Below are 115,343 nucleotides of genomic sequence, written 5' to 3'. Positions count from 1 at the left end.
CAGGACGCTTGGCTTTATGAAGGGACCATTAAAGAAAATCTGCGCTTTGGAAACTTGGATGCAACAGACGAAGAGATTGTCGCTGCTGCCAAAGCTGCCAATGTAGACCACTTTATCCGGACGCTTCCGGGGGGCTACAATATGGAGATGAACCAAGAGTCTAGTAATATCTCTTTGGGACAGAAGCAGTTGTTGACCATTGCGCGTGCCCTGCTAGCTGATCCTAAAATTTTGATTTTGGATGAAGCGACATCCTCAGTGGATACCCGTCTGGAACTCTTGATTCAAAAGGCTATGAAGAACTTGATGAAGGGACGGACTAGCTTTGTCATTGCTCACCGCTTGTCTACAATCCAAGAAGCGGATAAGATTTTAGTTCTTAAAGAGGGGCAAATCATCGAACAGGGGAACCATGAGTCTCTTTTGGAAGCAAAAGGATTCTATTACGACTTGTACATGAGCCAATTTTCCAAGAAAGTAGAAGCTCAATAAAAACGTCAAAAAAGAGCAGTCGCTCTTGTTTGTTAGGCAAAACACTTCATTTTGTTAGAAGTCGGATTTCTTGAAGGTGGTTGTTTTATTTGCTATAATCGTAGCAGAAATGGAGGCTTTATGCGCTTAACCAGCCAATTAATCACTGAAACGTTCCCAGATTTGGATAAGGTCGAAAGGCTAAACATTGAGGCTTTTCCAGAAGAGGAACGGATTCCTTTATCGGAGTTTTTACGCTATACGGATAATGATGACGCTCACTTTTTCGCTTTTTACAATGAGGAAGAATTTGTCGGATTTGCCTTTGCTATTTCAAATGCTAAGGCCTTTTACGTCAGTTTCTTTGCCATTATGCCTCACTTGCGGAGTCACGGCTATGGTCAAGAAATTATTGAAAAATTAGTGGAATTTTACCAACGGACCATGTTGTTAGAAGTTGAGCGATTGGATGAAGAATGTGATAATCTAGAGCAACGTCAAGCTCGGATGGATTTCTATATTCGAAATGGCTTTAAAACAGCCAATGCTTTTCTTGAATACGAAGAACTTAGTTTCGAGATTCTCTACCGAGGAGAGGGCTTCGATGAGGAGGCCTATCGTGATATCTTCCGTAAACTTCAGGAAGAGAATTATTTTGATTTCCGCATCCAATACCGACGCTTTAGTGAAGATTAAAAACAAAAAGTGCTCCTCTGTTAGATAGCAGAGAAGCACTTTTTTTATTAATGAATGAAGAAGTATATAAGAATCTACAGTAGAGTCTTCTTTGCCTTAAGTTATTTTTAAATGTAATTATTCCAGTAAAAAGAATTGCCGTGGTGGAAGAAAGCTGTTATACTAGATAAGATTGAAAAATGTAAAGGAGAACATATGTTACGAAAAGGTTCCTTAACAGGTTTGCTGTTATTTGGTATTTTCTTCGGTGCAGGGAATTTGATCTTTCCACCTGCGCTAGGTGCCCAATCGGGTAGCCATTTTTGGCCAGCTATTGCTGGATTTGTCTTATCAGGAGTAGGAATTGCGATTATTACCTTGATCATTGGGACGCTCAATCCTAAAGGCTATATTCATGAGATTTCACGTAAAATCGCCCCTTGGTTTGCTATCGTTTATCTAGTAGCCTTGTACCTCTCTATTGGCCCTTTCTTTGCCATTCCGAGAACGGCTACCGTTTCCTACGAAGTTGGGATTGCGCCCTTGTTAGGAAATTCAAGTGGAAAACTTAGTCTCTTCGTTTTCACCTTGGTTTATTTCTGTTTAGCCTATTTGATTGCCCTTCACCCTTCTAAAATCTTAGATAGTATTGGTCGGATTTTAACTCCTGTCTTTGCTATCTTGATTGTTGTATTGGTTGTCCTAGGTGCTCTCAAGTACAGCGGACACGCGCCACAAGTTGCAACAGAAGCCTACCAAGCCTCTGCCTTTGGTCAAGGTTTCCTTGAAGGGTATAACACCTTGGATGCCCTCGCTTCAGTGGCCTTTAGTGTGATTGCGGTAACTACCCTCAATCAACTTGGTTTCACCAGCAAGAAAGAATACATTAAAACCATCTGGATCGTTGGGATTGTTGTAGCCATTGGCTTTAGTATTTTATACATTGGCTTGGGTTACCTTGGAAATCATTTCCCAATTCCAGCAAAAGTAATGGCATCTGATGCCAATAAAGGGGTCTATGTCCTTTCAGAAGCAACCAAGGCTATCTTTGGACCAGCTGCTCAAATCTTCCTTGCGGGTATGGTGACGGTGACTTGCTTCACGACAACAGCCGGTTTGATCGTGTCAACCGGGGAATTCTTCCATAACACCTTCCCTAAAATCTCTTACAAGGTCTATGCGACAGTCTTCACTTTGATTGGTTTTGCGATTGCCAATCTTGGCTTGAGCGCCATTATTGCCTATTCATTGCCTGTCTTGATGATCCTCTATCCAATCACCATTACTATAGTGTTGATTGTGATTGTAAACAAATTTACTCAACTATCAAAACCAGGAATGCAACTGACTATTTTCTTAGTTAGCTTGGTGGCGATTGCAGATGTTCTTGCAAGCACCTTCAAACTTACAGGTCTGGCAAACGTCATTAAAACTTTACCATTTGCTGCCCAGTCCCTTCCATGGTTACTCCCAGCAGTAGTTGGTATTGTCCTCTCTCTTTTCTTGCCAAATAAACAAAGCGCAGAAGAATAATAAGTCGTCAATTGAACTCCAAAGTGATATGCTTTGGAGTTTTTGTTTGGCTATGAAACTAGTTTCTAAATGATCGATTAGAAATCAAAGCGTAGCAGAAATTTTTAATTTAGGAGCTGGAATGTTATACTAGTTGTAGCATATCAATATACGGAGTGTTTTATGAATCAAATCGTTTTCTCCTTCACTGTCTTTCTGGCAGGGATTCTCTCCTTTTTCTCTCCCTGTGTCTTTCCTTTGCTTCCGGTATACATCGGGGTTTTGCTAGGAAGTGATCAGGAAAAATCCATTCAGATTTTCGGGAAGAAGATTCGCTGGCATGGTCTTGTAAAGACCTTGTGTTTTATCGCAGGGATTTCTGTTATTTTCCTTATTATTGGTTTCGGGGCAGGTCTACTTGGGCAAATTATGTACACCAACTGGTTCCGATACTTGATGGGAGCGCTGATTATTATTCTTGGCCTTCATCAGATGGAAGTCTTTCACTTTAACTTCTTAGAAAAGCAAAAAACAATGGATTTCGGAGCCAACAAGCACAAGAATGAATTACTTTCAGCTTTTCTGCTTGGGCTTGGTTTTAGCTTTGGCTGGACGCCATGTATCGGTCCGGTTCTAGGCTCTGTACTTGCCTTAGCAGCATCCAATGGTCAAGATGCCCTCATGGGTGCTCTCTATCTTTTTATCTATACATTAGGGATGGCCATTCCGTTTTTACTTTTGGCTCTAGCATCTGGGATTGTTCTCCCATACTTTAATCGTTTAAAACCCCATCTCTTGTTACTGAAGAAGATTGGTGGCTTGATCATCATCATTATGGGGATTTTGTTACTCTTGGGACAATTGAATAGCTTGTCTGCTATCTTTTCATAAATTAAATGGAGGTTTACTCATTATGAAAGTTATTAAATACGCCTGTTTTTCGCTTCTTTCTCTATCCATTCTGACTGCTTGCTCTATGAATCAGTCCGAAAGCGGCATGAACAATCAATCCATGGATAATCAATCAATGACCAATACTAGCACAAGTAAACATCCTTTAGTAGGAAAAGAAGCTAGTGACTTCGAGCTAAAGGATATGAAGGGGAATACAGTCAAACTTTCAGACTATAGAGGCAAAAAGGTTTACTTGAAATTCTGGGCGACTTGGTGTGGTCCTTGCCGACAAAGTATGCCTGAACTGAATAAACTGGTCGAAGAAAAGGACCGGGACTTTGAGATTCTTACCGTTATGGCACCAGGGATGCAAGGGGAAAAAACAGAAGAAGAGTTTGTTGAATGGTTTGCCCAACAAGACTATCAATCAGTTCCTGTTTTGTACAATCCGGATGGATCTGCCTTTATAAATTACCAAGTCCGTTCAATCCCTACGGAAGTCTTTATTGATAGCCAAGGAAAGATTGGACATGTTCAATTAGGGGCAATTTCAAACGAAGATGCTAAGAAGATTATCAAAGAGTTGAAATAAAAGAGGCTGGGACAAAAGTCCTAGCCTCTCAATTATCTTTGGATTGTCGAGCAAGACGCAGTGGTTGTGTGGGCTCTACTACGCTGATTTCATCAGCTTTTACAGCCCTACTCAACTGTGCGGAGGTGGGACGACGAAATCGAATTCTAACGAATTACCGATTTCTGTCCCACTCTCTTTTTATTAGTTGCTTGCACCAGATGTAGCATCAGCAGCTGCGTCACCGTGTCCTCCAGCATCTGAAGCACCTGAAGTAGCGTCTGCATCCCCATGGCCGCCAGCAGGAGCAAATGGTCCGCTACCGCCTACAAGACGTTGACCAGTTGTTTGAAGGTACCAGTCCAACCATGGTTTGAAGTTGAAGACAATTTCGTTGATACCAGCGTATGAACCATCTGGATAGTACATAGCTTGATAGTTGTGAGTATTGATCACGCCTTCAGGAGAGCCTGGAACAATGGTACGAACATATTCTTGGTTTCCGTTGCGAAGAGTACCAATGACCCATTCAACGTTTTTCATACGTGCTGGTGGAAGAGAACCGTGAACGGTTGACATCCGGCTACCTGATTGAGGTGGCACGCGTTTCGCAAACATGGTATCTGGATCTTGGTGGGCATTGTTGTAGTAGAGGAACTGGTTGTTATCATCAGCGTATGTCAATTCGAAAGGCATAGCTTTCAAGAACATATCGATTTGATTAACAGTCAGGATACCGTGGTCCAATTTGACGTATGTATCACCAGATACAGCCCCTGTAATTTCTGCAACTTTTTCTACCCAATCTGGATCATCCGGATCAACCTCAGTAATAGTAGTAGCGATTGGTTTTCCGCAATCCAAATCTTCTGGTTCAATTGGTTTTGGTTTTTTCAATTTAGAAACGACTCCTACGTATTTCACAAAGTTATCTAAGCAAGTTTCAAGGAATTTTACAGTTCCTTCGTTGATGATGTTGCCATCTGCATCAAAAGCTTCTTTCGCTTTTCCTAGAAGGAATTCGTTCCCTGGAAGGGTATAGGCATTGACACCTGGAGCATCCAGAATCTTACGAAGGTGAACTTGGGCACGAGAAGTCCCTTGGTCATAGTAAGAAGCACCCACGATCATGACAGGCTTGTTTTCAAATGGATGCACTTCATAGGAAAGCCATTCTAAAACAGATTTTAATCCTGCTGAAATAGTGTGGTTGTGTTCAGGTGTTGCGATAATCACACCATCGGCACGGGTAATTTTATTGTTAAGGAGACGCAATTGGAAGCTTTCGTCCCATTTTTCATCTTGGTTGAACATTGGAACTTCATCGATTTCAAGAACTTCTAATTCAAATTTGATCTTAAAATGACGACGGATGAATTCCAAAAGTTTGCGGTTATATGATTGGTCGTAGTTTGATCCTACAAGTCCTACAAATTTCATGCTAGTATGTCTCCTATCTTACAAGTTTTCCCAGTCGAAGTCTTCGGCATCTTTGCGAAGCAATTCTTGAGCGTTGCGCAATTTTTCAGTAACTTTAACAAAGATACGGAAATCATCAAAGATGGCGTCGAGTTTCTTAATGACGTCAAGATCTACCAAGTCACCATTTTGATCAAATGCTTGAAGAGAGTGAGAAAGCAAGAATTCGTCTGGAAGGACAGTTGCCTTGATTTCTGGTGAGTTCAAGATTTGACGAAGCTGCAATTGAGCGCGAGATGAACCAAGCGTACCATAAGAAGCACCTGTAATCATCACTGGTTTGCTTAAGAGTGGGTAAATCCCATAAGATAGCCAAGCAAGGGCGCTCATCAAGACAGCTGGGATGGAATGATCGTATTCTGGTGTGCCAATGATGACACCATCAGCTTCCTCGATTTTTGCAGCAATCTCTAAGATAGCTTCAGGAACTTGTTTGTTGGCTGGCTTGTTGAAGACAGGGATATCTTTAATCTCAACCAATTCAATCTCTGCCTTATCAGCAAAATGCTTTTGCATGTATTGAAGTAGTTGGCGGTTTGTTGAACGTTTGGAGTTTGTTCCAACGATCGCAATAAGTTTTGTCATGGAAATTCCTTTCTGAAATAAAAATTACAAATAATCATGTAGCCCACTGGTATAGGCGAGGCGACCTGACTGATAGACTAGAATAGCATCCATGCCAGGTAAGGTTTCAACAATATTTAAAATGTTGGTCGGTTCTTCACCGAACAAGCGCGTTGTCCAAATCTCCCCATCGACTGATCGTTCAGAAATAATCGTGAGACTTGCCAGTTCTGTTTCGACAGGATAGCCAGTTTGAGGATCAAAAATATGATGGAAGGACCGGCCGTCAACCTCAAGGTGACGAACATAGGTACCTGATGTCACAACGGACTTATCTGTAACAGATAGAACTAGTAAATGTTCCCCTCTTGGAAGCTGCGGATCTTGGATCCCAATTCGCCAAGGGCGATGACTGACAGGGTTTTGACCAAGGGTAAGGATATTGCCCCCCAAATCAATTAAAGCTTGCTCGATCCCCTGACTCCTGAGATAACTAGCTAGTAAATCCGCACTAAATCCCTTAGCTAAAGCGCCTAGATCAATTTTCATCCCTTTTCTTTTGAGAAAAACAGTTTGTTGATTCGGATCTAAGCAAATCTGATGAGGGTCAATGACTGTTAGGGCTTGTTCAATTTCTAATTGATCAGGCTTCCTAGCATCTGAAAAACCAATTCTCCAGGTTTGGACAAGTGGACCAATCGCAATGTTTAAATGACTTCCTTGCGCCTGACTATGGCTGGTTCCTAGAGCAATCAGTGAAAAAAGATCTGGATGAACCTTTACGGGTTCAATGCCAGCCTTTTGATTGACCTCCATCAATTCAGAAGAAGGGTCATTGGCACTAAAGCGATGCTCATAGGATCGCAGGAGACTAAAGCAATCGGCCAGTATTTGGTCAGCTTGTTGATGAGAAATCGAAACGGTTATGGTGGAGCCCATTAGGCGTTCGGATCGACTAGTTAGTTCCACAAATAGTAAACCACCTTTCCAATATTCACCTACTTCAAGTTTATCAAAAAGAAAGCCATTTCACAATCCCCCCAAGCAAAATTATTGACATTTTTCAGGACTTATGCAAATGGATTTGAAAATAATATCACAAATTGTAAGCAAAAAATTTGGAAACGATATCATTTTTATGTTATAATTGTATGGTAAATAAAATTAAAGGTAGGATTTTTTCTATGAGTAAAATCGTAGTTGTGGGTGCTAACCACGCTGGAACTGCATGTATCAACACAATGTTGGATAATTTTGGAAACGAAAATGAAATCGTTGTTTTTGACCAAAACTCAAACATCTCATTCCTTGGATGCGGAATGGCTCTTTGGATTGGTGAACAAATTGACGGACCTGAAGGTTTGTTCTATTCTGATAAAGAAAAATTAGAAGCTAAAGGCGCTAAAGTTTACATGAACTCACCAGTTCTTTCGATCGACTACGACAACAAGGTTGTGACTGCAGAAGTTGACGGAAAAGAGCACAAAGAATCATACGAAAAATTGATCTTTGCAACTGGTTCAACTCCAATCTTGCCACCAATTGAAGGTGTTGAAATCGTTAAAGGGAACCGTGAATTCAAAGCGACTCTTGAAAACGTACAATTCGTTAAATTGTACCAAAATGCTGAAGAAGTGATCAACAAACTTGAAGACAAGAGCAAACACCTTGAGCGTATCGCTGTTGTTGGTGGTGGATACATCGGAGTTGAGCTCGCTGAAGCTTTCGAACGTCTTGGAAAAGAAGTCGTTCTTGTTGATATCGTAGACACTGTCTTGAACGGATACTATGATAAAGACTTCACACAAATGATGGCTAAAAACTTGGAAGACCACAACATCCGTTTGGCACTTGGTCAAACTGTTAAAGCAATCGAAGGTGACGGTAAAGTAGAACGCTTGGTAACTGACAAAGAAACATTCGATGTGGACATGGTTGTTCTTGCGGTTGGTTTCCGTCCTAACACAGCTCTTGCTGATGGTAAGATTGAACTCTTCCGCAACGGTGCCTTCCTTGTAGACAAGAAACAAGAAACTTCACTTCCAGGTGTATACGCTGTGGGTGACTGTGCGACTGTTTATGATAACGCTCGTAAAGATACTAGCTACATCGCACTTGCATCAAATGCGGTACGTACTGGTATTGTAGGTGCTTATAACGCTTGCGGACATGAGCTTGAAGGAATCGGTGTACAAGGATCTAACGGTATCTCTATCTATGGACTTCACATGGTTTCAACTGGTTTGACTCTTGAAAAAGCAAAAGCAGCAGGATATAACGCTGTTGAAACTGGCTTTAATGATCTTCAAAAACCAGAATTTATCAAACATGACAACCATGAAGTTGCCATCAAGATCGTTTACGATCAAGATAGCCGTGAAATCCTTGGTGCTCAAATGGTATCACGCGATGCTGCAATTTCAATGGGTATCCACATGTTCTCATTGGCAATCCAAGAGCATGTAACAATTGAAAAATTGGCTTTGACTGACTTGTTCTTCTTGCCACACTTCAACAAACCGTACAACTACATCACAATGGCAGCACTTACTGCTAAATAATGAAGTTCAAAAACGCTCATTAGGGCGTTTTTTTGGTTATCTCATACCCAAGAGCTGTGAAAAATAGTATAATAAAGGCAATTAATCTTGGAGTTTAAGTGAATTTATGAAACAAAGTCAGCAAATCCAAAAAGAATTTCAAGCGAGCTCAAGTTCTATTTTAACTCAGGTTAGCAGAGGTGTTTTAGTGGGGCTTGTAGTTGGCGCCATCGTCTCGAGTTTTCGCTTTTTTATTGAATATTTCTTTCATTATGTGCAGGGGCTGTATAAGGATCTAGGAAAAAGTCCGATCAATTGGGTCATCATTCTCTCTATGTATCTTTTTATTATTCTACTAGCAAGCCAACTGATCAAAAAGAACCAAAACGTAAAGGGTTCCGGTATTCCCCAAGTGGAAGCAGAATTAAAAGGATTGCTTCAAATTAATTGGTGGACTACACTTTGGCAAAAATACATTTTAGGGACACTTTCAATTGCAAGTGGCTTAATGTTAGGTCGTGAAGGACCAAGTATCCAGCTTGGCGCTATGGGAGGCAAGGGGTTGGCTAAGAGGCTTGCTCTCAGTCCAGTAGAAGAAAGGGCCTTGATTGCTAGCGGGGCCGCTGCGGGTTTGGCGGCAGCCTTTAATGCGCCAATTGCGGGTCTTCTCTTTGTAGTAGAAGAAGTCTACCATCACTTTTCTCGGGTCTTCTGGGTATCTACCTTGGCTGCTAGTTTGGTCGCAAACTTTGTCTCCCTTAACATTTTCGGTCAAACACCTGTTCTAAATATGCCAGATCACATTCCTCATATCGATTTATCCAGCTATTGGATTTTCCTAGTCATGGGTGTTTTTCTGGGCGGGACTGGTTATTTCTATGAAGTTGCTGTTTTAAATGTTGGTCGTGTTTATCAAAAGCTCGGTGCCTGTTTCAAGGTACCTGCACCCTATTATCCAATCTTTGCCTTTCTTTTGATCTTACCTATTGGTTATTATTTTCCTCACTTACTTGGTGGTGGCAATCAGCTGGTTTTGAATTTAGCCCGTGTCCCACTTAGTATCCAGACGCTCATCTTTTATTTTGGGGTGCGATTTATCTGGAGTATGATTAGTTACGGTAGTGGTCTTCCTGGTGGTATCTTCCTTCCTATCCTAGCTCTTGGATCAGTTTTAGGAGCCTTGGTTGCTGCGGTGTTATTGCCGTTCGGTCTCATTCAGTCCAATCAACTACCTTTGTTTGTCATTTTGGGGATGAGTGGTTATTTCAGTGCCATTTCAAAAGCACCCTTAACGGCTATGATTCTAGTGACCGAAATGGTAGGAGATATTCGAACCTTGATGCCGATAGGCTTGGTTACTTTGACAGCCTACATTACCATGGATCTACTAAAAGGAGCCCCTGTCTATGAGGCTATGCTGGAACAATTGATGCCCGAGGTGACCAGTGGTTCGGATATCTTAACCTTGATCGAAATTCCTGTATCAGAGAAAATAGCAGACCGTCAAGTACGCGACTTGGACCTGCCGAGAGACCTTCTAATCACTACTTACCAGCATAATGGTAAAAACAGTACAGTGCATGGCAGCACCCGTCTCTATCTTGGAGATAGTATCTACCTTGTAGTAAAAGAGACAGACATAGGTCGGGTGAAAGAATTACTCCTCTAATTCTTTTATTAAAGTTTTCTGACAATTGTTGAAAAATGAGAAAATCTCTGCTATAATAGACTACATAAAAAACGAATCCAGGAGAAAAGACTCATGAAAAAACTGGCAGTAGCACTCTTATCAGTTGCTTTATTAACAGGATGTGCCAATTCATCCTCAAAAAATACAACAACAAATAGTTCCTCTTCGTCAGTGACTTTGTCTAAAGAGGACCAAAAAGCCTTGGATCAGGCGACAAGCGAATACAAGGAGTTTGTGCAAGGCCAAATTGATCAATTGTTAAAAGATACAGAGGAATTTCAAAGAATCCTTAAAAGTGGTGATTTAGAAGAAGCAAAGAAGGTCTATCCTTTGATTCGGATGTCTTATGAACGTTCTGAACCAATCGCTGAAAGTTTCGGAGAGTCTGATGTTAAGATCGACTTCCGTCTGGTTGACTATGTTGACGAAAACAAATCAGAAGAAGGTTGGTCTGGCTTCCACCGTATTGAACGCATCTTGTGGGAAGAAAATACGACCAAGGGTACTGAAAAATATGCAGAGCAATTGGTCAATGATATCAAAGAACTGAAAGCTAAGATTGCTACTGTAGAAGTAACGCCAGATATGATGTTGACAGGGGCGGTTGACCTCTTGAATGAAGTGGCTACACAAAAGATCACTGGGGAAGAAGAAATCTTCTCTCATACAGATCTTTATGATTTCCGTGCCAATATCGAAGGAGCTGAGAAGATCTTTGCTCTCTTCAAACCTCTCATCGAGAAGAAGGATGCCAAGCTAGTGAAAACCCTTGAGACAGAATTCAAGGCTGTGAATGACTTGTTAGACAAACATATGACGGATGAATCCAACTATAAATCATATACAGATCTAACAGAAGAGGATACCAAAGAACTAGCAGAAGCAGTAACAAAATTGGGAGAACCTCTCTCTCAAATGGGAATCATTTTAAACGGTAAATAACGATGACAAAAGACGAAAAATTTTTTGAAAAGAAAATGGATCGTCGCGAATTTCTGAAAAAAGCAGGTATTGGGGGAGCAGGCTTAGCACTTGGTCTATCCGGTGCTTCTGCTTTTTTCGCTAATAAGGAGCAAGGTTCTAAGAATATCGCGGACGGTCAAGAAGAGATTAGTTTTTATGGCAAGCACCAGGCGGGGATTACAACCCCCATGCAGAAGAATATTTATTTTGTGGTGCTCGATCTCAGGACGACAGATAAAAACGAATTGATTCAGTTGTTTAAGGACTGGACGGACTATAGTGAGAAGTTGGTCAACGGAGACTTAGTCAAAAAGGATGGCTCTAATGCCCTCTTGCCACCAAGTGATACAGGTGAAACAGTTGGACTAAATCCTTATCGCCTCACCTTAACATTTGGTGTTTCGGCTAGTTTTTTGACAAAATTAGGACTTGAGAAGAAACGTCCTAAACTCTTCCGAGATTTGCCAGCTTTTCCTAAGGAACAGTTGAGAGAGCAGTATACAGGTGGTGATATCGTTATCCAAGCTTGTGCAGATGATGAGCAGGTGGCCTTTCATGCCGTCCGCAACCTAATCCGTAAAGGGCGCAATAAGGTGACCATGAAGTGGAGTCAATCAGGCTTTGCTGCTATTGGCGATCGTATGGAAACCCCAAGAAACCTCTTTGGATTTAAAGATGGGACTGCCAATGTCACGACAGAGAAAGATTTTGATAAGGTGGTCTGGGCTGATAGTCAAGACTGGATGAAAAATGGCTCTTATATGGCTGTCCGCCGGATCATCATGCACCTGGAAACCTGGGATCGTACCAACCTACAGGAGCAAGAAAACACTTTTGGGCGCTATAAGGAAAGTGGTGCACCGTTTGGGAAGCAAAACGAGTTTGACGAAGTAGATCTCTCCCTCTTACCTGTCGACTCACATGTCCGTTTGGCCAAAGAAGTGGATCTACCCATTTTGCGTCGCTCTTATTCCTACTCTGATGGGATTGATCCGAAAACAGGGCAGTTTGATGCTGGATTGCTTTTTATTGCCTTTCAAAAGGATCCAGACCGCTTTGTGAAAATCCAAACCAATCTTGGGGCAGACGATAAGATGAATGAATATGTGACCCACATTGGCACTGGCCTCTTTGCCTGCTTCGGAGGTGTGAAGGAAGGAGGATACATTGGTCAAGACTTATTTGAATAAATTGTTAGTCGTCCTAGTAGCCTGTCTCTTTTTCATCGTCACCCCTGTCCAAGCCGAGTCTTATAGTGATCTCTTTATCAAAATCACCGACGCCACGACCGCAGTTCGGGACAAGGACCAAGAAAAGGCCCACACGCTAGTATCTGAGATAAAAGAAGAGTTTCTGAAGAAAGCCAATCATGATTCCAAGGCAGGAAAAGAAGTCCAGAAAAGTCTGGACTTGGAAGGCGAGATCACAGAAAAGCAATTGGTGACTGTCTCCACTTCCTTGCTAGCCTTTGAAAAAGAGCAAAATCCAGTCGACCTGGATGCTGAAAAAGAGAAGCTAGAAACTCGCTTACGACCTTACTTTGAGAAGCTTCAAGAATCCATCACTGCAAAGGATCTCCAAGCAACACGTAAAGCCTACGCTGATTTAAACAACACCTGGACTCGGAATGAAGCGGTTGTCAGAGATTATAGTACCGCTTATTACGGAAAGGTAGAAACAGCTATCTCCTTCTTGAGAAGTGCGATCGAAACAGAGCCTACAAACTTTGACTCCATCCAATCTTCATACAATGACCTAAAGAATGTACTAGATCAATTTATCAGTGGGGAAAAGATCGAGGAAACCTCCACCAATCTGACCCTTTCAGACGGGATTAAGCTCCTCAAGAAAGCTCTGAGTCTCTTCCAAGCCAATGACACTAGCCAAGCTAGTCAAGTGATGAAAGAGTTCATTACCATTTGGCCAACGATCGAAGGGGACGTCAACACGACCAATCCAGCCCTCTATACCCGAGTGGAAAGCCAAAGTCCAGTCATTATGGTCAAGGGGAATGAAAGCAAGTATCAAAAGCAGTTGGAAGCCCTGATTAGTGATTTGTCTGCCATTGATACCACCGCCTCCTATTCGGCGGTTGACGCCATGTTGATCCTCTTGCGTGAAGGAGTCGAAGCACTATTGATTGTCATGGCTTTGGTGACAGTTCTCAAGTCAGCTAAATTGATCAAAGGCTTGAAATGGGTCTATGCAGGTGCCCTTCTGGGGATCCTGGCCAGTGCCGCCATTGCAGTTGCTCTTCAATTCTTATTCCCAGCTGTTACTTCAGCTTCCAACCGTGAAGTGATCGAAGGAGCAGTAGGGATCATCGCAGTAGGGATGATGATTGTCATTGGGATTTGGCTGCATCGCAAGTCCTCTGTTCAAAAATGGAACCAATTCATGGAGACGCAGATGAAGGCTGTGACTGCAACTGGAAGTTTCATTTCGATGTTTGCTCTCAGTTTCTTAGCTGTCTTCCGAGAGGGAGCTGAGACCATTCTTTTCTATGTAGGGATCCTCCCTCGTATTCGTTCCTTTGATTTCTTCCTAGGGATCGGCTTAGCTCTTGCAGTTTTAGCCATTCTTGCCATTCTCATGACCAAGGCAAGTCATCTGGTCAAGCCACATAAGATTTTCTTCCTCTTGACTTGGTTGATCTATGCCCTGGCCTTTAAGATGCTAGGGGTGAGCCTACACGCGCTCCAATTAACCAATATGCTTCCCAACCATATCTTGAGTAATTTCCCAACCATTGATTGGGCAGGGATTTACCCAAGCTGGGAAGTGGTAGCTTGTCAGATGCTGTTTATCTTTATAATTGTGATTGTGACGGTGAAGCAGCATGAAAAATGAAGATAGAAGGCTCACGATTGTAGAGCATTTAAGCGAGTTTAGACGACGCTTCATCGCTTGCATCCTTTGTTTTTTCCTTGTCTTTTGTGGAGCCCTCTTGTTTTCTGATCAGCTTTATGCCTACTTGACGGCTGGCTTTCGGGAAAAACTCTTGGTTCTCGGACCGAATGACATTTTAAGCATCTATCTGCAATTGGCAGGTTTAATGGCTTTTACCATCACCCTGCCCTTCACCCTCTTTCAAGTCTGGCAATTTGTAAAGCCAGCATTGAGAAAAGGAGAAGCAGGAGCTATTCTGCTCTATGTGCCAGCCAGTTTGATTTGTTTCTTACTAGGCTTATTCTTCGGCTATTATCTGGTTAGTCCAGCTATCTTAGAGGTACTCTTGAAGTTGGGACAAGGTCAGTTTACCATTCAGTTAACGGCACAGAACTACTTGACCTTCGTCTTTCATACGACCGTTCCTTTAGGGGTCTTGTTTGAATTACCAGTACTTGTAGCCTTTTTGACCTCGATTCATATCTTAACGCCAGATTGGTTAAGGCGCTATCGCCGAATAGCCTACTTTCTATTGCTGTTACTAGCCGTCATCCTGACCCCTGCTGATTTTATCAGTGATCTAGCAATGACTGTGCCTCTTATCTTGCTCTATGAAGTGAGCTTGGGCATCAGTCGCATCATCTATAACCGCATACAAAAAAGGAGATAAATATGGGAATTTTACGTGATATCGGTGCACCAGGCCTAATTATTATTATCCTGGGAGCCCTCTTAATCTTTGGACCAAAGCGTTTGCCAGAGTTAGGACACTCACTTGGAAAAATGTTCTCTGAATTCAAGTCGGCCGTCAACAATGGTGCCGCTGAAAAAGAAGAGGATAAAGACAGGAGCGATAAAAAAGAAGAAAAATAGCTTTCCTTTCATGATATTTTCTGACAGAACGATGATGTCTTCTTTCATTTTCCATAATAGCAAAAGCAGGAGGATAGACTTAAAACGATATCTGAGTAAGAATCCTGCTTTTTGTTATTTTTGAACAGTCTGAAAATTTTTGTAAATTACAAATTGAAAACAAATCAAATTTTGATAGCGTTTTCCTTGAATCTAAAATAGGCCAGGAGTATAATAGAGGGTGGAAAAAGTACATTAAAAAGGAGTGTGTCATGATGATCATTAGTGTGATTTTTGCTGTAGCTTACTTCTTGCTGGTTGCCCTTGTTGCGGCTCTTGTTTTCCGAGCGATAGGAAAAATATTTGAGCTCTTCGATGGTTTCCTGATGTACCATTAAGAGAGAAACAAGCCCACTCACTATGAGTGGTTTTTTACTATTAAATGGGAGATGATGATGAAAACTGAATATGAAAAGATGATTGCTGGTGAGTTCTACAGTCCCATGGATCCAGAACTGAGGAGGTTGGCGCAAGAAGCTCGGACCAAGCAATTTGCCTTTAACCAAGAAGCAGATGGCGAGAAGCGGAGCCAAATCATAAAAAGTTGGTTCGGATCCACTGGGGAAAATCTTTCCCTGCATCCTTTTTTGGCTTGTGATTATGGGGTAAATATCTACTTAGGAGAGAATTTTTATGCCAACTGGAACCTAACCATGCTGGATGTCTGTCCAATCAGGATTGGAAAGAACGCCTTGATTGGTCCCAATTGCCAATTTCTCACCCCTCTCCATCCCCTGGATCCACACGAGCGTAATGCAGGGAAAGAATATGGAGCTCCGATAACGATTGGAGATAACTTCTGGGCAGGTGGAGGAGCCATCATTCTTCCAGGCGTTATCCTAGGCGATAATGTCGTCGTTGGAGCAGGGGCAGTGGTGACCAAATCCTTCGGAGATAATGTGGTCCTAGCTGGTAACCCGGCCAGAATCATCAAGGAAATCGAGGTGAAAGAATGAGGTTTTACTTTATCGGAGGCCTCGGTAGTAACGAGAATCATATGACCGAATTTGCTCAATGCTTTCCATTTCCCATCTCGTATCTAGATCCCTATAAGGTTAAACTGGAATCTGCAAAAGATTTAGTAAATTGGTTTGAAGCCCATGCGGATACTAATGAAAATACTTGTATCATCGCCCATTCACTAGGTGGAGATTTGGCTCGCTACCTAGCATCGAAAATACCACAAATGACCCACCTGGTCCTCCTTGACGGTGGCTATCTTGACATGGACCAGATCCTACCACTAGAGCAGGAACTAGAAGAGACAGTCGCCTATCTGAAGCACCAGGTATTTTCATCTCTAGAGGAAGCAATTGCGAGTGAACTTGGAGATAGGGACAATCCTTCGCCAGCGACGATAAAGGCCATCCAATCCGGTTATCGCTGTAATTCTGATCTCCATCATTATGAACTGGATTTAGATCCACAAGCTGTTCTTCCCTTACTGAAACTCAGACGGGACCTTCGATCTATTCAAGCTCCACTCTCAGATACTGACGTTTTATTCATCGCTCCTAACTACGAAGAAGAACCCACTTGGAGAGCTCAAGCCCTTGAGACATTAGATCCCTCTATCAAGAAGGTACTCTTAAAGGATCTCGGTCACGATTTTTATACAGCAGTCCCTAATCTTGTCAGTAAAGAAATCATCAATTGGATTGGCGTTTGTTCATAAATAACTCATATATAGAAACTCCTCTAAACAATCGTCTAGTAATTTCCGAACATTATTTAGATAATCAGCATTCTAATTGAATCGACTCCGTATCTTTGTTATAATCTTGAATGGAAACGTCGGAAGGCGTAGTGATGAACCATCACGATTTAAAATTTAGAAACGAGATTTCAATCCGTATGTTAAACGAATTTCCAATCTTTGATTACGAAGATATTCAATTAATCCCTAACAAGTGCATTATCAAAAGTCGTGCAGAAGCTGACACGTCAGTTCAGTTTGGTAATCACACTTTCAAGTTGCCAGTCGTACCTGCCAACATGCAGACTATCCTCGATGAGGATGTGGCCGAGCAACTGGCTAAAGGGGGATATTTTTACATTATGCACCGCTTTGACGAAGCTGGTCGAATCCCTTTTATCAAACGCATGCACGATCAAGGTTTAATTGCTTCTATCTCAGTTGGAGTAAAAGACTATGAGTACGACTTTGTGACTCAACTCAAGGACGATGCGCCTGAATACATCACCATCGATATCGCTCACGGTCACTCAGATAGTGTGATCCAAATGATCCAGCATATCAAGAAGGAGTTGCCAGATACCTTTGTCATCGCAGGAAATGTCGGAACACCAGAGGCCGTTCGTGAGTTGGAAAATGCTGGAGCGGATGCTACCAAGGTCGGGATCGGTCCTGGTAAGGTCTGCATCACCAAAGTGAAGACTGGCTTTGGTACTGGCGGTTGGCAGTTAGCAGCCCTTCGTTGGTGTTCAAAAGCAGCTCGCAAGCCGATTATTGCGGACGGGGGGATTCGGACGCACGGAGATATTGCTAAATCCATTCGCTTTGGTGCTAGCATGGTCATGATTGGCTCGCTTTTTGCAGGACACATTGAAAGCCCAGGTAAAACCGTTGAAGTCGATGGGGAATCCTTCAAAGAGTATTATGGATCTGCTTCTGAGTACCAAAAAGGGGCCTATAAAAATGTTGAAGGTAAGAAAATCCTCCTACCAGCCAAAGGTCACCTGCAAGATACCTTGACGGAGATGGAGCAAGACTTGCAAAGTTCTATTTCCTATGCTGGAGGTCGCAAGGTTGCTGATCTCAAGCATGTCGATTATGTCATCGTAAAGAATTCTATCTGGAATGGTGACTCTCATTAAAACTACAATTACTTATTTATCTTGCGGATTGGCGCAAGGTCTCTACAAGGTGCCGGAACACCTAACAATAAGTAAGTCTTAGATTGATCCAGGAATACTTGGATTCTGTAGAGGCTTACTTGGTAAGTCTCTATTTTTTGTTCCAAACTGTTTAGGAGAAAACATGAAATTATTAGAAGAACGCATATTGAAAGACGGAAATGTCCTGGGAGAGAATATCCTCAAGGTCGATTCCTTCTTGACCCACCAAGTGGATTACCAGTTGATGAAAGAAGTTGGGAAGGCTTTTGCGAATCGATTTAAAGATGCTGGACTGACTAAAGTTGTCACCATCGAAGCTTCCGGAATCGCTCCTGCCCTCTATGTGGCAGAAGCTTTGGAACTTCCTATGATCTTCGCTAAAAAAGCCAAGAATATTACCATGAATGAAGGGATTTTGACAGCAGAAGTCTATTCCTTTACCAAGCAAGTGACCAGTACCGTTTCCATTGCTGGCAAGTTTTTATCACCAGATGATCGCATCTTGATCATTGATGACTTTCTAGCAAATGGCCAAGCTGCTAAAGGCTTGATCCAGATTATCGAACAAGCTGGGGCACGTGTAGAAGCAGTTGGAATCGTCATTGAAAAATCCTTCCAAGAAGGCCGTGGACTGTTAGAAGAACTCGGCTACCCTGTTGTATCCCTAGCTCGTTTGGACCGTTTTGAAAATGGTCAAGTTGTATTCAAGGAGGCAGACATCTAATGCAAAAGCAAGAAAATCATTCACAGGCAGCCATTCTAGGCTTGCAGCACCTATTGGCCATGTATTCGGGTTCTATTTTAGTACCGATTATGATTGCGGGCGCTTTGGGCTATAATGCCCACCAACTAACCTATCTGATCTCTACAGATATCTTTATGTGTGGGGTAGCCACCTTCCTGCAATTGCAGTTAAACAAATATTTTGGGATTGGTCTACCGGTCGTCCTCGGGGTGGCCTTCCAGTCCGTGGCACCTCTTAGCATGATTGGGGCTAGCCATGGTAGTGGGGCTATGTTTGGAGCCTTGATTGTTTCCGGGATTTACGTCGTTCTGGTCTCAGGTTTCTTCTCTAAAATTGCCAACCTCTTCCCATCTATTGTGACAGGATCTGTCATTACCACAATCGGTTTGACCTTGATTCCAGTTGCGATTGGGAACATGGGAAACAATGCAGCAGAACCAACGGTTCAAAGTTTGTTTTTGGCCGTGATTACCATTCTCATCATTCTCGTGGTTAATATCTATACGACAGGCTTTATCAAATCCATCTCTATTTTGATTGGGTTGATCGTTGGGACAGCTATTGCAGCTTCTATGGGCTTGGTGGACTTCACGCCCGTGGATCAGGCCCCTATTCTTCATGTTCCAACACCGTTCTTCTTTGGAGCTCCTAAGTTTGAAATCACCTCAATCGTTATGATGTGTATCATCGCAACTGTTTCAATGGTGGAATCGACTGGTGTTTATCTTGCACTTTCGGATATTACAAAAGATCCAATTGATAGCACGCGCCTCCGTAATGGCTACCGCGCTGAAGGGTTGGCCGTACTTCTCGGTGGTATCTTCAATACCTTCCCTTACACTGGATTCTCACAAAACGTAGGCTTGGTGAAATTGTCTGGTATCAAGACTCGTCTTCCAATCTACTATGCAGCTGGTTTCCTCGTTCTCCTTGGTCTCCTTCCTAAGTTTGGAGCTTTGGCACAAATCATTCCAAGTCCAGTACTTGGTGGAGCCATGCTGGTTATGTTTGGTTTTGTATCTATTCAGGGGATGCAGATTCTGGCTCGTGTCGATTTTGAACACAATGAGCACAATTTCCTCATCGCGGCTGTATCGATAGCAGCAGGAGTCGGTTTGAACAATAGTACTCTCTTTAACGGCCTTCCAAGTGCATTTAAAATGTTCTTTGCAAATGGAATTGTTGTTGCCAGCGTCTTGGCAATTATTCTCAACGCCATCTTGAACCGCAACAAAAAATAATCTAAATAGAGGCTGGGACAAAAGTCCTAGCCTCTCAATTGTCTTTGGATTGTCGAGCAAGACGCAGTGGTTGAGTGGGCTCTACTACGCTGATTTCATCAGCTTTTACAGCCCTACTCAACTGTGCGAAGGTGGGACGACGAAATCGAATTCTAACGAATTACCGATTTCTGTCCCACTCTCTTTTAATTATTTTGACATTTAAGGTGACATATAGTAGAGTGGTAAGAGAAAATTTCAAATTGACAAGAAGAGAGTATCATCCGTGTATCTAACCCATCATTTTAAAGAGCGCTTGCGTTTGTTTATCAGTCTATTTATCCCTCTCCTGGTCTATCAACTAGCCAACTATTCTGCTAGTTTTGTTGATACAGCCATGACAGGACAATACAATACCTTGGACTTAGCTGGCGTGTCAACCGCCACCAGTCTTTGGAATCCCTTCTTTACCTTTTTAACCGGGATTGTATCTGCTTTAACGCCCATTATTGGTCATCATTTAGGGCAGGGGAATAAAAAAAGAATCGCTTCTGATTTTTATCAATTCATTTATCTCTCTTTTATGATGGCTGTCCTCTTGATCGCTTTTGTCTTGCTGATTGCACCGATTGTCTTAAGTAAAATTGGTTTAGAAAGTGTCGTAGAGGGGATTGCAACCCATTACTTAGCCTTTCTCTCTCTAGGAATTTTGCCTCTCTTACTCTTTAGTGTGGTCCGTTCCTTGCTGGATACTTTGGGTCTCACTCGCTTGTCCATGTACCTCATGCTCCTCTTATTGCCTTTAAATGCTAGTTTTAATTATATGTTGATTTATGGAGCTTTTGGTCTACCTGAGCTAGGAGGAGCAGGAGCGGGACTAGGGACTTCCTTGGCTTACTGGGTCCTCCTCATCATTGCCTTTTTGATCCTTTTCAATCATCCGAAAGTAGCTATCTACCAACTTTGGAAGGTTCAACCTATCAATTTCAAAGAGATGAAAGAGACAATTCGCCTAGGTTTACCGATTGGGGGGATTGTGTTTGCAGAAGTCATCATCTTCTCAGTAGTGGGCTTGCTCATGGCTAAATTCCCATCACTCACCATTGCTAGTCACCAATCTGCTATGAACTTTTCAAACATGATGTATGCTTTTCCAGCTAGCATCTCCAATACCATGGCTATTATTGTGTCCTACGAGATTGGGGCTGGGCGTCCCGATGTGGTTCGTCAATATTGCAGGATTGGACGATGGACAGCCTTTGGGTTTGCCTTCTTTACCCTTAGCTTCCTCTATCTTTATCGCTATCAAGTAGCAGGGCTCTATGGCACTGATCCGGAATTTATCCACCAGACAGCTATTTTCATGACCTATAGCCTCCTTTTCCAAATAGCGGATACGGTCGCAGCACCGATTCAAGGGATTCTACGGGGTTACAAGGACACCACTGTTCCCTTCTTGCTCGGAGTTTTTAGCTACTGGTGTGTCTCTATTCCATTGGGGATCTTTTTAGACCATGTCACCAACCTAGGTCCGTATGCTTACTGGATTGGCTTAATTTCTAGCATTGTCGTTAGTGGAATCTGCTACCAACTTCGACTATGGCAGATACAAAAGAAATACCAAAATTCCTAAAAGAGGCTGGGACAAAAGTCCTAGCCTCTCAATTATCTTTGGATTATCGAGCAAAACGCAGTGGTTGAGTGGGCTCTCCTACGCTGATTTCATCAGCTTTTACAGCCCTACTCAACTGTGCGGAGGTGGGACAACGAAATCGAATTCTAACGAATTACCGATTTCTGTCCCACTCTCTTATTTAGTGCGCATTTCACCTTGAGGGAAGTAGGTTCCTTCAGGCATATCATTGATAATGACATGAACAGCAGATTGCGGAGCACCTGTATTCCGAACGACAGCCTCGGTTACTTCCTTGGCCAAAGCTTTCTTTTGCTCCAAGGTGCGCCCTTCGAATAAATCAATACGTACAAATGGCATTGCGCCACCTCCTTTATAAATCTTAACCTTATTTTATCACATTTTATATGAAAAGGAGGAGTCTATGTAGATGTTGCGAGTATAAGTTTAATAACCATATAAAAATTTTTTACCAATATTTAGTACTACCTACTTACATAACTTCACTTATTATGGTATAATTAATTTGTGAGAAGTGGTCTCTCACTATGCGTTTGTCATTTTGTCAGGGAAATGATAGACGCTTTTTTTATTCTCAAATAACAAAAATGAAGTGGCAACAGAGTGAAATTTTTGCTAGTGCAAACAGGAAAAACAAGGCTTCGTAGAACTCTACGTCCATAGTCCATCATCCAATGGTGAACCTCTCTATAAGTTGCCCTAATTTACTGCCCGTGTTATAATATAATGAAACACATTTTAGAGAGAACAGAAGGAAAATGGCACAATTATATTATAAATATGGGACGATGAATTCTGGTAAGACCATCGAAATTTTGAAGGTAGCCCATAATTATGAAGAGCAAGGAAAAAGCGTCGTTATCATGACCTCAGCAATCGATACGCGCGATGGATTTGGAGTTGTTTCTAGCCGGATTGGTATGAAACGGGAAGCCATTGCGATCGAAGACGATACAGACGTCTTCGGTTATATCCAAAGTCTGAAAGAGAAACCCTACTGTGTCTTGGTCGATGAAGCACAGTTTTTAAAACGACACCATGTCTATGATTTAGCTAGAGTTGTAGATGAACTAGATGTGCCGGTTATGGCTTTTGGCCTTAAAAATGATTTCCGAAATGAACTCTTTGAAGGTTCCAAACATTTGCTCTTGCTAGCAGACAAGATTGAGGAGATCAAGACCATCTGCCAATACTGTTCTCGCAAAGCGACCATGGTCTTGCGCACTCAAGCGGGTAAACCCGTCTACGATGGAGAGCAGATCCAAATCGGTGGACACGAGACCTATATCTCCGTTTGCCGCAAACATTATTTTAATCCAGAAATCAAGCCAGAACAGAAATCTTAAGGAGACAACATGAATATCTATGATCGACTACAAGCTGTAGAAGACCGATACGAAGAGTTAGGAGAGTTATTGAGTGACCCAGATGTGGTCTCTGATACCAAACGCTTTATGGAGCTTTCAAAAGAAGAGGCTTCCACTCGTGACACGGTAACAGCTTACCGAGAATACAAACAAGTACTCCAAAATATCGTCGATGCTGAAGAAATGATCAAGGAATCAGGCGGCGATGCAGATTTGGAAGAAATGGCCAAGCAAGAGCTCAAAGATGCTAAGGCTGAAAAGGAAGAGTATGAAGAAAAACTGAAGATTTTGCTTCTTCCAAAAGATCCAAACGATGACAAGAACATTATCTTGGAAATCCGTGGAGCAGCAGGAGGGGACGAAGCCCAGTTGTTTGCCGGTGACCTCTTGCAGATGTACCAAAAATATGCGGAAAGCCAAGGCTGGCGCTTTGAAGTCATGGAAGCATCCTACAATGGTGTTGGTGGGATCAAAGAAGTAGTGGCCATGGTCTCTGGTCAATCTGTCTACTCAAAACTCAAGTACGAATCGGGTGCCCACCGGGTGCAACGCGTTCCTGTGACGGAAAGCCAAGGTCGTGTCCATACATCGACAGCAACCGTTCTGGTCATGCCAGAAATCGAAGAAGTCGAGTACGACATCGATCCAAAAGACCTTCGGATCGATATCTACCACGCATCTGGTGCGGGTGGACAGAACGTCAATAAGGTTGCAACAGCCGTTCGAATCGTCCACTTGCCAACCAACATCAAGGTAGAAATGCAGGAAGAACGGACGCAACAGAAGAACCGTGAAAAAGCTATGAAGATCATCCGTGCGCGTGTGGCTGACCACTTTGCTCAGATCGCCCAAGACGAGCAGGATGCTGAACGGAAGTCAACCATCGGTACAGGTGACCGTTCAGAGCGGATCCGGACTTACAACTTCCCTCAAAACCGTGTGACGGATCACCGGATTGGCTTGACCCTTCAAAAACTTGATACCATCTTATCTGGTAAATTGGATGAAGTGGTCGATGCTTTGGTCTTGTATGATCAAACTCAAAAACTAGAAGAGTTGAACAAATAATGTTGTTGGGACAATTATTAGCCCAGTATGAAGAAGCATTAATAGCCGTTGGAGAGGAAGCAGAAAGCCTCTCCTTCGCATATCGTGCTTTAAAAAATTGGACCTTTACGGACTTTGTCCTTGCCTTGCAAAAAGAAGTGGAAGCAGAGGATCAGGCCTTGCTGGATTCTATCTTTGAGCAGCTGAAACATCACGTCCCTGCCCAGTATATTATTGGGAGCGCAGAATTCTGTGGCCATGTTTTTACAGTTGATGAGCGCGTGCTGATTCCTAGACCTGAAACAGAAGAACTCGTTACCCTCATTCTTGAGGAAAACGATAAGGAATCCTTACGAGTTCTGGATATCGGAACTGGAAGTGGTGCCATTGCCATTAGCTTAGCCCTTGCTAGACCTAATTGGCAGGTTCAAGCCAGTGATGTGTCAGAAGATGCCTTGGAGCTTGCTCAAGAAAATGCCCAGCAGTTAGCAGCAGTTCTTTCATTCAAGTCTTCAGATATACTGGATGATCTAGAAGGTCCTTACGACTTGATTGTTTCCAACCCTCCTTATATCTCGCGGGACGATGTAGAAGAAGTTGGAGCTAACGTTTTAGCCTCTGAACCCCACTTGGCTCTCTTTGCTGATCATGATGGATATGCCATCTACGAAAAGATTGCTCAACAAGCACCGAGTGTATTAAGACCAGAAGGAAAAATCTATCTAGAAATCGGCTATAAGCAAGGTAACAAGGTAAAAGAGCTCTTTCAAACGGCATTTCCTGACAAACAAGTTCGAGTGCTGAAAGACCAATTTGGACAAGATAGAATGGTAGTAGTAGACAATGGATCCATTTGAGAAAGAATTAGAAACCGGACATGCAGTTGTCTTACCGACTGAGACTGTCTATGGCCTCTTTGCAAAGGCACTGGATGAAGCAGCGGTTGATCAGGTATACGCTCTAAAGCAACGGCCTCGTGAAAAGGCTATGAACCTCAATGTTTCCAGTGAAGAAGACATTCGATTTTATTCGAAAAATCAACCACCTTATCTATCAAAACTAATTGCAACCTTTTTGCCAGGACCCTTAACCATCATTCTCGAAGCCAATGAAGAAGTACCAGCTTGGATTAATTCTGGGATGGCTACGGTTGGTTTTCGGATGCCAGCTCATCCAAAAACATTGGAATTAATTCGTAAAGCGGGTCCCTTGATTGGACCTTCTGCCAACCTCTCTGGGAAAGCTAGTGGGACCCAGTGCCAGCAAATTCTTAAAGAACTTGGTCATGGAGTGATAGGACTTGAAGACGATAGCTTTCTAACTGGACAAGATTCGACTATTTTAGACTTATCAGGCGACAAGGTGAAGATTCTACGTCAAGGAGCGATTACACGAGAAGATATCCTTACCAAGATACCTGCAATCCCTTTTGAGGAGGTCTGATATGCTACGTGCTTTGAAACCAACAGATACTGGATCTATTTATGAGATTAACAAAGAGGCTTTAGGTTATGATTTTAGTCCAGAGGAAACAGCTAGTCAACTGGCTAAGTTGTCTCAAGACCCCCATCACTTCCTACTAGGTTATGAGGATCCAGCAAGTCATGCCCTACTTGGTTATGTCCATGCAGAAGTCTACGAATCCCTCTATTCCAATGCAGGATTTAATATTTTGGCTTTAGCAGTCTTACGCCAAATGCAAGGTAAAGGAATCGGAAAAGCTTTGCTTGAAGGACTCGAACAGGAAACCGAAAAACGTGGCTACAAGTTTATACGTTTAAACTCTGCAGACCATCGTATTGGAGCTCATGCCTTCTACGAACAGGTCGGTTATACCTGTGACAAGCTACAAAAACGTTTTATAAAATTTATTTAAGGAGAAGACCTATGATTTTTGACAAAGAAGATTACAAAGCATATGATGCAGCTCTATGGGATGCCATTGCGAAAGAAGAGGAACGCCAGCAAAATAACATTGAGTTGATTGCTTCTGAAAACGTCGTCTCTAAGGCGGTTATGGCTGCCCAAGGGTCTATCCTGACCAATAAATACGCAGAAGGATATCCGGGACGTCGTTACTACGGTGGGACTGATGTCATAGACATCGTCGAAAGCCTCGCCATCGAACGCGCTAAGGAAATCTTTGGGGCTAAATTTGCCAATGTTCAACCTCACTCAGGTAGTCAGGCCAACTGTGCTGCCTATATGGCTCTGATTGAGCCAGGAGATACGGTTATGGGGATGGATCTAGCTGCCGGTGGACATTTGACTCACGGTGCTTCTGTGAGCTTCTCGGGTCAAACCTACAACTTTGTATCTTACAGTGTAGATCCGGGAACTGAACTCTTGGATTTTGATGCTATCTTGAAACAAGCTCAAGAAGTGAAGCCAAAGTTGATTGTAGCAGGTGCTTCAGCCTACTCTCACATCATTGATTTCTCAAAATTCCGTGAGATTGCGGATGCAGTAGGAGCTAAGCTCATGGTCGATATGGCCCATATTGCTGGTTTAGTAGCAGCAGGTCTTCACCCAAGTCCAGTTCCTTACGCACATATCACGACCACAACCACTCACAAGACCCTTCGTGGACCTCGTGGTGGCCTGATCTTGACCAATGACGAGGAATTGGCTAAAAAGATTAATTCTGCCATCTTCCCTGGTATCCAAGGAGGACCACTAGAGCATGTCGTTGCAGCCAAAGCTGTTGCTTTCAAAGAAGCCCTCGATCCTGCCTTTAAAGAGTATGCAGCTAACGTGATTAAAAACAGCCAGGCTATGGCTGATGTATTCTTGCAAGATCCAGATTTCCGTGTCATTTCAGGCGGAACAGAGAACCACCTTTTCCTTGTCGATGTGACGAAAGTCGTTGAAAATGGAAAAGTGGCTCAAAACTTACTAGATGAGGTCAACATTACACTCAACAAGAACTCCATCCCATATGAAACCCTGTCACCATTTAAGACCAGTGGGATTCGGATTGGGACAGCAGCTATCACAGCCCGTGGTTTGGGAGAAGAAGAAAGCCGTACGGTAGCTGAATTGATCATCAAAGCATTGAAAAATGCGGATAACCCAGCTGTATTAGAAGAAGTACGTGCTCAAGTCAAAGCCTTGACAGATGCCTTCCCACTCTATGAGGACTAAAGGAATTTATGGACATTTATGTAAAAAAAGCCATCATTCATCAATTTAGCCCAGATGATACCGATCTCTACCTGGCGGACAAATTCCTCAATATCACACCTAAAATTGAGGAATATTTGCGCAAAAAGATTGAACGGGTATACTCCGATGAGGCCAAGACCGGTATTTTTGAAGAGGATAATCCTTTTCTTGAGATGATTTCAGATGATTTACTAGAAACTTCAGTAGTAGTTGCGAACCGCTGGAAGGAAGAATTTCTCATCTCTGAGAATCAAAAAACCAATGATTTGGTGTTTATTCAATTCTCAAAAGAAGGGGTGGACCACTTTGCCTTCCTCCGGATCGCTTTACGGGAAACCTTGACCCATCTTGGAGGTGAAGTGGACAATCCGATCAAACTGACGCAAAACAATCTGCCTGGTTTTGGTACTGGTGCCGACGAAGCCTTGGTCATTAATCTTCAAAGCCGTAAGTACCACTTGATTGAAAAACGGATCAAGTACAACGGAACGTTCTTGAACTATTTCTCTGAGAATCTCCTCCAGGCCCAACCGAAGATTTCTCCTAAAAAGTCAATCAAAGAAATAGAGAAAACGGCCCAACGGATTGCTGAGAATTTCCAACAAGACGATTTTCAGTTCCAATCCAAGGTTAAATCAGCTATTTTCAACCAACTGGAAGAAGAGAATGAGCTATCTCCAGAGAAGTTAGCTAATGATTTATTTGATAACAATTTAACAGCTCGACTCAGTTTTGTCGATCAAGTAAAAGAGTCCATTCCTGATCCTGTTCGCTTTGATGAAATAGATGCCAGTCGCCAATTAAAAAAATTTGAGAACCAAAAACTCTCCCTTTCAAACGGGATTGAGCTTTTAGTTCCTAACCATGTTTACGAAGATGCTGAATCGGTAGAGTTTATCCAGAATGAGAATGGGACCTACTCGATCCTCATCAAGAATATAGAGGACATTCAGAATAAATAATGATGAAACGAATAATGAAAATTTTCTTTTGCCTCTTGCTCGTCTTTTTCATATACAAGGGCTATCAGATACACCGGGATGTCAAGCAGGTCATGACTTATCGCACCTTAGTGCGTGAAGTACTGGCTGAGGAAGACACTGGTACCAATGAAGATCTGATCCTTGCCATGATTTATACCGAGACCAAGGGGAAGGAAGATGATGTCATGCAGGCCAGCGAAAGTGCAACAGGCCAGACAAATTCTATCACCAATAACAAAGAAAGTATTCGCCAGGGGATTCAAACGCTCTCTGAGAATCTGAGAATAGCAAAAGAGAAGGGGGTTGATCCCTGGACCGCTGTTCAAGCTTATAATTTTGGACAAGATTACATTGAATATGTAGCAAAAAATGGCGGGAAAAATAGTCTTGAATTAGCCCGTAAATACTCAAAAGAAGTGGTTGCACCGAGTCTTGGAAATGTCACAGGGAAGACCTATCTTTATCTCCATCCTATTTCATTTTTACATGGCTCAGAGCTCTACGTTAATGGGGGAAATTATTATTATTCACGTCTCGTTGAAATGAATCAGTTCATCATGAAATTATTTTCTTGGTTTTAATATAAACAGCACTTTAAGAGGCTGGGACAAAAGTCCTAGCCTCTTAATTGTCTTTGGATTATCGAGCAAGATGCAGTGGTTGAGTGGGCTCTACTATGCTGATTTCATCATCTTTTAAAGCCCTACTCAACTGTGCGGAGCTGGGACGACGAAATCGAATTCTAACGAATGACCGATTTCTGTCCCACTCTCTTTTTATAGATCAAACTGTCATCTGTTTTTAAAGAAGCTGTAAGCCAGTCTTAAGATAAAAAGGGTAAACTAAAAAGGAGGCAAAGAGATAAAATCTGCTTCCTTTTTATTGTCCGATAGCGTATTAATATCCTAGAAGGAGTTAAGAAAAAGTATGAAACCAGTCAGGAAATTTATTGGAATCTTTATCGCTAGCTGGTTTGCACTTCTTGCAAGCTCTTCGACGGCATTTGCCAACTCAAGCATTCAGAAAGTTATTGATCAAAAATACAAGCAACCTGACTATGTCATCGGATCATCATTGAATGAATTCGAAGTCGGGCAAACCCTCAGTCTCTTGATGTATAACGAGGAACAAGAGAAGGAATGGAAAACCATGAACCCTTCTGCTTATACAAGTTTTAGGATCGATGAGAATGGAGATCATTATTCCTCCGTTAAACTACAGAAACAAGCCAAGAAAGCGCCTATTAGCGTGCACATTGTCACTCCTCAAAATATAACAGAAGTAACAGCGGATATGCATCGCAATGCACTGACCACTCTTGGGCTAGAGCATGCGGATATCACGATTGCGTCTCCAATAGAAGCATCAGGCCTGAGTGCCCTTGCAGCGGTAGCATACTCCCTTGAGCAAAATGGTAGCACCATATCTGATGAAAACAAAACATTTGCTCAGGAAGAATTATCCCTGCTTGCAACCATCTATAAAGACAGTGCCCGTAAAAAAGACTTTCATGAAGATAAACTCAATGTAGCTGTCATCGATCTTAAAATCGCAGCGCTAACAGGAAGCAATCAAGACAAAAAGCTCGAGAAGAAAGATTTCCAAAAACTGGTTTCAAAGATTCTAAAAAACTACCAACTAGAGGACGCTATAACGGATGAACAAACCAAACAATTAGTTGATTTTGCTAGTAAGCTTTCTAATAGTCAGCTAAGCTCTGATAAAAACCTTGTCAAGTCCCTCAAAGCTCTAAAACAGGATATCATTGAGAAAGCAGGAGATAGCTTTAATACGATTGATACCAAGCTCAATACAGAAACACTACTGAAAGAAACCAACAAGCTTCCTTTGTATCCTATGATTGGACTGGGAGTCCTGGTTCTCCTTGGAATCGGATTAATAGTTTATCGTTTTCATATTCGACAAAACAAGAGGAAATAAACTATATAAAAAAAACAATAAGGATGATTTGAGTTCAAATACAAAGTATTCTTAGAAACTTTCCTTAAGTTAGTGCGGAAATTTCAAAATTGCTCGTATAATTTTAACAACAAGTAATCATCATTATTGATTCAAAGAGATAATTTTATGTAAAATAAGATTAGTGTGCATACATTAAAAAGCCATCGAATGATGGCTTTTTAATCTGTTACTTCGATTGAGAGATAAGGCATACCTAAGATTTTTCCGAAAATACCTAGAAGTGTTTTCATAGCCGATCCTTTAATAATAGCTGTTTGACCAGCTTTTACGATCACTTCCTTAGAACGTGTGAAGGCTCCTCTTTGATCTACGTAGACCTTAACCATATCAAGTCCTTCAGGAAGCGGAAGTGTAACGGTTTCGTCTTTGCTTAAATTGGCAACACATTCTCCATTGATATAAACGTTTACCTTCATTAACATACCTACGAGGCCAGTTTGACGCGATACTGTAATTTCCGACATGTTGTTTCTCCTAACTTTATGAATTCCTTACTCAAAAGGAATAGTTTTAAACTATCATAACATAAGTAGTCGATTCATACAAGATATTGTTTCATTCTAGATTGTTTGATAATCATCTAACACCCAAATAGAGCTGTCAAGTCCTGTTTAGCTTTTCTCTGTTTTTGAATGGTGAAATCTTTCTCCTTGGATAAACTAACTGGAACTTCCCTAGAGGGTCATTTTGATAATAAATCCTGCCTTAACATATATAAAAATAACGCTGAAATTATTGATTTCAGCGTTATTTGAATAACTCATTTTATTCCCACTCTACAGTTGCAGGTGGTTTACTTGTGATATCGTAGACGATGCGGTTGACGTGGTCAACTTCGTTTACGATACGGACTGAGATTTTTTGGAGGACTTCCCAAGGAATCTTAGCGAAGTCAGCTGTCATTCCATCGATAGAAGTGATAGCACGGATGGCGATGGTATAGTCATAAGTACGACCGTCGCCCATCACACCTACGGAACGAACGCCAGTGTTAACAGTGAAGTATTGCCAGATATCGCGGTCAAGACCAGCCTTGGCGATTTCTTCACGAAGGATTGCGTCTGATTCGCGAACTGTTTCAAGTTTTTCTTCAGTGATTTCACCCATGACACGAATCGCAAGTCCTGGTCCTGGGAATGGTTGGCGCCACACGATGTGGTCTGGCATACCAAGCTCAGTACCGAGGGCACGGACTTCATCCTTGTAAAGAGTATTGAGTGGCTCAATAAGTTCAAACTGCATATCTTCTGGAAGTCCACCCACGTTGTGGTGAGACTTGATGGTTTGAGCAGTATCCGTACCTGACTCGATGACGTCTGTATAAAGTGTTCCTTGAGCCAAGAATTTCACATCTTTGAGCTTGCTTGCTTCGTCATCAAAGACATAAACAAATTCGTTACCGATGATCTTCCGTTTTTGCTCTGGATCAGACACACCAGCCAATTTATCAAGGAAACGTTTGGCAGCGTCTGCTTTAACGATATTAAGACCAAACTTACCACCAAGCATGTCCATAACTTGGTCAGCTTCCCCTTTACGAAGAAGACCGTGGTCTACAAAGATACAGATCAATTGATCACCGATAGCTTTTTGGAGAAGAACCCCTACAACTGAAGAGTCAACACCACCAGAAAGACCAAGGAGGACACGTTTGTCTCCAACTTTTTCGCGGATTTGTTTGATTTGCATCTCAATGAAGTTATCCATGGTCCAATCGCCCTTAGCACCACAGATGTTCAAGGCAAAGTTACGCAAGATATCATATCCATGAACAGAGTGACGAACCTCAGGGTGGAATTGGATACCGTAGATTTTCTTGTCTGGGTTTTCAATCGAAGCATACGGACAGTCAGCAGAAGTACCAGTACGGACAAAGTCAGCAGGAATTTCAGTAACAGCATCTCCATGACTCATCAAGACCAACTGTTTATCAGGTGTTCCCTCAAAGAGGGCAGAAGATTCAGCTAAGTTTAGCTCAGATTGGCCGTATTCACGGTTACCAGCATCACCTGCAGGTACAACCTTCCCACCAAGTTTGTGAGTCAAGAGCTGCATGCCATAGCAGATTCCTAAAATTGGAATTCCAAGTTCAAAAATTTCAGGATCAATGTCAAAAGATCCTTCTTCATACACTGAATTTGGTCCGCCTGAAAGAACGATCCCAACAGGATTGATTTCACGCACTTCAGCCGCTGTAATTTTGTGGCTCTTCAGTTCTGAAAAGACACCAATCTCACGAATACGACGAGAAATGAGCTGATTGTACTGGCTACCGTAATCAAGCACGATAATTTTTTCAACATCATGCAAATCAGTTGATAGGTTTGTCATCTTTTCCCCTTTTTCTAGAAAATTCTTTTCCTCTATTCTAACACAAAAGCCCCTTCATTACCAATCAATACTGACTACGATTGAAGATTTGACAAAATTGCGCTACAATAGTTTGTAACACACAGAAAGAGTAGCAAAATGATTCCAGCTTACATTCAAATTCACGATCAAATCAAGGCAGAGATTGACCAGAAAATCTGGAAAATCGGTCAACGCCTGCCAAGCGAACGGGACTTGGCAGAAAAGTTCCAGGTCAGCCGCATGACCCTCCGTCAAGCAATCACTCTCTTGGTAGAAGAAGGAGTGTTAGAACGTCGTGTAGGCAGTGGTACCTTTGTCGCTAGCACGCGCGTCCAGGAAAAGATGCGAGGAACGACTAGTTTTACTGAAATTATGAAAGCGCAAGGAAAGGTTCCTTCGACACAGGTTATTTCCTACAAACGGACCATTCCAAGTCTTCAAGAAGTGGATAAACTAGGGATTGACAAAACTGAAACGATTGTACGTATGGAACGGGTTCGTTACGCAGATGGAGTCCCTGTTGTCTATGAAGTTGCCTCAATTCCAGAAAAATTTATCAGAAACTTCAAAAAAGAAGAGGTGACCAGCCATTTCTTCCAAACCTTGGAAAAGCACGGCTACCGTATCGGTAAATCCCAACAAACCATCTATGCCCGATTGGCCAAAGAAAAGATTGCTCATTACTTAGAAATACCAAAAGGACATGCTATTCTTGGTTTGACCCAGATTTCATATTTCGACAATGGTGTCGCTTTTGAGTATGTAAAAAGTCAATACGTCGGAGAACGGTTTGAATTTTACCTAGAAAACAATTAGCTAACACAATCCCTATGGTGTCAATTCAACACAGGGAGGTTTTATGTCTCTGATAAAAATCGATGCTGTTGTGGTGCCTCTTAGTGGGCACCTTTATCCAGTTCTTTTGCTTTTAGCCCCATTGTTGAATGATTCCAACTATAAGATTCGAATTTTTACAGGACCACAAAAGCAAAAAATAGCCCTGGTCTATGATGCTAGCAGCATTTTAAAAAAAGAAATTCATCGCTTAGTTAAAAAGGAGGCGCCATGAAAGTACTCGTAACAGGAGCAACAGGTTTTCTTGGAAAATACGTGGTAAAAGAGTTAGTAGCAGAAGGCTACTTTGTCCGCGCTTTTGGTCGGAATGAAGCAGTAGGACAAAGCTTGGTTTCAGAACAAGTGGAATTCTTCAAAGGAGATCTGAGTTCCAAGCAAGCAGTAGAAGAGGCATGTAAGGGCGTTGAAATGGTCGTCCATGCTGGAGCTTTATCCACTGTTTGGGGGCCTTGGGAGAGTTTTTATCAAGCTAATGTCCTCGGTACTCAACATGTTTTAGAAGCTTGCCGTACTAATAAAATCAGTCGCTTGGTCTATGTTTCTTCACCAAGTATTTATGCTGCTCCGAAAGATCAAATCGGCATCAAAGAAGAAGATGCTCCAACTGAAAATCATTTAAACAACTACATCAAAAGCAAGTTACTATCAGAGAAGCTCTTTCCTGCATACCCGGATGTTCCCAGCATTATCCTTCGTCCTCGTGGGCTCTTTGGCATTGGGGATACAAGTATCCTTCCACGTGTTCTCAAGCTAAGCCAAAAAATTGGAATCCCCTTAATCAAGGAAGGCAAGCAATTGATGGACATGACCTGTGTTGAGAATGTTGCTTTGGCTATCGCTTTGGCTCTGAAAGCTGATCGGGCAGAAGGTCAAGTCTATAACATTACCAACGGCGAGCCGACTCCTTTTAAAGAACTCATCGAAGAAGCCTTGCAGGGCCTGGAACTTCCTATTCGTTATAAAAAATTACCTGCCTTTCTTCTAGGTGGCTTGGCTTCTAGCTTAGAGGTTCTTTATCGGTTCTTACCTCTAAAGGGTGAGCCACCATTAACTCGCTATACCTACTACCTATTGCGTTATAGCCAGACACTTGATATTTCAAAAGCAAGAGAAGAGTTGGGCTATAAGCCACGCATCAGTATCAAGGAGGGAATTGCCCAGTATGTCCAAGATTATCGAAAGCATTAAGTACTTCCCTGCTGGCTATTGTACCAGCAATCTTGCCTTGCTCTTTAAGGGGCAGAAAAGAAAGAAGATGGTTTTTCCAGCCGGCGTCTATCTCCTCAAACACCGAGAGCATGGTTATATTCTCTACGATACGGGCTATCATTATGAGATTAAAAGCAAATTCCGTTATCTTTATTACCGTCTTGGAACTCCTATGCAGATGAAAAAGGAGGACCAGATTGATTGCTTGCTTCAAGCGACTGGGATTTCACCAGATGACATATCTTATGTCATCCTCTCACATTTTCATCCAGACCATCTAGGAGGTGCGGGTTGCTTCAAACAGGCGCGCTTCTTGGTCACAGAGAGAGCCTATCACGTCTACCAGAAGCCCAGCTTCAAGGATTTAATTTTTAAAGAGTTTTTGCCGGATCATTTTGAAGAGGCTGTCCAAATTATCCAGCCTCAGGGAACCAACCCTCTTTTTCCTTATAAGGAAACAGTAGATATCTTTGGAGACGGCAGTATTCTCCTTAGTTCCCATGATGGGCACGCTAAGGGACAAGGCTGTCTTTTCCTTCCGGAATATCAATTGTTTATTGGTGCTGACCTCTGCTGGGGAATTGACCTTCTCACCTTGACAGAGCAGATGCGCTGGATTCCTAGTCAAGTTCAGGATAATGGGAAGGACTATTTAGAAAATGTCAATTTCCTCCGTACCTTGTTAAATCAAGGAATCGCTGTTCTCGTCAGCCATGATCCGATTGAACGGGTAGAAAGAATACTAAATGAAAAAATGGACCTTTCTTAAAACCTTTTACCAGACCCGCTGGGGGCATCGCTTCAAGAACCGTGAGGAACTGGAGCGCTACCAAGAAAAAGAACTACAAAATTACCACAGCTTCTTACTCCAGCATTCCCCCTATTTCTCTCAAGGTGTTCCAAAAGACTTCCGCTATATGGACAAGACCTTTATGATGGAGCATTTCAATGAGTTAAATACCCAAGGAATCGACCGGGATCAGGCTCTTGAAATGGCGATTCGCGGTGAGCAGTCTCGTGATTTTACAGAGATGCAAGGAGAAGTAGCAGTTGGTCTTTCCTCTGGTACCTCCGGACACCGGGGAATCTTTATCACGACAGAAACAGAACGTAGTATGTGGGCAGCCGCTATACTCGCTAAAATGCTCCCCAAAGGAAAGCTCCTTGGTCACCGCATTGCCTTTTTCCTCCGTGCTGATAACCAGCTCTATCAAACCATCAATTCTCCCTTGATTCGCCTAGAGTATTTTGATATTTTCAAAGATAGCCAAGAGCACATCGGGCGTTTAAATGACTACCAGCCGACCATCCTTGTGGCTCCAGCCTCTACCTTATTAGATTTAACCAAGTATCTGGAAAATCAGACCCTGGAGATACAACCTCAAAAGGTCGTTTCCGTCGCTGAAATCTTAGAGGATCGGGACCGGGACCTCATCCGTCAAGCATTTGATCTTTCTAAGGTCGATCAGGTCTACCAAGCAACAGAAGGTTTCTTAGCCTGTACCTGTTCTGAGGGGAACTTGCACCTCAACGAGGACATTTTATCAGTGGAAAAAGACTATTTGGATGACCACCGTTTTTATCCTATCATTACTGATTTTAAACGTAGGAGCCAACCTATTTACCGCTACCGGCTCAATGATATTCTGGTAGAGGATCCGGATGCCTGTAGCTGTGGTTCTGTCTTTACACGGATTGCTAAAATTGAGGGGCGATCAGACGATATCTTTTATTTCAAGAAAGCAGACGGCGAGCTACAGATGGTTTATCCAGACTTTATTCGACGTTGTATCCTCTTTGTCGAAGGAATTCAAGACTATCAAGTGACGCAAACCGAAGATGGACAAGTCCAGGTTGCTCTCAGCAAACGTTCATCTGAGATAGAAGAGGCTATCCTCAACCAATTTCAAGTCTTAGCAGATCAAAAGGGCTTTATCATGCCCACTCTAACCTTTATTGACTACCAATGGGACACAAGTCGCAAACTCAAGCGCGTACAACGTCTTCAAAAATAGGAGGAAGCATTATGACAAGTGTACAAAGACACGTTCGTATTAAAGGCTATGGAACAGCCTTACCCAAGCATCAAGTCACGTTTAAGGACCAGACACGTTACCGAGTAAAAGAAGACGAAGAATCTCAGATCGACTTAGCTGCTCGTGCTATCGAACAAGCACTAGAGCAAGCAGGATTAACCATGGCAGATATTGACTGCCTAGTTTCAGCGAGCGCCGTAGGCGTTCAGCCGATTCCTTGTACAGCTGCTTTGATCCATGAGCGCGTGGCCAAGGGACTTACGATTCCTGCCATGGATATCAATACCACCTGTACCAGCTTTATTTCAGCCCTTAGTACCATTTCTTATCTGATCGAAGGTGGCGAGTACAAGCGTGTCCTCATTGTTTCAAGTGAGGTAGGAAGCCTGGGCCTTAATCCAAAGCAGAAAGAAAGCTATGAACTTTTTAGCGATGGAGCAGCAGCCTTTATTTTTGAAGCAACAAGCCAAGACAAAGGAATCATTGCTAGCATGCAACGGACCTGGTCTAAGGGGGCCCATGATACCGAAATTCGTGGTGGTTTGACAGCTTATCATCCGAAATTGTACTCTGAATCAACCAAGACTGATTTCATGTTTGATATGAAGGGTAAGAAAATTTTACTTCTATCTGCGCGTGTTATTCCTGACATGTTCCAAGAATTTCAAGAAAAATCCGGCATTTCTAAAGATACAGTAGACTATATTATTCCCCACCAAGCTAGTCGAGCTCTTCCTTTAGTCATGGAAAAATTAGGAGTCCCAGACTATAAGTATCTTAACATCGTCAGCGATTACGGAAACATGGTTTCTGTAGCTGTGCCTTTTGGTTTAGCCTATGCGCTTGATCATGGCTATGTGAAGGAAGGCGATACCATCTTCTTGATTGGAACCGCGGCAGGGATGACGGTCAACATGTTAGCACTGAAACTCTGATGATGAATCCTCTCATTTCAACTCAAAAAGCATCAAGTCCCGCTAGTCTTTAGCGGGCTTTTTTGATATAATGAAAGGTATGGAAATTGAGAAAACCAACCGAATGAATGCTCTCTTTGAGTTTTACGCAGCACTTTTGACAGACAAGCAGATGAACTATATCGAGCTCTATTATGCAGATGACTACAGCTTGGCTGAGATTGCTGAAGAGTTCGGGGTGAGTCGTCAGGCTGTTTATGATAATATCAAGCGAACTGAAAAGATTCTGGAAGACTATGAGATGAAGCTTCATATGTACTCTGATTACATTGTCCGCAGTCAGATTTTTGATCAGATCTCTGACAAGTATCCTGATGACGCTTATCTACAAGAGCAAATCGCAGTCTTATCCAGCATTGATAACCGAGAATAAATAAGATTAAAATACCTGTAATAGGAGAAGTAGTATGGCATTTGAAAGTTTAACTGAACGTTTACAGAACGTCTTTAAAAATCTTCGTAAGAAAGGGAAAATCTCTGAAGCGGATGTCCAAGAGGCAACCAAAGAGATTCGTCTAGCCCTCTTAGAGGCCGACGTTGCCCTTCCTGTTGTAAAAGACTTTATCAAACGCGTCCGCGAGCGGGCCGTAGGCCATGAGGTCATTGAAACCCTGAACCCTGCCCAACAAATCGTTAAGATTGTCGATGAAGAATTGACAGCTATTTTGGGTTCTGAGACAGCAGACATTATCAAATCACCTAAGATTCCAACTATTATCATGATGGTCGGTCTTCAAGGGGCTGGTAAAACAACCTTTGCTGGGAAATTTGCTAACAAATTGGTCAAGGAAGAAAATGCACGTCCTTTGATGATTGCGGCCGATATCTATCGTCCAGCTGCCATTGACCAGTTGAAGACTCTTGGTCAACAGATCAATGTCCCTGTATTCTCATTGGGAACAGAAGTCCCTGCAGTAGAAATCGTACGTCAAGGTTTAGAGCAAGCAAGAGCTAACCACAATGACTATGTCTTGATCGATACGGCTGGTCGTCTGCAAATCGATGAGAAACTCATGGGCGAATTGCGCGATGTCAAAGCCCTTGCTGAGCCAAATGAAATCCTCTTGGTTGTAGATGCCATGATCGGTCAAGAAGCGGCCAATGTAGCGCGTGAGTTTAACGAACAACTCGAAGTGACCGGGGTGATTTTGACCAAGATTGATGGGGATACCCGTGGTGGTGCAGCCCTTTCTGTCCGTCAGATTACTGGTAAGCCAATCAAATTCACTGGTACTGGTGAAAAAATCACGGATATCGAAACCTTCCACCCAGACCGCATGTCCGGTCGGATCCTCGGTATGGGGGATATGCTGACGCTGATCGAGAAGGCTTCTCAAGAATACGATGAGAAACGCTCGCTTGAACTCGCTGAGAAGATGCGGGAAAATACCTTCGATTTCAACGATTTCATTGATCAATTAGACCAAGTACAAAATATGGGACCAATGGAAGACCTGCTTAAGATGCTTCCAGGTATGGCCAATAACCCTGCCATGAAGAACCTCAAGGTCGATGAACGAGAAATTGCTCGCAAACGTGCAATCGTATCATCCATGACCCCAGCTGAACGGGAAAATCCAGATTTGTTAAATCCAAGCCGTCGCCGTCGGATTGCTGCTGGATCAGGAAACACCTTTGTCGAAGTCAACAAATTCATCAAGGACTTTAACCAAGCCAAGCAGATGATGCAGGGTGTCCTCTCTGGCGATATGAACAAGATGATGAAACAAATGGGGCTCAATCCAAATAACATGCCGAAGAATATGCCTGGTGGAATGCCTGATATGTCTGCCCTCGAAGGCATGATGGGACAAGGTGGCATGCCTGACTTGTCAGCTCTTGGTGGAGGCGCTGGAATGCCTGATATGAGCCAAATGTTTGGCGGGGGTCTCAAAGGAAAAGCCGGTGAATTTATGATGAAACGGGCGATGAACAAGATGGCCAAACAAATGCGCAAAAATAAGAAAAAACGGAAATAATCGTTTCTAAGAGGGCCTGGAACACACTGTTCTGGGTTCTTTTAGAAACTACTACTAGAGGAAAGATGTTAAAAAAACTATTTCAACAAATCATTCGTTTCTTTGCAAGATTGTTTTCTTCGCGCAGAAAGCCCTTTGAATTTCCTAAAGGGTCAAAGAAACCACCGATCAGACCAATCATCTTTGTACCTGGGAGTTCAGCCAGTATCCAGCGATTCAACGGAACCATCCGCATGCTCCATCGCTTTTCTAGAAAAAAACAGAGTCTTTTAAAAATAAAAGTCAATAAAGATGATTCTATAGAAATGGAGGGAAGACTGAATACGAAAGAGCCGAATCCGATGATTGTAATTGGCTTCGAGAACAATCGAGATGGCTACAGCAATATCAAGCAGCAAATCGAATCCCTTAAGATTGCTTTAACCTATCTTCTTGATCACTATTATTTTACAGAGTTCAAGGCAGTTGGGCACTCCAATGGTGGACTAGTTTTGACTGGTTTATTGGAAAGTGGCTTTTTAGAAAAGAAAAAGCTGACCGTAAGCAAGCTCGCTATTATTGGTAGTCCTTACCAATTCAATCAAGAAATGTTTGACGATTTTCAAAAATGGAAGCATCGCTTAGAAAAAGAAGTAGAGGTCCTTAACTTTGTCGGTAGCTTTGCTGGGAAATCAGATGGGATCGTTCCCCTCTCTAGTGCCCAAGCAGCACAATCTATTTTTGAGAAACAAGCCTATACAGAAGTAAATTTAAAAGGACGCAAGGCTCATCATTCAGCTTTACCCACTAATCCAGATCTAGTGAAACAATTAAGTCTATTTTTGAATCTATAAGTAAATTACATAATTTCGGTTATGTAATTTTTATTTGTCTCTTGCAATCCTTAAGTAAATATGGTACATTTTTGGTAGCGATTACACATACTTAAGGAGGATTTTATGAAAGATCCCAAATTATTAGAAACAATGAAAGATTACATGGGACGGGATGAGCTTCCCGCAGATTTTGATGCCTTTTGGGATCAAGCCCTAGCAAAGATGACTGAACTGCCTGAATATAAGCTCGAAGAACGAGATTTCAGCATTCCAAATGTGATTTGTTATGAATTAACCTTTAAAGGAACACGAGATGGACTAGTTTATGCGCGGGTTGTTTTTCCAAAAACGGATAAAAAGGTTCCCGTCATTTTCCATTTTCATGGCTATATGGGTCGTTGTTGGGATTGGGCTGATATGCTGGCTTATACAGTAGCCGGCTATGGTGTTGTGTCTATGGATGTAAGAGGTCAGTCGGGCTTTTCAACCGACGGAGATCGTTCACCACTTGGAAATACGGTAAAAGGACAGATTATCCGTGGCGCCGTGGAAGGTCCAGATGAGCTCTTTTATAAGGATATCTACTTAGATCTTTACCAGTTAATTGAAATTGTAGCCAGCCTTCCTCAAGTTGACGACAGCAAACTTGCCAGCTATGGAGCCTCACAAGGTGGTGCCTTGGCCCTGGTTGCTGCTGGATTGAATCCTCGTATACAACGAACGGTAGCCATTTATCCATTCTTATCAGATTTCAGACGAGTATTGGAGATTGGGAACACCAGCGAGGCCTATGACGAGCTTTTCCGTTATTTCAAGTTCCATGATCCATTCCATGAAACAGAAGATCGTTTGATGCAGACTTTGGCCTATATTGATGTGAAAAACTTTGCCCATCGTATCAAAGGACAGGTTCACATGATTACCGGGCTAGATGATGATGTCTGTTATCCTGTGACACAGTTTGCCATTTATAATCGATTAGAATGTCCAAAAGAGCATTTAATCATGCCAGAATATGCCCACGAAGCCATGAACGTTCAAGTCAATGATCGAGTCTATAATTGGCTCTGTGGTAGCAAGATTTCATTTCAATATGTAGAAAAATAAGTTAGAAAAGAAAATAATCAGTAGATCCATGTGATTTGCTGATTGTTTTGTGTTTAAAAGGGATCTGTATAGATATAGAAACAAAACAGTCCTATATAAACCCTATAACATCTTTCCGAAAAACTATAATTTTCTTGAAAAATATATCTGGCTATGCTATACTACTAGTATAGAAAGATTTGGAGAAAAACATGAAACGCGAGATCTTATTAGAACGGATTGATAAACTCAAACAAGTCATGCCCTGGTATGTATTGGAATATTACCAATCGAAACTGGCTGTTCCATACAGTTTTACAACCTTGTACGAATACTTAAAGGAATACGATCGATTTTTCACCTGGGTCTTAGAATCTGGTATATCGGATGCTGATACCATGGCCGAGATCCCTTTAGACGTCCTGGAGCACATGACCAAGAAAGACATGGAATCCTTTATTCTTTACTTACGTGAACGTCCTCTGCTCAATGCCAATACGACAAAAAACGGGGTTTCCCAAACAACGATTAACCGTACCCTTTCTGCACTTTCCAGTCTCTATAAATACTTGACTGAGGAAGTTGAAAATGAGCAAGGAGAACCTTATTTCTACCGCAACGTCATGAAGAAGGTTGCTACCAAGAAAAAGAAAGAAACTTTGGCGGCACGGGCTGAAAATATCAAACAAAAGCTCTTTTTAGGCGATGAAACAGAAGGTTTTCTTAACTATATCGACCAGGAGTATCCTCAGACACTCTCAAATCGCGCCTTATCCTCCTTTAATAAGAATAAAGAGCGAGATTTAGCCATTATCGCACTCCTTCTTGCCTCTGGTGTCCGTTTATCTGAGGCAGTCAATTTGGACCTTCGTGACCTTAATCTTAAGATGATGGTCATTGACGTCACTCGAAAAGGTGGAAAACGAGACTCAGTCAATGTTGCTGCCTTTGCGAAGCCTTATCTGGAGCAATATCTCGCTATTCGAGACAAACGGTACAAGACAGAAAAGACCGATACAGCTCTCTTTCTGACCTTGTATCGAGGTGTTCCAAACCGTATTGATGCTTCTAGTGTTGAAAAGATGGTCGCCAAGTATTCTGAAGACTTCAAAGTCCGCGTGACACCCCATAAGCTTCGCCATACATTAGCAACACGTCTTTATGATGCAACCAAATCACAGGTTTTGGTCAGTCACCAGCTGGGACATGCTAGCACACAAGTTACTGACTTGTATACGCATATCGTTAATGATGAGCAGAAAAATGCCTTGGATAGTTTATAAAATTACATAACGTAAATTATGTAACAGCTATTCTATTAGAAAAAGAGCGTAAGATTTTTTTATGGAATCTTACGCTCTTTTATACTTTCTATAAAAATTCGATCCAATAATTACGGTGGGGCTCAATAATAACTGGCTTTCCCCAAAATGATTTTAGATAGGCCAGATTTGCTGGGGTGACGGGTCTTTTCTCACTATTGTACTTCTCTGCACTCCCTTCCGTTAAAAAGCATTTAACTGCTTCGTATGGTGTACCGTCACTCGCTATTCGATCAATTCCTAAATAAGCAATTTCATCACCGGCTTTTGGAAAATCTGTAAATAGTTGACCAATAAAATAAACCGTCTTATCTTTTATTAGTTCATAAGCCTTACTATTTTCTAGTCTGTTATTCGCTGCAGCGTACATAATACAAAAGCTATCCACGATATCTTTCAAAGGCATTAATTCTTCTTTACTGACTATAATTTCGTCGGGAGCAAGTCCGCCAAGGATTAAATTTTTATAATGAGGTTGCTGGATGATATTATCTAAAGCCATTCCTAATGGTAGTTGCACAGCTTGATAGCCTAATGGTTCGAGCTCTTGCTTTTTCTGGTCAAGGTGTCCTTGTGTAATACTGATTTTCAAATCATATGGACTTGAAGGTTGTTGCTTGCTAAAAAAAGCCACTACTATACGATCTAACTGTTCAAATAGACCAAGATTTTCAACTGGAATTTTCATCATTGAAAATGAGCCCCTTTTTTGTTCAGATTTCTTCTATATTGTACACTCATGGTATTTAAATATCAAGTTTAAGATAAAAGATATCCATGTTAAATGGATATCTTTTACTTTATTCCACCACTGCTTCAGCAATTTCCTCTGCAGTGATACCTGCAAAATAACGGCCAAGATTAATGGTTTGAAGGGCTTTGAGGACGTCTTCACGTTCGTATTTGACACCACGAAGAACATCTTCTACTGCTGCAACATCTTCGATACCAAAGAAGTCACCGTAAATCTTGATGTCTTGGATTTTGGATTCAATAACATTCGCGAAGATTTCCACCTTACCGCTTGGGAATTTTGTGCCACGACGGACATTGTATTCAGGAGACTTTCCATAGTTCCAATCCCAGGTACCGAACTTGGTTTCCTTGATCCGATTGATTTCAGCCAATTCTTCATCCGAGAAGACATATTCTGTCATCTCAGGGTATTCTTTCTTCATGTAGTCCAAAAGCAAGTCACGGAACTCTTCCACCGTGATTTTTTCTGGCAACTCATCGATGATATTGGTCACACGAGCACGGACTGATTTAACCCCTTTGGACTCAAACTTGTCTTTAGATACCTTGAGAGCATTGGCAAGGACAGACAAATCAACATCAAAAAGAAGGCAACCATGGTGCATGATGCGTCCGTTGATATAAGCTTGGGCATTTCCACAGAATTTCTTGCCATCAATCTCTAAGTCGTTACGACCCGTGAATTCAGCCTTAACCCCAAGTTGAGCTAAGGTGTTGATCACGGGAGTTGAAAAGCTCTTAAAGTCAAAGGCCTTGTTTTCATCTTCTTTTGAAATGATGGTGTAGTTGAGGTTGTTCAAATCGTGATAAACAGCCCCACCACCACTAATCCGACGAACCACTTCAATCCCATGCTCCCGAACGTAGTCGCGGTTGATTTCTTCGATAGTATTTTGGTGGCGACCGACGATAATGGATGGTTTGTTAATCCAGAGAAGGAAGATTTGATCCTCATCTAAAAGGTGTTTAAAGGCATATTCTTCCAAAGCAATATTAAAAGCAGTGTCATTTGAATAATTAATAATGTATTTCATAGTAATTCCAAAAATTCGTTTTATAAATCCTACTCATAGCAGGATGAGCATTAGACAGAAATAGTTGAATTTCACTTGAATTTTCTGAAGTAGTAAAAAGAAATGTAACGATAACTCGTTACATTTCTCGGAAAAATTGAGACAGGTAGCTCAATTTTTAGGCATGGAACTCTAAGAGAGGTCGCTGCCGTCCGTACTACTTTAAGAAAATTTAGTTGAAAGAATAGTATTATTTCTTCTTAGGTGAGTGAACAGCCAAGCCAAGTACATCTGCAAAAGCTTCGTACATTACTTCTGAGAAGGTTGGGTGACCATGGATAGTCTTAAGCATTTCTTCTACAGTGATTTCCATCTCAATGATGGTAGAAGCTTCGTTGATCAATTCGGCTGCTGCTGGACCAATGATGTGAACCCCAAGAACTTCACCGTATTTTTTGTCTGCAATGACTTTTACAAATCCTTGAGCCGCATCTGACGCAATAGCACGACCGTTAGCTGCAAAGTTGAATTTACCGATTTGGACATCATATTTCTCACGAGCTTGTTCTTCTGTCAAACCAACAGCCGCAACTTCTGGAAGTGTGTAGATGGCTGCAGGCGTCAAGTTCAATTTGGCAACAGCATGATTTCCTTTAAGAGCATTTTCGGCCGCTACTTCACCCATACGGAAGGCAGCGTGAGCCAACATCTTAGTACCGTTGATATCGCCTGGTGCATAGATACCTGGAATAGACGTTTCCATGTATTCATTGACCTTGATCCGTCCACGATCCAATTCAAACTCGACTTCACCGATACCTTCAAGGTCTGGAACACGGCCGATTGAAAGAAGGGCTTTGTTGGCGATGATATCATCTTTGCCTTCGACCTTGATACGGAGTTTACCATCTTCTTCAATGATTTCTTGCAATTTCGTATCTGTCAAGATGGTCATACCCTTGCGTTCAAGGATTAGACGAAGGTTCTTAGATACTTCCGCATCCATAGCTGGAACGATACGGTCCATCATTTCGATAACCGTAACTTTTGAACCAAAGGTCATGAAGGCTTGACCAAGTTCGATACCGACAACCCCGCCACCGATGATCACGAGGCTTTCTGGAACTTCGTTCATTTCAAGGATATCATCACTGGTCATGACAAGGGATGATTCCATACCAGGAACGTTAATCTTGCTGACTTTAGAACCACCAGCGAGAATAATTTTCTTCGTTTCAAGCAATTCAGAACCATTGACCAAGACATTCTTATCTTTCGTAATGGTACCGATACCCTTGTGAACATCCACTCCGTAGCTGCGAAGAAGCCCTGCAACACCACCAACAAGGGTATTAACAACTTTAGATTTAGTTTCTAAAAGTTTATCCATATCTACTGAGAAACTTGGATTTTCAATGATAATACCACGGTTTGCTGCATGACCAATATTTTCAATGATTTCAGCGTTGTGGAGGTAAGTTTTAGTTGGGATACATCCACGGTTTAAGCACGTTCCACCAAGTTCAGATTTCTCAACAAGAGCAACCTTACCACCCAATTGAGCTGCCTTAATAGCAGATACGTAACCAGCAGGGCCCCCACCGATTACTACGATATCATAAGCGTCATCGCTCTTATTGTCATCGTTTGAAGCACTTGCTGCAGCTGGTGCTGGACTTGCTTCTGGTGCAGCTGCTCCAGCGGTTGGGATGTTTTCCCCTTCTTCACCAAGATAACCGATTACTTCAGTAACAGGAACAGTTTCTCCATCCCCTTTTAGGATAGCAATTAAGTACCCATCTTCTTCTGCTTCCAATTCCATGCTGACTTTGTCTGTCATAATTTCAAGGAGAACTTCTCCTTCTTTTACAAATTCGCCGACTTTCTTATTCCACTGAACGATTTGTCCTTCGGTCATATCTACGCCGGCTTTTGGCATAATTACTTCTAAGGCCATTTTATTTCCCTCTTTTTCTTGTTTCTATTCTCTCGTTGATTAGACCAACATTGAAATCGGGTCTTCAATCAAGGCTTTCAAGTCTTTCATGAATTTGGCACCAGCCATTCCATCGACAACGCGGTGGTCAATGGTCAAGCCCAAGCTCATGATTGGACGAATGACAATTTCACCATTCACAACCACTGGTTTTTCAACCGTTGCACTAACTCCAAGGATGGCAGAGTTTGGTTGGTTGATAATCGGTCCAAATGATTGAACACCAAACATCCCCAAGTTACTGATAGTAAAGGTTGAGTTTTGCAATTCACTTGGAGCAAGCTTACCATCCAAGGTACGTCCGATAACATCCTTGAAGGCTACGACCAACTCTGACAAGGTCATCTTTTCAGCATTGTAGACAACTGGAGTCATCAATCCATTGTCCATTCCAACTGCCATCGCTAAGTTGACATAATTGTGAGTGATGATGGTTTTGCCATCTTCTGTTAATGACGCATTGATGTATGGATGTTTCATCAAGGTCTTAACCACTGCTAGAGAAAGCAAATCTGTTACAGTGACTTTCTTGCCAGTGGCCTCCATAATTGGATCCAATACCTTCTTACGAAGGGCCAACATTTGAGACATATCAACGTCATAGTTCAAAGTAAAGGTTGGTGCTGTCAAGTAAGATTCCACCATCCGTTGAGCAATCACCTTACGCATTGGTGTCATCGGAATCCGCTCGATCTCACCATAAGGTGTCACATTATCAGGAACTTCTTCGACTTTCTCAATTTGAGCAGGTGACTTAATGGTCTCATTCTCAATATTCTCAGGAAGGAAAGCAAGGACGTCCTTCTTCATAATCTTACCACGATGACCAGTTCCTTGGATTTCTTGCCAAGCAATATTGTGTTCTAAAGCAATTCGTTTTGCAAGTGGTGAAATGCGAACCACATTTGTGTCTTTATATGTTTCCACGTCTTCTTTGTGGACACGACCGTTTGCGCCTGAACCAGAAACATCATAGAGGTTGATCCCAAGATCATCCGCTAATCTTCTAGCCGCAGGAGTCGCTCTTAGCTTATCATCAGCCATGACCTCTCCTATTCTATACTAAGATATCAAGGACGAAGAGGACAAAGAAAAAATAGGAGATTGACGATGTGTTCGATGAACACAAGGAAATCTATCTTTTTTTCACAGGCCTCCGTCCGGATTCAATTATAAGATACTAAGGGCGTTAAAAGTCAAAGTGAAAATAGGAATCTTGATGAAGAAACTTTAGTTTCTAGGAAAGTTTATCTTTTTCACACAGACTTTAGCCCGAGTTCAATTTTATGATGCAAAGGGCGTTTAAAAGCGACCGAAAAATAGGAAATCAACACAGACTTCGATGAAGTCAAGGAGATTTATCTTTTTTCCGAGCTTTTAGCCCGTGCTCTAATCTAAGATACTAAGGACGTAGAGAACTTTGCATCATTAGATACAAAGCTTCTTCGTCTGAATTATTACTAGTTACATAATTTATGTTATGTATTATTCTTTGTTGTAGGTTTTTCGGATGGCATCTTTGATGCTTTCAACTGTTGGAATCATTGCATTTTCGAGGTTTTGTGCGTAAGGCATTGGCACATCTTCTCCCGCACAACGACGGATAGGTGCATCCAAGTAATCAAATGCTTCTGATTCAGAAATAATAGCTGAGATTTCACCGATATAACCACTTGTTTTGTGGGCGTCATTGACAAGGACTACTTTTCCTGTTTTCTTGACAGAGTTAATAATGATTTCTTTATCAAGTGGGACCAAAGTCCGTGGGTCTACTACTTCTACTGAGATGCCTTCTTCTGCCAATTCTTCAGCTGCTTGCATCACGCGACGAAGCATTTTCCCGTAGGTTACGACAGTGACGTCAGTTCCTTCGCGTTTGATTTCTCCGACACCAAGTGGAATCGTGTAGTCTGGATCAACTGGCACTTCCCCTTTTTGGTTGAATTCTGATTTGTATTCAAGAATGATAACGGGGTTGTTATCACGGATAGATGACTTGAGCAGTCCCTTCATATCCGCTGGCGTACCAGGAGCAACAACTTTCAAACCAGGAATATGAGTAAACCATGATTCCAAGGATTGGGAGTGTTGAGCTGCAGATCCAACTCCATTACCAGCAGCACAGCGAACGGTCATCGGCACTTGCCCTTTTCCACCAAACATGTAGCGAGTTTTAGCAGCTTGGTTGACAATAGCATCCATGGCAATTACTGAGAAATCCATGAAGGTCATATCAACGATTGGGCGAAGTCCGGTCATGGCTGCCCCTGCTGCCGCACCTGAAATCGCAGCCTCAGAAATTGGACAGTCACGAACACGTTCTGGACCGAATTCCTCAAGCATTCCTACTGAAGTTCCGAAGTCTCCACCGAAAACTCCGACATCTTCCCCCATCAACAATACATTTTCGTCGCGACGCATTTCCTCAGACATAGCAAGTATAATGGTATCGCGGAAAGACATTAATTTAGTTTCCATAATTCTATACTCCCCCTTAGTCTGCGTAAATATCTTCGAAAGCTGATTCGAGTGGAGGGAATGGGCTTTCTTCCGCAAATTTCACTGAAGCTTCCACTGCTTCTTTTACTTCTTCTTGGATCTGATCCAATTCTTCTGCGCTCGCAATCTCATTTTCAAGGAGATACTTGCGAAGGTTTTCGATTGGATCTTTCTTCTTCCACTCTTCGACTTCTTCACGGGTCCGGTATTTACCAGGGTCTGAAGATGAGTGACCAAGCCAACGATAAGTGACACTTTCAATCAAGACAGGACCTTTACCAGAGCGGACGTGTTCAACAGCTTTTTGGAATCCTTCATAGACATCGATAACATTGTTTCCATCAGGAATAAACATTCCAGGAATGCCGTAAGCAGCACTACGCTCGTGGATATGCTTGACATTGGTCATTTTCTTAATGTCAGCAGAGATTCCATAACCGTTATTGATACAGTAGAAAATTACCGGAAGATTCCAAATAGAAGCCATATTCACTGCTTCGTGGAAGACACCTTCGTTGGTTGCGCCGTCCCCAAAGAAGCAGACAACAATCTTGCCAGTCTTATGCATTTGTTGAGTAAGAGCAGCTCCTACTGCAATCCCCATACCACCACCAACAATACCGTTGGCACCAAGGTTACCTGCATCCAGGTCGGCGATGTGCATAGAGCCACCCTTCCCTTTACAAGTACCAGTATACTTGCCAAGGATTTCAGCCATCATTCCATTCAGGTCGATCCCTTTAGCGATCGCTTGTCCGTGACCACGGTGGTTTGAAGTGAGCAGGTCATCCTCGTTCAAAGCTAGCATTGCTCCAACGTTGGCTGCTTCTTCACCAACAGAAAAGTGCGTCATTCCTGGCACTTTCCCTTTTTTTACTAACTGTGCAATTTTTAAGTCCATGCGACGGATTTCTTCCATTTTACGGAACATTTCCAATAAGAGACTTTTATCTAATGTTGCCATTATTTCGCCTTTCTTAGCATTTATTCATTCTCTTTCATTTTATCCAAAATTGAAAGCACTGTCAAAAAAAATGCTCAATTATCTTCACAAATCAAACTCTATAGAACATTGGTGTAATAGAGTTTTTCAACTGTTATATAAAAGATTCACAAAGTCATATATTGAGAAAATATTGATACTTAGGAATAAAAAAACCGATAGGAAAAGACCTATCGGCTCGCTTTTATTCAGCTCGTTGACCAAAGTCACGAATCATTTGTTCCAATTCCTCACGACTTGGAGTTGTTAACATGTAGAGATAGTCCCCTTGAAGCTCCGCAAAAGCTGCAGGCATGATCTTCTTCACTCGGAATTGGTGCTGGTATTTAGCCAAGACTTCTTCCTCTGAAAGGACATAGGCTGCATTAGCACGGCGTGAAGTTGCCAAGCAATAAAGAGGTTCAAATTCAGAAGCTGGGAAAGGTTCTCCTGCTACAATAGCTGCATACCCACGGTACAAGTCGATGGAGTGAGCATAATTGTATACATCGATCGTAAATCCACCTGCAGGTCGGTTATTGTACTCAATCGCAATATAGTCATCCCCATCACGGAAAAACTCAATATGGAAGAACCGCTCCTTCATACCAAAAGCTTTGACAATAGCTTCACCGTACTGACGCAATTTTGGATCCATCTCTTTGAGGACATAATAAGAGTTGTCCATCTTGTAGAGCATCAAGTCAAGTGGTGTATAGGCATAGTCAAAAGTAGTTGAAAAGACAATGTTTCCATCTCGATCCACTAAACCATCAAAGGTACAGATTTCACTAGAAGTAACGAATTTTTCAAAGAAATACTCTGTATGTCCATCCCATTCAGCTTTGAAATGATTCACATCTTCTGGAGTTTCAATTTTAAAGGTCGCTGCCGCTCCTACTCCGTTATCAGGCTTGGCAATCAATGGCAAACCAATCTTCTTCACAGCCTTATCGATATCTTTTTCTGCTTTGATCACAGCACCAGGAACGACAGGAACTCCTGCTTTCTTAAAGAGTTTCTTCATTTCTGATTTAAACTTGGTTTTCTTTAAATCTTTTGGTTTGGCCCCAAAGACATTGAATTGCTCACGAAGTGCCGCATCCAATTCCAACCAGTATTCATTGTGAGATTCGATGCGATCGATTGGGCCATGTTTATAGAAGAGAAAGGCAGCTGCACGCTTCACTTCGTCCAAGTTTTCCATGTTATCAACTCGGAAATACTCTGTTAAACTATTGCGCAATGGCTCGTCTAACTGTTCATAAGGCTCCTGACCAATCCCTAAGACAGTAATGCCTTTGTTAGCCAGCTCGATGGTAAATTGTTGAAAGTTTTGCGGATAATAAGGTGAAATAACAAGATAATTCATAGAGGTCTCCTCCTTTTTAGCTTATAAATACATCTGACCTAAGAAATAAGGCATTTGCTTGCGCCACCAGTCCCAATCGTGAGCGACGTCATGGCCCCACTCAGCAAACCATGCAGGAATATTTTTGTGGTCAAAGGCTTCTTTTAGTTTGTAGAAAGATGGTAGGCCATCTTGTTCCCAAGCTCCAAGACCGGTACAAATGACAATTTCCGCCTGACGGTAACGGTCAATAAACCAGCCGTCATTTTGATGCCAAATATAATCAGATGGCGAGTTTTGATAAATCGCTTCGTCACCACCAAATTCACCAACAAAGAAACGAGCATCATAGACACCACTCAAGGCGATCACCTTGTTGAAGACATCTGGATGTTGCAAGAAGAAATTAAGGGCGTGGTAGGCTCCCATAGAGCAACCAGTTGTCATCATCGGATCAAACCAGCCTGTTTTGTGCTTGATGAAAGGAATGGCTTCTTCAATCACATAGCGCTCGTAAGCACGGTGCATCTCTGCTCGATCATGAGGGTTTTTCCAATCACATAGCCAGCTTTCACTATCGACACTCGAAAGGGTGAAGAATTGAACCCGACCTTCTTCGATAAACTGAGCACAAGCATCAATCATACCAAAGTCATAGTACTCGTTATGGCTCCCACCTGATGAAGCAAAGACTACAACAGGAATCCCTGCATGTCCATAGCGGTTTAGATACATTTCGCGGTTAAGTTGGCCACTCCAGTGGCTTAAATGTTCAATATTCATAAGTTCCCTCTTTCTCTTTATTTCTTTATTTACAGGCTATTAATCCCAATTTTCAGCTAAAAAGCGCAGACATTCTGGTAAATGCTCGGCCCAGGCTTCTTCGTGGTGAATAGCCCCAGATTGAATCCGAATGGCAATATTTTCCAAAGCCACCCCTTGTTGAATGACATCATGATAGTACCGAAGGGATGAGTCAATATAGGCTTGCTTGATATTTCCCGCCATCAGCGTTTTATCCGTATCATCAGCTTCTTCAGTCCCCACATAGATGTAGATCCGTTGATCTGCATAAAGCTTCTTCCGCTCGATATAGCGATCAAAGGCCTCTTGGTGCAACCAGTTAGCAGAGGAGAAGACACCCAGACAACCGATTTGGTCTTGGTACTCTAGGCCCAAGAATTGGGTGATATTCCCACCAAGCGAAGATCCAATCATGGCTGTATGTTCTCTATCAGCAAGGGTTCGATATTCTTGATCGATAAAGGGTTTGACGACATCCATGACAAACTCCCCATACTCGACACCCTTGCCACCAAATTGCATACCAGGGATATTGGACTCCTTGTACTTCCAGGCAGAGTATTCGTTCATCCGTTGCAAACCATCGTTATCAATGGCAACGACAATCATACGACTAATGTCAGGATTTCGCTTAATGGCTGGAATGACTTTCCAGGAATGACCCGCATAGGCTTCCTTGCTATACAAAACGTTTTGCCCATCGTGGAAATATACCACAGGGTAGCGACGATCTGTATCTGTTTCGTAATTCTTAGGTAATAAGACTCGCACACGACGGAGTTTTCCGGTATAAGGCACTTTCAACTCGTGTGTCTTCATCTCTAAATAAAAGTAGGATTTATTCATTGTCAGAAAACACTCTATATTCTAAATTTTTATTTATTATACCATTTTTATAAGAAAAAGTCTGGATTTCTCCAAACTTTTTCAGTGATTGACTTTATTTTCCAACAAAAGCAGCCAGATCTTGTAAAGAACGTTCGGCAATTTTCTCATACCGTTCCTTCTTATCCCGAATGCGTGGTCCTTCCAGCTCCTTGATGATCCCAAAGTTGACATTCATCGGTTGGAAATGCTTGCTGTCGGCATGGGTAATATAGTGAGCCAAACTTCCGATGGCTGTTGTTTCTGGGAAAATCGCTGCTTCTTCTCCTTTGAAAAGACGTGCCGCATTAATCCCAGCCACCAAACCTGAAGCCGCTGACTCGACATAGCCCTCTACTCCTGTCATTTGCCCCGCAAAGAAGAGGTTGGCTTGCTTCTTAGAACGGTAGGTTTGTTCAAGGAGATTTGGAGAGTCCATGTAAGAATTGCGGTGCATGACGCCATATCTCACAAACTCCGCATTTTCCAAACCAGGAATCATTTGAAAGACCCGCTTTTGCTCGCCCCATTTAAGGTGAGTTTGGAAGCCAACGATATTGTAGAGGCTAGCAGCTGCATTGTCTTGGCGCAATTGGACTACCGCATAAGGGGTCTTAAAATCCCCGTCACGAGGTCCTTTGTAGTCATCTGGATACTCGAGTCCAACTGGCTTCATAGGGCCATAGAGCATGGTTTTGATGCCTCGTTTGGCCATGACTTCAATTGGCATACAACCTTCGAAATACTTTTCTTTTTCAAAAGAGTTGAGCGGGGCTTCTTCCGCATTCACCAAAGCCTCATGGAAGTCCATAAACTCTTGTTTGGTCATGGGACAGTTGAGATAAGCCGCTTCTCCTTTGTCATAACGAGACTTGAGGTAAACCTTGTTCATATCGACGGTATTGACATCGATGATTGGAGCTGCTGCATCATAAAAATAGAAGCCATCGCCACCATTGAGCTCGTGGATCTTTTCCGCCAAGGCATCGCTGGTTAGAGGGCCCGTTGCGACGACTGTGATCGCATCTGTCGGCAATTCTGTAATTTCATCGCGAATCACTTCGATGAGCGGGTGTTGGGACACCTTTTCCGTCACTCGACTAGCAAAGCCTTCCCGGTCCACTGCCAGTGCTCCACCAGCTGGTACACGAGTCGCTTCAGCCGCTTCAAGGATGACAGACCCCAGACGACGCATTTCTTCTTTGAGGAGCCCGACAGCATTGGTTAGAGAATCCCCTCGGAGAGAGTTGGAACAGACTAACTCAGCAAAGTTGTCTGTTTTGTGTTGCGGAGTGGATTTGACCCCACGCATTTCGTAAAGCTTGACCGGAATTCCCTGTTGGGCAATCTGATAAGCTGCTTCGGAGCCAGCAAGGCCCGCACCGATGACATTGATATAAGATTGAGACATGACACTAATACCTCTTTGGGTATCCAAACACCCCACTGGACTGTTAGACACCCACAAATCTTTCTAATTTTCTACTTGGTCCATTATACCAGAAAGCCAAGTAAAAAGACAGGGAGGGTTTTCCTTCCTGTCTTAGACCTAAGTCTGTTATTTGTTTTCTTATAGACACAACCAAGCAGCAAAGAGGGCTGATAGGATACTGAATAAGGACCCGATTAAATAATACTCTGCGAAGGCTGGATTCTCCGAAATTTTATTGTAGCGGGCGATGGATTTGGCCGTAAAGACCAGACCGATAGAAGCAAATTGGCCGTAGACGAGACAGGCACCGATAATCAACCGCTCTAAGAAGCCAATCATGGAACCAGCCCCAGTGATGGTATCCATTTTCTCCTCCATCGTCGGCTGGTACTTAGCAAAAAGAATTTTAAAGACGATATTGGTCGGTTTTCCCACTAGGAGGACATAAAAGATTAGCTTTAAACTGTCAATAGGTAAATAAGTCGTGCCATTTTTAGCTCCCCAAAGGACTAGGAAACTAATGATACCGACATGCAAGACTTGATCCAATGCAAAAGTCCATGCGGCTGTTACATTCAATTGCTTCTGCACCCAAGGTTTTCCGTAATCAATCCCTGCATGAGTCAGCAAAATGATCAAGCAAATCCACCACAAATCCAGATGACAGAGGGAAACGACGAATAGAGGCAGAGCTACATACAGAATATGAAGCCCGAGCACCTTCTTATCCTGATCCTTGTGGTCCGCCATCTTTTGACTTTGAAAATAATAATCAGACAACAAATGACAACTCAACAAGAGAAGCAAGTATGGATTTGTTACGATACTAGATAATCCTGTCATAAGCCTCTCCTTTCGCTAAACTTTGAATACTAGCTAGTGATGCTGCTCGCCCCCGTAAGTAAACCCGGATACTGCTACTTTTCAGCCGTTTAGAGAGAGCACTTGGGTTTATCTCCAGCGATTGGGCCAAATCCTGCTGACTAAAATTCTCACTATATACACACCTCTTAAGAAGATCTAGCAGGATTTCTTCCTGACTTCCACGCCAACCCGAACGAATGGCTTCCCCGGAAGCGATGAGGGCATTCACAAAGAAGTCTTGCTTTTCCTTCCCGCATGAAAAATAAATCTGGGTATTGCCGTAGTCATTTTTCTGATGAACCAGATTGATGGCGGCGCGTGCATTCCAATAGGCTGGCCCATCCGCACCGATACTTTGTAAGGGATCAATATCTGTTACAATCTCACCGAGACCAATCCCGAAACGAAGTTGAGTCGGGGTTAGTTCAGAACGCAGGGTATCGATGATTTGAAAAACCGGAGCATCCACCTTTAAGAGCCCCTGAAACTCATCACCAAGGGTCAAGGTAAAATTGGATGCTATGAATTCTCCAAATAGTTCATTCATTGTTTGAAGCGTTTTTTCTAACTGTTTTTGCAGGTCAAAACGCTCTTGAACCATTTTGGAATCAATGACATCTGCAATCAAAGCAAGATACATAAGCCCACCTCCTTGTGTCTATTATAACGAAAAAAAACAAAAATGTCTATTATAACAGACATTTATTAAAATTGCCGTTATAATAGACATCGCATGATTCTAAAATCTTATTTTACTTTTTCTTCTTCGTAGTCGCCGTTGCTACATACGACTTGCTTACCGCCACCACGAACTTTTTTCTCAACTAGGTAGTGACCACATTTTGGACAATCACGGCCAATTGGCTTGTCCCAAGAGGTGAATTCGCAGTCTGGATAGCGATTGCAGCCATAGAAGAGACGGTTCCGTTTGGTTTTACGCTCGATGATTTGGCCTTGGTGACAATCTGGACATTCCACTCCAATTTCCTTAACGATAGCTTGCGTATGGCGACAATCAGGGAAATTGCTACAAGCGAAGAACTTACCAAATCGACCCAACTTGATGACCATCGGACTTCCACAAACCTCACAGTCAAATCCAGCAGCCTCATCCTTGATTTGGATTTTCTCCATCTCTTCTTCAGCCTTGGCTACTTCTTTTTTAAAGGGTTGGTAGAAGGAATCAATAACCTTTTGCCACTGTTCTTTCCCGAGTTCGACATCATCCAACTTTCCTTCCATCTCAGCGGTAAAGGTTACATTGACGATATCTGGGAAGAATTCAACGATCAGTTTATTGACGATTTCTCCTAATTCGGTTGGCTCGAAGCGTTTGGCTACAAGCTTCACGTAATAGCGTTTTTGAATGGTCTCAATGGTCGGTGCATAGGTTGAAGGACGACCAACTCCATTTTCTTCTAAAGTCTTAATCAAAGTCGCTTCAGAGTAACGAGCTGGTGGTTGGGTAAAGTGCTGTTCAGGTTTGCTGTTGACCTGAGTGACGGTGTCACCTTCTTCCATGTCCGGTAGCATCTTATTCTTGTCCGAATCATTGTAGATCGCCAAATAGCCGTCAAACTTCACCTGACTTCCATTTGCTGTATATTGAACTCCATTTTGCCCTAAACGGACATTCATGGTATCAAAAATAGCTGCTGTCATCTGACTAGCCACAAAACGATTCCAGATCAAGGTGTAGAGCTTGAGCTGGTCCTTGTCCAAATACTTGGCAATTTTCTCAGGCGTATTGTAGACGCTAGAAGGACGAATGGCTTCGTGGGCATCTTGAGCACCAGAAGCATTCTTAACCCGGCTACCATGCTTAGAATACTTATCTCCAAATCGATCAACGATAAAGCTAGCTGCTTCATTTTGAGCGACTGGACTAATCCGAGTCGAATCCGTACGCATGTAGGTAATCAAACCTTGAACACCTGATCCAATATTGATTCCTTCGTATAATTGCTGTGCTACCATCATGGTCTTACGAGTACGGAAATTGATCTTATTGGCAGCATCCATCTGCATGGAAGAAGTTGTGTAAGGAAGCGGCGCATTGCGTTTGCGCTCTTTCTTCTCAACCTTTTCAACGATATACTCTTTCCCATCTAGATGCGAAAGTACAGCTTTCACATCCTCCTGGTTTTGAAGTTTCATCTTCTTGCCATTCATTCCATAGAAATTGGCTTGGAATTGCTTGGTCCCCTTTTTAAAGGTTCCATCAATTGTCCAATATTCTTCTGGTTGGAAGGCATTGATTTCTTCTTCCCGGTCAATAATTAACTTAAGCGCAACGGATTGCACCCGACCAGCCGAAAGTCCCTTCTTCACCTTTTTCCATAGAATTGGTGAGATGGAGTACCCAACAATCCGGTCCAAGACACGGCGCGCTTGTTGAGCATCTACCAGATCCATATCAATCTTACGGGGTTCTTGAAAGGCATTTTTTACCGCATCCTTGGTAATTTCGTTGAAAACAACGCGGTTCTTATCTTCCTTATCCAACTGAAGAATATGCGCCAAATGCCAAGAAATAGCTTCTCCTTCACGGTCCGGGTCACTTGCGAGAAAGACTTGTTTGGCTTTTTTAGCCTCTTTTTTCAAATCATTAATCAAAGGACCTTTTCCGCGAATATTGATGTACTCTGGTTCGTAATTGTTCTCAAAATCAATAGACATGGTAGATTTTTTCAAGTCACGAATATGACCCACGCTGGCCATGACCTTATAATTTCTACCAAGATACTTTTCAATCGTCTTCGCTTTCGCAGGAGACTCCACGATGACTAAATTCTTTTTAGTTGTTGTGGTTTTCTTTTTTGTTTTAGTAGCCACTTTTTTACCTCTATTTTGTAATAAACCTCATAGAGTGTAAACTATTTTTTTCGGGATGTCAACCGTGAAGTTCTCCTATAGGAAAACTCATTTTAAAATTCAAACTCATCTAGGACATCTTTTCCACTGGTGACCAGCTTTGCACCTTCTTGAATGAGGTGGTGACAGCCATCTGAACGTCCATCCAAGATCGAACCAGGAATAGCAAAGACATCTCGCCCTTCTTCCATAGCACGCTCGCAGGTGATCAGACTTCCAGATCGCATCCGCGCTTCCGCCACAATCACTGCTCTAGAAAGCCCAGCAATAATCCGATTGCGTTCTGGAAAATGATGTTTTTGAGGGCCTTGTCCAGGACCGTATTCTGTTAACACTAAATGACTCCCACTCATGTACTTCTGCAATTGTTTATTGGATCTAGGATAGAAGACATCTAAGCCAGTACCAATCACTCCAATTGTCTTTCCTCCATTTCGAATAGCGGCATAATGGGCTGCAGCATCAATTCCCTTGGCTAATCCGCTCACCACAATCAATTCATTATTTAACTCGTTAATGATTTTCTCGACGGATTGAATCCCGTTACGACTACAGGATCGACTTCCTACGACCGCAATCTTTGGCTGTTTAAGAAGATCAATATTGCCTGAGTAAAACAACAAAACAGGTGGGTTATGCATCCAGAGAAGCTCTTCAGGATATTCCGGATCCATAATGGAAATCGAATCAAACTCCTTAAACTCTTCTCTCAAGACCTTGTCATCAATCCGGATATACCGTTCCATAAATAGTGTTTGATTACGACAACCTGCAATTTTTGCCATTAATTCTAAAGAGGGCCACTCCCCATTCATTTCCCAGTAATTGACAATGTTAAAAACCTGTAGATTTGACAGGCCAGCAACCTTTAATTTATAAAGTTCATATTTCTTCATTCGTAAACCTCTTTTTCTACTATCTATTTATAATATTCGTAAAAGAAAACAAAAAAAGCTCTAAAAATAGAACTTTTTAATGATTTTCTAAGATGTTAAAATGACAAACTGCCCCCAAAAGATTACTTGAGTTGTGGTAACGAGCTGCTTGAATCTCTACTAAAGAAAATCGTTGCTCCCCACTTTCCTCCATCAGGCTTTTATACTGATGGTTAATCTCTTCTAAAAGAAGGGGTTGACTACTAATTCCCCCACCAATCGTCACTTTTTCAAGCCGAACCAAAGACTGAAGGTTATAGATTAGGATCGCAATTTCTCGACAATAAGAAGCAAATAAGTCTTGCAATTCCTCATGATAACCAGCTTCAAGGACTTCAAAAACTTGAACTCCATCTTCTTCAGGCAATTCTAAGAGTCGACTAGCATTAGCCACAAAATTGACTGCAGAGCCTAAATTTTGAACCAAACTGGAAATCCCATGTCGCAAAATCTCGGTCTGATATTGCTTTTGTTCAGGAGTCACTTGCTTCTCCCCTAAGCTTGGCCAACGAAGATAATCCTTGAGATTCCAGGTGGAAATTAAGGAACCGTTGGAAGTCAAGGCTAAGCCTACCCCAGTTCCTAACACAAAGGTTGCGCCACAATCACAATCCTGGAGGTTTCCAATTCGTGCTTCTGCCAAGCCTGCAGCATCCCCATCGTTGAGGACGGTCACAGGGACTTGAAAAGTCTTATTTAAACGAGAAGCTAAAGGAATATTCCTTAAATAAGGAACGAGGCCACCTTTAAAGACAAATCCCAGTCGACTATTGATTTCACCCGGACAAGAGATGGCGATCCCAGTGATTCGATTCTGGAACAAGCAAATCACGCGCTCAAGAGCTTCCCAGAATTCCTCAATAGTAGCTGGTGTCGGAACTTTAGAGGAATCATTCACCTGATAGGCTTCATCCACTAAGGCATATTTAATAAAGGTTCCTCCAATATCAAAGGCTAATAGCATTTCCTTCCCTCCTAGTCAAGATCCGTCATGGACTTAATGGGTTCGAAGCTTCGACGATGGATAGGCGTGACCCCATGTCTTTCCAAGCCCTCAAGATGATTGCTTGTCCCATACCCCGCATTCTGAGCAAAATCATAACCTGGATACTTTTGGTCATAGGCTGCCATCATCTGATCTCGTGTCACCTTCGCCACAATAGAAGCAGCTGCGATAGACAGAGAATTAGCATCTCCTTTGATGATGGATGTCTGAGAAATAGGGAGGTCCAATTTCATAGCATCAATCAAGAGGTGTTGAGGTTGAGGGTCCAATTCTTGAATAGCCTCAAGCATGGCTAATTTGGTTGCTTCATAAATATTAACCTGATCAATGACCCGATTATCTTTTATCCCAATCCCGACAGAGAGAGCCTGATCTAAAACCGCTTGGTAAATAGCATGGTGCTTCGATTTTGGAATTCTCTTACTATCGTTTAAACCTGGAATCTTACAATTTTCAGGCAGAATGACGGCTGCTGCGACGACAGGGCCAGCCAAAGGGCCTCGCCCTACTTCATCAACACCTGCAATAAGATGAATCCCTTGAGCATAAAGTTCTTTCTCATAGGCTAGCATTTTTTCCAAACGCAAATCTTCGTCTACTTGTTTTTGGAGTTCGCGTTTTCGTTTGCTGATAGCCGCTTGAACGCCCGCTCGACCATCAAGGATCAACTCTTCAAATAAGGGATGATCTAGCCTATCAATCGTTGACAAACACTCTTTGATTTCTTTAATCGTTGGCATCTACTTCACCTACACGATCAAGGGTATAGCGACCCAAACGACCATCACGTACATCCTTGACAAACAAACTGTAGAAGCGATCATAATCATCTCGGAAACCTAAGCGTTGAGTCATCTCCATAATGATTTCAGGCGCTTCCTGATCTAATTTCATTTGCTTATAGCGTTCTTGTAACTCTTTAGGGTAGTGCTCTTTAAAATAGTTGAGGCCAAAAATGGTCACTTCATCCATTGGAAGCAACTGGTCCTTAATTGCTCCTGTTAAGGCGAGCTTCAAGGCCACTTCTTCATCTTCAAATTTTGGCCAAAGAATCCCTGGGGTATCCAAGATTTCGAGGTCCTTATTGGTTTTCAACCACTGTTGCCCCTTGGTCACCCCTGGTTTATTTCCAACAACAGCAATCTTTTTCCCTGCTAAGCGGTTCATCAGCGTTGATTTACCAGCATTGGGAATCCCGATAATCATGGTCCGAAGGGTTTCAATTTGAATCCCTCGTTCCTTCTGACGGGCAATTTTATCGGCCATCAAAGACTTAGCAGCATCTGTAACCTTTTTAACCGTAGATTGCTCTTTAGAGTTAATAGCCAAAGTTTTGATCCCTTGTGACTCAAAATACTCCTGCCATTCTTTTGTAGCGACAGGATCTGCCAAGTCTACCTTGTTCAGAATCATCAGCTTAGGCTTATCACCAACAATTTTTGTTAACATAGGATTTTGACTTGATAGAGGCAAACGAGCGTCCACCAAAATTGTCACGAAATCCACAAATTTAATATTTTCTTGTACTTGTCTTCTAGCTTTGGACATATGTCCAGGAAACCATTGAATAATCGCCATGAAATGAAATCCTTTCAACATTCAATCTTATCTATTATACCATGAAATACAGTATTTTCTTTTAAAACTGCTCCCCATTTTTTCTTAAAAAAACGAAGCTACACCCGTAACTTCGTTTCTTATTTTAGCGAATTTGCTCAAAGTGCAAGTGAACAGCGATGTGGTCTCCATAGCCACTTCGTTCCAAATCGCGTTGCAAACGATAAGAAATATAGTGTTCAGCAATGGTAATATAACCAGCACCAAGTAAACGGTGCTCAACCATTGATTGGATCATGCTGATTGTGGCACGTTCCACTTTCGCTTCTTCCAAATCCATCACAACTTTTTTAGTCACTTGCGCCAAGTTTTGGCGAAGATCATCGGTCAAGACATAGACTGTTTGTGCTGCCTTCAAAACAGCTTGATAGATTTTATCTGGATCAAATTCTACAACTTCACCACTACGTTTAATGACTTCCATCTTATTCTCCTTGATCATCAATATACTTCTATTATCTAAATAAATAGGGGATTTGTCAAGAATCTAAAACGTCAATAATCCGGACGAAGAACTCCCGTAATGATTTCTTTGGTCGCGTGGTAATCCCCATCCACTACAACCTTGATAATGCGCTTCGCTTCCTCAGCAGGAGCTGGCACTAATGGCAAACGAGTTGGCCCTGCTTCAAAGCCCATATAGTTCAAGACTGCTTTAACTGGAGCTGGACTTGGATAAGAGAAGAGAGCATTGACTTTCGGGATAAATTGGCGCTGAATGGCCGCCGCTTTTTTAATATCATTATTTTCAATGGCTAGGAACATTTCGTGCATTTCATCCCCATTGGTATGAGATGCTACTGAAATCACCCCATCTGCCCCAAGGTTCATGGCATGGAAAGCATCTCCATCCTCTCCCGTATAAATGAGGAACTCCTCTGGCTTGTGCTCAATTAAATAAGCCATATTGGCAAGGGTTGTACACTCTTTTACCCCGATGATATTTGGATGTTCTGCCAAACGAAGCATGGTTTCTGGTGTCATTTCGACAACCACGCGCCCAGGAATGTTATAGATTATGATTGGCAAGTTAGAAGCGTCTGCAATAGCCTTAAAATGCTGGTACATACCTTCTTGAGAAGGTTTGTTGTAATAAGGGACAATCGCTAATCCGGCAGCAAAACCACCAAATTGGTCGACTTCTTTTACAAACTCAATCGAGTCGCGAGTTTCATTGGTCCCGACACCAGCAATCAAAGGAACCCGTCCGTTGACTACCTTTTGCACCGCTGCAAAAAGTTCTAATTCTTCATCGTGTGTTAGAGTTGGACTTTCAGCTGTGGTACCAGCTAAAAGAATCCCATCTGTGTGATGAGCCAAAAGATGTTCAATAAGCGGAGGAATAGCCTCAAAATTAATCGAACCATCTTCATGGAAGGGAGTGATAAAGGCAGTGATCATTCTACAATTTTTTAAATCTTGATAAGACATACATACTCCTTCTTGAGACAACCATAGGGAAGAGGGACAGCACCAAAAGTTGATAGCTGTCCCCTATTACAATTTATTTAGTTAATGAATCATTTCAACTCAAACTTCAACTCAGCTGTTGGGCGCACGAGTCCACGTTCATGAAGGGTTTCTGCAATTTGAACTGAGTTCCAAGCAGCTCCTTTAAGAAGGTTATCAGAAACCACCCACATATGAATCCCTTTTTCAGCATCCAAGTCTTTACGGATACGACCAACAAAGGTATCGCGAGAACCAACCGCATTGATAGCTTGTGGGTATACTTGATGAGCCACATCATCTTCCAACACTGCTCCTGGGAAGGCAGCAATAGCAGCTTTTACTTCTTCGATTGGTGCTACTTCTTTGGTCTCAATGTAAACTGACTCTGAGTGAGCTGACAAGACTGGAATACGTACACATGTTGCTGATACGGCAATGCTATCGTCTTCCATGATTTTCTTAGTTTCGTTCGTCATCTTCATTTCTTCATATGTGTAGTCATTATCAGTGAAGACGTCAATTTGAGGAAGGGCGTTAAAGGCGATTGGATAATGTTTCTTATCGCCACCTGAAGGTAAGATTTCCGCGTGCAAATCACGTGGATCCACTCCATCATTCAATACTTCACGCAATTCACGTTGGGTTTCAAGAATGGCTCCCATACCAGCACCAGAGACAGCTTGGTAAGTAGACACGATGATACGGTCCAAGCCCCATTTCTGACGAACAGGCTCAAGAGCTACCATCATTTGAATGGTTGAACAGTTAGGACAGGCGATGATTCCGTTATGGGCATCAAGCGCATGTGCATTTACTTCAGGAACAACCAATGGTACATCTGGATTTTGACGGAAGTAAGAAGTGTTATCTACTACGACCGCACCAGCTTTAACAGCATATGGTGCATATTTAGCTGAAGTTGATCCTCCAGCTGAGAAGAGAGCGATATCTACTCCTGCAAAAGCCTCTTCAGTTGTTTCTTCAATGGTCACGTCTTGCCCTTTGAATTGCAAGACCTTCCCTGCTGAACGCGCAGATGCAAGGTAGCGAATCTTATCAATTGGAAGACTTGATTCTTCCAGCATTTTGATCATTTGTGCACCAACGGCACCTGTAGCACCGACAACAGCAACTGTATATCCCATAATAAAACCTCTTTCGGAATTTTCTAAAAATTTGTGAATTTTATCTATTATACTATTTTTCCCTACAAATGAAAAGTGTATTTTACACTTATAAAAACAAAATAATCCCGATCTAAGACCGGGATAGTTTCTAGATATCGAATAGCTTTTATTGAAAATTAATGGATTTCATAATCCAAATCATTCAAATTCTTCTTGCCTTGAGTATCTTCCAATAAAAATGGCACCTGTTGCATCCCTTTGATACCCGCCACTAGTGAAGTTGGGAAGGTTACTATTGCTTGGTTGATTTGGCTAATATTACTATTAACAATACGTTTAGAAGCTGCCAAATCTTCATTTTCGTCTGCAATTTCTTTTTGCAAGGCCAAGAATTGGTTAGAAGATAAGAGATCTGGATAATTCTCACCTACTGCTCGGATTTGTGCCAAGACATCATTTTGATTGGCAATAACTTGGTTGGATTCTTGGATAGAGGCACCTTGACGAAGGGCTACTAATTCGGTAAAGACTTTCTCTTCATGTTTGGCGTAGGCCTTAGCTGCCTTCAACATTTCAGAAATGGTATCGTAGCGTTTGACAAGAATTATATCAACCGTTCTCTTTGCTTCTTCAATCATGACCTGATAACGATTCAAGCGATTGCTTTCACCGATAAACCACATAACAATGACAAGAGCAAAAACGACGATGGCAATAAATAATCCTAACATAGTTATTCTCCTTTAAATATATTGGTTAATTCATCAATGAGATCAATCTCCCTACAGAGTTTTTGATACTCTGCAGCAATCGAAAGACTTTCGATTGCATCTTTTCTATTCGGTGTTGGGAAAAGGTAGCGGTTAGTATATAAGGAAATATAGAGTGTATCTTGTACTAAATACACACACATAGCATTTTGAGAAATTTGCTGATCAAACCATTCTAGGATCTTGGGTTTTAAGAATTTTCGAGCAGCCAGTTCATCTGTACAATAGATATTGTAATTTTCATTGTTTCGGATATCTTCTGTTTCAATTTGAACTTCATTAGGTCCAGCACCCGGATAGGCACCTTTTAGTTCTCTTTTTAAAAACAAAGATTTCTTGGTTGGAACAACTCTCAAGTGCCCTGGAAATGAGATAGGAGCTTTTAAAGAAAAAATCTGACCAGCAAAATCTTCAACTTCTTCTCTGACCGTATGAGTTTCCCCACTTGAGTCTCTCTTTGTTCGCGTCTCAATATGATAAGCATAGAGATTGGCTACTACGAGATTCTTTTCATCATGGAAAGACAATTGATGAAAGAGATCAAACTTAGTCGATCTCGGACTAATGACCTGCAGGACATTCATTGGGTAGTCAGCTGTCAGAGTTAGCTCCGCTTGAGGAAAAACTTCTTTCAGGATGGGACAAAGAAAATCTGTAATATAAATCTCTTCATTGGATCGAACCTGATCTCCGAATAAGGCTTTTCGTTTTTTGTATGCCGGTAAATAATAAAACACCACTACAAGAAGAATGATAACAATCGCTGCTCGCCATCTAACAAGTTGGAAGGAGAGAAAAGCTAGAATACCACCAAGAATAGTGGCGTTTCTCCAATGAAGATTATTCTTCATTTGTTACTTCATAATGAGCAACTTAGCCTGATATTGTTCTAATTTTTCCAGTTCACTGATACGTTGAAACGTTTCTTGTGACCACTTGTTGTTTGGACTGTTTTGATCATACACTATAACCATCTCCTTTCAAACACAAATGAATCCATTTATTTACATCATTATATCACCGGTAGTCATAAGAGGCAAACAAATTTATGTATTTGCTTACTATGAATTTTTACAAAAAAAATCCCTTACCACATGGTAAGGGATTCGAGGCATCTTTCGATGAGAACAGCAGGTTCACACAACTGTTCAAGGTCCGCTCCTGCGTTACAATTAAATGTAGACCTCCTCAGCGCAAAAGGCTCCTAAGAGCCAATCGACTCATCGCATAAACTTAGTGTACCATGAACGGCCCAAAAAAGTCAAGAGGCTCGTTCTAGACTTCCTTTTAAATAACTTAAAAGAAATTGAGCAAAGCTAAGCTCCTTCTAATTTTTACATTAGGGGCTTCACAGGCCCTTCGATCGTCTTTTGCATCCAGACAATATCATGCCATTGATCAAATTTATAGCCAATTTTAGGAAAATGAGCAACTTTCACATAGCCACGTTTCTCATGGAGGGCGATACTAGCTGGATTTGGCAGGGCAATGCAAGCTAAGAAACGTAAATAACCACGCGCCTCCAACTCCGACTCTAATGCCTCATACAATCGAGAACCCAGACCTTGCCCACGACGATCTTGATCCACATAGACGGATACTTCCACCGCCCAATCATATGCTGATCGATCATAATAGCTTGAGGCATAGGCATAAGCAAGGACTTGACCGTCTACTTCTGCTACTAAATAGGGAAAACGTTGAAGGATCTTTTCGATACGCCCTTCAAATTCCTCAATGGTCGGAACCTGGTATTCAAAAGTGATGGCTGTTTTCTCAACATAGGGAGCATAAATCCTGACAAGTTCAGGAGCATCTTCAAGGGTGACTGGTCGTATCTTCAGCATGGTCTTCTCGCTTTCTATTTCTCTATTATACCCCAAAAGCACAAAAATAGAGGTTGTCCGCCAACCTCTATATATTTTATTAGAACAATCCTAAAGCAGTCCCATCTTCTGCTACATCCATGTTCAAAGCAGCAGGACGTTTTGGTAATCCAGGCATAGTCATCACTTCACCTGTCAAAGCAACAATGAAGCCTGCACCAGTCTTAGGTACCAATTCGCGAATGGTAATGTCAAAACCAGACGGCGCCCCGAGGAGACTTGGATCATCTGAGAAACTATATTGGGTCTTAGCCATACAAACTGGCAACTTGTCCCAGCCATTTTTCACGATTTGAGCAATCTGAGTTTTGGCTTTCTTCTCAAAGACAACATTGTCGGCCCGGTAAATTTCTTGGGCAATCTTAGTGATCTTTTCTTCAACAGAAAGGTCATTATCATAAAGACGAGTGTAGTTGGCTGGACTTGTTTCAAGTGTCTCCACTACTGTTTCTGCTAGGGCCAATCCTCCATCAGCACCATCAGCCCAAACGCTCGCCAATTCAACAGGAACTTGAATAGAAGCACAGAGTTCTTTCAGAGCTGCAATTTCAGCTTCTGTATCTGTGACAAATTCATTAATAGCCACTACTACAGGAACTCCAAATTTACGCATATTTTCTACGTGGCGCTCCAAGTTCGCAAAACCTGAACGAACAGCTTCTACATTTTCTTCAGAAAGAGCATCTTTGGCAACTCCACCATTCATCTTCAAAGCACGAATCGTTGCGACAATCACCACTGCAGATGGGCTAACAGGAAGATTTGGTGTTTTGATATCCAAGAATTTTTCAGCTCCCAAATCCGCGCCAAAACCTGCTTCTGTCACTACGTAATCGGCTAAACGAAGAGCGGTTGAGGTAGCTAAAACAGAATTACATCCATGGGCAATATTAGCAAAAGGTCCACCATGAACAAAGGCTGGCGTTCCATAGATGGTTTGGACCAAGTTTGGCTTGATCGCATCTTTCAGAATCAAGGCAAGCGCCCCTTCTACTTCTAAATCGCGGACATAAACTGGACTACGATCATAACGGTAACCAATCACAATATTGGCCAAACGACGTTTCAAGTCTTCAATATCTGTCGCCAAGCAAAGGATGGCCATAATCTCAGAAGCAACGGTGATATCAAATCCGTCTTCACGAGGAATCCCATTGAGCGGTCCACCAAGACCGACCGATACGTGACGCAAAGCACGGTCATTCAAGTCCACTACCCGTTTCCAGATAATCCGACGTTGGTCAATGCCTAGCTCATTTCCTTGATGCAAATGATTGTCGATCAAAGCTGAAAGTGCATTATTTGCTGTTGTAATGGCATGCATGTCACCCGTGAAATGAAGGTTGATGTCTTCCATTGGTAGAACTTGTGCATAACCTCCACCTGCTGCTCCCCCTTTAATCCCCATAACAGGACCTAAAGAAGGTTCGCGAATGGCAATCATGGTTTGTTTGCCAATTTTATTTAAAGCATCTGCTAAACCAATGGTGATGGTAGACTTTCCTTCCCCTGCTGGAGTCGGGTTAATGGCGGTTACCAAGATGAGCTTTCCTGGTTCTTCCTTCTGAACGGCTTGGATCTTGTCAAAGGTTAATTTTGCCTTGTACTTTCCATAGAGTTCTAGGTCATCGAAGTGAATACCCAATTTCTCTACCACATCTGTGATTGGTTTCAATTCAATACTTTGTGCAATCTCGATATCTGTCTTCATCTGAATCTCCTCACTATTTAATAATCCTATTATACAGAAATTTCACAAGGATATATATTTTAAATCTCAAACTTTTCTCATTCGTTCGGTTTTTGCTTAGTAACTCTGCTTTTTCAGCCTTTATTCCAATTTCTTATACCCCTCTATATGAAATAACTATGAGTCCCTTCGTCGTCTACTCTACCGCCTTTGTATCCCCTTGACCAACAATCGCAAGAGCCGTGTTCTTGGCTTTACTAAAATATAAAATTCTTGTAAAATAAGCCTATGAATATTTTGATTACTTCCGGTGGGACGAGTGAAAAGATTGATCAGGTTCGTTCGATTACCAACCATTCCACTGGTCAACTTGGAAAAATCATTTCCAAACGTTTTTTAGAGGCAGGTTTTTCTGTGACTCTGGTGACAACTCCAACTGCGGTTCAGCCTAAAGAACATCCTCATTTAAGAAAGATATTTATCAAAGATGTCGCTGAACTTCAAACAGTCCTTGAAAAAGAAACTCCAACTCACCAGGTGCTCATCCATGCTATGGCTGTCTCTGACTACAGCCCTGTCTATATGTCAGGTTTCCAGGCTGTCAAAGAAGCTAGCAATTTAGAGCATTTTCTTCATCAAACCAACCAGGAATCGAAAATTTCTTCAGAGGAAGATTACCAAGTTCTCTTTTTAAAGAAAAATCCTAAGTTGATTTCCTTAGTAAAAACATGGAATCCAGACATTCGCTTGATCGGCTTTAAACTGCTGGTTGGTGTAGCACAGGATCAACTCCTAGCCGTTGCTCGTGCAAGTCTCGAAAAAAATCAGGCAGAAATGATTGTTGCCAATGACTTAAGCGAAATTCAAGACGGAAAACATCGAGCTTACTTAGTTACGAAAGATGCTACTCAAATAGCCGAAACGAAATTGGATATTGCTCAAAAAATTTATCATCACATTAGGAACAAAGGATAAAACCTATGGCGAATATACTACTGGCTGTAACTGGGAGCATTTCTGCCTACAAGGCAGCAGACCTCACCAGTCAACTGACCAAGCTCGGTCACCAGGTAAAGATTCTTATGACTCCTGCAGCTACAGCTTTTATTACCCCTCTAACACTTCAGGTCCTCTCCAAACAAGCTGTCCTGGTAGAGGTCATGACAGAAGACGATCCAAAACAAATCCAACATATTGACTTGGGGAAAGAGGCTGATCTTTTTCTAGTCGCTCCTGCAAGTGCCAATACCATTGCAAAACTTGCCATAGGGCTAGCGGATAATATGGTGACGAGCACAGCTCTAGCCTTGCCTCAAGGAACTAAAAAAATCCTAGCCCCCGCTATGAATACGAAAATGCTGGAACACCCAGCTACCCAACGAAATCTAAAACTTTTACAAGACTACGGCTATCAGATTATTCAACCTCGCCATGCTACTCTGGCTTGTGGCGATCAAGGGTCTGGAGCTTTAGCTTCTATCGAAACCATTCTAACTACTATACAGGAGTCACTTTCATGAAAAAATCTTCATCCATTTCACGCATTGCTATATTTTTCGCGGTAATGATTACCATCCATTTTACAACTTCCTTCATCTTACATTTTGTACCATCAGGTATTCAGCCAACCTTGGTTCATATTCCTGTTGTGATCGCGTCTATCATTTACGGGCCACGAATCGGAGCTACCTTAGGATTGCTTATGGGACTATTTAGTTTAACGATGAATACCCTTGTTTTAACACCTGCAAGCCACCTCTTTAGTCCCTTTGTACCAAACGGAAACTTCTATTCCCTCCTTATTGCAATAGTTCCACGTATCTTGATCGGAATAACACCTTACTATATCTATCAATTAATGCGCAATCGTACCGGGTTAATAACAGCCGGCATTGTCGGATCCATGACCAATACCGTTTTTGTTTTAAGTGGGATTTACTTCTTTTTTGGTAGTCAATTCAAAGGTGGAATCAACGATTTTCTAGCCTTGATTGTGTCTACAAACTCACTTATCGAAGTTATTGCAACGGTTCTGATCACTAGTGCCGTTGTCCCAGCCCTTGAAAAAATAAAATAAACAGTTGAGTAGGGCTATAAAAGCTGATGAAATCAGCGTAGTAGAGCCCACTCGAAAACTGCGTCTTGCTCGACAATCCAAAGACAATTGAGAGGCTAGGACTTTTGTCCCAGCCTCTTTTTTTCTATCCAAAATTCCCCCTTTATTTTTGAAAAGATTTACAATTATCGCTAGAATTTTCTGAAAAAATTTGCTATAATGTAAGCGATTAGTTTATAGAAATAAGGAGTTGCACTATGACTTACCAAGAAAACTACCAAAAATGGGTTGATTTCTCAGATCTTCCAGACTATCTTCGTCGTGATTTGGAAAGCATGGATGAAAAAACAAAGGAAGATGCCTTTTACACAAACCTTGAATTCGGTACTGCTGGTATGCGTGGTTTGATTGGTGCTGGTACAAACCGCATTAATATCTACGTTGTTCGCCAAGCAACTGAAGGTTTGGCTCGTTTGATCGAATCAAAAGGTGGAAACGAAAAAGAACGTGGTGTAGCCATCGCTTATGATAGCCGTCACTTCTCTCCAGAATTTGCCTTTGAATCAGCAGCCGTTCTTGCAAAACACGGTATTAAATCCTATGTCTTTGAAAGTCTCCGTCCAACTCCAGAACTTTCATTTGCTGTTCGTCACCTAAACTGTTTCGCAGGGATCATGATTACTGCTAGCCACAACCCTGCTCCGTTTAACGGATACAAGGTTTACGGTGAAGATGGTGGTCAAATGCCTCCACACGACGCGGACGCTTTGACAACCTACATCCGTGCCATCGACAATCCATTCGCTGTAGAAGTTGCGGATGTTGAAGCTGAAAAAGCATCTGGTTTGATTGAAGTCATCGGTGAAGCTGTCGATACTGAATACCTCAAAGAAGTAAAAGACGTTAACATCAACCCAGCCTTGATTGAAGAGTTTGGCAAAGACATGAAGATTGTCTACACTCCTCTTCACGGTACTGGTGAAATGTTGGCTCGTCGTGCTCTTGCTCAAGCAGGATTTGACTCTGTTCAAGTCGTTGAAGCTCAAGCAACTCCAGACCCTGACTTCTCAACTGTAAAATCACCAAACCCAGAAAGCCAAGCAGCCTTTGCTCTTGCAGAAGAACTTGGTCGCCAAGTAGGAGCTGATGTTCTTGTGGCAACTGACCCTGACGCTGACCGTGTCGGTGTTGAAGTCCTTCAAAAAGACGGTAGCTACCTTAACCTTTCAGGTAACCAAATCGGTGCTATCATGGCTAAGTACATCTTGGAAGCTCACAAAAATGCTGGCACTCTTCCAGAAAATGCAGCCCTTTGCAAATCTATCGTATCAACTGACTTGGTAACGAAGATTGCTGAAAGCTACGGCGCAACTATGTTTAACGTCTTGACTGGTTTCAAATTCATCGCTGAAAAGATTCAAGAATTCGAAGAAAAACACAATCACACTTACATGATGGGATTTGAAGAAAGCTTCGGTTACTTGATTAAACCATTCGTACGTGATAAAGATGCGATTCAAGCTGTCCTTGTCGTTGCTGAGCTTGCTGCTTACTACCGCTCTCGTGGTTTGACACTTGCTGACGGTATCGAAGAAATCTACAAAGAGTACGGCTACTATGCTGAAAAGACAATCTCTGTTACACTTTCTGGTGTTGACGGTGCTGAGCAAATCAAAGCGATTATGGCGAAATTCCGTGAAAACGGGCCAAAAGAATTTAACTCAACAGAAGTTTCAATCACTGAAGACTTCAAAGCACAAACATCTACTGCTGCTGATGGCACTGTAACAACCTTGACAACTCCTCCAAGTGATGTATTGAAATACACACTTGCTGATGGTTCTTGGATTGCCGTTCGCCCTTCAGGTACAGAACCAAAAATTAAGTTCTACATTGCCGTTGTTGGTGAAAGCAACGAAGATTCTCAAGCTAAAATTGCTAACATCGAAGCTGAAATCAATGCCTTTGTAAAATAAGAAACCACAAAAGATGAGATCAACCAATCTCATCTTTTTTTCGTATCAAAATACAGCATTTTTTCGCCCTTTATGGCATACTAGATTTATAAGAAAGCGAGGTAATCTCATGGAACAATTTTTAGAAGATATTAAAGATCTTGAAGTAACCACTGTTGCGCGTGCGCAAGAAGCCATCGACCAAAAAGAAACAGCAACCTTCTTTATTGGACGCAAGACTTGCCCATATTGCCGAAAGTTCGCTGCTAAATTAGCAACTGTAGTAGCCGAAACTAAAGCTCATATCTACTTCATTAATAGTGAAGAACCAAGTCAACTGGATGCTTTGCAAGTCTTCCGCTCTACCTATGGCATTCCAACTGTTCCTGGATTTTTACATGTCGAAGCCGGTGAAGTTACCGTTCGCTGCGACTCATCCATGTCAGAAGAAGAAATCAAAGCATTCGCTCATCTATAAAAAAAATAGCTAGAGATTATTCTCTAGCTATTTTTCATTTTCTGTAAAAGTCGTCCAAATCTTCTGCTGGGGTTTGGCAAAAGGAAAGGCCGAAAATTCTTCCGGTTTTAACCAAATAGTTGATTCACTGGTTGCTTGTTCTCCTTCTTTTACCAATCCGTACCGAAGTTGAACCTGCCACTTGCGGTGCGAAAAGACATGCTGGACCATGGGATAAGTTCTCTCTTGCCAATCAATGACTAAGTCATAGTCCTGTTCAAAGGAGAGAATCTCTAGATTGCTCTCTGCTTGTTCCTTCTCATCCAGTAGAGACAATTGGCCCAGGTTCTCAGATAGACTATCCACTTCAATCAAGGGAAAATGCCAGAAGCCTGACAAGAGTCCCTCTCGCTCATTTTTTTCCAGCAGGTAGCGCTCTTGACTATCCTTTATAATAAAGGCTGTTAAATAAACGGGTACTGGTTTCTTCTTTGGAGCCTTGATGGGATAGCGATCCATGGTCCCATGCTGATAGGCCGCGCTAAACTCTTTTACAGGACTCTCTTCGGGCCGTGGATTGACTGGTGATTCAATATCTGAGCCCAGATCCATCAAAGCCTGATTGAAATCACCCGGACGCTCTGGATCGATCAAGACTTCCATCATGGCTTGAAAAATCTTACGATTAGTCGGAACTCCGATATCGTAGTCAACCTCAAACAAACGAGCTAAAACCCGCATGACATTGCCATCCACTGCTGGCTCTGGCAAGCCAAAAGCAATACTGGCAATGGCACCAGCTGTATAAGGTCCAATTCCCTTGAGTTTAGAGATAGCCTCATAGCTTGATGGGAAAACACCCCCATGGTCCTCCATGATTTGCTGGGCAGCTTTCTGCATGTTGCGGACCCTCGAGTAATAGCCCAAGCCCTCCCAAGCTTTTAAGAGCTTTTCTTCAGGGGCTTGAGCTAAATCCGCAATGGTCGGAAACCAATCCAAAAAACGCTCATAATAAGGAATAACCGTATCGACACGTGTCTGCTGGAGCATAATCTCTGAAATCCATATTTTATAAGGATCCTGCGTCCGTCTCCAGGGGAGATCCCGTTTATTGGCATCATACCAGGCTAATAACTTTTCTCGGAAAGAGGCAATTTTTTCCTCCTCCCACATGATAATCCCGTAATCTTTTAAATCCATCATATTCCTAGTATACCATAGAATGACTTCTACTTTAGAGATTCTGACTCTACCATAAAAAGGCCTAGGAAATCCCTAAGCCTTTCAATCATTCTTATTGTTCCACAGCTTGAGCTGCTGTGATCAAGGTCAATTTGTAAACGTCATCTGCATTACATCCGCGAGAAAGGTCGTTAACTGGTTTGTTCAACCCTTGCAAAACTGGTCCTACTGCAGCAAAGCCACCGAGACGTTCTGCCATCTTGTACCCAATGTTACCAGCCTCAATACCTGGGAAGATAAAGACATTAGCTTGTCCTGCCACCTTGCTTCCTGGAGCTTTCAATGCTGCTGTTTCTGGTACAAAGGCAGCGTCAAATTGCAATTCCCCATCAATTTCAAGGTCTGGACGAAGTTCATGAGCGATTTTTGTTGCTTCCACAACTTTATCAACACTTTCACCGAAACCAGAACCTTTGGTTGAATAGCTCAACATGGCGATTTTCGGATCGATGCCAAACATCTTGGCTGTGATAGCAGAGTTGATGGCAATTTCAGCCAAACCTTCAGCATCTGGATTGATGTTAATCGCACAGTCTCCAAACAAGTAACGTTCAGAACCACGAACCATGAGGAAGGCACCTGAAGTGCGTTTGACATTTGGACGAGTTTTGATAATTTGAAGGGCTGGACGAACAGTTGCAGCTGTTGAGTGAATCGCACCTGAAACCATACCATCAACGATTCCCAGATGTACCAACATAACACCAAAGTAGTTGACATCGTCTTGCAAAATTTGACGTGCTTCTTCTTCTGTCATTTTACCCTTCCGACGTTCTACCAAGGAAGCTACCATCTCATCAAAGCCTGCGTAAGAATGCGGGTCGATAACTTCGTATCCTTCCAAAACTCCTTCAATTTCAAGGTAAATACGAATCTTATCTGGATTACCAAGCAAGACAGGTGTAACGTCTGTTTCTTTTACAATCCGTTTTGCTGCTTGCAGAATACGAGGCTCTTCCCCTTCTGGTAACACAATACGAGCATTCTTACCAACGAGGTTGGTTTTGAGGCTTTCAAAAACTTCCATGAGTTTCTCCTTTGAAAAAAATTAAATATTTGATAACTGTTTTAAGACTCGGCTAAAATCATCTGGCAGAGAGCTTTCAATTCGGAGCTCCTCTTCCAAAAAAGGATGATAGAAAGCCAAGGAATGGCAATGCAAGGCTTGTCGAAGAATCCCATCTTCTAACGAACCTCCATAGAGGTCATCTCCCAAAAGTGGAAAACCAATATGAGAAAAATGAACGCGAATCTGATGGGTCCGGCCTGTATGCAACTGGATATCCACCAGATGAATATCACCGAAAGACTGAACAATTTGGTAGCTGGTATGAGCATACTTGCCACCTTTTGCTACCTTTCGGGTAATAATGGAGTCTTCATCACGCGCAATGGGAGCAATGATATCCCCTTTACTTTCCAACTCCCCCTTACCCTTTACCAATGCAAAGTAACGTTTTTGAATGGTCTTAGCCTGAAGTTGTTTATCTAAGCGAGCATGGGCATAGCCATGTTTGGCAAAAAGCATGATCCCACTGGTATCCTTGTCTAAACGGGTGACAATATGAACGAGCTGATTTTCATACTGATTGCGAACATAGTAACCCTTGACAAAGTTCGCAATGGTATTGGAATGAAGGGAGCTAGGAATGGATGCCACTCCTGCTGGTTTGTTGATAACCAAGAAATGATCGTCTTCGTACAAGATTTCCAAATCACGATCAATGGCTTCCAAGGCTTCATAACCTTCCTCAGAGGGAATATCAATCGTTACCTTGTCTCCGATATCCAGAAGATAAATGGCATTTTGTTCGACGCCATTGACTAAAATCTGACCTCCAGAAAACTTGATCTTGGCCAATAAGCCTTTTGAAACCTGATGTTTCTTCAGAAAGGTTTTAACCTTGACATGTTCATCTGCAATAAATTCGAACCTCATTCGTCAATATCTCCGATAAAGGCATCCTTGACCCGATTCCAGAAACTGGTATGGCTTGGGCTCGCTACGAAATTGATCTTGTGGTTATCAATCTGGTACTCGATATGGGCGATATTTCGATAGGAATAGGTTGAATTATCGACAGAGAGAATGTGAAAACCTGGCCGGCTAGGCGTGATTTCAATCTTATCTTTTTTGGGAACAATAATCGAAGACCCCAAAGTTCGATAGACACGATTATTCAGACTAGCGATTTCAGCAATCTGAAGCGCTTCGATCGTCGGGTGAAGCACAGCTCCTCCCAAAGATTTGTTATAAGCTGTGCTACCTGTAGGGGTCGAAACCGTAATGCCATCCCCTCTGAATCGCTCAAAATGAACGCCATTGATGGTTAAATCAGCCACCATGGTTCGATCGCTGCGTTTGATTGTCGCTTCGTTAAGAGCTCGCATAATCTTCGTATCCCCATTATCAAAGGTCACTTTGACATTAAGGATTGGGTAAGATACCTTGGCACCTGTATCGAACTTGAGATTTTCTACCAACTTGTCAATCTCATCATCTAAATAGTCCGTATAAAATCCAAGATGACCCGTATGCACTCCAACAAAACGAACCCGATCTAATTGACTCTCGTACTTATGAAAAGCCGAGAGCAACATACCATCCCCACCGATAGAGATCACGATATCCGGATGCTTCTCAGTTAAGATAAAATTATTCTTTTTTAATTTATAACGAAGTTGTTGAAAAACCTCTTCGCTCTGGCGTTTTCGATTCCGAATAATCGAAACCTTTTTACCTGTAGTCCTCATCTGTATCATCACTATTTCCGACGCCATCGTTTAATTTACGATGCATTGGATCAAAAAGAGCTTGCGCCTCCTGAATGGCATCACGAATGGCACCCATTTCCTCATCGAGTTGATAAGCCAAATTCGCGGTGACTTCAAGACGCTTCTTAATCTCGTCCGGAAAATCTCCTTTATATTTGTAATTTAATGAGTGTTCAATGGTGGCCCAGAAATTCATAGACAAAGTACGAATCTGAATCTCTGCCAAAATCGTTTCATAGCCATTAATGGTATCTACTGGATACTCTACCACTACATGATAGCTTCGATACCCACTTGATTTCTTGTGACGAATATAGTCTCGTTCTTGAACCACGCGCATATCCTGACGCTTCCGCAAGACTTCTAGGACTTCGTCTACGTCATCTACAAATTGAACCATGATCCTCAGACCAGCAATATCTTGCATATCTTGAGCCAGGTTCTCTTCAGATATACTTCTGCGTTCCATCTTTTCGAGAATACTCTCAATCGGCTTCACACGACCGGTCACAAACTCGATTGGGGAATGCTTTTGTTGTTTGCGATACTGCTTTCTTATCCCACGAAGTTTAATCTTCAACTCCCCAACTGCTTGGATATAGGGATCTAAAAAATTTTCCCAATCAATCGCCATTGAATCACCTTGTCATCTCAAAGTTTTTTGTATAAAATAAACACATCTATTATTATATCATAAAGAGCTTGCAAACGAAAGAAAAGGACGTAGCTATGAATCATTTAGAAATTGAATTTAAAACCTTACTAACCAAAGAAGAGTACCATTCTCTAGAAGACTTTTTCAAGGACCAACCTCCTATCCGACAAACCAATCACTATATTGACACGCCCGACCAAGCTATCCGGAATCATCGGATGGCCTTGCGAATTCGTACCTTAGCTGATCGGGCTGAGCTAACCCTTAAAGTACCGCAAGATGCGGGACATTTTGAATACAATCAAGCCCTTACTTTTGAACAAGTAGAAGCCTTTCTCTCCAAGAAGAAACTCCCTCAAGGTGAGATTGCCAGCTTTCTCACTGCTTTAGACATTCCTCTAACTTCCTTAGATGTCTGGGGTAGTCTGGAAACAGAGAGACGTGAGAAAAGAATCCCTAAAGGTTTATTAGCCTTTGACCGTAGTCGTTATAATTCTATTGAGGACTATGAGTTGGAAATGGAGGTAGATGCTGCCTCAGATGAAACTTATTTTCACGAATTTCTCAAGGAAAAACAAATTGAATATAAGCCAGCAAAAAGTAAAGTGGCCAGATTGGCTCAAAGTTTGCTAAAAAGCTGAAATTACTGAATTTTTTTGCTAAAATAAGACTAGACAAAAATATCTAAATGAGGATCAAATACATGTCAGAAAAAAACAATATGAAGCTCTTCGCACTCAACTCCAACCAAGAAATTGCACAAAAAATTTCGGAAGTTGCTGGCATCCCACTCGGAAAGCTTTCTTCACGTCAATTCTCAGATGGTGAAATCCAAATTAATATCGAAGAAAGTGTGCGTGGATATGATATTTACATCATCCAATCTACTAGCTTCCCAGTGAACAATCACTTAATGGAATTGTTAATCATGGTAGATGCTTGCCAACGAGCAAGTGCCCATACCGTAAACGTGGTCCTTCCATACTTTGGGTATGCTCGTCAAGACCGCACTGCTGCTCCTCGCGAACCAATTACAGCAAAATTAGTTGCCAACATGCTTGTCAAGGCAGGGGTAGACCGTGTTGTAACCCTCGATCTTCATGCGGTTCAAGTACAAGGCTTCTTCGATATCCCAGTAGACAACTTGTTCACGATTCCTCTATTTGCTGATCACTATATCAAACAAGGTTTAACCGGTTCAGATGTAGTGGTTGTCAGCCCTAAAAATTCTGGAGTGAAACGCGCACGCAATCTTGCAGAATATCTAGATGCCCCAATTGCTATCATCGACTACGCCCAAGACGACTCTAGCCGTGACGAGGGCTACATCATCGGGGATGTTAAAGGTAAAAAAGCAATCCTGATCGATGATATTTTGAATACAGGAAAAACCTTCTCTGAGGCTGCAAAAATTGTTCAACGCGACGGCGCTACTGAGATTTATGCCGTTTCTAGTCACGGACTTTTCGTTAAGGGAGCTGCAGAATTACTAGACCAAGCACCGATTAAAGAAATTTTGGTTACAGACTCTGTAGCAACCAAAGAGCAAAAACCCCAAAATGTAAAATACATTACTGCAAGCGAATTGATTGGAGATGCCCTTGTTCGTATCCAAGAGCGTAAACCTGTTAGTCCACTCTTTGCATACCACAAGAAATAAGGTGATGGCGTGATTTATTTTGACAATGCAGCAACAACTCCTCTAAGCCCTGGAGTAATCAAGGTGATGACAGAAACGATGGAATCCAGTTTCGGAAATCCATCCAGTCTCCACTCCCACGGTCGCCAAGCAAAAAAGATTCTTAGAGATGCTAGGGAATGCGTTGCATCTTGTTTAAAAACCTCTAGTCAACAAATTACCTTCACTTCTGGGGGAACCGAAAGCAATAACACTGTTATAAAGGGCTACTGTCTCAAACACAGACAGAAAGGCAAGCATATTATCACCACGGCTATCGAACACCATGCCGTTCTGGAACCGATTGAGTATTTGGTCCAAGAATATGGATTTGAAGTAACCATCATTCAACCAGTAGATCAAAAAATTCGACCTGAAGATATTCGAGCTGCACTTCGTCCCGATACAATTTTAGTATCCACCATGTATGCCAACAACGAAACGGGTGATCTCTTGCCTATCAAGGCAATTTCTGACCTTTTAAAAGACCATCCTGCTGCTTTTCATGTTGATGCTGTTCAAGCCGTTGGTAAACTTGCTGTAGCCCCTGAAGAGCTAGGAGTTGATTTTCTAACCGCATCGGCCCATAAATTTCACGGGCCTAAGGGAGTTGGTCTTCTCTATGCTAAAAAGCCTGACTTCTTCAATCTCTTACACGGGGGTGACCAAGAAGACAAACGTCGAGCTAGCACAGAGAACTTGATTTCAATTGCTGGAATGGCTCAAGCCCTTAAAGAAGCAACTGATCAGTTAGACGCAAATTATCAGTACATTCAGAGCTTATCTGATCGTATCCTAACTGGCCTAGAAGATTTAGATTTCTATCTGAATAGCACAGACTCCAAACTTCCTCATGTCTTAAATATCGGCTTTCCAGGTATCAGCAATGATATCTTACTGCTTCGTTTAGACATGGCAGGGATTTCAGTCTCAACCGGCTCTGCTTGTACAGCAGGAACTGTTCAACCAAGCCACGTTCTTGCAGCTTATTATGGCGAAGATTCTCATCGATTGAAGGAATCTATTCGCATTAGTTTATCCGAATTCAATACGACTGCTGAAGTCGATACTTTTATAACAACTATTCACAAAATTTTAGGAGAATTACATGGCATTTGAAACATCTGTCTCATTACCAAACTGCGATTACACATACGCAATCCATCCAAATATTAAAAAATATACCCTACGCGACAATACCTTTGCACAAACAAAGGTTGGAAACTACGAATTAAATCGTTTGTTAGAAGCTATTCCAAATAGTGGAGATGGCTTTAAGTTAAAAATTATCATCAATAAGGATTTAACAGGATTTAAAATTAACATTACTGACAAGTCAGGCCTTCGTTTGGTAAATATTTTTAAAAACCCAGAAAACAAGATTATCCAACAAAAATTCTACTTCCTCATGGACAGTTTAGTTGAACGTGAAATCTTTGAAAGGATTGAAAACTAATGACCAATGGTCCTGTAGTCCTCACCTATTTGGATGCATACCAAAAAGAACGTCAGGTTAGCTACGATAACATCGATCACTGTCTATTAGCCTTCTCAGGCTGTGTGACCATTCCAGATTCCTATCAGGTTGTTTCTGTTACCTACAAGGAGCATACCTTACCTTTCACTGGAAAAATCGGTGACTTTTATCGCTATCTGATTCAGTTCGATCAGAGTTTAAGAAATTCCAATTAACAAAGAAAACACCATTTTGGTGTTTTTTTAGTAGAAGATAGTTGCTTTTTTCACAAACTTTTTATAAAATAGATTTGAAAGGTTGTGATATTGTGAAACAAGATAAGACTAATCCAATTCCTCGTGCTACTGCCAAACGACTCTCCTTGTATTACCGCATTTTTAAACGCTTTAATGCAGAGAAAATCGAGCGAGCAAATTCAAAACAGATTGCTGAAGCCATCGGGATTGATTCCGCAACTGTTCGTCGAGACTTCTCCTACTTTGGAGAGCTTGGACGACGTGGTTTTGGTTATGATGTCAAAAAGTTAATGAACTTCTTTGCCGATCTCTTGAATGATAACTCCATCACCAATGTTGCTATCGTCGGGATTGGAAATATGGGGAGTGCCCTTCTTCACTATCGCTTCCATGAGCGAAATAAAATGAAAATTGTCATGGCATTTGATACGGATGATCATGAGTTAGTCGGCACTAAAAGTAAAGATGGTATTCCGATTCACGGCATCTCCTCACTAAAAGAAAAACTTGAGGGAAAAGAGATTCAAACAGCTATTTTAACCGTTCCAAGTGTAAAATCTCAAGAAGTTGCAGATTTACTAGTTGAAGCTGGTATCAAGGGAATCCTTAGCTTTTCTCCAGTCCACTTAACAGTTCCAAAAGATGTGGTAGTCCAATATGTCGACCTAACCAGTGAACTGCAAACCCTTCTCTACTTTATGCGCAAGAATTCATGATAAGCAAAGAGGCTGGGACAAAAGTCCTAGCCTCTCAATTGTCTTTGGATTATTGAGCAAGACGCAGTGGTTGAGTGGGCTCTACTACGCTGATTTTATCAGCTTTTACAGCCCTACTCAACTGTGCGGAGGTGGGACGACGAAATCGAATTCTAACGAATTACCGATTTCTGTCCCACTCTCTTTTTCTATACCAATAAATCTGTTTCTTCCCGGTAACTATAATAATCATCAGTTGAGACAATCAGATGGTCCAGAAAAACAATTCCTAGACAATTGCAGGCTTCAATCATTTGTTGGGTGACACCATCATCATTCTTGCTAGGATGAATGATACCGGACGGGTGGTTGTGAACCAAGATTATGGATGTCGCCATATGCTTGATGGCATAGTGCAAGATTTCCCTCGGTTCTGCAATGCTACGATTGACTGTTCCGATAAAGATCACTTGCTGATGGATAATTTGATTTTGGGTATTCAGATACAGGGCCAATAAATGTTCCTGTTTCTCATGGCCTATTTTTTGTTGCATCATTTTTGCCAGCTTCTGACTACTCATGATTTGTTCCGTTTCAATCACTTCCGAAGTCTGTATTCGTTTCCCTAGTTCAATAGCAGCTAACAGCTCAATGGCTTTAACTTTCCCAATTCCTGGAACTTCCTGTAACTCCTGAAAACTCATACTAGCCAGTTCTTTTAAACTCTTTAGTGAGCCCAGCAGGTCCTGAGCGATCTCGTAGACTGGTTTATTTTTGTTCCCCGTCCGTAATAAGATGGACAGCAATTCTTGATGACTGAGCTTATCAGGTCCTTCTGTTAGCAAACGTTCTCTAGGTAAGAGACCTGATTCTTGAAATACAATATGATACATAAAAAACCTCCTCAATTAATAATTCGCAATTGAGGAGGAAAAAGGACGATTCTGTATAAATTAAATTGGACAAACTACTTCTCTTAAGTTTTCAAGAATTCGAGTTTCTTCATTTGAGAAGTTAATTCTATAGCACTCTTGCACTTGTTCCAATGACGCAAGAAATTGACGAATTTCGTATCGAATTAAGTGTTCTTGATCATCAGGAAGGTTTTCAATGGTTTCGAAGACCTGTTCAACTTCGTAGATCCCCTTGGTAATGAGCCCTGTTTTGGGGAAATCATTGACCAGTAAGCCATAGAAGTTTCTTAACAAAGTATAGATATCTTCTGTGCGCATTCGGTTCCTCCAAGTTTCTTTCTATCACTCTTCTATTATAAAATAGAAAGCATGCAAAAATATGTCAGTCAGGTAACATTTTATGACTATCCTCTTACAAATTGGCAGAAAATTAACAGAAAAAAAGAGGTCAAGGACCTCTTTTTTTGTTGATTATAATTGCATTTGATTATAAGATTTTGTGAAAGCTTCTAGGATATCTTTTGGTGCTTTTGAGTAATCTACTGAAGTTTCCAAAGTACCTTTTACAATCGTACGATAAGTTGCTGCGGCATCCTCACAGGTCACCAAGGTAATTTCATTTACCCCTTCTCGATCTGCAATGACATCGACCCGATCTGGCGTTACTGTCTCAACAGAATTGATGACATAGGTATAGACCTTTTCCTTATCAGTGATATAGATTTTCATTCCAGCTTTGGCATGTTCTAATGGGGAAAAGAGCATTTCATTTGCCCCAGTCAAACCAAAGACATGGTGACTAGCTAAGGAGTAATTCCTTTGCCCCATAACCTGGTCCTCTTTCATGGTACCTGCTCCATAATAAAGCCCCACATTATCTAAGCCTTTAAAAATCGGAAGGTTCATCTTCAATTCTGGAATTGCAATTCCTCCAATAACAGGTAACTTTTGTGCCTGCCATTGGGCATTGATGACAGATTCTGTAGACAGCGATTTGACTTCTTTAAAATCAAAGCTAGTCTTAGCCTCTTTATTCTTATCGATGGTCTTTTTCGATACCTTGTTGACCTGGTACTGATTGGTATGCCAAACCATGATCATGTTCCGAATCGGAGCATTAAAAATCAGAGCGATAGACAAAAGGATCAGCAAGGTAGCAAAGATATTAATCAAGCGATTGCGTAAGCTTGTTTTCTTCTTTTTTCTTCTTGAAGCCATTATTTATCCTACCCTTCACTTTCAGTTTCAGTCTCTGACTCATCTTTTTCGTCAGCTTGAACCGTTGTAAAGGTTACGATTTGAGCATCTTGATCCAGACGCATCACTTTCACACCCATGGTCGAACGTCCAGTTTGAGAAATATTGGCGACGCTGGTACGAATCATGACACCTGTATTGGTGATAATCATCAAATCCTCATCTCCTTTGACAGTCATGAGACCGGCCAGAGGACCATTCTTATCAACCACATTAGCAGTTTTAATCCCTTTACCACCACGTCCTCTTGTTGGATACTCATCAGCACGCGTGCGTTTACCGTATCCCTTTTCAGTGATGATCAATACTTCATCTTGATCTGTAATCACACTTGCACCGACCACTTGGTCGCCTGGACGAAGGTTGACACCTCGAACCCCAGTTGCCGAACGCCCCATATTCCGCACGACAGACTCATTGAAGCGGACAGAATACCCAAATTTGGTCCCGATGATCACGTCCGTATTTCCGTCTGTGAGGAAGACGTTGATCAGCTCATCCTCATCTTTAAGGTTAAGAGCTTTCAAGCCATTTTGACGAATATTAGCAAACTCAGCTACACTGGTCCGTTTTACCAAACCTGAGCGGGTTGTAAAGAAGAGATAAGCGTCTTCACTACGATCCTGAGCGACGTTAATAATGGTCTGAATGGATTCTCCGTCATCTAACTTGAGCAAGTTGACAATTGGAAGTCCCTTAGCTGTACGGCCGTATTCAGGGATTTCATAGCCTTTCAGACGGTAAACCCGTCCCTTATTGGTAAAGAAGAGCAAACGATCATGGGTGCTGGTAGAAACCAATTCACGGACAAAGTCATCATCTTTGACCCCTGTACCTTGAACACCACGTCCCCCACGTTTTTGAGCAGTAAATTCATCTTGATCCAATCGTTTGATGTAACCCTTGTTAGAGAGAGTAATCAAGACATTGCTTTCTTCAATCAAATCTTCGTCTTCTAGTGATAGAACTTCTCCTACCATCAATTCTGTCCGACGTGGATCTCCAAACTTCCGTTTGACCTCGTCCAATTCTTCCTTGATAATCGCAACTACACGCTCTGGCTTGGCTAAAATATCAGCAAGATCAGCAATCAAAGCAACGAGATCATCGTATTCGCTTTGAATCTTGTCACGTTCCAAACCAGTCAAACGACGAAGACGCATATCCAAGATAGCTTGACTTTGACGCTCAGAAAGCTTGAACTTACTCATCAATTCTGCTTGTGCTTCTGCATCTGTCTGGCTATTACGGATGATTTTAATCACTTCATCGATGTGATCAAGAGCGATTAAGAGACCTTCCAAGATATGGGCACGAGCTTCCGCCTTCTCTTTATCAAAGATGGTCCGACGAGTCACCACTTCTTTTTGGTGCTCAATATAAGATCCTAAAATCTCACGAAGAGAGAGAATCTTAGGGACACCATTTTGGATAGCCAACATGTTGAAACCAAAGTTGGTTTGCATTTGGGTCATCTTGAAGAGGTTGTTTAAGATAACATTGGCTGAGGCATCGCGACGGACTTCGATGACGAAACGAACCCCTTCCCGGTTAGACTCATCCCGAACTGCTGTAATCCCATCGATTCGTTTTTCTTGAACCAAACGAACGATATGCTCATGCACTTTGGTCTTGTTGACCATATAAGGAAATTCAGTGACGACAATGCGTTCACGGCCTGTCTTGGTCTCTTCAATTTCCGTCCGAGACCGCAAGACAATCGAGCCTTTTCCTGTTTCATAGGCCTTATGAATACCCGATTTGCCCATGACCAAGGCTCCAGTAGGGAAATCTGGTCCAGGAAGCACTTCCATCAGTTCACGCGTTGTCACATCAGGATTATCCATCATTAGCTTGACAGCATCAATAGACTCACCGAGGTTGTGTGGAGGGATATTTGTTGCCATCCCTACCGCAATCCCTGTCGCTCCATTGACTAACAAGTTAGGGAAGCGAGCTGGAAGGACGTTTGGTTCGCGTTCACTGGCATCATAGTTATCTGTGAAATCAACTGTATTCTTGTTGATATCCCGAAGCATTTCAAGAGCAATCTTGCTCATACGAGCTTCTGTATACCGTTGGGCCGCGGCTCCATCACCATCCATAGAACCAAAGTTCCCATGCCCATCTACAAGCATGTAGCGATAGCTCCACCATTGAGCCATCCGAACCATAGCCTCATAAATAGAAGAGTCCCCGTGTGGATGGTATTTACCCATAACATCCCCAGTAATACGGGCAGATTTCTTATGTGGTTTATCTGGTGTAACCCCAAGTTCATTCATTCCATAAAGGATCCGACGATGAACTGGCTTTAAACCATCTCGCACGTCAGGAAGAGCCCGAGACACGATAACACTCATAGCGTAATCGATGAAACTGGTCTTCATTTCAGATGTTAAGTTAACATCAACTAAGTTATTATCCTGCATTAAAACAATGCCTCTCTTTAATTAATTCACCATACTATTATAACACATTTAGGACTTTTTTTCTCCTTCGGAACACAAGAGTAAAAACGTTTACATCGTCCAAAATAGGCGTAAAACCGTGACAAAGAAAAGTAAAAGTGGTAGAATAAATGCGAATGGGGAAACCCAAAAAAATAGAAGGAGACGTTTAGAATAATGACATTAACTAAACAACATAAAAAAGTTATCCTTGTTGGTGACGGCGCTGTAGGTTCATCTTATGCTTTCGCACTTGTTACTCAAGGTATCGCACAAGAATTAGGTATCATCGAAATCCCTCAATTGTTTGAAAAAGCGGTTGGTGATGCTGAAGACCTTAGCCACGCACTTGCCTTCACTTCTCCTAAGAAGATTTATGCTGCTAAGTACGAAGACTGTGCGGATGCTGACCTCGTTGTCATTACTGCGGGTGCTCCTCAAAAACCAGGTGAAACTCGTCTTGACCTTGTTGGTAAAAACCTTGCCATCAACAAATCAATCGTTGAGCAAGTTGTTGCTTCAGGATTTAACGGTATCTTCCTTGTAGCTGCTAACCCAGTTGACGTCTTGACTTACTCTACTTGGAAATTCTCAGGTTTCCCTAAAGAACGTGTTATCGGTTCAGGTACTTCTCTTGACTCAGCTCGTTTCCGTCAAGCACTTGCTGAAAAAATCGGCGTTGATGCTCGTTCAGTTCACGCCTACATCATGGGTGAACACGGTGACTCTGAGTTTGCTGTTTGGTCACACGCTAACGTTGCCGGTGTAAAATTGGAACAATGGTTACAAGCTAACCGTGACTTGGATGAAGCTGACCTTGTAGATCTCTTCATCTCTGTACGTGATGCTGCTTACTCAATCATCAACAAGAAAGGGGCTACTTACTATGGTATCGCCGTTGCTCTTGCTCGTATCACTCGTGCAATCCTTGATGACGAAAATGCAGTTCTTCCACTTTCAGTCTTCCAAGAAGGACAATACGGAGTTGAGAACGTCTTTATCGGTCAACCAGCGATCGTTGGTGCTCACGGTATCGTTCGTCCAGTAAACATCCCATTGAACGACGCTGAAACACAAAAAATGCAAGCATCTGCAAAAGAATTGCAAGCAATTATCGATGAAGCATGGAAGAACCCAGAATTCCAAGCAGCTTCTAAAAACTAAACAAAACGTTAAACACCATGTCTTAGGACATGGTGTTTTCTTGATCTCATTATTATGAAATCCTAGAGAGCCCTGAGAGCCCAATCCTGCTCTTAAAAACCTTCTGCTATCTTTCTCATCCAAAAATAAAAAAAGAGAGCCTCAAGGCTCTCCTATCGACATCCACCCTGAGGGAATCGAACCCCCATCTCAAGAACCGGAATCTTACGTGATATCCATTACACTAAGGGTGGCAACTGTTATAGTATATCAAAAAATCGATCATTTTACAAGTAAAAAAAGCTTGCCTAAGCAAGCTTTTTAAGTTGATTACAATTCAATATCACCAAACAAGTCAGCCATTGAGAATCCAGTTTGAGTTTCTGGAAGTTCAAAGTCACGTTTTTCTTGTTTTGGACGACGTGGACGTTGTTGACGTTTTTCTTGTTTTTCGCCTTCTTCTTGAGCTGGACGTTCTTCAAGAGCTTTGATAGAAAGTGATACACGTTCATCAGCAGCATTTACTTCAAGAACTTTAACAGTTACTTCTTGTCCAACTTTAAGAACATCTTTTGGATTTTCAACACGTTTGTGTGAAATTTGTGAGATGTGTACAAGTCCATCGATACCTGGCAATACTTCAACGAATGCACCGAAGTCAGTCAAACGTTTAACAGTTCCTTCAATGACATCACCAGCAGCCAATTTTTGTTCTACGCCATCCCATGGTCCAGGTGTTGTAGCTTTCAATGAAAGTGATACGCGACCTTCTTCTTCGTTCAAGTCAAGGACTTTCACTTCGATTTCTTCACCAACAGTTACAACTGATTTAGGTGAAACGTTGCGTTCGTGTGACAATTCAGTCAAGTGAACCAATCCATCAACACCACCAAGGTCGATGAAAGCACCGAAGCTAGTGATACGAGCAACTTTACCAGTTACAACGTCACCAACGTTCAATTTACCGAATACTTCAGCGCGAGCTGCAGCTGATGCAGCTTCAACAACTTCACGACGAGAAAGGATGAAGCGGTTTTCTTTTGCGTCAACTTCTTTGATTTTAGCATCAAATTCTTGACCTACGAAACGTTCAGTGTTACGTACAAAACGAGTATCAAGCATTGAAGCTGGAATAAATCCACGAAGTCCTTCAAATTCTACTGAAAGTCCGCCCTTAACAGCGCGAGTTCCTTTAACAGCAACAACTTCTTCTTCACGTCCGACCAATTTGTCCCATGCTTTGCGAGCTTCCAAACGTTTTTTAGATACAAGGTAAGTTACTGTATCAGTATCTTTACCAACTACTTGACGAAGAACAAGCAATTCAAGTGTTTCACCTGGTTTAACCAAGTCATTGATGTCAGCATCACGATCGTTTGTCAATTCGCGAAGAGTCAAGACACCTTCGACACCAGTTCCAGAGATTGCAACGTTAGCTTGTGTAGCGTCAACTGTCAAAACTTCAGCAGTAACAACATCACCTGGCTCAACTTGGCTAACACTGTTTAGCAAATCTTCAAATTCATTCATCTAAAAAATCCTCCAACAATCAAGTTTTCTAAACTTGACATACTTATAATTATTTTTCCTAAGCAAGCACTCGCAACGAAATCAAAATGATCTACAACGACATCTTCATATAAAGAAATAAAATACCTGAGTAGATATTTTACCACCTTATCTGATATTACCTAGAACTGGGGTAGCTGGATTCGAACCAACGCATGAGGGAGTCAAAGTCCCTTGCCTTACCGCTTGGCTATACCCCAAAAGTGAAATGGAGAGAGAGGGATTCGAACCCCCGAACCCGAAGGAGCGGATTTACAGTCCGCCGCGTTTAGCCTCTTCGCTATCTCTCCAAGCAAATCAACAGACACAATTATACCATTGATTTCATGAAAATGCAACCCCTTATTTGTTCAAATTATAATTTTCGATGGCACTTTCCACTGCTTTTTCCAGCGATTTATAAAGACTTTCTACGGCTCCGTTTTTCACAAGAGCGAACTGAGCTCCCATATCAGCAATCTCAGCAATAGCCTTCTTCCCAATCGCTAATTGGTAGCCATCAAAGGTATCTTTTCCAACAACTACCTTGCTATCAGAAATTTGGATTTCAATTTTTTTATCTTTTTTACTCATTCTTCTACCTCATTTCAACCCCTTTATTTTACAAAAATTTTCACATGCTTGCAAGCCGAAAATGTTTCATGATTAAATTATTTTATTTTGCTAGTATTTATTCCTATGAAAAAAAGAGGGAGTCCCCCCTCTTATGATTGATTTATTCAGTTACCTTGAAGATCCATCCTTCTGGTGCTTCTATATCACCAAACTGGATGCCCGTTAATTCATCATAAAGCTTGCGGGTAATTGGTCCTACTTCTGTTTCTGAATAGAAGACATGGAAGTTATCTCCGTGTTGAACTCCACCTATTGGTGAAATAACGGCAGCAGTTCCACAAGCCCCTGCTTCGACAAATCGGTCTAGATGATCGATTGGGACATCACCTTCGATTGGTTTCAAACCAAGACGATGCTCAGCAAGATAGAGCAAGGAATACTTGGTAATAGATGGCAGAATTGATGGGCTAAGTGGAGTCACAAACTCATTATCAGCTGTGATCCCAAAGAAGTTAGCAGATCCCACTTCTTCAATCTTGGTGTGGGTCGCTGGATCCAAGTAAATCACGTCTGAGAAGTTCCGAGACTTAGCTAATTTACCAGGTAAGAGGCTAGCGGCATAGTTTCCACCGACTTTCGCTGCACCCGTCCCATGAGGAGCTGCCCGGTCATATTCGTCTTGGATTAAGAAGTTGGTTGGAACCAAGCCACCCTTGAAGTAGTTTCCAACTGGCATAGCAAAAATGGTAAAGATGTATTCTTCTGCTGGCTTTACTCCTATGATATCTCCGACTCCAATCAAAAGCGGACGAAGATAGAGTGTTCCACCTGTTCCATACGGTGGGACATATTCTTCATTGGCACGCACTACTGCTTTACAAGCTTCCACAAACATATCCGTTGGAACTTGAGGCATCAAAAGACGATCAGCAGTCCGTTGCAGGCGTTTGGCATTTTCATCTGGACGGAACAATTGAATACTGCCATCTTTTGTACGGTAGGCTTTCAGCCCCTCGAAAGCTTGCTGTCCATAGTGCAAACTTGGAGAAGATTCCGAAATATGAAGTGTAGCATCTTCGGATAGTTCTCCTTTTTCCCAAGCACCATTGCGGTAATAGGCGATGTAGCGGTAAGGTAATTTCATATAAGAAAATCCAAGATTTTCCCAATCAAGTGATACTGTCATGTCTGTTATCCTTCTTCCATTCAAGACTTGCTAAATAGCAAGAGCCACCACAAAGGATGACTTTATTCATGTACTCTATTTTACACCATTTCATGAGAATTTCAAGTGAAATTTGCAATTTTCAGAAAATTTATCGAGCAAACAAAATTAGCCATAAACTGGCTAATTTTGGTTTTATTTGATTCTAGCAGTAAAGACTTCTTGATCAGAAATTTGATCATTGACAAAGGAACCATTGCTAGTTCGTTCTGATAAGTTGAGTTGGGTAACATCCACTTCTGTCACCTGACCTGTAGTGGAGGTAATCTGAAGGATTTGATCCTGCTCTGCTACTTCTTCCTGGCTCGTGAAGAGATCAAAATCCCCTTGGTCCGTGAAGACTGGACCTGCCTTGAAGACGCGGTGTGGTTTAGACTTCAATTCACGTAAGACTTGCAATCCGCGTTTGGCCCGGCTAGTCACTGGAATATCGTCCTGGGACATCCGTTTCAGACTGCCTCTCTGGGTCAGAATGTACATGCTTGGAGTCGTCGACTTAAAGACGGCTACCACTTGATCTCCATCTTTCAGGTTAATAGCTTTGACTCCTGCTGCTTTAGCCCCAACTACTGGCACCTCTTCAATATTGAAGCGCAGACCATAGCCATTTTGGGTAATGATCATGATGTCCTCGAGGACAACTGGTGCAACCGCTACGATACGGTCCTCTTGGTCTTTCAGCTTAGCGTACTTCGTTGATTTGGAGCGGTAGGTCCGCCATGGGCTCAATTCCTTGCGTTCAAAACGCTTGATTTGGCCTTGTTGGGTAGCTGCAAAGTAGGTCACTCCTTCAAACTGATCCACAATCTCCGCAAAAAGAATCTCTTCTTCTTGCTCGAAATTGGTCAAGGTCTGACTAAGGTGCTCCCCGATGTCCTTCCACTTGGTATCTGCTAATTCATGAACAGGTCGATAAATGGCATTTCCCAAGTTGGTAAAGAGTAAGAGATGCTGGGTAGTCTTAGCAGGCTCTACGAAAATCAATTCATCGTCGTCCCGCTTACCGACTTCTTCCACTGTAGATGCATTGAAAGAACGAGGAGAGGTCCGTTTGATATAACCAGCACGGGTCACGCTAACGAAGGTTTCTTCTTCGACAATGAGGCTGGCTGTATCAATCTCAATTGTTTTAGCAGTGTCTTGTAGCTCACTACGACGCGGATTGCCAAAGAGCTTCTTAACTTCACGCAATTCCTTCTTCATGAGATTGAACATAGTCCGTTCATCCCCTATGATAGCAGCCAAGGTCGCGATTTGCTCCTTGAGGTTAGCATGCTCTTCTTCCAAGGTGACGATATCTGTATTGGTCAAACGGTACAATTGCAAGGTGACAATGGCTTCTGCTTGCTCTTCTGTGAAATCATAGCTAATCTTAAGGTTTTCCTTAGCATCTGCCTTGTTATCAGAAGCACGGATTAAGGCGATGACTTCATCAAGGATGGAAATGACGCGGATCAATCCCTCTACAATGTGGAGGCGTCGTTCGGCTTTTTCCTTGTCAAAGCGAGAGCGAGCGACAATGATATCTCGACGGTGAGCAATGTAGCTTGATAAAATCGGTACAATCCCCACTTGACGAGGGGTATAGTTGTCAATTGCCACCATATTGAAGTTGTAGTTGACCTGTAAATCTGTGTACTTGAACAAGTAGTTCAAGATTAGATCTGCATTGGCATCTTTCTTCAACTCAATGGCAATGCGAAGACCATCCCGGTCAGACTCATCCCGAACTTCAGCAATACCGGCCACCTTGTTATTGACACGAACATCGTCGATCTTCTTGACCAAGACAGCCTTGTTGATCTCATAAGGAATCTCAGTGACGACGATTTGCTGCTTGCCACCTTTGAGTTGCTCGATCTCTGTCTTAGAGCGGACAACCACCCGTCCCTTACCTGTTTCATAGGCTTTCTTGATCTCATCACGACCTTGGATAATAGCACCAGTCGGGAAATCAGGTCCAGGTAGAAACTCCATGAGTTTGTCTACCTTAGCAGAAGGATGGTCGATCATGTAGACCACCGCATCGATGACTTCAGCAAGGTTATGGGGCGGAATATCTGTCGCATAACCAGCAGAAATACCCGTAGCTCCATTGACCAAGAGGTTTGGAAAGGCTGCAGGCAAAACAGTTGGCTCTTTTTCTGTATCGTCAAAGTTCCAGGCAAATGGCACTGTGTTCTTTTCGATATCTTGAAGGAGATAACCAGCAATTTCAGACAGACGGGCTTCCGTATAACGCATGGCAGCCGGTGGATCACCGTCCATAGAACCATTGTTACCGTGCATCTCAACAAGAATCTCACGATTCTTCCAGTCTTGAGACATGCGGACCATGGCATCATAGATCGAACTATCCCCGTGAGGGTGGAAATTCCCCATGATATTTCCGACAGACTTGGCCGACTTGCGGTAGCCCTTGTCATGGGTATTGCTGTCCTTATTCATAGAATAAAGAATCCGCCGTTGAACAGGTTTCAAGCCATCCCGAATATCAGGAAGGGCCCGTTCTTGAATAATGTATTTGGAGTAGCGACCAAAGCGCTCTCCCATGATGTCCTCTAAGGACATATTTTGGATATTACTCATATAGGATACAAAGCCCGTAAAATACAAAGTGAAAATAGGAAATTCTTGCAGTGAGCGATGCTCACAAGAGAATTTATATTTTTCACACAGTATTTAGGGCGTGTTCAACTCCTTTCAAAGAATGTTGAATAGATTTTTAGAAAAAGGAATTCAGTCACTTCAAGTAACCAAAGACTTCTTTCTGTAGTTTAAGATGTTTAAAATAGTTGATTAATCAATGATTTGACAGTTTTTCTTCAGCATAAGCCATCATTTTCTCAGCCTCTTCCTGATTATAGGCAACTCCCATCTTTTGGGCTAGGATTGGCGCTTCTCTATGAAAGAAATTCATGGTAGCAAATAAGGATTGACTGATCTTCTCTAAACTAGATAGATCTAGCAAAGCTGAGAACTCCTTCTCCTTCTCAGTTGGCAAATAGTGAAAGAGGTACTTGTAGCTCTTACCGATATCGACGGTTCCCCTATCGCTTGCTACCTTCCAAGCCAAGACCTTGAGGAGTTCTTGCTGGCAAATGCCATAGAGATGATCGGTCGCATAGATGAGTTGATTTCTTCGAATGGCCTTTACGACATAAGCCGATACCCACCAAAATTCATTGCAGGAGGCTGCAAATTCTTCTTCGGTAGGCGGATAAGTCCAGTAGCGATTGGAATTGGGCTGATAGGCTTCAAACAAACCTTTGTCGTCTTTTAAGACTTTGAAACCAGCCTCACTATCCACCCACTCTTGGATATACTCCTTGGAGCAGAGGGTTAAATCGATGCGATTGCCATCTTCAAAAAGCATGAGATACAGACGACGGTGTCCAAGGAGATTGTGCTGTTCAATCAGACGCATTCCAAACTGGTCTAGCCAAGATAAATCAGATAACAAGTCGTTCAGATTCTCAACAATATAGACTACATCATAATCTTGAAACTCATCTCTTAGAGAGTGGATATCGGCCCGCGAGCCGGATAAGGCTACTGCTTCCACTCGCAGGGATTCACTTATTTGCAAAATCAGATTCATCATTTCTGTATCAGTTCTCATCTTTTACTCCTTCATCACTTAAAGGTGTTGGATATTTTTTAACAGGTTAGAGCAGTAAACTATTGATCACTTCTGAACTTTCTATACAATCAACGACAAGATATTATTAAGGAAGCGTCCCGTAGCCTACTGATCTTTGTCGAAATAATAGAGATAAAGAGGTGGTAGATAGGAAACCAGAATCATCAGAATAATGACTACAAACATGAACTGATGGAGCTGAAATAGCATTACCACATACAAGCCCAGAAGAGGAACTATAAGATAGGATAGGAAAATCAAAAGTCCCTTCCGCAGATTTTTCTTATAAACAAAGCACAGACGAATCAGTGTGTAGACTAAGGCTCCTATTATCAAGGGAAAGCCATATAAAATCATGAGAATAAACGCCTCTAAAGAACCATATTCTGGGTCACTAAAATTAGATTCTAGTACCTTTAGCATGCAGAGAGTAAAGACTACCGGCGCATACAAGCCTAACAGTCTAATTCTTCGGCGATTCATGTAAAATGCAAGAAACGCAGAAGGTAAAGAGACTAAGAAAATATAACCAAAATAAGCCAAATCAACCTTATCCATCACTCGCACTCCTTAAAACGCGGTCGTTTCTTCCAAGGTAAATTTAACGTTATCTTCAATCCATTGGCGGCGCGGAGCAGCCTTATCGCCCATTAGGACGGAGACACGGCGTTCTGCACGCGCCAAGTCATCAATGGTGACACGGATCAAGGTGCGGGTTTCTGGGTTCATGGTGGTTTCCCAAAGTTGGTCCGCATTCATCTCCCCCAACCCTTTGTACCGTTGAAGGGTTGCTCCACGGCCAAAAGTTCGGCGTAGGTCTTCCAATTCATTGTCTGTCCAGGCATAAGCCACTTCTTCTTTCTTGCCTTTCCCTTTAGACATCTTGTAAAGAGGAGGCATAGCGATATAGACACGTCCTGCTTCGACCAAGGGACGCATATAGCGATAGAAGAAAGTTAGGAGAAGGGTCTGAATATGGGCACCATCCGTATCCGCATCGGTCATGATGATAATCTTGTCATAGTTGGCATCTTCGATCGTAAAGTCAGCCCCAACTCCAGCACCGATGGTATAGATCATGGTGTTGATTTCCTCGTTTTTGAGGATATCGCTCATATTGGCCTTTTCGGTATTAAGAACCTTCCCTCGAAGCGGAAGGATGGCCTGAAACTTGCGGTCCCGACCTTGCTTAGCCGATCCACCGGCTGAGTCTCCTTCGACTAGATAGAGTTCGTTCTTGGCAGGATTCTTGGACTGGGCTGGCGTCAATTTACCAGATAAGAGTCCCTTGTCCTTCTTGTTCTTCTTGCCATTTCGACTCTCATCCCGCGCCTTCCGAGCGGCTTCACGCGCATCCCGGGCCTTAATGGCCTTGCGGATCAGATTGGAAGCCAACTCCCCATTTTCCATGAGGAAGAAGGTCAACTTGTCAGCGACAATCCCGTCAACAACGGGTCGAGCAAGTGGACTTCCTAGTTTGTCCTTGGTCTGCCCTTCAAACTGCAAATGAGCTTCTGGCACCAAGATCGAAAGAACAGCGGAAAGACCTTCCCGGTAGTCGGATCCTTCCAGATTCTTGTCTTTTTCTTTGAGAAGTCCTGTCTTTCTTGCATAGTCGTTCATGGCCTTGGTAATAGCTGTCTTCAGTCCTGTCTCGTGGGTTCCCCCATCTTTAGTGCGGACATTATTAACGAAGGACAAGATGTTGTCAGAGTAGCCATCATTGTATTGGAGAGCAACTTCTACTTGGAAGCCTTCTGATTCCCCATTAAAGTAGAGAACGGGCGTCAAGGTTTCCTTATCTTCGTTCAAGTACTCAACGAAATCCTGAACACCATTCTCGTAATGGAAGGCGACGTAGTTGTCTTCTTCCTTACGAAGGTCTGTCAGCGTCAGTGTCACGTCCTTAAGCAAGAAGGCTGATTCTTTGATCCGCTCAGCAATGGTATTAAACTTGAAATCAGTTGTTGAGAAGATGGTTGGATCCGGCATGAAGGTGACCTTGGTTCCTGTCTTAGACTTGGGAGCCGACCCAATCTTCTCAAGAGTAGTAACAGGCTTCCCACCATTTTCAAAACGTTGCTTGTAGACAGCTCCATCACGAGTAATTTCTACCTCTAACCAGCTAGAAAGGGCGTTCACGACCGAAGATCCCACCCCGTGGAGACCACCAGAAGTCTTATAACCACCTTGACCAAACTTTCCTCCAGCATGGAGGACGGTAAAGATGACTTCAACGGTTGGTTTGCCCATAGCATGCATCCCGGTCGGCATTCCCCGACCTTGGTCTGCTACAGATAGGGACCCGTCTTTGTTGATGGTAACGTCAATTTGAGAACCAAAACCAGATAAGGCTTCATCGACCGCATTGTCGACAATTTCCCAGACCAAATGGTGAAGTCCATTTCCATCTGTCGATCCGATATACATCCCTGGACGTTTACGGACCGCATCCAACCCTTCTAGTACCTGAATGGCATCGTCATTGTAATTATTAATGTTGATTTCCTTTTTAGACACAAGGAACCTCCTGTTTGTTCATCTTTTCTATATTACAGTTTTTTAGGAAATTTTGCAAAATTTTTCTTTCTTCTCCCCCTTTAACTTGGCTATTTAAGTGCGATTGATTCAAACCAACTATCCGATGTGACAAATCAGCTAGATATTTTCTTTTTCATTCAAAGCATTTTTGATATAATGAAACTATGATGAAAACAATTCTTTTACTCGTATTAGCATACTTATTAGGTTCTATCCCTTCTGGTTTGTGGATAGGAAAAGCCTTCTTTAACATTAATCTACGTGAACACGGTTCTGGAAATACAGGGACTACCAATACCTTCCGAATCCTAGGGACGAAGGCTGGTCTGGTTGTCTTTGCGGTTGATTTCCTCAAAGGAACCTTGGCTGTTTTATTGCCGACTATTTTTGGGGTTACAGGGATTTCTCCAATGGTCTTTGGACTTCTCGCCGTCCTTGGCCACACCTTCCCTATTTTTGCCAACTTTAAAGGAGGCAAGGCAGTCGCAACCAGTGCTGGGGTTCTCATTGGATTCTCTCCCGTTTTCCTCATCCTCTTAGCCATCTATTTCTTTGCTAGTCTCTATTTAACCAGCATGATTTCTTTTTCAAGTGTAACGGTTGCGATTTTGGCTAGTTTAGGAGTACTCATCCTCCCATTGACTGGCTGGATCTTTCCAAGCTATGACCTTATTTTCACTCTTATTGTCCTCGCTTTGGCGACCTTGATCATCATCCGCCACAAGGACAATATCAAGCGCATCCTCAACAAGAATGAAAATATTATCTATTGGGGAAAAAACATCACCCATCAAAAACAAAAAGACTAGAGTCTAAACTCTAGTTTGAGAGCGTAAATAATCTGTTTTTCCTTACAAATCAAATAAATTCTATAAAAATAAAAAAATTCATTCGTTAGAATTATTCAATCATCTACTGAAACTTTCCGCCGTGAGAAAAGTGCTAGAAACAAAATTGTTTCTAGCACTCGGGAGTTTTGGAACCTAGGGTCCAAAACTAAGTCATGGAACTTCTTCGAAGTTCGCTGACGTCCGTACTCACCTAAGGAAAGTTTTTTAGATGACTTTGTCTACAATCTGAGACTAGAGTCTAAACTCTAGTTTTTTTATGTTTAAAAATAGAAGGGCTTTGGAAGAAAGCAAACAGGAGTCTCCCCCTCCACTTCTTCTATAACCTCACTTTCAAGAGTTTCTCTATTTCTTGATAAAGAATCTTTGTTGGCTGGTAGGCTTTGCTTTGTTGAGCAAGGATCTTTAGGTGCGACCAATCTTCCCGAGAAACCAATTCATTAAATAAGCGCAAAACTTCGGAATCTGTCTTTTTACGAGAGACCAATCCTATTTGGAATAACTCAGCCCGAACCGCATTGTCAAACTGGTCATAGTCCTGGGGCAATATCAGACTTGGAATCCCATGATCAATACAACCCATCAAGATCCCCGCACCTGCATGATGAATGGCAAAATCCATCTGTTCCAAAACATCTGAATATGGAAGATAATCAAAGATCAAAAGATTCTCCGACAACATCTTGGGTGGATTCTCCAAACCATTAGGGTCGCCTAAGGTTACGTAAAAGACATAGTCAGGATGTTCTTGGCTCAAAAGCTTTGCAAACTCTATCATCCGCTCTTTTTCCCATTTTAAATGAGTCCCGCAAGTGACGAAAACTCGCATTTTAGAGGTCGTAAGATACTGCTTCTGTTCTTGGGGAAGTCGGTCAAAAGATAGACAGCGATAACCAACCCATTTGAGCTGGGGTGGAAAATCGTCTCGAAACTCCAACTCTTTCATGCCTAGAGCTAAGATTGAGTAGGGAGAGTAAACTGCTTCTGTTCCATCTTCACGGTACAATTTGAAGTCCGCTAGGGTAACGAGATTCTTCTTAACCAGCGCAAGTCCAACTTTCTTTGCCAGACGAATGACCTGCCTGCCCATTGCATCTCTCCACTTGTAGAATATTCCCTGGTGTGGTCTCCAGCCACCTAGATAAGCAGGGGTAGTCGTGCGACTCTCAATCGCCACTGGACTTGGAATGGTCGTAATCCAGGGGATTTCCAAACGATCTGCTAACATACCAGCAGGAGCTGCTACAAAATCTGCAATAACCAAGTCAGGTTTTCCCTCAGAGTTCCAAATTCGATTTATTTCGTCGAAAACTTCAGGGAGCAGTCTGCTATTGGCTATTAATTGTTGGTACATGATAAATAGATTTGCTTGCTTTGGTGTATTCGCTATATCTTCCATCACTGTCGGACGATCAGGAAACAAGGCAAGGCAGTCAAAACCAATCTGCTCAACCAATGTCTTTTTCTGAAAACCTGTAATGACACGGATCTGAAAACGCGGATCCTCTAGCAAGGGCTTCACCAGAGTCAAGGTTGGAAATAAATGGCCACTAAAGGGAACGCTAATCACATCGATTTTTATCACTTTGTCTAATCCAGTCATAGATGATTCCTTTCACATCTTTTCTGTATTCATAGCTATAATGATCCGTATCCACTTGAATATCCGCTGAGTGGCGATCAAGAATACGTGAATAAGGATCTTTCTTTCCTTTGATGACTAGCAGTTCTATATCCTTTTGACTTAAGAGAAGCTGGGATACAGGTCCAAGCGCTATCACGCGCAATCTTGGAAGGGTGACCTGATTGCCTAAACTTCTGAGCCACTGGGTCAGCATATTGACCCCTGAACTCTTACAAACAAGAACTACTTCCTGCGCTTCCAACAAGGGAGACAAGTGCTCCTGTAACAACTTTAGGAAACGCGGGTTCAATATCGTATGCCAATAGTAGATGATATTGGACGTAGCAGCCGACAAGAGGGATACCTGAGGAAACTCTATGTGTTCAAAATCTTGATTGAAGGGGAAATTACTGGCTACTACTGAATAGCCAGATGGACAAATAGCATGGAGGAGATCTAGTTGTCCAGCTGTCAGCCCAGCACAAGTGATATCACTGCTCCCACTAAGAAAGAGGACCAAGCGATCAGAGTCTAGCATGGTCTGATCAAGAGACAAAGCAGACAAACGGTCTAGATAGGACTTCATCTTACTCATAACGAATCCTTCCATCTGTCACACGAATCTTCCGCCCCCGCCAATTAATCACAGGAGGAGTCACTAGAACATAGACAAAGAGCCAAGGAAGCAGGAAATCACTCAGCACTTCGTAGGCGACTTCATCCAAGTGTAGGCGATTGGATAGAATGCTTTGTCGATAGAGGAGCATCCATACTGCCTTGAATAGTAGTAAACTCAAGCCTAGAAGAAGATAAGGCCAACCTAAAAACAGACTTAGGATGAAGCCTGGAAAAGGCAGAAAACTCGGTAAGCCAATGAGGCAAAAGACCTTCCAATCCAGGTGTTCTTTGAGATAGATAGAGCTAAAGAGAAGCCACCGCTTCATCTGGAGCAGGTATTGTTTGACGTCCTTGATAGTGGTTCGAACATTACAGGTAACCCGCGTTTGGACAATGGATACTCCTTTACTCCTTAAAAAATCGGCCACAGCTAAATCATCACATAGATAGTCCTTAATCGCTGTGAAGAGCCCCTGATCTTTTGCAAGTTCTACCGGTAGGATATAAAACATCCCGTTGATGGAGTGGTTTGCCTCAACTTCTGCCATGGTAAAATAGGTAATAAAAGAATTGCCATTAACGAATGCTGCAACCAGCTTGGACCAGAAATTACTTCTTTCTTGGTTATAGGGAATACCTGTCAGAATGACCTCTTGACCTAGATAGGTGGTCAGCTCCCCCATTTTAGAAAAATCAATCACACTATCATCGTCCAAAACAATCAGATAAGATCGGGTCAGCTCCTCTACAACCTGCTCAATCTTGTAACTCTTGGGATTAATCCCTTGAGGGACGTCTTCAATGAGAAAGACTCGAATGCGTTGGGCAAAGGAAGCCTCTTGGCAAATCTGATCTGCTACTCGCTGGGCTTCTGTATCAGACTGGTCGATCAACCAGTAGAATTCCACTGCTTCTGTTTGCTGGAGATTGGCCAGCAAATCATTCGCTAAACGAGGATCCCCAGAGAGGATGGGTTGGACCACTGTAAAAAGCTCTTCTGGGAAGTCTGCAATATGAGACTGGCCTTTTTTATAATAAATGAAGGACAGTAACCAACGGATGAGAAATAAGAGAAGATAAGCAACGCCTAAAAATATAAATAAAAATTTCATCTAGTAAGTCCCTTTCGTAAATACCGTGCAAGGAGACGAATGATCCATCTTTGGGGAAGCAGACGACCTAGCAAAACGAGCAAGCGATAGCGAAGGCCGATAACAGCATAGGAAGTATCTCTTTCTATGAATCGAATCAACTGCTGAGCGACTTTCTCAGGCTTCATCTGCAAGCGACCGCCACCCAATGCTTCTACTAGTTTGGGAGGAAGAATAGCTGTTTGGACTGGTCCAAGAATATAGAGACCTAGCTGAATCGGTGAATCTGATTGCTTCAGTTCCTCCTGGAGAGCAAGAGTGTAGGTCTGCAAGGCAGCCTTACTGGCACTGTAGGCTGCTAAATAGGGATGAGGAAAAAGAGCAGCCAGAGATGACAGCTGGACCAAGTGGATCTTCTGATTCTTCTTCACCACCTGCTTGATTAGTTGGACTGGAGCATGGTAGTTGACTTGCCAGAGGTCTTGCTCACTAGCTGATTCAAGGTCACATCCTATGGAAAAATAGGCTAGTCCCGCACAATTGACAAGAAGATCTGCATCTAGGTTCTCTACAAAAGCTTCTAGGGCTACTTGATCTAGCATATCTAACGTTAGGATTGACAGTTGCGCCTTGCTCCCAGTTAGTTCCTCTTGGACTTGGGAGAGTTTGTCTGGATCACGTCCTACTAAGACCAGATAATCCAGACTTCTTGCCAATTCTTTCGCTAGCTGACGGCCAATCCCCCCTGTAGCCCCTAAAATGATCGCTTTTTTCATTGTATCTTCCATCTTCATAGCACTAGTGTACCAAATTTCGATTAGATAGAAAACTCCTACTGCCATTCTCCAACCTTTAAGGTACAATCCAAACCTTAAAAAAATAGAATTTTCATTTTAAATTATTGAAGTATGGATTGAAATGGTTTATAATATCTTGAATTAACAAAAGAGAGGGTTTTTATGAAATTCTATTCCTACGACTATGTACTTAGTCAGATTAGCCAGCAAAATTGGGTTATGGTGATTATGTCCATTCTCTTAGTGTTGGTAACTGCTTTTTTTGTCTTTAAGGCATATAAGGATAAACGTGGAAGTAAGTTCCGTGAATTGTCTATTATTTCTGTCTTAATCTTAGTAGCCGTTGTTTTGATTGGCATTTCAAATTTTCAAAACAATCAGTCTAATGACAATCAATTCCGCTCTTCCCTACACTTTATCGAAGTTGTTTCAAAAGAATTAGGTGTAGATAAAGAAGATGTCTATGTCAATACTTCGGATACGACCGACGGAGCTATTATCAAGGTAGACAAGCAATTCTATCGTGCGATTAGCGGAACAGACCCAGATAGCTATTTACTTGAAAAAATGGACTTATATAAAACAGATGTAGAACTGGTGGAGGTTGAAAAATGATAAGCTTTTTTGCTACAATTGCAATTAAATTGGCCTTGGGGCTTCTTTCTCTTGTTTTTGTTATTAACGTAACAGGAAAAGGAAATTTAGCTCCAAGTTCTGCAGTAGACCAAATACAGAACTTTGTTCTCGGGGGTATTATCGGCGGGGTCATCTACAATAGCTCGATTACCATCCTTCAATATATCGTCATCCTCATCATCTGGACGATTTTGATTCTGTCACTCAAATGGCTTAATACCAATGTTTACTTCATCAAACATCTGATTGATGGAAAACCAACTATTATCATAAAAAACGGAAAATTAGATCCAGAAGCTTGTCGCTCAAAAGGCCTTTCTGCTTCTGACGTCGCTCTTAAGTTGCGCTCTCAAGGGGTCTTCCAATTGAAAGAAGTCAAAAGAGCCGTCATCGAACAAAATGGCCAACTCATAATCGTTCGAATGGGAGATGAAAATCCCAAATACCCAATCATTACAGATGGTGTAGTCCAAGTAGAAATCTTAGAGACCATCGGTAAAACTGAAGAATGGCTTATGGCCGAACTGAATAAAAAAGGATTTGAAAATGTCGATGACATCTTTATCGCTGAGTACGACAAGGGTGAGATTAATGTCGTGACTTATTAAAGTTGGAAATCAGCTATTCGATAAAATAGACAAGTAAAAGGTCGTTACGAACTGTAACGACCTTTTTTCTATCTTTTAATAGTACTCCCCTTGGCGGTAGTTCCAAGAGTTGAAATGATCAGATAAGTGCATCATGATCTTGTCGATATCCAATCCCTTACGGATCACGACTGGGCAAGTATTGACAGAACGGCTACCTGCTCCTTGTTCTGGGATGAGTTTTCCTTCTGCATCCACCATTGAGACCATCACCCCTTGTTCATAGCGAGTTTCAATAGTCTTGTCTGGTTGGATAGAGGCTACATAATCGTCAGCTTCGATGACCAAGTCTACGGCACCTTCAATGCGCTCACCGATTCCTTCAACCTTACCACGGTTTCCTTTACCTGAAGGGTTGGCTGAAGAGGCGTAAACCATCTTGCCTTCTTTTTCCCACATTTCTTTGGCGATTTGCTCACCAGCTTTACCAAATTTAATGACAAAACAGCTGGTTCCACGAACGTCTGTCATGAGTTCTTCGCGTCCATCTCCGAAGGCTTGTAATTTTGCATAAGCATCTTCACGCCATGGAAGGATACAACCAAGCAAGATATCTTCATCCCAATGTTTTTGGTAGAAGGCTTCGATTTCAGGATTCAATTGAGCAAGGGCACGAAGTTCATCCATACTTCCGCAAAGAACGACACCTGGTTTGTTGCGGTTACGTTCTTTGGCTTCAAACTTCCGTTCCAAGCCAGCTTTGTCGCTAGTCATGATGATATAGCCGACTTTGGTAGGGCAGACGATACAGCCACCCTCTCCTTTAAGAATGTCAAATCCTTCTTGTGAAAGTGTTCCGTCCCATTGAATGTGTTTTGTCATAAATTTCGTCCTCTTCTATTTCTTTTTTTCTATTCTATCAAAATTCCCAAAAAGCTTCAATATATTTTCTGAAAATTCTTAATTAACTATACAATTTTTATTGCCAATAGGCGGGCCGATTCTTCTCATAAGCAGCAATCAAGTCCTCATATTGGAGGGTAATCCCAATATCATCTAGACCGTTGAGTAATTTATGCTTCCAATCCCCATCGATCTCAAAGCTAAATTCTCCAACAGGCGAGATGATCTTCTGCTCTTCCAAATCCACCGTTACCTCATCTGTCGGCTTCAAGCTTGCCAGCTTTTGACGAACCTCTAAAGGCTGGACTATTGGTAGCATCCCATTATTGAGTTCATTATTGTAATGGATATCTCCAAAAGAGCCGGCGATAACGACTTTAAAGCCATAATCAGCTAAAGCCCAGGCTGCGTGCTCCCGAGAAGAACCAGCCCCAAAATTGTCGCCAGTAATCAAAATGGTGGCCTGACGATATTCTGGTTTGTTAAAGATAAATTCAGGATCCTCGGTGTATTGATCATCCAAGTAGCGCCAAGCGTACATGAGGTACTTGCCAAAGCCTTTTTTATCAATCAGCTTTAAAAATTGCTTGGGGAGGATTTGGTCGGTATCGATATTATCGTTCATCAAAGGAACCGTAGTTCCCGTATAAATGGTAAATTTCTCCATGATTCCTCCTTTTACTCAACTTCTGGCATTTGGCGCACATCGACAAAGCGACCGGCGATCGCTGCTGCAGCGGCCATTGCTGGGCTACAGAGATGGGTCTTGGCCCCAAATCCTTGGCGGTCTTCAAAGTTTCGGTTGCTAGTAGAGGCACAGTGGACTCCATCCGGTACCTTGTCTGGATTCATCCCGAGACACATCGAGCAGCCTGGATCACGCCATTCAAAGCCAGCATCCAGAAAGATCTTATCCAAACCCATTTTTTCCGCTGCTCGTTTGACAGGACGGGAACCTGGAACTACGATGGCGGTTAAATTAGGGGCAATTTTCTTCCCTTCTACGAAACGGGCAGCCAGCTGCAAATCGCTGAGTCTGGCATTGGTACAAGATCCGATAAAGATATAGCCCAACTCGATGTCTGAAGCCTTTTGACCTGGTTGGAGATCCATGTAGGCATAGGCCCGTTCATCATTCATATCCCGAATTTCTGGAAAGGCTGTTTCCACGTCGACTCCCATAGAAGGGTTGGTCCCCCAGGTCACCATAGGTGCTAACTGGGATACATCGATAGTGATGACTCTATCATATGTCGCATTGTCGTCACTGACCAGGGACTGCCAATCGGCTACTGCAGCTTCAAAATCTTTCGGTACACATTCACGCCCACGGAGATAGTCAAAAGTCGTCTCATCTGGATTCATAATCCCCATCTTAGAGCCGAACTCAATGGACATATTGCAGATGGTCATCCGCTCTTCCATGGTGAGGCTATCGATTGCTTCCCCTCTATACTCGACCACATGGCCAACCCCACAGGCTACGCCATAACGAGCAATCAAGGCCAAAATATAGTCCTTGGCATAAATCCCCTTCTGAGGCTTTCCAGTAAACTCGACCAAGAGCTTCTTCGGTTTGACCTGCCAGATGGTCTGAGTCGCAAAGACATGCTCCACCTCACTGGTCCCAATCCCAAAGGCAATGGCACCGAAAGCTCCATGGGTCGCCGTATGGCTGTCTCCACAGACAATAAACTTTCCAGGCTGGGTACGTCCTGTTTCAGGACCAACCATATGGACAATTCCCTGTTTTTCTGAACCATGACCTGCATGATCGATCCCAAAGTCCTTGACATTTTCAGCTAATTTATCAATCTGAGCCTTGGAAATCACATCCCGGATATCATAAATGTTAACAGTCGGGACATTGTGATCAAAGGTTCCAAAGGTTAAATCTGGTCTCCGAACCCTTCTACCAGTGTCTCTAAGCCCTTGAAAAGCCTGGGGACTGGTCACTTCGTGGATATAGTGTTGGTCCACATACATGAGTTGGGGCTGGCCTTCCTCACCGGTCACTACATGCCGTTCCCAGATTTTATCAAAAATTGATTTTCCTGCCATCCTTACCTCCATAAAGCGTAGAGTGTGTAAAGTGTGAGAAGGGCTCCTAGGAGCCAGGTGACCTTAAAATACCACTTCTGTGTCTTGTGATGAAAGAGTAGCCCTCCTATCCAGGCTCCTAGCCCTCCAACTGCAAAAGCATAAAAGAGCAAGGTCTTTTCTGGTATCCGCCAGGCATTTCTTTTGGCCTTTTCCTTATCAACTCCGTAGAGAATCCCTACGAAGAGATTCCATAGAAGGATCAAGCCAGTGATCATTCCTTTTACACTCATAATCGTTTTATAATCTCTTCTGTCATTTCTTTTGTCGAAGCACTGCCTCCTAGGTCTCTCGTAAAGACCCCTGCAGCAAGAGTCGCTTCGACTGCTTTTTCAATACGGCTAGCATCTTCTTCTCGATCAAAACTTTCTCGCATCATCATGGCAACAGAGAGGATCATCGAGACTGGATTCGCCACGCCTTGACCCGCAATATCTGGAGCCGATCCATGAATAGGCTCATACATGCTCGGACCTGACTCTGAATGGCTAGCCGATGGCATAACCCCAAGAGTGCCAGACAAGACACTCGACTCGTCTGAAAGGATATCACCAAAGAGGTTTTCCGTCACGATGACATCAAAGCGTGATGGATTGGTAATCATGAGCATGGCTGCTGAGTCTACCAACTGGTGCTCCAAGATCACATCCGGGAAGTCTTGAGCCACTCGATCAGCTACTCTTCTCCAAAGCTTGGAGGTTGCGAGGACATTTTGTTTATCAATGCTGGTGACTTTCTTGCGACGTCCCCGTGCAATCTCAAAAGCCTTCCCCACGATTCGCTCTACTTCTTCAACTGAGTAGTCGTTGATATCCCGTGCTTGATTTTCTTCTAAGATATGCTCTCCGAAGTAGATCCCGCCGGTGAGCTCACGAACCACTACGAAGTCTACACCATGTATGCGCTCCTCCTTCAAAGGCGAGAGGTGCTTGAGGGCATCGTATATTTTGACCGGACGAATGTTGGCATAAAGGTTGAGCTCCTTACGAAGAGCTAACAAGCCTTGCTCCGGACGAATCGGTGCTTGGTCATACTGAGGACTTCCGATAGCCGCTAAGAGAATGGCATCCGCTTCCTTTGTAGCTTCTAGAGTAGAAGCTGGCAGAGGATGACCAGCCGCATCAATCCCTGCTCCCCCAAATGGATGAGCTTGAACTGAATAGTCAAAATTTGTTTTTTCAGCCACTGCTTTCAGCACGGACAGGCCAGCCTCCATGATCTCCGGTCCAATCCCGTCTCCAGCTAGGGCGACAATCTTCTTCGTCATAGTGTTCTCCTTTAGGCATCTGGTAGATCACGATAGGATACAATGTGACCGATCTCTCCAGCATTCTCTTTTTGCACCAGGGTATTTGCATTGATATAGGCAATCGCTGACGCCTTCAATACGTCAAAGTCTAAACCAGAAGCGTTAAAGATGGTATCCGTCGCTTCGTTCTCAACAGTAACTAACACACGCGCTTGGGCATCAATCCCATCTGTCACCGCATCAATGGTGTAGGAAGTCAGACGAACTTCTTGGTGGAAGAATTGATCAATAGCGTTAAAGATTGCTTCCACTGAACCTTGACCTTTGGCAAGGTATTCAAGAATTTCGCCATCTTCATTTTTCAGACTGACTGCTGCAGTGATGCTTTCATCTTCATTGGTTGTGAGGCGAAGATCATCAAAGTGGAAGCCTTCTGGATTTTCCACTGCTGTTCCAGCGACTAGGGCGCGGATATCAGCATCGGTGATCTCGTGTTTCTTGTCTGCCAGAGATTTGAACTTAGCAAACAATGGCTGGATGTCTTCTTCTGTGAATTCCAGTCCCAATTCATGCAGTTTTTCGACAAAGGCATGGCGACCAGACAATTTACCAAGTGGAAGACTGTTGCTCTTAACCCCCACCAACTCAGGCGTGATGATTTCATAGGTAAGCGGATTTTTAAGGACCCCATCTTGGTGAATCCCTGACTCATGTGAGAAGGCATTGCCACCAACAACCGCCTTATTTTTAGGAATTGGAATCCCAGAGTAACGAGAGACCAACTCAGAGGTGTTGATGGTTTCATTGAGGACAATCGGACTCTCCACTTGGAAATAGTCTTCGCGAATATTAAGGGCGACCGCTACTTCTTCAAGTGCCGCATTGCCAGCCCGTTCCCCGATGCCATTGATGGTTCCTTCGACACGACCAGCTCCATTTTTGACAGCGGCGAGGCTATTAGCCACCGCCATTCCTAGATCATCATGGCAATGAGGGGAATAGATAATCTCACGATCTGTCTTGACATGGTCGATCAAGTATTTGAAAATAGCTCCGTACTCTGCTGGTGTCGTGAAACCGACTGTATCAGGAATATTGATGTAGCTAGCACCTGCATCAACCGCAGTCTGGACAACTTGCAAGAGGAAATCCAACTCCGTCCGTGTCGCATCTTCGGGTGAAAATTCAACAACTTCGAACTTTGAGCGAGCATAAGAAACGTGTTCTTTGATAGCTTCAAGAATTTCTTCCTTGGTCTTGTTGAGTTTAAACACCCGGTGAATGGGACTCGTTGCGATAAAGACGTGAACTTGCGGATACTTGGCATCTTTTAAGGCTTCATAACAAGCATCGATATCGGATTTAACGGAGCGAGCCAAACCTGTCACGGCTGTCTTGGTCAAGACCTTCGCAATCTCCTGCACAGCAGTGAAGGAATCCGGACTAGCTGCAGGAAAACCTGCTTCAATAGCAGAAATGCCCCATTTTTCCAATTGCTTGGCAATGGCAATCTTTTCTTTAATGGAGAAATTGACTCCTGGAGTCTGTTCACCGTCCCGAAGACTGGTATCTAAAAATTCAACTTTACGCATAGGGTCTCCTCTTTTCTAAACATAGTGAATAAAATAAAAACATCTCGCCAGTTACCTAAGCGAGATGTCTTGTTACTCCCGCTTGGTAAGCCAAACAGGACTAATGCTTTTGCACTAGCCCGAGTACCTCAACAACAAAGCAAATTGAATAAACTTAGCTGTTTTCATGTTTGACTTTCTCCTTTGATTGATGTCTTGTTTAGTATTTTAGCATAGGGAAAATTGAATGTCAAGAATTTTCTACAATATTCTGAATTTTTTGAATAGAAACAAAATAAAGGCGAAAGTCGCTTTCTTACTTTCGCCTGATCTTCTTATTTTTTCCTGTAGAGATCAAAGATGATTTGATCATTGTATAGATCAATGGTATTGGCCTTGACATAGAAATCCATCTCATTTTTAATCTTAGCAAGCTCGATCTTAATCGTCGCTTCTTTGCTATCAATTTTCACAAAGTCAGGTAGATCCTTGTTTGTAGACAGCACCTGCATCACGGTCTTCTTAGGAAGTTTCAAGGTCCCAACTGAAAAATCCTTGAGGGTCAGGAGGATACTCCCATCCTCTAGCTTACTTGGCTGGAAATAGATATAGAGCGGGTACTCCTTCCCTAAAAAGTCCATCCTCCCCTCTAGTAACATCTGTTGGTTGTCTGCATACAGTTGATAATCACTCAAATGATAACTTTTAAGCATGACCTTGATGGTTTCATTTAGTTGAGCCCTAGTTGTGGTCATACTGCCGATCTTGACATCTCCTCCTTGGCTAGGAGTCTGTAGTTGCCGGACATCCTCTCGTACCGTTGAGAAACGAGTCCATACGACTAAACTTGTTGCCAGCAAGAAACTGACCAAGCCTAGAAAGAGCCATTTCCAGATGTTAATCGGCGTTTTTTCTCGTCTCTCCTTAAAATGAGGTCCTGTGGTTGCTGGCTTAACCTTCTTCTCACTCGAACCATTTTTTCTCAGTTGCATGTATTTTCTCCAGTACGGCTTCTTTCATGATCTCGTAGCCTGTATTATTGGGATGGAAACTATCCTCATCATACAAGGCATCATTGGTCACAGTTTCTTTTCCTAATTCGGATTCTGTCACCCCACTCTTGCCATCAATTCCCTTATAGAGGAGGTCATTGATTGGAACAAAGTAGACGCCTTGATAGGCAGAGAGGGTCTCCTCCGTTCTTTGGTTCCACTGATCGACAAGGGTCTGCAATTCCGTTAGATCGGGGAAATTGAGATACAAGGGATTATAGATCCCCACCACGTAAACGGGCAGATCCGGGTTGTCCTTGCGAGCCAATTCGATGATCTGTTTGAGATTTTTCTCATAGGTCTTCGATGCTTTTTCAAAGCGGTCCAGATCTAAGTTACTGGTATCCTCAAGAATGGCCTTTCGCAGGTCATTGCCCCCGACAGTAATGGTCAGTAACTGAGCCTGCTTCAGGTCCTTTCCAATCTCCTTTTTCTCCTGCATACGTGACAAAATTTGACCGCTCGTGTTGCCAGAGACACCATAGTTGATCGCTTTGAATTCAAGACCTGTTTCATTGGTCAAACTCTGAGCAAGAAGAGGAACAAAGCCTCCTTGATTGGTGCTATCTCCTACGCCTTTCGTCAAAGAATCCCCAATCGCTACATAGGTGACTGTCTTTTTTGGGGCGCTTGCTGATGGTTTGGTCATCACTGGTTCTGCCGAAGGAAGGAGCCAATTGACCAGAAAAAAGCAGACCAGAAAAGTGACCAAACAATACAAGATCATTTCTAGTATTTTTCTACTATTCATATACTCCTCATTCGTCCAGCCTTTAATTTAGATTTCTTGATTGTCTTTTAGTTCCGTTCAGGCTTGGTAGACAATGTTCCCCTGGCAGATGGTATAAGCTACCTGTCCCTTGAGGGATTCTCCAACAAATGGGGAATTGGCTGCCTTAGAGGCAAAATGATCAGATACCAAACGGTCAGCCTCTGGGTCAAAGATCACAATATCTGCTGGTCCACCAACTTCTAAATAGCCTGCTTCAAAGTGATAGAGTTTTGCAGGATTATAAGTCATTTTTTCTAAGAGCTCCATTAAACTAAGCTCTCCAGCGTGAACCAAATAGGTCAAACCAAGCGATAGAGAGGTTTCCAATCCTGTCATGCCGGAAGGAGCTTTGGTGATATCGGCCACGTTCTTTTCATCCGCATGATGAGGCGCGTGGTCCGTTGCAATCACAGAAATAACTCCTGACTTCAATCCTTCGATTACTGCACGGCGATCCTCTTCCCGACGAAGGGGAGGATTCATCTTGGCATTGCTTCCCTTAGACAGCAAAAGATCTTCTGTCTTAGAGAAATGCTGAGGAGCGACTTCTGCTGTTACAGGAGCGCCGATTGCTTGAGCAAACTCAACTACCTTCACACTTTCAGCTTTAGAAAGGTGCTGGATGTGGAGGTGTCCACCTGTCGCGTGAGCAATCATGGCATCACGCGCTGCCATAGAGTATTCAGCTACACCTGTCGCTCCACAAACCTTGAAATGTTCTCGGGCAATGTGCTCATTGAGTCCCAGAATGCCATTCAATTCTGGATCTTCTTCGTGAAGACTGATGAAGGTTCCAAGCCGTTTTGCTTCTTCCAAAGCTTGACGCACTACCTTGGTACTTTGCAAAGGTATCCCATCATCAGAGAAACCGACAGCCCCAGCTTGTAACAAGCCTTCAAAGTCGGTCAGATGTTGGCCATCAAAGTTCTTGGTAACCGTCGCAACTGTCTTGACATGGATGGCTTCCTTAGCAGCAGAATCCAAAACTTCATTTAAGGTCTCGACATCCGAAATAGTTGGAGTGGTATTGGCCATCATAACGACTGTCGTAAAACCACCCGCTGCGGCTGCCAGAGCTCCAGTGTGAATATCTTCCTTGTGAGTCTGTCCAGGTTCACGGAAGTGAACATGAATATCCACTAAGCCTGGAGCTACCACCTTGCCACTTGCATCAATGACTTGGGCTTGCTCGTGAGAAAGAGATGGGCCTATTTCAACAATTTTGCCCTGATCTACCAAGAGATCACACACTTGATCCAAACCAGTTTTTGGATCCATTACCCGACCATTTTTAATGACTAACATCTTCTACTCCTTTATTCATAGAAATCGACATGGGTCTCTAGTAAGCGATCCCCATCATAGCGAAACATTGCTGAAAAGAAGGGTCTATCTTCCAAGAGCCACTCGACAAAGGTGTGGTCCCCTTCCCAAGTAGGTTTTGAGAGGACTTGATCATAAGGCACCCACTCCAATGTCCCTTCGTTACACTCGATGAGCTCTCCTTCAAAATCGGTCACCTTAAAGACATAGGTGTACCAGTCCAGATCTGGAGTAAATTCAGGGAAGGTGATAATCCCTTTTAAAACTGGTTTAGCTTTCAGGCCCGTCTCTTCAAGGATTTCCCTAGCAGCACACTCTTGAGGAGTTTCTCCGCGTTCTAATTTTCCACCAACTCCAATCCATTTGCCTTCATGGACATCATTGGGCTTTTTATTGCGATGAAGCATCAAAAACGCTTCTCCATTATCGATATAGCAAATTGTAGCTAATTGTGGCATTATTTCTTCTTTCTATTTTCCTAACTTCGCAGCCAATCAATCGGCTCGCGACCCATCTCTGTTAAATAAGCGTTAGCCCTTGAAAAAGGACGAGAGCCAAAGAAACCGCGATAGGCCGATAAGGGACTGGGATGGGCACTCTCAATAATCAAGTGTTTGCTTGCATCAATCAAAGACTTCTTCTTCCGAGCATAGGCACCCCACAGAATAAAGACAACATGCTCTTCCTCTTGACTGACTAGGCGAATAACTGCATCTGTAAACTCTTCCCAAATCAGGCCAGCGTGCCCATTGGCTTGGCCAGCAGGCACTGTCAGACAGGCATTGAGTAAGAGAACCCCTTGCTCTGCCCAAGGCGTCAAGTCATGGGAAGGCTTAAGCCCCACATCTTCCGCCAACTCCTTTAAAATGTTTTGCAAGGATGGAGGTGCTAGGATATCATCCGGTACAGAAAAGCTGAGCCCCTGTGCTTGACCAGGACCGTGATAGGGATCCTGACCCAGAATCACGACCTTAACCTCTTCCAGATTCGTTGTCTTTAAGGCCTGAAAAACCTTTTCACGAGGTGGGTAGATGGTCCCTGATGCATAGACCTGATCTAAAAATTGATTGATTTGCTTAAAGTAGCCCTCTGGAAGCTGCTCCTTAAGCAATTGGTGCCATCTTGAATGTTCCATCGCTTCTCCTTACAGTATAAAATAATTAACCGTTCTCTTGAGATTTCCTTGGACCAGCAGCCAAACCAATAGAGGCTAACAAGAGAATTTGTGGTAGAAATTGGATCAGATAACGAGTCTTGCCACCTTCAAAGATGGTCAAAAAGAGAAGACCACCAAAGACAGCAAGCGATAGGAAGTGGAAATCGTCATCGTTCTTCTTCCTGAGATAGACAAGGACCAGGCCAGCTGCCATCACAATCCAAAACAACTGTTTAACGAACTCATAATAACGATACTGAGGACGATCTGTACTTAAGAAGTAGGTACGAATCCATTTGGCAACTGGTAAATCCTTGGTATAAGGCTCGTAAAGAGGGTTAATGACCGGAGTCTTTTCGTATTCAACATCCCGATAGAGCCAACCAAGTGTCCCTTCTGCAACCGTTAAGGATTGCTTGGTATAAAGATGTCCCAGGAGTCCAATCGGACCATATTCCTTCAAGCGCCGTTTGATTTCTTTAATGATATATTCGTTCTTGAACATCCCATTATTGTACTCGTCTCGCTTATCTTCGTCGACATATTTCAAGAGCCCTTCTTTCATATCTGCTTGGTTGTGCCCAATATCCGTCAAGCCCAAGTTAATAAACAAGAGCGGTCCTTTAGCCAGCCCTTCCCCTTTTAAAATAGGGACAGCTGTTTGGTGTTTGACAGCTGTATTCAGAGCTCCAAAGACCAGACCAGTTGATAAAAGGGTTAAAGCAAAGACTTTTCCAAAGACCTTCCACTGCCCTTTAAAGAAGAGGACCATCCAAAAGGCCATCACGACAATAATAGTCGTCGGACGAATCAGCATAGTAAGCCCTGATAAGAGGCCTAGCCACAAGGATGTCTTCCATTGTGCACCACTGTCGCTCTCTTTTAAGAGATCCAAGGCTAGCCCTAATTGCAAGGCGATGAGAGGAAGAGGCGGAATATCCGTATACATGGAGTAAAAATAAGGGGAATAACAGATTAAGACCACATAGAGGGTATACACCCAGTCTGCCACTTTTTGGTCATAATGTTTCAGCCCTAAACGATACAAGAGGATAGCTCCTGCATTCACAAAGACCATATTGAGAACTTGCATGACCCAGAGGCCCGCTCCACCAAAGAGTTGGTAGAAAAAGCGTTCGTACAAGAACAAGGGAAGATTATTGGGATTCCGGCTCAGGTAGCTAGAGATAGAGGACTCTTTTAGAAGGCCAAAAGCTCCCGTATAGACCACCGCAGCATCCCGACGGATTAAGAGTTCCGCAGACAGCATAAAAACAATCTGAACTAGAATCGCTCCAACCATCAATCCAGTCTTGTATTTCATCAACCAGGCAAAGGCCCTTTTGAGATAGGAGCGACCAATATAAGCTAGGAGAAAGATAAGTCCCCCAACTACAAGGCCCCATCCCGAAATATCTTTTAGGTAGACGACACTAATGACAAACCAGTGCACCATCAGGAGCAACATAACCAGATGGAGCACCCCAAATAAGATGTTTTTACTTTTTACTAACATAGCTCCATTATAGCAAAAAAATAGGGATTTCGCTGGATTCTATCGGCTCTCCATCAAATAGAGGACTTCAGTTTGGATGGTGAAGCCAAGCCCTAGATATAGACTCAGGGCTGCTTGATTCTTTTTTTCAACGACAATCTGAAATTGCTGCTCCACTTCTGCAGCCATCTGATTCATCACACTTCGTAAGAGATAGCGTGCGTACCCTTTGCGGAGATGATCCGGGTCAACGGCTAATCCAAAGAAAT

116 protein-coding genes, 3 tRNA genes, 1 pseudogene and 1 riboswitch (2 of these 121 only partly in view) are annotated in these 115,343 nt (G+C 42.5%); of the genes and pseudogenes, 54 read left to right on the top strand and 66 right to left on the bottom strand.

Translation table 11 applies throughout. From position 1 onward, the window contains the following. The 5 genes from QM873_RS03530 to QM873_RS03510 form a co-directional block, all read left to right on the top strand. A protein-coding gene (locus QM873_RS03530) for an ABC transporter ATP-binding protein (protein WP_154852951.1) crosses the window boundary here: on the top strand, nucleotides 1-492 show its 3' portion. It extends 1,290 nt beyond the left edge of the window; the window shows 492 of its 1,782 coding nt (coding positions 1,291-1,782); its start codon lies off the left edge, out of view; its stop codon occupies nucleotides 490-492. A 120-nt stretch (nucleotides 493-612) separates the two neighbouring features. Further along, nucleotides 613-1,167 (top strand): GNAT family N-acetyltransferase, encoded by a 555-nt coding sequence (locus tag QM873_RS03525; protein WP_154852947.1) that lies wholly within the window; start codon nucleotides 613-615, stop codon nucleotides 1,165-1,167. A gap of 195 nt (nucleotides 1,168-1,362) precedes the next feature. Continuing rightward, complete coding sequence (gene brnQ / locus QM873_RS03520) at nucleotides 1,363-2,679, top strand: branched-chain amino acid transport system II carrier protein (protein WP_154852943.1); 1,317 nt, start codon at nucleotides 1,363-1,365, stop codon at nucleotides 2,677-2,679. A gap of 162 nt (nucleotides 2,680-2,841) precedes the next feature. Then, nucleotides 2,842-3,549 carry a thiol-disulfide oxidoreductase-associated membrane protein CcdA2 gene (gene ccdA2, locus QM873_RS03515; protein ID WP_023023299.1) on the top strand — a complete coding sequence of 236 codons (708 nt, stop codon included), beginning with the start codon at nucleotides 2,842-2,844 and terminating at the stop codon, nucleotides 3,547-3,549. Between the two features lie 22 nt (nucleotides 3,550-3,571). Further along, complete coding sequence (locus QM873_RS03510) at nucleotides 3,572-4,144, top strand: TlpA family protein disulfide reductase (protein ID WP_154852940.1); 573 nt, start codon at nucleotides 3,572-3,574, stop codon at nucleotides 4,142-4,144. A 183-nt stretch (nucleotides 4,145-4,327) separates the two neighbouring features. On the opposite strand, the gene QM873_RS03505 is transcribed toward QM873_RS03510, so the two are convergent. The 3 genes from QM873_RS03505 to QM873_RS03495 are packed head-to-tail and all read right to left on the bottom strand — an operon-like array spanning nucleotide 4,328 to nucleotide 7,105. Next, nucleotides 4,328-5,563 carry an NAD(P)H-dependent oxidoreductase gene (locus QM873_RS03505; protein ID WP_414278810.1) on the bottom strand — a complete coding sequence of 412 codons (1,236 nt, stop codon included), beginning with the start codon at nucleotides 5,561-5,563 and terminating at the stop codon, nucleotides 4,328-4,330. Between the two features lie 18 nt (nucleotides 5,564-5,581). Next, entirely contained in the window at nucleotides 5,582-6,187 is a 606-nt protein-coding gene (locus QM873_RS03500; protein WP_006596326.1) for an NADPH-dependent FMN reductase, read from the bottom strand. A gap of 24 nt (nucleotides 6,188-6,211) precedes the next feature. Continuing rightward, nucleotides 6,212-7,105, bottom strand: a complete 894-nt coding sequence (locus tag QM873_RS03495; protein ID WP_414278834.1) for an FAD:protein FMN transferase — start codon at nucleotides 7,103-7,105, stop codon at nucleotides 6,212-6,214. A gap of 245 nt (nucleotides 7,106-7,350) precedes the next feature. On the opposite strand from QM873_RS03495, the gene nox reads away from it, so the two are divergent. From nox to QM873_RS03425, 14 genes are all read left to right on the top strand, one after another. Beyond that, on the top strand, nucleotides 7,351-8,727 hold the full coding sequence (gene nox, locus QM873_RS03490; RefSeq protein WP_270285421.1) for a H2O-forming NADH oxidase: 1,377 nt from the start codon (nucleotides 7,351-7,353) through the stop codon (nucleotides 8,725-8,727). A gap of 106 nt (nucleotides 8,728-8,833) precedes the next feature. Further along, nucleotides 8,834-10,375 (top strand): ClC family H(+)/Cl(-) exchange transporter, encoded by a 1,542-nt coding sequence (locus QM873_RS03485; protein WP_270615594.1) that lies wholly within the window; start codon nucleotides 8,834-8,836, stop codon nucleotides 10,373-10,375. Between the two features lie 93 nt (nucleotides 10,376-10,468). After that, nucleotides 10,469-11,338 carry an iron uptake system protein EfeO gene (gene efeO, locus QM873_RS03480; RefSeq protein WP_414278809.1) on the top strand — a complete coding sequence of 290 codons (870 nt, stop codon included), beginning with the start codon at nucleotides 10,469-10,471 and terminating at the stop codon, nucleotides 11,336-11,338. A gap of 2 nt (nucleotides 11,339-11,340) precedes the next feature. Further along, on the top strand, nucleotides 11,341-12,549 hold the full coding sequence (efeB, locus tag QM873_RS03475; protein WP_414278808.1) for an iron uptake transporter deferrochelatase/peroxidase subunit: 1,209 nt from the start codon (nucleotides 11,341-11,343) through the stop codon (nucleotides 12,547-12,549). Continuing rightward, nucleotides 12,527-14,209, top strand: a complete 1,683-nt coding sequence (locus QM873_RS03470) for an FTR1 family iron permease (RefSeq protein WP_414278807.1) — start codon at nucleotides 12,527-12,529, stop codon at nucleotides 14,207-14,209. The genes efeB and QM873_RS03470 overlap by 23 nt, the downstream gene beginning before the upstream one ends. Continuing rightward, the gene (tatC, locus tag QM873_RS03465) at nucleotides 14,199-14,918 is read left to right on the top strand and encodes a twin-arginine translocase subunit TatC (protein ID WP_414278806.1); all 720 of its coding nucleotides are present in this window, start codon (nucleotides 14,199-14,201) and stop codon (nucleotides 14,916-14,918) included. The genes QM873_RS03470 and tatC overlap by 11 nt, the downstream gene beginning before the upstream one ends. Nucleotides 14,919-14,920: 2 nt before the next feature. Beyond that, nucleotides 14,921-15,121, top strand: a complete 201-nt coding sequence (locus tag QM873_RS03460) for a Sec-independent protein translocase subunit TatA/TatB (protein WP_414278805.1) — start codon at nucleotides 14,921-14,923, stop codon at nucleotides 15,119-15,121. A gap of 251 nt (nucleotides 15,122-15,372) precedes the next feature. Then, nucleotides 15,373-15,498: a hypothetical protein gene (locus QM873_RS03455; RefSeq protein ID WP_267472022.1), complete on the top strand. Its 126-nt coding sequence runs from the start codon at nucleotides 15,373-15,375 to the stop codon at nucleotides 15,496-15,498. Between the two features lie 57 nt (nucleotides 15,499-15,555). Continuing rightward, nucleotides 15,556-16,116, top strand: a complete 561-nt coding sequence (locus QM873_RS03450; RefSeq protein WP_414278804.1) for a sugar O-acetyltransferase — start codon at nucleotides 15,556-15,558, stop codon at nucleotides 16,114-16,116. Between the two features lie 41 nt (nucleotides 16,117-16,157). After that, the gene (locus tag QM873_RS03445; RefSeq protein ID WP_414278803.1) at nucleotides 16,158-16,835 is read left to right on the top strand and encodes an alpha/beta hydrolase; all 678 of its coding nucleotides are present in this window, start codon (nucleotides 16,158-16,160) and stop codon (nucleotides 16,833-16,835) included. A gap of 179 nt (nucleotides 16,836-17,014) precedes the next feature. Further along, nucleotides 17,015-17,998, top strand: coding sequence for a GMP reductase (guaC, locus tag QM873_RS03440; RefSeq protein ID WP_023023279.1), 984 nt, complete (start codon nucleotides 17,015-17,017; stop codon nucleotides 17,996-17,998). Next, a riboswitch (purine riboswitch) is annotated at nucleotides 17,991-18,086 on the top strand. Its footprint overlaps the gene before it by 8 nt. A gap of 75 nt (nucleotides 18,087-18,161) precedes the next feature. Then, complete coding sequence (locus QM873_RS03435; RefSeq protein WP_006596339.1) at nucleotides 18,162-18,743, top strand: xanthine phosphoribosyltransferase; 582 nt, start codon at nucleotides 18,162-18,164, stop codon at nucleotides 18,741-18,743. Next, nucleotides 18,743-20,005, top strand: coding sequence for a nucleobase:cation symporter-2 family protein (locus QM873_RS03430; RefSeq protein WP_023026827.1), 1,263 nt, complete (start codon nucleotides 18,743-18,745; stop codon nucleotides 20,003-20,005). The genes QM873_RS03435 and QM873_RS03430 overlap by 1 nt, the downstream gene beginning before the upstream one ends. Before the next feature lie 265 nt (nucleotides 20,006-20,270). Beyond that, nucleotides 20,271-21,617 carry an MATE family efflux transporter gene (locus QM873_RS03425; RefSeq protein WP_414278802.1) on the top strand — a complete coding sequence of 449 codons (1,347 nt, stop codon included), beginning with the start codon at nucleotides 20,271-20,273 and terminating at the stop codon, nucleotides 21,615-21,617. A gap of 177 nt (nucleotides 21,618-21,794) precedes the next feature. Here the strand turns inward: QM873_RS03425 and QM873_RS03420 are convergent, their stop codons facing one another. Further along, nucleotides 21,795-21,977: a 4-oxalocrotonate tautomerase gene (locus tag QM873_RS03420; RefSeq protein ID WP_001117401.1), complete on the bottom strand. Its 183-nt coding sequence runs from the start codon at nucleotides 21,975-21,977 to the stop codon at nucleotides 21,795-21,797. A 419-nt stretch (nucleotides 21,978-22,396) separates the two neighbouring features. On the opposite strand from QM873_RS03420, the gene QM873_RS03415 reads away from it, so the two are divergent. The 9 genes from QM873_RS03415 to QM873_RS03375 all read left to right on the top strand — a co-directional run bounded on the left by QM873_RS03415 (nucleotide 22,397) and on the right by QM873_RS03375 (nucleotide 30,141). Beyond that, nucleotides 22,397-22,984 carry a thymidine kinase gene (locus tag QM873_RS03415; protein WP_414278801.1) on the top strand — a complete coding sequence of 196 codons (588 nt, stop codon included), beginning with the start codon at nucleotides 22,397-22,399 and terminating at the stop codon, nucleotides 22,982-22,984. Between the two features lie 9 nt (nucleotides 22,985-22,993). After that, entirely contained in the window at nucleotides 22,994-24,073 is a 1,080-nt protein-coding gene (gene prfA, locus QM873_RS03410; protein WP_414278800.1) for a peptide chain release factor 1, read from the top strand. Next, nucleotides 24,073-24,909, top strand: a complete 837-nt coding sequence (gene prmC, locus QM873_RS03405; protein WP_129822050.1) for a peptide chain release factor N(5)-glutamine methyltransferase — start codon at nucleotides 24,073-24,075, stop codon at nucleotides 24,907-24,909. Before prfA ends, prmC begins: the two co-directional genes overlap by 1 nt. Continuing rightward, nucleotides 24,896-25,495, top strand: a complete 600-nt coding sequence (locus tag QM873_RS03400) for an L-threonylcarbamoyladenylate synthase (protein WP_414278799.1) — start codon at nucleotides 24,896-24,898, stop codon at nucleotides 25,493-25,495. The genes prmC and QM873_RS03400 overlap by 14 nt, the downstream gene beginning before the upstream one ends. Nucleotide 25,496: 1 nt before the next feature. After that, complete coding sequence (locus QM873_RS03395; RefSeq protein WP_414278798.1) at nucleotides 25,497-25,928, top strand: GNAT family N-acetyltransferase; 432 nt, start codon at nucleotides 25,497-25,499, stop codon at nucleotides 25,926-25,928. A gap of 11 nt (nucleotides 25,929-25,939) precedes the next feature. Continuing rightward, complete coding sequence (gene glyA / locus QM873_RS03390; RefSeq protein ID WP_414278797.1) at nucleotides 25,940-27,196, top strand: serine hydroxymethyltransferase; 1,257 nt, start codon at nucleotides 25,940-25,942, stop codon at nucleotides 27,194-27,196. An 8-nt stretch (nucleotides 27,197-27,204) separates the two neighbouring features. After that, the gene (locus tag QM873_RS03385; RefSeq protein ID WP_414278796.1) at nucleotides 27,205-28,179 is read left to right on the top strand and encodes a nucleoid-associated protein; all 975 of its coding nucleotides are present in this window, start codon (nucleotides 27,205-27,207) and stop codon (nucleotides 28,177-28,179) included. After that, a complete protein-coding gene (locus QM873_RS03380; protein WP_414278795.1) occupies nucleotides 28,179-28,781 on the top strand; it encodes a lysozyme family protein in 603 nt (200 codons plus the stop codon). Before QM873_RS03385 ends, QM873_RS03380 begins: the two co-directional genes overlap by 1 nt. A 346-nt stretch (nucleotides 28,782-29,127) precedes the next feature. After that, a complete protein-coding gene (locus QM873_RS03375; protein WP_414278794.1) occupies nucleotides 29,128-30,141 on the top strand; it encodes a DUF1002 domain-containing protein in 1,014 nt (337 codons plus the stop codon). Nucleotides 30,142-30,341: 200 nt separating this feature from the next. Here QM873_RS03375 and QM873_RS03370 read toward each other — a convergent pair whose 3' ends face one another. Beyond that, nucleotides 30,342-30,647, bottom strand: a complete 306-nt coding sequence (locus QM873_RS03370; RefSeq protein ID WP_414278793.1) for a hypothetical protein — start codon at nucleotides 30,645-30,647, stop codon at nucleotides 30,342-30,344. A 301-nt stretch (nucleotides 30,648-30,948) separates the two neighbouring features. Next, the gene (gene guaA / locus QM873_RS03365) at nucleotides 30,949-32,514 is read right to left on the bottom strand and encodes a glutamine-hydrolyzing GMP synthase (RefSeq protein ID WP_006596353.1); all 1,566 of its coding nucleotides are present in this window, start codon (nucleotides 32,512-32,514) and stop codon (nucleotides 30,949-30,951) included. A 138-nt stretch (nucleotides 32,515-32,652) separates the two neighbouring features. On the opposite strand from guaA, the gene QM873_RS03360 reads away from it, so the two are divergent. From QM873_RS03360 to xerS, 11 genes and pseudogenes are all read left to right on the top strand, one after another. Then, nucleotides 32,653-33,351, top strand: a complete 699-nt coding sequence (locus QM873_RS03360) for a GntR family transcriptional regulator (RefSeq protein ID WP_117744249.1) — start codon at nucleotides 32,653-32,655, stop codon at nucleotides 33,349-33,351. Between the two features lie 43 nt (nucleotides 33,352-33,394). Next, nucleotides 33,395-33,535: pseudogene (locus QM873_RS03355) on the top strand (glycosyl transferase); the annotation flags it as partial. Between the two features lie 65 nt (nucleotides 33,536-33,600). Then, nucleotides 33,601-34,578 (top strand): NAD-dependent epimerase/dehydratase family protein, encoded by a 978-nt coding sequence (locus tag QM873_RS03350; RefSeq protein WP_117744248.1) that lies wholly within the window; start codon nucleotides 33,601-33,603, stop codon nucleotides 34,576-34,578. Further along, the gene (locus QM873_RS03345; RefSeq protein WP_270615577.1) at nucleotides 34,553-35,368 is read left to right on the top strand and encodes an MBL fold metallo-hydrolase; all 816 of its coding nucleotides are present in this window, start codon (nucleotides 34,553-34,555) and stop codon (nucleotides 35,366-35,368) included. Before QM873_RS03350 ends, QM873_RS03345 begins: the two co-directional genes overlap by 26 nt. Continuing rightward, nucleotides 35,346-36,614: a F390 synthetase-related protein gene (locus tag QM873_RS03340; protein WP_154852897.1), complete on the top strand. Its 1,269-nt coding sequence runs from the start codon at nucleotides 35,346-35,348 to the stop codon at nucleotides 36,612-36,614. The genes QM873_RS03345 and QM873_RS03340 overlap by 23 nt, the downstream gene beginning before the upstream one ends. 11 nt (nucleotides 36,615-36,625) lie before the next feature. Then, the gene (locus QM873_RS03335; RefSeq protein ID WP_414278792.1) at nucleotides 36,626-37,570 is read left to right on the top strand and encodes a 3-oxoacyl-[acyl-carrier-protein] synthase III C-terminal domain-containing protein; all 945 of its coding nucleotides are present in this window, start codon (nucleotides 36,626-36,628) and stop codon (nucleotides 37,568-37,570) included. A gap of 79 nt (nucleotides 37,571-37,649) precedes the next feature. Further along, on the top strand, nucleotides 37,650-37,982 hold the full coding sequence (locus QM873_RS03330; protein WP_037613861.1) for a putative DNA-binding protein: 333 nt from the start codon (nucleotides 37,650-37,652) through the stop codon (nucleotides 37,980-37,982). Nucleotides 37,983-38,016: 34 nt separating this feature from the next. Next, on the top strand, nucleotides 38,017-39,588 hold the full coding sequence (gene ffh / locus QM873_RS03325; RefSeq protein WP_414278791.1) for a signal recognition particle protein: 1,572 nt from the start codon (nucleotides 38,017-38,019) through the stop codon (nucleotides 39,586-39,588). 65 nt (nucleotides 39,589-39,653) lie between these two features. After that, complete coding sequence (locus QM873_RS03320) at nucleotides 39,654-40,421, top strand: alpha/beta hydrolase (protein WP_155126919.1); 768 nt, start codon at nucleotides 39,654-39,656, stop codon at nucleotides 40,419-40,421. A gap of 105 nt (nucleotides 40,422-40,526) precedes the next feature. Then, nucleotides 40,527-41,510: an acetylxylan esterase gene (locus tag QM873_RS03315; RefSeq protein WP_155126922.1), complete on the top strand. Its 984-nt coding sequence runs from the start codon at nucleotides 40,527-40,529 to the stop codon at nucleotides 41,508-41,510. 191 nt (nucleotides 41,511-41,701) lie between these two features. Then, nucleotides 41,702-42,772 carry a tyrosine recombinase XerS gene (gene xerS, locus QM873_RS03310; protein ID WP_003001539.1) on the top strand — a complete coding sequence of 357 codons (1,071 nt, stop codon included), beginning with the start codon at nucleotides 41,702-41,704 and terminating at the stop codon, nucleotides 42,770-42,772. Nucleotides 42,773-42,860: 88 nt separating this feature from the next. Here xerS and QM873_RS03305 read toward each other — a convergent pair whose 3' ends face one another. From QM873_RS03305 to QM873_RS03190, 24 genes are all read right to left on the bottom strand, one after another. Next, complete coding sequence (locus QM873_RS03305) at nucleotides 42,861-43,502, bottom strand: hypothetical protein (RefSeq protein ID WP_414278790.1); 642 nt, start codon at nucleotides 43,500-43,502, stop codon at nucleotides 42,861-42,863. A gap of 109 nt (nucleotides 43,503-43,611) precedes the next feature. Further along, nucleotides 43,612-44,601 (bottom strand): lipoate--protein ligase, encoded by a 990-nt coding sequence (locus QM873_RS03300; protein WP_014713327.1) that lies wholly within the window; start codon nucleotides 44,599-44,601, stop codon nucleotides 43,612-43,614. 229 nt (nucleotides 44,602-44,830) lie between these two features. After that, nucleotides 44,831-46,537 carry a dihydrolipoyl dehydrogenase gene (lpdA, locus tag QM873_RS03295; RefSeq protein WP_195323975.1) on the bottom strand — a complete coding sequence of 569 codons (1,707 nt, stop codon included), beginning with the start codon at nucleotides 46,535-46,537 and terminating at the stop codon, nucleotides 44,831-44,833. A 39-nt stretch (nucleotides 46,538-46,576) separates the two neighbouring features. Then, the gene (locus QM873_RS03290; RefSeq protein ID WP_414278789.1) at nucleotides 46,577-47,620 is read right to left on the bottom strand and encodes a dihydrolipoamide acetyltransferase; all 1,044 of its coding nucleotides are present in this window, start codon (nucleotides 47,618-47,620) and stop codon (nucleotides 46,577-46,579) included. Between the two features lie 441 nt (nucleotides 47,621-48,061). Next, nucleotides 48,062-49,054 (bottom strand): alpha-ketoacid dehydrogenase subunit beta, encoded by a 993-nt coding sequence (locus QM873_RS03285; RefSeq protein ID WP_023026810.1) that lies wholly within the window; start codon nucleotides 49,052-49,054, stop codon nucleotides 48,062-48,064. Between the two features lie 16 nt (nucleotides 49,055-49,070). Continuing rightward, nucleotides 49,071-50,039 (bottom strand): thiamine pyrophosphate-dependent dehydrogenase E1 component subunit alpha, encoded by a 969-nt coding sequence (locus tag QM873_RS03280; protein ID WP_048789008.1) that lies wholly within the window; start codon nucleotides 50,037-50,039, stop codon nucleotides 49,071-49,073. Between the two features lie 223 nt (nucleotides 50,040-50,262). Next, a complete protein-coding gene (locus QM873_RS03275) occupies nucleotides 50,263-51,429 on the bottom strand; it encodes an ATP-grasp domain-containing protein (protein WP_023023220.1) in 1,167 nt (388 codons plus the stop codon). A gap of 21 nt (nucleotides 51,430-51,450) precedes the next feature. Next, entirely contained in the window at nucleotides 51,451-52,191 is a 741-nt protein-coding gene (locus QM873_RS03270; protein WP_048690507.1) for an esterase family protein, read from the bottom strand. 39 nt (nucleotides 52,192-52,230) lie between these two features. Further along, complete coding sequence (locus QM873_RS03265; RefSeq protein WP_414278788.1) at nucleotides 52,231-53,058, bottom strand: alpha/beta hydrolase; 828 nt, start codon at nucleotides 53,056-53,058, stop codon at nucleotides 52,231-52,233. Between the two features lie 94 nt (nucleotides 53,059-53,152). Continuing rightward, complete coding sequence (gene trmFO, locus QM873_RS03260) at nucleotides 53,153-54,487, bottom strand: methylenetetrahydrofolate--tRNA-(uracil(54)-C(5))-methyltransferase (FADH(2)-oxidizing) TrmFO (protein ID WP_414278787.1); 1,335 nt, start codon at nucleotides 54,485-54,487, stop codon at nucleotides 53,153-53,155. A 159-nt stretch (nucleotides 54,488-54,646) separates the two neighbouring features. Then, complete coding sequence (locus tag QM873_RS03255) at nucleotides 54,647-55,351, bottom strand: DUF3307 domain-containing protein (RefSeq protein WP_048715974.1); 705 nt, start codon at nucleotides 55,349-55,351, stop codon at nucleotides 54,647-54,649. Further along, the gene (locus tag QM873_RS03250; RefSeq protein ID WP_342992096.1) at nucleotides 55,335-56,012 is read right to left on the bottom strand and encodes a SatD family protein; all 678 of its coding nucleotides are present in this window, start codon (nucleotides 56,010-56,012) and stop codon (nucleotides 55,335-55,337) included. Before QM873_RS03250 ends, QM873_RS03255 begins: the two co-directional genes overlap by 17 nt. 107 nt (nucleotides 56,013-56,119) lie before the next feature. Further along, nucleotides 56,120-58,207 (bottom strand): type I DNA topoisomerase, encoded by a 2,088-nt coding sequence (topA, locus tag QM873_RS03245; RefSeq protein ID WP_048715970.1) that lies wholly within the window; start codon nucleotides 58,205-58,207, stop codon nucleotides 56,120-56,122. A gap of 92 nt (nucleotides 58,208-58,299) precedes the next feature. Next, on the bottom strand, nucleotides 58,300-59,142 hold the full coding sequence (gene dprA / locus QM873_RS03240) for a DNA-processing protein DprA (RefSeq protein WP_048715968.1): 843 nt from the start codon (nucleotides 59,140-59,142) through the stop codon (nucleotides 58,300-58,302). A 76-nt stretch (nucleotides 59,143-59,218) separates the two neighbouring features. Beyond that, a complete protein-coding gene (locus tag QM873_RS03235) occupies nucleotides 59,219-60,145 on the bottom strand; it encodes an ROK family protein (protein WP_048715966.1) in 927 nt (308 codons plus the stop codon). 11 nt (nucleotides 60,146-60,156) lie between these two features. Beyond that, nucleotides 60,157-60,927 carry a ribonuclease HII gene (locus tag QM873_RS03230; RefSeq protein ID WP_129822075.1) on the bottom strand — a complete coding sequence of 257 codons (771 nt, stop codon included), beginning with the start codon at nucleotides 60,925-60,927 and terminating at the stop codon, nucleotides 60,157-60,159. Continuing rightward, a complete protein-coding gene (gene ylqF / locus QM873_RS03225) occupies nucleotides 60,914-61,765 on the bottom strand; it encodes a ribosome biogenesis GTPase YlqF (protein WP_048715962.1) in 852 nt (283 codons plus the stop codon). Before ylqF ends, QM873_RS03230 begins: the two co-directional genes overlap by 14 nt. A 124-nt stretch (nucleotides 61,766-61,889) precedes the next feature. Further along, entirely contained in the window at nucleotides 61,890-62,228 is a 339-nt protein-coding gene (locus QM873_RS03220) for an ATP cone domain-containing protein (protein ID WP_006597242.1), read from the bottom strand. A gap of 71 nt (nucleotides 62,229-62,299) precedes the next feature. After that, on the bottom strand, nucleotides 62,300-63,235 hold the full coding sequence (gene dapA, locus QM873_RS03215; protein WP_048715961.1) for a 4-hydroxy-tetrahydrodipicolinate synthase: 936 nt from the start codon (nucleotides 63,233-63,235) through the stop codon (nucleotides 62,300-62,302). Nucleotides 63,236-63,324: 89 nt separating this feature from the next. After that, on the bottom strand, nucleotides 63,325-64,401 hold the full coding sequence (locus tag QM873_RS03210) for an aspartate-semialdehyde dehydrogenase (protein WP_048715959.1): 1,077 nt from the start codon (nucleotides 64,399-64,401) through the stop codon (nucleotides 63,325-63,327). A gap of 158 nt (nucleotides 64,402-64,559) precedes the next feature. Beyond that, nucleotides 64,560-65,114 (bottom strand): LemA family protein, encoded by a 555-nt coding sequence (locus QM873_RS03205; protein WP_048715957.1) that lies wholly within the window; start codon nucleotides 65,112-65,114, stop codon nucleotides 64,560-64,562. A gap of 2 nt (nucleotides 65,115-65,116) precedes the next feature. Further along, the gene (locus QM873_RS03200) at nucleotides 65,117-66,004 is read right to left on the bottom strand and encodes a DUF3137 domain-containing protein (RefSeq protein WP_229102040.1); all 888 of its coding nucleotides are present in this window, start codon (nucleotides 66,002-66,004) and stop codon (nucleotides 65,117-65,119) included. Between the two features lie 483 nt (nucleotides 66,005-66,487). Further along, nucleotides 66,488-67,000 (bottom strand): GNAT family N-acetyltransferase, encoded by a 513-nt coding sequence (locus tag QM873_RS03195; RefSeq protein WP_048715955.1) that lies wholly within the window; start codon nucleotides 66,998-67,000, stop codon nucleotides 66,488-66,490. Nucleotides 67,001-67,079: 79 nt separating this feature from the next. After that, nucleotides 67,080-68,750: a formate--tetrahydrofolate ligase gene (locus tag QM873_RS03190; protein WP_048788993.1), complete on the bottom strand. Its 1,671-nt coding sequence runs from the start codon at nucleotides 68,748-68,750 to the stop codon at nucleotides 67,080-67,082. Nucleotides 68,751-69,017: 267 nt separating this feature from the next. Between QM873_RS03190 and QM873_RS03185 the strand changes: the two genes are divergently transcribed. From QM873_RS03185 to QM873_RS03165, 5 genes are all read left to right on the top strand, one after another. Next, nucleotides 69,018-69,704: a phosphopantothenate--cysteine ligase gene (locus tag QM873_RS03185; RefSeq protein WP_048715952.1), complete on the top strand. Its 687-nt coding sequence runs from the start codon at nucleotides 69,018-69,020 to the stop codon at nucleotides 69,702-69,704. Nucleotides 69,705-69,709: 5 nt separating this feature from the next. Then, nucleotides 69,710-70,249 carry a phosphopantothenoylcysteine decarboxylase gene (gene coaC, locus QM873_RS03180; protein WP_048715950.1) on the top strand — a complete coding sequence of 180 codons (540 nt, stop codon included), beginning with the start codon at nucleotides 69,710-69,712 and terminating at the stop codon, nucleotides 70,247-70,249. Next, nucleotides 70,246-70,806, top strand: coding sequence for an ECF transporter S component (locus QM873_RS03175; protein WP_129269106.1), 561 nt, complete (start codon nucleotides 70,246-70,248; stop codon nucleotides 70,804-70,806). Before coaC ends, QM873_RS03175 begins: the two co-directional genes overlap by 4 nt. 236 nt (nucleotides 70,807-71,042) lie before the next feature. Further along, nucleotides 71,043-72,761 carry a phospho-sugar mutase gene (locus QM873_RS03170; RefSeq protein ID WP_414278786.1) on the top strand — a complete coding sequence of 573 codons (1,719 nt, stop codon included), beginning with the start codon at nucleotides 71,043-71,045 and terminating at the stop codon, nucleotides 72,759-72,761. 109 nt (nucleotides 72,762-72,870) lie between these two features. After that, nucleotides 72,871-73,218, top strand: coding sequence for a thioredoxin domain-containing protein (locus tag QM873_RS03165; RefSeq protein WP_048715945.1), 348 nt, complete (start codon nucleotides 72,871-72,873; stop codon nucleotides 73,216-73,218). 27 nt (nucleotides 73,219-73,245) lie between these two features. Here QM873_RS03165 and mutY read toward each other — a convergent pair whose 3' ends face one another. From mutY to QM873_RS03140, 5 genes are all read right to left on the bottom strand, one after another. Beyond that, a complete protein-coding gene (gene mutY / locus QM873_RS03160) occupies nucleotides 73,246-74,400 on the bottom strand; it encodes an A/G-specific adenine glycosylase (RefSeq protein ID WP_048715943.1) in 1,155 nt (384 codons plus the stop codon). Between the two features lie 91 nt (nucleotides 74,401-74,491). Beyond that, nucleotides 74,492-75,466: a phosphate acetyltransferase gene (gene pta / locus QM873_RS03155; protein WP_023023173.1), complete on the bottom strand. Its 975-nt coding sequence runs from the start codon at nucleotides 75,464-75,466 to the stop codon at nucleotides 74,492-74,494. Nucleotides 75,467-75,487: 21 nt separating this feature from the next. Continuing rightward, entirely contained in the window at nucleotides 75,488-76,378 is an 891-nt protein-coding gene (locus QM873_RS03150; protein WP_414278785.1) for an RluA family pseudouridine synthase, read from the bottom strand. After that, nucleotides 76,375-77,193: an NAD kinase gene (locus tag QM873_RS03145; protein ID WP_281281320.1), complete on the bottom strand. Its 819-nt coding sequence runs from the start codon at nucleotides 77,191-77,193 to the stop codon at nucleotides 76,375-76,377. Before QM873_RS03145 ends, QM873_RS03150 begins: the two co-directional genes overlap by 4 nt. Beyond that, nucleotides 77,177-77,848 (bottom strand): GTP pyrophosphokinase, encoded by a 672-nt coding sequence (locus tag QM873_RS03140; protein WP_048690012.1) that lies wholly within the window; start codon nucleotides 77,846-77,848, stop codon nucleotides 77,177-77,179. The genes QM873_RS03145 and QM873_RS03140 overlap by 17 nt, the downstream gene beginning before the upstream one ends. Nucleotides 77,849-77,943: 95 nt before the next feature. Between QM873_RS03140 and QM873_RS03135 the strand changes: the two genes are divergently transcribed. The 6 genes from QM873_RS03135 to QM873_RS03110 all read left to right on the top strand — a co-directional run bounded on the left by QM873_RS03135 (nucleotide 77,944) and on the right by QM873_RS03110 (nucleotide 81,976). Then, on the top strand, nucleotides 77,944-78,510 hold the full coding sequence (locus QM873_RS03135; protein WP_414278784.1) for a CYTH domain-containing protein: 567 nt from the start codon (nucleotides 77,944-77,946) through the stop codon (nucleotides 78,508-78,510). A gap of 62 nt (nucleotides 78,511-78,572) precedes the next feature. Next, complete coding sequence (locus QM873_RS03130; protein WP_023023163.1) at nucleotides 78,573-79,529, top strand: ribose-phosphate diphosphokinase; 957 nt, start codon at nucleotides 78,573-78,575, stop codon at nucleotides 79,527-79,529. A gap of 9 nt (nucleotides 79,530-79,538) precedes the next feature. Beyond that, nucleotides 79,539-80,666: a cysteine desulfurase family protein gene (locus tag QM873_RS03125; protein ID WP_023023161.1), complete on the top strand. Its 1,128-nt coding sequence runs from the start codon at nucleotides 79,539-79,541 to the stop codon at nucleotides 80,664-80,666. Then, entirely contained in the window at nucleotides 80,656-81,003 is a 348-nt protein-coding gene (locus QM873_RS03120) for a DUF1831 domain-containing protein (RefSeq protein WP_129822080.1), read from the top strand. Before QM873_RS03125 ends, QM873_RS03120 begins: the two co-directional genes overlap by 11 nt. Further along, entirely contained in the window at nucleotides 81,003-81,239 is a 237-nt protein-coding gene (locus tag QM873_RS03115; RefSeq protein WP_048715932.1) for a DUF4649 family protein, read from the top strand. Before QM873_RS03120 ends, QM873_RS03115 begins: the two co-directional genes overlap by 1 nt. 92 nt (nucleotides 81,240-81,331) lie before the next feature. Next, on the top strand, nucleotides 81,332-81,976 hold the full coding sequence (locus QM873_RS03110) for a redox-sensing transcriptional repressor Rex (protein ID WP_154852809.1): 645 nt from the start codon (nucleotides 81,332-81,334) through the stop codon (nucleotides 81,974-81,976). Nucleotides 81,977-82,164: 188 nt separating this feature from the next. On the opposite strand, the gene radC is transcribed toward QM873_RS03110, so the two are convergent. The 4 genes from radC to gyrA all read right to left on the bottom strand — a co-directional run bounded on the left by radC (nucleotide 82,165) and on the right by gyrA (nucleotide 86,558). After that, nucleotides 82,165-82,848, bottom strand: a complete 684-nt coding sequence (radC, locus tag QM873_RS03105; RefSeq protein ID WP_048715930.1) for a RadC family protein — start codon at nucleotides 82,846-82,848, stop codon at nucleotides 82,165-82,167. A gap of 60 nt (nucleotides 82,849-82,908) precedes the next feature. After that, nucleotides 82,909-83,187, bottom strand: coding sequence for a hypothetical protein (locus QM873_RS03100; RefSeq protein ID WP_048715928.1), 279 nt, complete (start codon nucleotides 83,185-83,187; stop codon nucleotides 82,909-82,911). Nucleotides 83,188-83,340: 153 nt separating this feature from the next. Further along, the gene (locus tag QM873_RS03095) at nucleotides 83,341-84,087 is read right to left on the bottom strand and encodes a class A sortase (protein ID WP_023023150.1); all 747 of its coding nucleotides are present in this window, start codon (nucleotides 84,085-84,087) and stop codon (nucleotides 83,341-83,343) included. Nucleotides 84,088-84,095: 8 nt separating this feature from the next. After that, nucleotides 84,096-86,558, bottom strand: coding sequence for a DNA gyrase subunit A (gene gyrA, locus QM873_RS03090; protein WP_414278783.1), 2,463 nt, complete (start codon nucleotides 86,556-86,558; stop codon nucleotides 84,096-84,098). Between the two features lie 195 nt (nucleotides 86,559-86,753). Here gyrA and QM873_RS03085 point away from each other — a divergent pair, with 195 nt between their 5' ends. After that, a complete protein-coding gene (locus QM873_RS03085) occupies nucleotides 86,754-87,740 on the top strand; it encodes an L-lactate dehydrogenase (protein ID WP_048689936.1) in 987 nt (328 codons plus the stop codon). Nucleotides 87,741-87,901: 161 nt separating this feature from the next. On the opposite strand, the gene QM873_RS03080 is transcribed toward QM873_RS03085, so the two are convergent. The 10 genes from QM873_RS03080 to parE all read right to left on the bottom strand — a co-directional run bounded on the left by QM873_RS03080 (nucleotide 87,902) and on the right by parE (nucleotide 97,231). Further along, nucleotides 87,902-87,973 (bottom strand) — tRNA-Arg (locus QM873_RS03080). A 76-nt stretch (nucleotides 87,974-88,049) separates the two neighbouring features. After that, nucleotides 88,050-89,249: a 30S ribosomal protein S1 gene (gene rpsA / locus QM873_RS03075; RefSeq protein ID WP_414278782.1), complete on the bottom strand. Its 1,200-nt coding sequence runs from the start codon at nucleotides 89,247-89,249 to the stop codon at nucleotides 88,050-88,052. A gap of 167 nt (nucleotides 89,250-89,416) precedes the next feature. After that, nucleotides 89,417-89,488 (bottom strand) — tRNA-Gln (locus tag QM873_RS03070). Nucleotides 89,489-89,497: 9 nt separating this feature from the next. Then, nucleotides 89,498-89,578, bottom strand: a tRNA-Tyr gene (locus QM873_RS03065). A gap of 52 nt (nucleotides 89,579-89,630) precedes the next feature. After that, complete coding sequence (locus tag QM873_RS03060; protein WP_048715920.1) at nucleotides 89,631-89,861, bottom strand: DUF2969 domain-containing protein; 231 nt, start codon at nucleotides 89,859-89,861, stop codon at nucleotides 89,631-89,633. 142 nt (nucleotides 89,862-90,003) lie between these two features. Further along, nucleotides 90,004-91,029: a branched-chain amino acid aminotransferase gene (locus tag QM873_RS03055; protein WP_306474599.1), complete on the bottom strand. Its 1,026-nt coding sequence runs from the start codon at nucleotides 91,027-91,029 to the stop codon at nucleotides 90,004-90,006. 174 nt (nucleotides 91,030-91,203) lie between these two features. Next, nucleotides 91,204-93,657, bottom strand: a complete 2,454-nt coding sequence (gene parC / locus QM873_RS03050) for a DNA topoisomerase IV subunit A (protein WP_414278781.1) — start codon at nucleotides 93,655-93,657, stop codon at nucleotides 91,204-91,206. A 214-nt stretch (nucleotides 93,658-93,871) separates the two neighbouring features. Beyond that, nucleotides 93,872-94,690 (bottom strand): aminoglycoside 6-adenylyltransferase, encoded by an 819-nt coding sequence (locus QM873_RS03045; RefSeq protein ID WP_195213947.1) that lies wholly within the window; start codon nucleotides 94,688-94,690, stop codon nucleotides 93,872-93,874. Nucleotides 94,691-94,816: 126 nt separating this feature from the next. After that, nucleotides 94,817-95,269, bottom strand: coding sequence for a hypothetical protein (locus QM873_RS03040; protein WP_195213948.1), 453 nt, complete (start codon nucleotides 95,267-95,269; stop codon nucleotides 94,817-94,819). A gap of 12 nt (nucleotides 95,270-95,281) precedes the next feature. Then, nucleotides 95,282-97,231, bottom strand: coding sequence for a DNA topoisomerase IV subunit B (parE, locus tag QM873_RS03035; RefSeq protein ID WP_314368709.1), 1,950 nt, complete (start codon nucleotides 97,229-97,231; stop codon nucleotides 95,282-95,284). A gap of 188 nt (nucleotides 97,232-97,419) precedes the next feature. Here parE and plsY point away from each other — a divergent pair, with 188 nt between their 5' ends. Next, nucleotides 97,420-98,061, top strand: a complete 642-nt coding sequence (gene plsY, locus QM873_RS03030; RefSeq protein ID WP_414278780.1) for a glycerol-3-phosphate 1-O-acyltransferase PlsY — start codon at nucleotides 97,420-97,422, stop codon at nucleotides 98,059-98,061. Nucleotides 98,062-98,419: 358 nt separating this feature from the next. On the opposite strand, the gene QM873_RS03025 is transcribed toward plsY, so the two are convergent. Genes QM873_RS03025 through QM873_RS03010 form a run of 4 tightly spaced genes read right to left on the bottom strand, consistent with a single transcriptional unit; the run spans nucleotide 98,420 to nucleotide 102,227 of the window. Next, nucleotides 98,420-99,703: a glycosyltransferase gene (locus QM873_RS03025; RefSeq protein ID WP_414278779.1), complete on the bottom strand. Its 1,284-nt coding sequence runs from the start codon at nucleotides 99,701-99,703 to the stop codon at nucleotides 98,420-98,422. Next, the gene (locus tag QM873_RS03020) at nucleotides 99,663-100,319 is read right to left on the bottom strand and encodes a hypothetical protein (protein WP_118228215.1); all 657 of its coding nucleotides are present in this window, start codon (nucleotides 100,317-100,319) and stop codon (nucleotides 99,663-99,665) included. The genes QM873_RS03025 and QM873_RS03020 overlap by 41 nt, the downstream gene beginning before the upstream one ends. After that, entirely contained in the window at nucleotides 100,312-101,454 is a 1,143-nt protein-coding gene (locus QM873_RS03015; RefSeq protein WP_414278778.1) for a glycosyltransferase, read from the bottom strand. The genes QM873_RS03020 and QM873_RS03015 overlap by 8 nt, the downstream gene beginning before the upstream one ends. Beyond that, nucleotides 101,451-102,227, bottom strand: coding sequence for an SDR family NAD(P)-dependent oxidoreductase (locus QM873_RS03010; RefSeq protein ID WP_414278833.1), 777 nt, complete (start codon nucleotides 102,225-102,227; stop codon nucleotides 101,451-101,453). Before QM873_RS03010 ends, QM873_RS03015 begins: the two co-directional genes overlap by 4 nt. Before the next feature lie 165 nt (nucleotides 102,228-102,392). Here QM873_RS03010 and QM873_RS03005 point away from each other — a divergent pair, with 165 nt between their 5' ends. Then, on the top strand, nucleotides 102,393-102,845 hold the full coding sequence (locus QM873_RS03005) for a DUF3290 family protein (protein WP_048689788.1): 453 nt from the start codon (nucleotides 102,393-102,395) through the stop codon (nucleotides 102,843-102,845). Further along, complete coding sequence (locus tag QM873_RS03000; protein WP_414278777.1) at nucleotides 102,842-103,474, top strand: DUF421 domain-containing protein; 633 nt, start codon at nucleotides 102,842-102,844, stop codon at nucleotides 103,472-103,474. The genes QM873_RS03005 and QM873_RS03000 overlap by 4 nt, the downstream gene beginning before the upstream one ends. Nucleotides 103,475-103,549: 75 nt before the next feature. On the opposite strand, the gene QM873_RS02995 is transcribed toward QM873_RS03000, so the two are convergent. The 13 genes from QM873_RS02995 to QM873_RS02935 form a co-directional block, all read right to left on the bottom strand. Further along, entirely contained in the window at nucleotides 103,550-104,335 is a 786-nt protein-coding gene (locus QM873_RS02995; RefSeq protein ID WP_006596430.1) for an L-threonylcarbamoyladenylate synthase, read from the bottom strand. A 97-nt stretch (nucleotides 104,336-104,432) separates the two neighbouring features. After that, on the bottom strand, nucleotides 104,433-105,023 hold the full coding sequence (gene leuD / locus QM873_RS02990) for a 3-isopropylmalate dehydratase small subunit (RefSeq protein WP_414278776.1): 591 nt from the start codon (nucleotides 105,021-105,023) through the stop codon (nucleotides 104,433-104,435). 11 nt (nucleotides 105,024-105,034) lie between these two features. After that, nucleotides 105,035-106,417 carry a 3-isopropylmalate dehydratase large subunit gene (gene leuC, locus QM873_RS02985; protein WP_414278775.1) on the bottom strand — a complete coding sequence of 461 codons (1,383 nt, stop codon included), beginning with the start codon at nucleotides 106,415-106,417 and terminating at the stop codon, nucleotides 105,035-105,037. 2 nt (nucleotides 106,418-106,419) lie between these two features. Then, nucleotides 106,420-106,689, bottom strand: coding sequence for a DUF1294 domain-containing protein (locus QM873_RS02980; RefSeq protein WP_414278774.1), 270 nt, complete (start codon nucleotides 106,687-106,689; stop codon nucleotides 106,420-106,422). Next, nucleotides 106,686-107,723: a 3-isopropylmalate dehydrogenase gene (gene leuB, locus QM873_RS02975; protein WP_414278773.1), complete on the bottom strand. Its 1,038-nt coding sequence runs from the start codon at nucleotides 107,721-107,723 to the stop codon at nucleotides 106,686-106,688. Before leuB ends, QM873_RS02980 begins: the two co-directional genes overlap by 4 nt. Before the next feature lie 11 nt (nucleotides 107,724-107,734). Beyond that, on the bottom strand, nucleotides 107,735-109,297 hold the full coding sequence (locus QM873_RS02970) for a 2-isopropylmalate synthase (RefSeq protein ID WP_414278772.1): 1,563 nt from the start codon (nucleotides 109,295-109,297) through the stop codon (nucleotides 107,735-107,737). A gap of 314 nt (nucleotides 109,298-109,611) precedes the next feature. Next, a complete protein-coding gene (locus QM873_RS02965; RefSeq protein WP_006596436.1) occupies nucleotides 109,612-110,268 on the bottom strand; it encodes a YpmS family protein in 657 nt (218 codons plus the stop codon). After that, nucleotides 110,240-111,079 (bottom strand): SGNH/GDSL hydrolase family protein, encoded by an 840-nt coding sequence (locus QM873_RS02960; RefSeq protein ID WP_414278771.1) that lies wholly within the window; start codon nucleotides 111,077-111,079, stop codon nucleotides 110,240-110,242. Before QM873_RS02960 ends, QM873_RS02965 begins: the two co-directional genes overlap by 29 nt. 57 nt (nucleotides 111,080-111,136) lie before the next feature. Continuing rightward, nucleotides 111,137-112,405: a dihydroorotase gene (locus QM873_RS02955; RefSeq protein WP_195347982.1), complete on the bottom strand. Its 1,269-nt coding sequence runs from the start codon at nucleotides 112,403-112,405 to the stop codon at nucleotides 111,137-111,139. Nucleotides 112,406-112,416: 11 nt separating this feature from the next. Next, nucleotides 112,417-112,881, bottom strand: a complete 465-nt coding sequence (locus QM873_RS02950) for an NUDIX hydrolase (RefSeq protein ID WP_414278770.1) — start codon at nucleotides 112,879-112,881, stop codon at nucleotides 112,417-112,419. Between the two features lie 20 nt (nucleotides 112,882-112,901). After that, nucleotides 112,902-113,558: a uracil-DNA glycosylase gene (locus QM873_RS02945; RefSeq protein WP_006596440.1), complete on the bottom strand. Its 657-nt coding sequence runs from the start codon at nucleotides 113,556-113,558 to the stop codon at nucleotides 112,902-112,904. A 25-nt stretch (nucleotides 113,559-113,583) separates the two neighbouring features. After that, a complete protein-coding gene (locus QM873_RS02940) occupies nucleotides 113,584-115,095 on the bottom strand; it encodes a glycosyltransferase family 39 protein (protein WP_006596441.1) in 1,512 nt (503 codons plus the stop codon). A gap of 39 nt (nucleotides 115,096-115,134) precedes the next feature. Next, nucleotides 115,135-115,343, bottom strand: partial view of a GNAT family N-acetyltransferase gene (locus QM873_RS02935; protein ID WP_006597235.1) — the 3' portion only. Its footprint extends 661 nt past the window's final position; 209 of the gene's 870 nt are visible here — the last part of the coding sequence; the start codon falls outside the window, past its right edge; it ends in the stop codon at nucleotides 115,135-115,137.

This window comes from Streptococcus australis (genome assembly GCF_047463015.1).
Classification (GTDB): domain Bacteria; phylum Bacillota; class Bacilli; order Lactobacillales; family Streptococcaceae; genus Streptococcus; species Streptococcus australis_F.
The sequence above is the reverse complement of the archived record's forward strand: the minus strand, read 5'-3'. Positions and strand labels throughout refer to the sequence as shown.

Bases quoted from the DNA above. Each gene is read 5' to 3' on its own strand.
- QM873_RS03350 (WP_117744248.1), top strand. From the start codon at position 33,601: ATGAAAGTACTCGTAACAGGAGCAACAGGTTTTCTTGGAAAATACGTG.
- pta (WP_023023173.1), bottom strand. From the start codon at position 75,466: ATGGAAGTTTTTGAAAGCCTCAAAACCAACCTCGTTGGTAAGAATGCT.
- QM873_RS03200 (WP_229102040.1), bottom strand. From the start codon at position 66,004: ATGAAGAATAATCTTCATTGGAGAAACGCCACTATTCTTGGTGGTATT.
- QM873_RS03505 (WP_414278810.1), bottom strand. From the start codon at position 5,563: ATGAAATTTGTAGGACTTGTAGGATCAAACTACGACCAATCATATAAC.
- QM873_RS03360 (WP_117744249.1), top strand. From the start codon at position 32,653: ATGATTCCAGCTTACATTCAAATTCACGATCAAATCAAGGCAGAGATT.
- QM873_RS03165 (WP_048715945.1), top strand. From the start codon at position 72,871: ATGGAACAATTTTTAGAAGATATTAAAGATCTTGAAGTAACCACTGTT.
- QM873_RS03460 (WP_414278805.1), top strand. From the start codon at position 14,921: ATGGGAATTTTACGTGATATCGGTGCACCAGGCCTAATTATTATTATC.
- QM873_RS03185 (WP_048715952.1), top strand. From the start codon at position 69,018: ATGAATATTTTGATTACTTCCGGTGGGACGAGTGAAAAGATTGATCAG.
- QM873_RS03430 (WP_023026827.1), top strand. From the start codon at position 18,743: ATGCAAAAGCAAGAAAATCATTCACAGGCAGCCATTCTAGGCTTGCAG.
- QM873_RS03485 (WP_270615594.1), top strand. From the start codon at position 8,834: ATGAAACAAAGTCAGCAAATCCAAAAAGAATTTCAAGCGAGCTCAAGT.
- QM873_RS03170 (WP_414278786.1), top strand. From the start codon at position 71,043: ATGACTTACCAAGAAAACTACCAAAAATGGGTTGATTTCTCAGATCTT.
- QM873_RS03510 (WP_154852940.1), top strand. From the start codon at position 3,572: ATGAAAGTTATTAAATACGCCTGTTTTTCGCTTCTTTCTCTATCCATT.
- QM873_RS03135 (WP_414278784.1), top strand. From the start codon at position 77,944: ATGAATCATTTAGAAATTGAATTTAAAACCTTACTAACCAAAGAAGAG.
- dapA (WP_048715961.1), bottom strand. From the start codon at position 63,235: ATGTCTTATCAAGATTTAAAAAATTGTAGAATGATCACTGCCTTTATC.
- QM873_RS03285 (WP_023026810.1), bottom strand. From the start codon at position 49,054: ATGGAAACTAAATTAATGTCTTTCCGCGATACCATTATACTTGCTATG.
- radC (WP_048715930.1), bottom strand. From the start codon at position 82,848: ATGTATCATATTGTATTTCAAGAATCAGGTCTCTTACCTAGAGAACGT.
- QM873_RS03300 (WP_014713327.1), bottom strand. From the start codon at position 44,601: ATGAAATACATTATTAATTATTCAAATGACACTGCTTTTAATATTGCT.
- QM873_RS03400 (WP_414278799.1), top strand. From the start codon at position 24,896: ATGGATCCATTTGAGAAAGAATTAGAAACCGGACATGCAGTTGTCTTA.
- QM873_RS03115 (WP_048715932.1), top strand. From the start codon at position 81,003: ATGACCAATGGTCCTGTAGTCCTCACCTATTTGGATGCATACCAAAAA.
- QM873_RS02950 (WP_414278770.1), bottom strand. From the start codon at position 112,881: ATGCCACAATTAGCTACAATTTGCTATATCGATAATGGAGAAGCGTTT.
- QM873_RS03220 (WP_006597242.1), bottom strand. From the start codon at position 62,228: ATGGAAGTCATTAAACGTAGTGGTGAAGTTGTAGAATTTGATCCAGAT.
- QM873_RS03060 (WP_048715920.1), bottom strand. From the start codon at position 89,861: ATGAGTAAAAAAGATAAAAAAATTGAAATCCAAATTTCTGATAGCAAG.
- QM873_RS02955 (WP_195347982.1), bottom strand. From the start codon at position 112,405: ATGTTAGTCATTAAAAATGGTCGGGTAATGGATCCAAAAACTGGTTTG.
- dprA (WP_048715968.1), bottom strand. From the start codon at position 59,142: ATGAAGAAATATGAACTTTATAAATTAAAGGTTGCTGGCCTGTCAAAT.
- nox (WP_270285421.1), top strand. From the start codon at position 7,351: ATGAGTAAAATCGTAGTTGTGGGTGCTAACCACGCTGGAACTGCATGT.
- efeO (WP_414278809.1), top strand. From the start codon at position 10,469: ATGAAAAAACTGGCAGTAGCACTCTTATCAGTTGCTTTATTAACAGGA.
- QM873_RS03085 (WP_048689936.1), top strand. From the start codon at position 86,754: ATGACATTAACTAAACAACATAAAAAAGTTATCCTTGTTGGTGACGGC.
- QM873_RS03150 (WP_414278785.1), bottom strand. From the start codon at position 76,378: ATGAGGTTCGAATTTATTGCAGATGAACATGTCAAGGTTAAAACCTTT.
- mutY (WP_048715943.1), bottom strand. From the start codon at position 74,400: ATGATGGATTTAAAAGATTACGGGATTATCATGTGGGAGGAGGAAAAA.
- QM873_RS02940 (WP_006596441.1), bottom strand. From the start codon at position 115,095: ATGTTAGTAAAAAGTAAAAACATCTTATTTGGGGTGCTCCATCTGGTT.
- QM873_RS03145 (WP_281281320.1), bottom strand. From the start codon at position 77,193: ATGAGGACTACAGGTAAAAAGGTTTCGATTATTCGGAATCGAAAACGC.
- QM873_RS03055 (WP_306474599.1), bottom strand. From the start codon at position 91,029: ATGACAGTATCACTTGATTGGGAAAATCTTGGATTTTCTTATATGAAA.
- QM873_RS03020 (WP_118228215.1), bottom strand. From the start codon at position 100,319: ATGAGTAAGATGAAGTCCTATCTAGACCGTTTGTCTGCTTTGTCTCTT.
- leuD (WP_414278776.1), bottom strand. From the start codon at position 105,023: ATGGAGAAATTTACCATTTATACGGGAACTACGGTTCCTTTGATGAAC.
- leuB (WP_414278773.1), bottom strand. From the start codon at position 107,723: ATGACGAAGAAGATTGTCGCCCTAGCTGGAGACGGGATTGGACCGGAG.
- QM873_RS03255 (WP_048715974.1), bottom strand. From the start codon at position 55,351: ATGACAGGATTATCTAGTATCGTAACAAATCCATACTTGCTTCTCTTG.
- QM873_RS03420 (WP_001117401.1), bottom strand. From the start codon at position 21,977: ATGCCATTTGTACGTATTGATTTATTCGAAGGGCGCACCTTGGAGCAA.
- leuC (WP_414278775.1), bottom strand. From the start codon at position 106,417: ATGGCAGGAAAATCAATTTTTGATAAAATCTGGGAACGGCATGTAGTG.
- QM873_RS03525 (WP_154852947.1), top strand. From the start codon at position 613: ATGCGCTTAACCAGCCAATTAATCACTGAAACGTTCCCAGATTTGGAT.
- QM873_RS03280 (WP_048789008.1), bottom strand. From the start codon at position 50,039: ATGGCAACATTAGATAAAAGTCTCTTATTGGAAATGTTCCGTAAAATG.
- ffh (WP_414278791.1), top strand. From the start codon at position 38,017: ATGGCATTTGAAAGTTTAACTGAACGTTTACAGAACGTCTTTAAAAAT.
- QM873_RS03450 (WP_414278804.1), top strand. From the start codon at position 15,556: ATGAAAACTGAATATGAAAAGATGATTGCTGGTGAGTTCTACAGTCCC.
- QM873_RS03270 (WP_048690507.1), bottom strand. From the start codon at position 52,191: ATGAATATTGAACATTTAAGCCACTGGAGTGGCCAACTTAACCGCGAA.
- plsY (WP_414278780.1), top strand. From the start codon at position 97,420: ATGAAAACAATTCTTTTACTCGTATTAGCATACTTATTAGGTTCTATC.
- prmC (WP_129822050.1), top strand. From the start codon at position 24,073: ATGTTGTTGGGACAATTATTAGCCCAGTATGAAGAAGCATTAATAGCC.
- QM873_RS03380 (WP_414278795.1), top strand. From the start codon at position 28,179: ATGATGAAACGAATAATGAAAATTTTCTTTTGCCTCTTGCTCGTCTTT.
- QM873_RS03175 (WP_129269106.1), top strand. From the start codon at position 70,246: ATGAAAAAATCTTCATCCATTTCACGCATTGCTATATTTTTCGCGGTA.
- QM873_RS03495 (WP_414278834.1), bottom strand. From the start codon at position 7,105: ATGGGCTCCACCATAACCGTTTCGATTTCTCATCAACAAGCTGACCAA.
- QM873_RS03015 (WP_414278778.1), bottom strand. From the start codon at position 101,454: ATGAAATTTTTATTTATATTTTTAGGCGTTGCTTATCTTCTCTTATTT.
- lpdA (WP_195323975.1), bottom strand. From the start codon at position 46,537: ATGGCCTTAGAAGTAATTATGCCAAAAGCCGGCGTAGATATGACCGAA.
- QM873_RS03275 (WP_023023220.1), bottom strand. From the start codon at position 51,429: ATGAATTATCTTGTTATTTCACCTTATTATCCGCAAAACTTTCAACAA.
- QM873_RS02980 (WP_414278774.1), bottom strand. From the start codon at position 106,689: ATGAGTGTAAAAGGAATGATCACTGGCTTGATCCTTCTATGGAATCTC.
- QM873_RS03320 (WP_155126919.1), top strand. From the start codon at position 39,654: ATGTTAAAAAAACTATTTCAACAAATCATTCGTTTCTTTGCAAGATTG.
- QM873_RS02970 (WP_414278772.1), bottom strand. From the start codon at position 109,297: ATGCGTAAAGTTGAATTTTTAGATACCAGTCTTCGGGACGGTGAACAG.
- efeB (WP_414278808.1), top strand. From the start codon at position 11,341: ATGACAAAAGACGAAAAATTTTTTGAAAAGAAAATGGATCGTCGCGAA.
- QM873_RS03025 (WP_414278779.1), bottom strand. From the start codon at position 99,703: ATGACTGGATTAGACAAAGTGATAAAAATCGATGTGATTAGCGTTCCC.
- QM873_RS03230 (WP_129822075.1), bottom strand. From the start codon at position 60,927: ATGCCAACGATTAAAGAAATCAAAGAGTGTTTGTCAACGATTGATAGG.
- QM873_RS03130 (WP_023023163.1), top strand. From the start codon at position 78,573: ATGTCAGAAAAAAACAATATGAAGCTCTTCGCACTCAACTCCAACCAA.
- QM873_RS02945 (WP_006596440.1), bottom strand. From the start codon at position 113,558: ATGGAACATTCAAGATGGCACCAATTGCTTAAGGAGCAGCTTCCAGAG.
- QM873_RS03500 (WP_006596326.1), bottom strand. From the start codon at position 6,187: ATGACAAAACTTATTGCGATCGTTGGAACAAACTCCAAACGTTCAACA.
- QM873_RS03370 (WP_414278793.1), bottom strand. From the start codon at position 30,647: ATGTCGGAAATTACAGTATCGCGTCAAACTGGCCTCGTAGGTATGTTA.
- QM873_RS03100 (WP_048715928.1), bottom strand. From the start codon at position 83,187: ATGCGCACAGAAGATATCTATACTTTGTTAAGAAACTTCTATGGCTTA.
- QM873_RS03000 (WP_414278777.1), top strand. From the start codon at position 102,842: ATGATAAGCTTTTTTGCTACAATTGCAATTAAATTGGCCTTGGGGCTT.
- QM873_RS03335 (WP_414278792.1), top strand. From the start codon at position 36,626: ATGACAAGTGTACAAAGACACGTTCGTATTAAAGGCTATGGAACAGCC.
- QM873_RS03045 (WP_195213947.1), bottom strand. From the start codon at position 94,690: ATGAGAACTGATACAGAAATGATGAATCTGATTTTGCAAATAAGTGAA.
- gyrA (WP_414278783.1), bottom strand. From the start codon at position 86,558: ATGCAGGATAATAACTTAGTTGATGTTAACTTAACATCTGAAATGAAG.
- trmFO (WP_414278787.1), bottom strand. From the start codon at position 54,487: ATGTCTCAATCTTATATCAATGTCATCGGTGCGGGCCTTGCTGGCTCC.
- QM873_RS03120 (WP_129822080.1), top strand. From the start codon at position 80,656: ATGGCATTTGAAACATCTGTCTCATTACCAAACTGCGATTACACATAC.
- QM873_RS03395 (WP_414278798.1), top strand. From the start codon at position 25,497: ATGCTACGTGCTTTGAAACCAACAGATACTGGATCTATTTATGAGATT.
- QM873_RS03340 (WP_154852897.1), top strand. From the start codon at position 35,346: ATGAAAAAATGGACCTTTCTTAAAACCTTTTACCAGACCCGCTGGGGG.
- QM873_RS03330 (WP_037613861.1), top strand. From the start codon at position 37,650: ATGGAAATTGAGAAAACCAACCGAATGAATGCTCTCTTTGAGTTTTAC.
- brnQ (WP_154852943.1), top strand. From the start codon at position 1,363: ATGTTACGAAAAGGTTCCTTAACAGGTTTGCTGTTATTTGGTATTTTC.
- QM873_RS03415 (WP_414278801.1), top strand. From the start codon at position 22,397: ATGGCACAATTATATTATAAATATGGGACGATGAATTCTGGTAAGACC.
- QM873_RS03210 (WP_048715959.1), bottom strand. From the start codon at position 64,401: ATGGGATATACAGTTGCTGTTGTCGGTGCTACAGGTGCCGTTGGTGCA.
- QM873_RS02965 (WP_006596436.1), bottom strand. From the start codon at position 110,268: ATGCAACTGAGAAAAAATGGTTCGAGTGAGAAGAAGGTTAAGCCAGCA.
- QM873_RS03195 (WP_048715955.1), bottom strand. From the start codon at position 67,000: ATGCTGAAGATACGACCAGTCACCCTTGAAGATGCTCCTGAACTTGTC.
- QM873_RS03375 (WP_414278794.1), top strand. From the start codon at position 29,128: ATGAAACCAGTCAGGAAATTTATTGGAATCTTTATCGCTAGCTGGTTT.
- ylqF (WP_048715962.1), bottom strand. From the start codon at position 61,765: ATGGCGATTATTCAATGGTTTCCTGGACATATGTCCAAAGCTAGAAGA.
- QM873_RS03445 (WP_414278803.1), top strand. From the start codon at position 16,158: ATGACCGAATTTGCTCAATGCTTTCCATTTCCCATCTCGTATCTAGAT.
- QM873_RS03265 (WP_414278788.1), bottom strand. From the start codon at position 53,058: ATGAATAAATCCTACTTTTATTTAGAGATGAAGACACACGAGTTGAAA.
- xerS (WP_003001539.1), top strand. From the start codon at position 41,702: ATGAAACGCGAGATCTTATTAGAACGGATTGATAAACTCAAACAAGTC.
- QM873_RS03005 (WP_048689788.1), top strand. From the start codon at position 102,393: ATGAAATTCTATTCCTACGACTATGTACTTAGTCAGATTAGCCAGCAA.
- QM873_RS03345 (WP_270615577.1), top strand. From the start codon at position 34,553: ATGTCCAAGATTATCGAAAGCATTAAGTACTTCCCTGCTGGCTATTGT.
- QM873_RS03205 (WP_048715957.1), bottom strand. From the start codon at position 65,114: ATGTTAGGATTATTTATTGCCATCGTCGTTTTTGCTCTTGTCATTGTT.
- glyA (WP_414278797.1), top strand. From the start codon at position 25,940: ATGATTTTTGACAAAGAAGATTACAAAGCATATGATGCAGCTCTATGG.
- QM873_RS02995 (WP_006596430.1), bottom strand. From the start codon at position 104,335: ATGACAAAACACATTCAATGGGACGGAACACTTTCACAAGAAGGATTT.
- QM873_RS03435 (WP_006596339.1), top strand. From the start codon at position 18,162: ATGAAATTATTAGAAGAACGCATATTGAAAGACGGAAATGTCCTGGGA.
- parC (WP_414278781.1), bottom strand. From the start codon at position 93,657: ATGAGTAATATCCAAAATATGTCCTTAGAGGACATCATGGGAGAGCGC.
- QM873_RS03190 (WP_048788993.1), bottom strand. From the start codon at position 68,750: ATGAAGACAGATATCGAGATTGCACAAAGTATTGAATTGAAACCAATC.
- QM873_RS03385 (WP_414278796.1), top strand. From the start codon at position 27,205: ATGGACATTTATGTAAAAAAAGCCATCATTCATCAATTTAGCCCAGAT.
- QM873_RS03305 (WP_414278790.1), bottom strand. From the start codon at position 43,502: ATGATGAAAATTCCAGTTGAAAATCTTGGTCTATTTGAACAGTTAGAT.
- QM873_RS03010 (WP_414278833.1), bottom strand. From the start codon at position 102,227: ATGAAGATGGAAGATACAATGAAAAAAGCGATCATTTTAGGGGCTACA.
- QM873_RS03290 (WP_414278789.1), bottom strand. From the start codon at position 47,620: ATGGCTGATGATAAGCTAAGAGCGACTCCTGCGGCTAGAAGATTAGCG.
- QM873_RS03140 (WP_048690012.1), bottom strand. From the start codon at position 77,848: ATGGCGATTGATTGGGAAAATTTTTTAGATCCCTATATCCAAGCAGTT.
- QM873_RS03250 (WP_342992096.1), bottom strand. From the start codon at position 56,012: ATGTATCTTGCTTTGATTGCAGATGTCATTGATTCCAAAATGGTTCAA.
- QM873_RS03095 (WP_023023150.1), bottom strand. From the start codon at position 84,087: ATGGCTTCAAGAAGAAAAAAGAAGAAAACAAGCTTACGCAATCGCTTG.
- coaC (WP_048715950.1), top strand. From the start codon at position 69,710: ATGGCGAATATACTACTGGCTGTAACTGGGAGCATTTCTGCCTACAAG.
- prfA (WP_414278800.1), top strand. From the start codon at position 22,994: ATGAATATCTATGATCGACTACAAGCTGTAGAAGACCGATACGAAGAG.
- QM873_RS03315 (WP_155126922.1), top strand. From the start codon at position 40,527: ATGAAAGATCCCAAATTATTAGAAACAATGAAAGATTACATGGGACGG.
- tatC (WP_414278806.1), top strand. From the start codon at position 14,199: ATGAAAAATGAAGATAGAAGGCTCACGATTGTAGAGCATTTAAGCGAG.
- guaA (WP_006596353.1), bottom strand. From the start codon at position 32,514: ATGACAAACCTATCAACTGATTTGCATGATGTTGAAAAAATTATCGTG.
- QM873_RS03455 (WP_267472022.1), top strand. From the start codon at position 15,373: ATGATGATCATTAGTGTGATTTTTGCTGTAGCTTACTTCTTGCTGGTT.
- rpsA (WP_414278782.1), bottom strand. From the start codon at position 89,249: ATGAATGAATTTGAAGATTTGCTAAACAGTGTTAGCCAAGTTGAGCCA.
- guaC (WP_023023279.1), top strand. From the start codon at position 17,015: ATGTTAAACGAATTTCCAATCTTTGATTACGAAGATATTCAATTAATC.
- QM873_RS03040 (WP_195213948.1), bottom strand. From the start codon at position 95,269: ATGGATAAGGTTGATTTGGCTTATTTTGGTTATATTTTCTTAGTCTCT.
- QM873_RS02960 (WP_414278771.1), bottom strand. From the start codon at position 111,079: ATGAATAGTAGAAAAATACTAGAAATGATCTTGTATTGTTTGGTCACT.
- ccdA2 (WP_023023299.1), top strand. From the start codon at position 2,842: ATGAATCAAATCGTTTTCTCCTTCACTGTCTTTCTGGCAGGGATTCTC.
- QM873_RS03235 (WP_048715966.1), bottom strand. From the start codon at position 60,145: ATGCTATTAGCCTTTGATATTGGAGGAACCTTTATTAAATATGCCTTA.